Below are 115,343 nucleotides of genomic sequence, written 5' to 3'. Positions count from 1 at the left end.
AGCTCGGTTCCACCTTCAAGGTACCGGTAGAAGTTATACCGATGGCATACGCACCCGTCATGCGTGCCATTGAAAAACTCGGCGGCAAACCAGAATTGCGAATGGGCATCAAAAAAGCGGGCCCAGTAGTTACCGATCAGGGAAATATGGTAATCGATGTCAAATTTGACAGCATTGATGACCCAGCCGAACTAGAGAAAACACTTAACAACATTCCCGGTGTTCTCGAAAATGGCTTATTTGTCAACACCACGAATTTAGTGCTGGTAGGCGAAATTAAGGACGGACAGCCTTCCGTGCGCGAGATTGTCAAAGGCTAGAGGTATTTTCTCAGAAAACCGGTTTCTTGAAGAAACCGGTTTTTTAGTGAGCAATTGCTCACTAAAAAATATCAAAACGCTTTGTTGGGAATTTTAAACTATTTTTCAAATTAAAAACCTATCTTGCGATCGACTTTTGGTTGAGCTTGTTGGGCTTTTCACTCAGTAAAAATAATCTATCTATAGACCGGATCATCACCCACAGCAAGGAAGAGGCGCAATTAAAAATTGCAATTATTACTAAGAAAAAACTGCCTATTAGTCATCAAATATCTTCATAAATAATGAAGAGAAAATTAAATTGAATCGATAACCTGAACAGTAAAGCAGTGGCTCTACCTGTTAGGAGTAAAGAAATTGGCTACCTTAAATCCCACAACCGGCAGCGATTTTTTGACTGGTTCTCCCGTTTCCGACAGCATTCCAGCATTAGAAAATAATGACACCATTTTTGGTATGGAAGGGGAAGACATCCTCAACGGTAACGAAGATTTAGATCTCATCAATGGCAACGAAAATAACGATTTAGTTATTGGCGATATCGGCAAAGATACCTTGCGCGGCGGTCAGAACAATGACTCGCTACTAGCAAATGAAGGCAACGATATTATTTATGGGGATTTAGGTAATGACACCGGTTATGGCGGCCAAGGTCAAGACCAACTATTTGGCGGTCAAGGCCCAGAAGCAGACTATGGCGGCAATGGCAATGATGTTTTATTTGGCGAACAGGACAATGATATTGTTCTCGGTCTGGGTGGCGATGACCTAGCATTTGGCAACGAAGATGCAGATATTGTTAATGGCAACGAAGGTAACGACACAGTTCGCGGCGGTCAAAACAACGATATTGTGCGCGGCGGACAGAACAATGACGTTATATTTGGTGACAAAAACAACGACACCATTTATGGAGATTTAGGTGACGACACCGGGTATGGCGGCGAGGGAGATGATTATCTATTTGGCGGTCAAGGCCCAGAAGCTGATTTTGGTGGCAATGGCAGCGATGTTTTACATGGCGAACAAGGAAAAGATTATGTCCTTGGTTTAGATGGCAACGATTTGCTATACGGTAACGAAGATTCCGATTTTGTTGATGGCAATGAAGGCAACGATATAGTTTATGGAGGTGAAGGTAGAGACACTCTACGCGGCGGTAGAGACAACGATCGAGTTTTTGGCGATGAAGATAACGACGTTCTTTGGGGAGATTTAGGCGCAGATAGTCTCAGCGGTGGTAGTGGTGACGATGTATTTGTCATCGGTAGACGTAACGATGTATCTGGTTTTCTCACCACTGGTGGCCCTACCATTGCCGATGCCGACTACATCACAGATTTTGGCGATGGTTTAGATTTAATTGCCTTAACTGGCGGACTGAACTTTGAGGATTTAAATATCTTAGAAGGTAGCGGTGAAAATGCAGGTAATATCCTCATTCAAGATAAAATCACCAAGGAGTATTTGGTGAATTTGAAAGGGGTTGACATAGACAGCATTACTAAAGCTAACTTCACTTACTCTCCCATCCGAATTGACAATTACTTATCCTTTACTAACGAAGATATTCGCGTTAGAGAAGACGGCACATCGGCAGTAGCGGTAACGATAAGTCGTACAGATGGTATTGATGAAGCGGTTAGCGCTACTTTGTTCGCCACAGATGGCACTGCGAAATCGCCAGATGACTACTACAATAGCACTCCCATTGCGATTAATTTTGCGGCTGGCGAAACCTTAAAAACGGTAAATATTCCGATTGTGAATGATTCGATCGCAGAAGGTGACGAAACGTTTAACTTAGCTTTAGGTTTCCCTGCTAACGGTGCGACAGTTGCACCACCCAAAACAGCTACTGTGACTATCCAAGATGGTACAAGTTCTTCTCCCACTTCGTCTCCAACTAACGCAGGCACTCTTGAGTTTACCAGTCCTACTTTTGCTGTTGATGAAAATGGTACGCCGATCGCATCCGTAACGGTAACTCGCACTGGCGGCAGTCAGGGTGCGGTGAGTGCCAAACTCTTATTGAATGGCGGTACTGCTTTGGGTGGCACATCACCTTCATCAGGAGCAGATTACAACAATAACTTTATCGCCGTCAACTGGGCAGATGGAGATACTGTACCCAAAGTTGTCAACATTCCCATCTTCAACGATACAGTTATTGAGGGCAACGAAACTGTCAATGTCAGTTTATGCGATTCTACAGGCGGCGCGACAATTGGGACGCTGAATTCTGCTGTCCTCACCATAACTGATGATGAGGGTTTGTCGCATACTGCATTGAATCCGGAAATTCAAATCCTGGATGGCAGTACCAATATTGTTGATGGTACGACGCAGGCGATCGATCTAGGTACAGCAACGGTTGGTGCTAAACTGACTAAAACTTTCACCATCCAAAATACCAGTACTACCGATACTCTCAATTTGACTCAATGGACTTTGCCTGATAATTTCTGTTTGGTGGGAACTATTCCCGGAACTGTAGCGCCTAAGAGTAGCGCTTATTTCACTGTCGAAGTCGCTACCAGTAAGGCGGGGAATCCGGAAGGAATTATTGCCATCAATAGCAACGATAAGGATGAAAGTACTTTCAATTTTGCCGTCGAAGCAACTGTCGAGGATTCGTCATCGAACACATCAGGTTCGGAAATCCAAATCCTCGATGGCAGTGCGGATATTGTTGATGGCAGCACAGAGGCGATCGACTTCGGTACAGCTAATGTTGGTGCGACTTTAACTAAAACCTTTAGCATCAAAAATACCAGCAGTAGCGATAATCTGATCTTGAGTAATTGGAGTTTGCCAAATGGGTTCAGTTTGCAGGGAAGTATCCCCACCAATCTAGCGCCTAACAGTGCATCTCAATTTATTCTCAAAGTCGATACGGCAACATCTGGCAATCTCGCGGGAAATCTGGCGATCGCTAACAACGATAGCGATGAAAATCCTTTCAATTTTGCCGTAGCAGCAACGGTGGAAGATTCGTCATCGAACACATCAGGTTCGGAAATCCAAATCCTCGATGGCAGTACGAATATTGTTGATGGCAGCACAGAGGCGATCGACTTTGGGACAACTACTGTTGGTCAAACCTTAACTAAAACTTTCACCATCAAAAATATCGGCCCCAACGATACTCTTAATTTGAGTAATTGGAGTTTGTCAGATGGGTTCAGTTTGGTGGGAATTACTCCAGGCATTGTAGCGCCGGGAAGTCAAGCAACTTTCACTATTAACGTGGATACTGCGAAGGCGGAAAATCTCGAAGGTAGTATTTCTATCGATACCAATGATAGCAATGAAAATCCCTTCAATTTTGACTTAACAGCAACAGTGAACTCTTCGTCTTCCGAAGTTCAGATTCTGGGAAGTGATGGTTCGGATACAATTCAAGGTAACGACGGAGGAGTCGATCGCATCAGTCCTGGAGGTGGTGCAGACTTCCTGACTTGGACATTTGTTCCGCCAATGGGGGTTACAGATATAATCACCGGATTTTCTCCAGAGGAAGACATAGTACAATTCGCAAAAGCAAACTACGGAAATATTTCTGAGATCGATCCGGTCAGCGTTTCCAGTTTAGGTCATGAGGGCGATGACATTAGTGCCAGTACGCTGGTCGTTTTTGATTCCACTATTGACTTCACCGATGTTGCGGAAGTAGATTTAAAATTGTCCGAACAAAACGGTACTTCGCAAACTGCGCTTTTCTTCCTTTACAGTAGCGGTGGAAATCGCTATTTAGGTTACGATCCGGATGCCTCCGGGCCCGGTAATGCTGTGAGTATTACACAGTTCGATGTCTCGCCGATGCCATCAAACGTTATGATGTTCAACTAAATAGGTTGAATATTTTATCATGTGCTTGACATTAAGCTAAAGCTGACCTGGGCATTTGTCCAGGTCACTTTCGATTGTTTTCCGTTATACAATCTCTACCCAGGACGATCGTTGGGTAATAATAAATCGAGTTTCCTGGTGTGATACGATCGGCCTTTTGGCTGGGTAAGTTAGAAGTAAGTAACACTTTTGGTGTTATGATCCTGCAAAGAAAAAATTGGCCGTTCTGAGCGAAACCCTTGTTAGTAATATTACAGATGGGTGCATTTACAGATTTGGGTGGGGGACGATCGCGTTTATACAGGTGCATTTACAAGGTTGCGATCGCAGGCAAGCCTCTTTTCATGGGTATTAAGTTTAGGACAGTTAAAGGGTTATTGGTCAAAATTTTTACTCCTCATACCAGAAAAGCTAAAAAGCCAAGTCTGGTCTGTCATTAATTTTTCCATTCGGAAAAAACCCTGTTACCATCGTGCATCGACCTCATTATTCAGTATAATTCTCTACCCAATTGTCAGCCTTATCAAAAGGTGAGAAGTTTTTATGAGCCTTTGCCAAACAGTCCTTAGCAAATAAATTGTTTGAATTTAGATAGTTAAGTGCCTTTGCAAATCTCCCTTAAGGAGGATACGCTATAAAAGTTTGTACGTATTATCCCTATTGGCCTCATAATCAGGAGGATAAAATTACTTTTTTTCAGTACATCTACCGAAGAGGATAAAAAAGTGGATAACTATAAGACAACATCCGGCAAAGATTTCCTGACTTCCTCATCCATTACAGACATAATTCGCGCATTTGCAGGCGACGACATCGTTTTCGGAATGGAAGGGGATGACACTATCAACGGTAACGAAGACTCAGATATCCTCAATGGCAACCAAGGCAAAGACTTAGTTCGTGGCGGTCAAAACGAAGACCTTGTTCGGGGAGGTCAAGATGATGACTGGGTTTTCGGAGACAAAGGCGACGATACCGTTTATGGGGATTTGGGCAACGATACGGGCTATGGCGGTCTGGGTAACGACCTACTGATAGGTGATCGAGAGTTAAACACAGACTTCAGCCAAGATGGCGACGACGTATTATACGGAAATGAAGGCGAAGATATTATCTACGGTCTGGGCGGCGACGACCTATTATTTGGTAATCAAGACACAGATATCATTAACGGCAACACAGGCAAAGACACAGTTTGCGGCGGTCAAGGCGACGATCTTGTTAGAGGTGGGAATAACAATGACTCCCTATTTGGTGACAAAGACAACGATACCGTTTATGGAGATCTAGGCGACGACACGGGATATGGTGGCGAGGGTAACGACTTTTTAGTCGGCGACGAAGATATAAATACAGACTTCAGTCAAGATGGCGACGACGTATTATACGGAAATGAAGGCGAAGATATTATCTACGGTCTGGGTGGCGACGACCTTCTATACGGCAATCAAGACGCAGATATCATTAACGGCAATGAAGGCAACGACACAGCTTGTGGCGGTCAAGGCGAAGATCTTGTAAGGGGTGGCGATAACAATGACTTACTATTTGGCGACAAAGGCGACGACACAGTTTATGGCGACAAAGGCGATGACACTGTTATAGGTGGCGAGGGTAACGACCTGCTATATGGCGATGCCAATACTGAGACATTTGAAACAACTATAAGTGTTGTGGTCTTCAGTACCGTAACTGTGGAGACAGACACCAGCAAAGATGGCAAAGACCTTCTCTTTGGCGGAAAAGGTAAAGATACCATCTGCGGTCTGGGTAGCGACGACATCATCAATGGCAACGAAGGCGAAGACTTAGTTTACGGCAACCAAGGTCAAGACACAGTTCGCGGCGGTGACAACAACGATACCATCTGGGGAGGTCAAGGCAACGACTTACTCTACGGTGACAAAGACAACGACGTTCTTTGGGGAGACTTAGGTACAGACACCCTCGAAGGTGGTAGCGGCGACGATGTATTCGTCATCGGCAGACGCAACGATAAACCCGGTTTTGCCAGCACAGGTGGCCCGAATATCGGCGATGCCGACTTAATCGTCGATTTTGGCTATGGTTTGGATTTAATTGGCCTCACCGGTGGATTAACTTTTGACGATTTGAATATCTTTCAAGGTAGCGGTGAAAACCAAAGTAATACCATAATCCAGGACAAATCCACCGGCGAATTTTTAGCGAATTTGAAAGGGGTTAATAGCAATACAATTACCAAAGCTAATTTCACTTACTCGACGATCCGCATTGACAACTACTTGTCGTTCAGTCAGTCAACATACCGCGTTAGAGAAGACGGTACGCCCGAAACTTTAGTAACGGTAACTCGTACAGGTAATTTGGATGCAGCTGTCGGTGCGATCGTTTTCTTATCAGATGGCACCGCCAAATCATCCCAGGACTACAATGGCAATCCGATCGAACTTAACTTCGCCCCCGGAGAGACCGCGAAAACTATAGTTATTCCGATCGTTAGCGATACCATACCAGAAGGAGAAGAAACATTTAACGCCGCCTTGGGTTTCCCCAACAACGGTGCCACCGTTGCCCCACCCAAAACAGCCGAAGTCAGAATTATCGATAGCAATAATCCACCATCATCTAACCCAGGTACAATTCAATTTAGCGGCCCTCTCTACGCCGTTGGTGAAGATGGCACACTCCTGTCATTGATCGCCGTAAATCGCATCGGTGGCAGTAGCGGCGCTGTGAGTGCAAAAGTTCTGCTAAATGGCGGTACTGCGATCGGTTCTGCCCCTCCCTTAGTATCCCCCGCCGATTACAGCAACAACTTCATCACTGTCACTTGGGCAGATGGAGATACCGCCCCCAAAATTATTAACGTCCCCGTTCTCGACGATACCCTTATTGAAGGCAACGAAACAGTTATTTTAACCCTCACCGAACCCACCGGAGGGGTAACGATTGGGCAGCAAAATATTGCCACCCTCACAATCGTAGATAATGACGGCAGCACGCCGTCACCTACCAAGGGTACTGGCGTTCTCTCATTTACCGCCGCCAGTTATAGCGATAACGAAGGTAATAGCGGCATCCCCAACAAAGTTGTTGCCACCGTTCAACGCACAGGTGGCAGCGATGGCATTGTCAGCGTTCAAGCAATAGTAGATAATCCACCTGGCAGCGCTACAGATGGCAGCGATTACATCAATATTTCTCCCATCACCATCACTTTCAACAGTGGCGAAACTAGCAAAACAGTCGCCCTGCCCATTTTTGGAGATACATCTGTCGAAGCGGACGAAACAATTAATTTGAGATTGGTCAATCCCATCGGCGGCGCAACTCTTGGCAGTCAGCAAACTGCAACTTACACGATTATTAATGATGATGCGAATACCCCTAACAACGCCCCAGAAATTGATGTAATTGAGAGCAATACAATCATTGCCGATAATACGGGTAACGTTAATTTCGGTACAACTACTGTTGGTACATCTGTAACCAAAACCTTCACCGTCAAAAATATCGGTAATGCTAACCTGACTCTCGGTGCAATTAACAGTTTGCCAAACGGTTTTACCCTCGTCAATCAGTTCCAAAATACAACTATAACTCCCGGCAATACGACAAGTTTTGATGTCAAATTAGATGCCACAAATATCGGTAGTTATAACGGAATCATTTCCTTTGTCAATAACGATTCTGATGAAAATCCTTACAACTTTAACATCAGCGGTGTTGTCAACGCACAAGCATCGAATCCAGAAATTCAAGTACTCGATAACGCCACCGATATTATTGATGGTACGACAACTCCAATAAACTTTGGCACGACCTCTTTAGGTGTACCTATTACTAAAACTTTTACAGTCAAAAATTTGGGGAATACAGCACTTAATTTGAGTGGCTGGACATTGCCAACTGGCTTCAGCATAGTGGGAACTTTACCAGGGATTGTCGCACCCGGAAGTTCATCTACTTTTGATGTCAAGTTGGAGGCAATTGCTGGTGGTAATTACCAAGGAAATTTAGATATTGGCAACAACGACGCCGACGAAAATCCGTTTAATTTTGCTATCGCCGGCACGGTAACTCCCGTACCGCCAACAAGTCCAGAAATTCAAGTTTTGAGCGATGCAAATAACGATATTGCCGATGGCAGCACAACACCTTTCGACTTCGGTACAACGCCTCTGGGTGTACCAATTATCAAAACATTCAAAGTCAAAAACCTCGGTGGCGCTGCGCTTAACTTAAGCAACTGGAGTTTATCGAATGGATTCAGTTTTGTCGGTACGCTTCCGGGAATTGTAGGCAATGCTACTGAGAGTACTTTCCAAATTAAATTTGATGCAAATACGGCGGGTACTACCAAAGGAGATATCTCCGTTGGCAATAACGATGCCGATGAAAATCCTTTCAATTTTGCTATTTCTGGAACCGTAAGCGGTACGTCAACATCCAAGGCAGAAATTCAAGTTTTGGATGAGCAAAATAACAATATCGTTGATGGTAGTACCACGCCTTTTAACTTCGGCACAACCAAACTGGGAACAGCGATTACTAAAACTTTCACAGTCAAAAATACTGGCAGCGAACAACTTAATCTCACACTATGGAAATTGACAGATGGTTTTAGTTTTGTTAGTGCTGTTCCCGGAATAGTATTACCCGGTTCTCAGGCTACTTTCAAGTTAAAATTTGATGCAGGTAGTGTCGGGACAACTAACGGAAAGCTAGAAATCGATAATAATGATGGTGATGGCAGTGATGGCATTGAAAATCCCTTCGATTTTGCGATCGCCGGAACGGTAACCGATACACCAACAGCAAATCCGGAAATAGATGTTTTCAATGGCGCTACCAATATCACCGATGGCAGCACAACACCTATAAACTTTGGCACCAGCAAAGCAGGCGAAGTAAATATTAAAACCTTCACCATCAATAATACCGGCAGCGATACGCTGACCTTAAGCGGATGGACTCTGCCAACAGGTTTCAGTTTAGTGGGAACGATTCCCGGTAGCGTAGCGCCAGCGAGTTCCAAAACTTTCGATGTGCGCTTAGATACCTCTACTGTCGGGAATTACCAAGGTGAGATTGTCATTGCCAATAATGACAGCGATGAAAATCCGTTCAATTTTGCGATCGCCGGCACCGTCACCGGGACACCCACCGCTAATCCAGAAATCGAAGTGAAGGATGGCGGTAATAACATTAATGATGGCAGCACAACGCCGATTAACTTTGGCAGTAGCAATGTGGGTGCATCTAACATCAAAACCTTCACCATCAATAATACCGGCAGCGATACGCTGACCTTAAGCGGATGGACTCTGCCAAAAGGTTTCAGTTTAGTGGGAACGATTCCCGGTAGCGTAGCGCCAGCGAGTTCCAAAACTTTCGATGTGCGCTTAGATACCTCTAACGTCGGGACTTACCAAGGTGAGATCGTCGTTGCCAATAACGACAGCGATGAAAATCCGTTTAATTTTGCGATCGCCGGCACAGTCACCGGGACACCCACCGCCAATCCAGAAATCGAAGTGAAGGATGGCGGTACTAATATCACCGATGGCAGCACAACACCTATAGACTTTGGTACTACGGATCTGCGAGTATCAAAATTTAAAACCTTCACCATCAACAATATCGGCACCGATACCCTGACCCTAAGCGGATGGAAATTGCCAGATGGTTTCAGTTTGGTGGGAAATATCCCTGGTTCCGTAGCACCAGGACAATCTACAACTTTCCAGATCAGATTAGATGCAAATCAGGGTGGGAAATACCAAGGTTCTTTAGAAATAGGTAATAACGACAGCGATGGCGGCGATGGAGTCGAAAATCCCTTCGATTTTGTCATTACCGGTACTGTGTTACCTTTACCACCACCAAACGCAGAAATTGGGGTATCCGATCAGCTAAGCAATAACATTGATAGCGCCACGGAAACGCCAATAAATTTTGGCACTACCACAGTCGGTACAAGCCTTACTCAAACCTTCACTATCAAAAATAGTGGCACTGACAATCTCACTCTGGGTAAGTTGAGTTTGCCAACAGGTTTCAGTGTGGCAACACCTTTTGGCAGTACGACTATAGCACCCGGTTCATCAACAAACTTTACTGTAAAACTTGATGCCAACAGCGCTGGGAATTATACTGGCACAATTTTGTTTAGCAACAATGACTCCGATCTCGATGGCAAGGTAGAAAATCCTTTCTATTTCCCGATTTCAGGGACAGTGCAAACTATACCCGCTCCCGAAATCGTCGTTCTTGATACTAGCAGTTCAACTCCCAACATTCCGGATGGAAGCACAACTCCCATTGATATTGGGTCTACTCCATTAAACGTACCCAAATCGAAATCGTTTATTGTCATCAACACTGGCAATGCAAATCTTTCCATGAGTAATTGGAAATTGCCAAATGGTTTCAGTTTCGTGGGGACTCCTCCCAGCACTATAGGACCTGGAGGTTCAGCTACTTTTAGTGTTCAACTTAATGGTCAGAGTGTTGGTGATGTCAGTGGAACGTTACAGTTTGACAACAATGATGGTGATGGGGGTGACGGGGTAGAAAATCCCTTTGATTTCCAAATTAAAGGTAAGGTGACTCCTGCCTCAGTTACTGTTAGTCCATTTACGGTAAACGGTGCAGTTACAAATTTCCAAGAGAATAATCTTGGTGTTGGGGCAACCCCACGCAACTTTACTATCAACCTCGAATCTCCTGCACCAGCAGGGGGTGTAACTGTGAATTTCAATATGTCGGGAACAGCTACTGTTGGGCAGGCAAGTGGTAACGATTACACTCTGTCTGGTTCGTCCGGCATGACTTTTACTACTTCGGGGACAACTGGTTCGATAACTATCCCACAGGGCGCAACCAGTGCCAAGATTTTTGCCAGTATAATCGACGATTTTACGATTAACGAGCCGGATGAGACAGTGATAATTACCCTCACATCGGTTTCATCGGCAAATTCTGGTGACTTTATCATAGGAGCGCAGAATTCAGCGCAAAATAACATCACCGATAATGATTGGAACAACCTGTCTAACGTCCTAACTGGAGGTGGTGCTGTTGACTTAATGCAGGGCAACGATGCTTCTGTTGACACCATTAATCCCGGCAATGGCAATGATATTATTTCTTGGATGAACGTTCCGCCAACTGGCGTCACAGATAAATTTGGTAGTGGTCAATTTCAGGCTGGTGGGGACAAATTTCAATTCACTTCAGCCAACTTCGGAAATATCTCTAGTGCCTCACCTGTAACGATTTTAACTAAGGGTCCTGGTGGCGAGAGTATTAGTGGCAAGAATCTAATTATCTTCTCTGCGAGTATTAACTTTACCAGTGTTGCTCAGCTGGATGCAGCATTGGCTGCCCAAAATGGTACGTCGGCAAATCCTGTTTTCTATATTTACTCGTCAGGCGGTTCAACTTGGTTTGTGGGTTATGACCCAATTGCCAACCAAGATGGTTCTGCTGGTGGTGTAAATGGTAGTACGGCAAGAAATATTGTACAGGTTGATGCAACGCCAACGGCATCAAACTTTAATTTTGTGTGAAATCATATGAGGAGGCTTTATACCAAATTCGGGTTTGTTACCCCCTTCAATTTTTGGTCATTTCATTGTAGAGACGTTTCATGAAACGTCTCTACAGTACACCCCAGTTTTCGTAGGTTGGGTTGACGCCAGGAAACCCAACCTACAATTCCTACAATTCCAAAACCCGTGCAGTATTGGAGTTTCTCTGTACTTCAATTACCTGAAAATTTGACGCCAGGAAACCCAACAGACAATTCCAAAACCCGTGCAGTACACCTTAGTGTTGGGTTTCGCTATCGCTCAACCCAACCTACAATTCCTACAATTCCAAAACTCGTGCAGTATTGGAGTTTCTCTGTACTTCAATTACCTGAAAAGTGCTGTAACTTCTGTCTGACTGTCTCAAAAAACTGCTTATCAGTCAGAAGTTTGATTTCAAAATCTTGTTGTACATAGGTTTGCATCAACTGCAACCACTCATCGGAGGGAATATTTTCAAAAAATAGAGCTACTACTCTCCCTTGTTCCGCATTTTTCTGCTTTGCATACATAGCTTCTGTTAAGATACCGGGTAAGCTACCGCCTTTTGCACCAAGGGCGTCAAATTTTTCCCGGACTGGCTCATTTTGCATAGGCCATTCTAAATACTCGCGCATTATTCTGGAAGCGTTTGGCGAAATCAATGAATCGGTGTAAATTCGCTCCATTATTTGTGCGTATGCCTTTGCTGTTCCGCCGGGATTTAAAGCTTCTGCCATTGCCTGTTGGTCGTTTATGCTGATAAATTTAAGCATATCTTTGATTTTTCGATCGCGAAAAGCGGCATCATTTTTCCACTTAGATGTTAAGTTATAAACTGAATTGGTGTATTCAGTTTTACTCATTGCCTAGTAAATTTTTAAACGTTCTTCTGGCAAAGCTGATATTGCTGTATCGTCCCAACTTAAAAACTGACCGATAATGGGAAGCGGTACATCTTCTGAAGGCAACCCTAATACTGATGGCAATTTTTCAATATTCTCTCGTCCCAATCGTTCGATTAAATAGTCGGCGGCGGCGTTGCTGCTGTACCGAATCATTGCACTAGGAATATGCCGCAATGCAATTTTATTTTCTGCATTGAGATACTTTTTTTCTCGGAAGTATCTTAAGGCTTGAGGATGGGCTCCGCCATCTGTGTTGGGCAGGTAATAAAGATTGACGGAATTTAGATCGATCGCTTCATCGGGGGAAAGTATTCCTTGTTCGACTTGTCGGGCATATTCTGCTAAAATAAGAATCTTAATTGTGGAAGCCAAAGGCCGTTTCTCTCGATCGCGGTAGAAAATTCCTGTTTCTGAGTTGCCAATTTCATAAGCAACTAAGGAAACATTTTCAGGATGAGCGACGATGTATTCCAGCAATTCTGACGGCGTTTTTAACTGAGATGTTGGCTGCACATTTTCCGAGTCGGCAATCACAGGTTCGAGAAGACGAGAAACCGTTTCCCATTGCCAGACTGTTAGCGCAGCTAGTAGGAGGAAGAGAAGGCCGATCGAAAAGGCGATATACTTCATATATCACTATAGGCTTTATCAAAATTCATCCAAATGTTATAGGCGTCTTACCCTATATTCTGAGAAAATTAAACCTGCTAACTAAATCGCTCAATTCATTAGCTGGTGCTGCTTATGACTGTCACACGCCGCCATTTCCTCATTTTACTGGGAGCCAGTGTTAGTTCGATTACCGTGGGTGCTTGTCTGGCATCTGGGGATAATATATCGAGAGCCGATAATAAATCTACCTCTGGGAGTACGACAAATGTCGCGCAGAACACAGGTGCGTTTGAGTTGCCGCCTTTACCGTATGCCTACAATGCTTTAGAACCATATATCGATGCTCGCACGATGGAGTTTCATCACGATAAACATCATGCGGCATATGTGACAAACTTGAACGGTGCGATCGCCAAATACCCCCAACTCAAAGGTAAGACTGTCGAAGAATTACTGCAAAACTTAAATACCGTCCCGGAGGATATTCGCACTACGGTTCGCAACAATGGCGGCGGTCATCTCAACCACAGTATGTTCTGGAGAATTATGAAACCGAATGGTGGCGGAGAACCTACGGGTGCGATCGCAGATGCCATCAAAACTAATTTTGGCAGCTTTGCCGCCTTCAAGCAACAGTTTAACGATGCTGGCGCGAAGCGTTTCGGTAGCGGTTGGGCGTGGCTGGTACGCACCAAAGACGGCAAACTCCAGGTAACGAGTACAGCCAACCAAGACAGCCCGTTAATGGATGGTGCTTATCCTATCATGGGCAACGATGTTTGGGAACACGCTTATTATCTCAAATACCAAAACCGCCGCGCCGAATATTTAGATGCTTGGTGGAATGTTCTCAACTGGGATGAAATTAACAAACGCTTGCAGCAAGCTAATGCTTGAAATAGGGGTTAGGGCGTCGGGGCTAGGGACTAGGGGAAGAAGGAGTTAGGGGTTAAAAAAGTCAAAAGTTATACCGAGGTGAGAACCTCGGTTTTTGACATATCCTGTTAAAATGTCGGACAGCCAAATGTTCTAAACTGGGCCCCCGTAGCCGGTCGATACTTTTTGATACATTGTGATTGCTGAATTCTCACAGTGGCATAGCGATCGCCCGGTCTTACAGTCAGCGCTCTTCTATAATTAGCAATAGCTGTATCGTATTCGCCGTTGGAGTAAGCTCGGTCTGCCACTCTGACGTATCTGCCATAATTGGGGGCGATGCGTTCCAACCTTTGCAATCTTTGTTCCAAAACCTCACCAATAGCTGTGTTGATGTCATTATCGTTTGGCCCATTTGGACTGGCATCTGCCGCTCGTTGATAATTCGTTAAAGCTGTATCGTAATCGCCTCTTTTTCTAGCAGCTTCAGCCATTCGCAACCAGCGTTGATAATCCGTTTCTGCTAGGGTTGGATAAACTGTGCTGGCGCTGAGTAAGAATGTTAACAACAGCGTTGTCGCTTTAAATGTTGTGCTTGCCATAAGCTAATTAAAAAAGTTATTTTACTTTTAATTTTATATTTTTAATTTCCTTTTCGCAGGCAACTTTCCGCAAACGAACGCAGTGACGCACGCTTTTACTCAAGGGAGTTGTAAAGCTATCGATCGATTCAATTTTTCCACCCAGCCGTTGCAGTATTGGTTGCAGTGCAGAACTTTCTTCTTCTGTCCACTGTCCGCGATAAAGGATTGCCAAACCTCCATCTTTAAGCAGAGGTAGTGCGTATTCCGCACAAACTGATGCGGAACCAACTGCTCTAATTAAAGCTAGATCGTAGGATGCTTTGTGTCGCGGTTGTTTCGCCACTTCTTCCGATCTACCAGTTAGGGTTACAGCGTTTTTTATACTCAATTCAGTTATTACAGTTTCGATAAAAGCAATTTTTTTACGGGTGGAATCAAGTAGGGTGACAGTGAAATTTGGTTGCGCGATCGCAACTGGCAAACCCGGAAATCCCGCACCAGTTCCTATATCGATAACATGGAAATTGGGAACTTGATATTTGAGATTTGAGATTTCCGATTGAATCTTGTCTTCTGCAATTTGCCATCTTAAATTTGAAATCTGCAATTCGTTTTTGATTCCCCGCAAAGAATCCCACAGATGTTTTTCCCAAAACTCGATCGGTTCGGTGATGCGAGTTAAATTTAACTGCTGATTTCCACGACAAATCAGTTCGTAAAGATGTTGAAATTGTTGTTGCTGTTCGGCATTCGGTTGCCAATTTAAGGTTTCCTGCCAAACAGAAGTCATCTCCGGCAACATTTTGGATTTTAGATTTTGGATTTTAGATTTTGGATTGCTAATTAGCGGTCGTAACTATGAACTGGGTACTGGGAATTCTCCGGGAGTCCTCTGTTCTCCCGATTTGAGTGTAGCTGGATCGACAGACTTTAGTTCGCCGCGATCGAGCGTCCAGCACTTGTCAGCTATACTCAACAAATCGCCAGCATCGTGCGTCACGACAAACAAAGTCCAATGGCTTTTCAGCTTAGCTAATAAATTCACCAGCTGACGGCGCATCGACCAATCCAGTCCAGCCGTGGGTTCATCCAACAACAGCAGAGGCGGCTGACGAATCAGCTGCACCGCTAAAGCAAGGCGTCGCTGCTGACCGCCGCTTAAGGAATTGGGAGAAGTGTTCAACGATAAATGTTCCAGTCCCACTTCTGTTAAAGCTTCTCTGACTCGCTGAGAACCCAATTCTGGATGTCCCAGGCGCAATTCCTCTAAAATACTGCTGCCGCAGAAATGCCGTTCGGGAAACTGAAATACCAAGCCACTTAATTGTTGCAGATCGTCGGCGATGAGTTCTCGATCGCGCCATAAGACTTTGCCAGATGTGCTTTCACTCAATCCAGCCAATATTTCTAATAAAGTGCTTTTGCCAGAACCGCTGGGGCCGATCGCTAGGCCCATCTCCTGTGGTGCTAATTCCAGGTTAATCGATTTTAAGATAGCGGTTGGGGTAGCTGGAGGGTGATAACTCAGGTCTCGTAGATAGAGCATTCAGTAAAAAACACAAACCGTACTGTCCTCATTTTGGCAGACTTGTTGAGTGCAGCGCTAAACTGGAACGGGAAATCGACCTTTGCGTCAAAGGTGAGGAGATGCCCAAACCTTTGGCATCATTTATTTAGCTTGAACCGACATTCATCCCACATCTGACCCGACAGGGCAGCGTGGGATGAACGTCGGGTGAGTTGACGACAGTCCTCTGACCAATGCCGTTGGCGTACCCTGTCCGAAGGACATAGGCAAGGGAAGAGGAAATGGAGAAAACGAACATTTTCTATGCTATACTCTTTTATAGCAAACTCTTTTCACTCTAATATGTTAAGAGTCGTCAAAGTCAGATTATATCCAGATGTCCAGCAACAACAGTCACTAGCGCAAGCTTTTGGCTCTTGTCGTTGGCTTTGGAATTATTGCCTGAACTTGATGAATCAAACATATAAAGAAACTGGTAAAGGATTGTCTGGGTATGAAGTCAAAAAGATAATTCCTCAGTTAAAGAAAGAGCATGAGTGGTTATCGCTAACTTACTCGCAGTGTTTACAACAAGTTTGCTTGAATCTGGGGGTGGCATTTAATAACTTTTTTGAGAAAAGAGCTAAATACCCTAGATTCAAATTTAAGCATGGTAAACAGTCAATTCAATACCCTCAAAACGTTAAAGTTGCTGAGAGTTATTTAACTCTCCCAAAAATAGGAGATGTATCGGCAATTATTCATAGATATGTTGAGGGTAAAATCAAAACTGTAACTGTATCCAAAAACTGTTCTAATCAATACTTTGCATCAATTCTTCTTGATGATGGGAAAGATAAACCTAGCTCAAGCGTAGAAGGTAAGGCAATAGGTATTGATTTGGGGCTGACTCACTTTGCTGTTACGAGTGATGGGTCTAAATTTGATAATCCTAGAATACTTAATAAGCATGAAAAGAATTTAAAACTCAAACAACAGCAGCTATCTAGGAAACAGAAAGGCTCTATTAACCGTATTAAAGCTAGAAAAAAGGTGGCTAGAGTTCAGAGAAAAATTACTAATTGCCGTGAAGATTTTCTGCATAAACTATCACGTAGGATAGTTAACGAAAACCAAGTTATTGTTGTAGAGAATCTTAACGTTAAAGGGATGATGCGGAATCATAAACTTGCCAAGTCTATTCATCAAGTTGGCTGGGGGAGATTTTGCACCATGCTAAAATACAAGGCAGAGATAGAAGGAAAAATTTATCTAGAAGTTGATAGATTTTTCCCTAGTTCAAAAACCTGTCATGTGTGTCTTAATCAAGTTGGCAGTTTGCCTCTTGATGTAAGATTTTGGACTTGTGAAAAGTGCCAAACTAAGCACGACAGGGATGTGAATGCAAGCATTAACCTCAGAGATGAGGGACTACGAATTTTGACCTCTGGAACGGGGGATAAAGCCTGTTGCCCAGATGTAAGTCGGAGTAAGGGAGGACGCAAGAAATCCACTACTACGTTTTCTGTTGGGCAGGAAGCCCACACTGTACCGTCAGGTTAGTGTGGGTAGTTCACCTTTTCAGCTTTGAGGCGATGATGGATTTGTTTCCTACTGCCAAACTGATTGTTTCTGCCTTCACCAGCGCGTACTGCAAGCACTTCGCGCCGCGTGGTAAATGGCATTTCGTCGGTGTTACTGCGATCGCACTCAGCTTGTGGCCAAACCCCATCTTAGCTGGAGATCCCTTTCGCAGCAGTAACCCCAAACCAATTGGAAATAGCACAGAAGCTGCTTTTAAGGCTCTGTTTAAAGAGGGAAACTATAAGGAAACCGCAGAACTTTACCTGCCAGAAGCTGAATCTAAAGAGCCAAACGAGCCGATGGTTTATGCTTTGAAGGCATCTTTAGCTTACACTGATTGGCAGGGAGATAAAAAAAATAAGGCTTTGTTGGAATCGTTGAAATCCTACGCTGCTAAAACTCGCGAAACCGCTGCAAATTTAAAAGCAACTGACCCTTTGCGCGGTAATCTCTACATAGCTGCGGGTCACGCTTTGGAGGCTGCTGCGATTGTGGGCGAAAATGGTACTGTTAAAGGTGCGCCGCAAGCTTTGAGCAAGTTGCAGGAGGTGTACCGGGAATTGGATGCGGCGGAGAAAATTAATGCGAACGACCCGGAACTAAATTTACTTAAAGGCTGGATGGATTTACTCATTTCGGTCAATTTGCCTTTTACCGATCCTCAACAGGCGATCGAACGTTTAGAAAAAGCAGCTCCGCCCTATCTAGCTTATCGCGGGATGGCAGTCGGATATCGGGATCTCAAACAGTATGACAAGGCGCTGCAATATGTGGATGTCGCCCTCAGAAATACGCCTGATAATCCAGAGTTACAATACCTAAAAGCGCAAATTTTGGTAGGACTGGATAAAAACCAAGAAGCTAAGGAATATTTCCAAAATGCCTTGACAAAATCCGCGCAATTACCCAAAGATTTGGTTGCACAAGTTGTACGCGAACAGTGCAAAAACCAAGTTAGCATCGATCGCAAAGAGCGTAATTGCAGTGCGCTGCGAAATCAAGTCAAACAAATGGATGGCAAGTGGGGCCCGATCGCCAGCCAGTTACCCAATTTAGATTAAACAATCTCATGGAATGACACCCGAAAACACATCAAATTGTCTCTTTACCTAACCCCTAATCCCTCTCTTCTCCCCTAGCCCCGACGCCCTAACCCCTAACCCCTGTCTATGCAAGTTCAATTCCGCGAGTACAATCAGTTCGATCTGTGGATATGGTTGGAGTTCAGTACCGTTCCTTCATACTCAGAAAAACAGTATCTGGAAGAGGTTTTCGATTCCTGGTTTTTCTTGGGAAAACTGGGAGGATTCAATGCTGAAAATCTCCAAGTTCAAGATACAGGTTTAGAACTCAGCGACATGGATTATGACGAAAATGCAGCTGATGAAAGTTTGATGGCGCTGATGCACAATATGGGCGAGTTTGAGTATTTGGGAAGGTGGGCGCGTTGCTGGTTTGATTTGGGAACTAGCGATGCGATCGCACTTGATATCCTGATTAACGCCCTCAAACAATTGAGCAAAGAATACGTTACAATAGAAAGATTGTTTATTGGCGGTGAAAATGAAGATTGGCCGATCGAACAAAGACACCAAGCTTCTGTTTACGATGGTAATTAACGAAAAATATGCACAAAGAAGGTGAAATTAGGGTTTTGTGTTTGGGAGTGATTAAAGATGGCGATCGCATCTTTATCGGTGAAGGCTACGACCCCGTTAAAAACGAACATTTTTATCGCGCCTTGGGTGGTGGTGTCGAGTTTGGCGAAACCAGCTACGAAGCCTTGAAAAGAGAATTTCAAGAAGAAATTCAGGCAGAATTAACTAATATCAAATATTTGGGCTGTTTGGAAAGCCTTTTCACTTTCAACGGCAAGCAAGGTCACGAAATTTTGCAAATTTATCAATGCGACTTTGCCGACCCAAAATTTTATCAGATGGACAACATAGTGTTTGCTGAGGGAAAGCGAAATAAAACCGCCCTGTGGGTAGAAATCGAGCGGTTTAAGTCGGGAGAATTGAGGTTAGTGCCAGAGCAATTTTTGGATTATTTGTAAAGAGGTGATTTGGCTAAATTGTAAACGAGAGGGATGCTTTGGATAAGTTTTTTGACTTATTTGAAGATTTTCGGAATCGCCATCAGAAATTAGAAATTGATGAAATAGCTAAAGCAGAGGATTGAGAGGGTGACAAAAATCGTTCGCACCTTGGCGCATCACGTACATCATCACTGGCGTTGCCAATAAATCAGGACAAAGATTGGACGTTGCCAAGTAAGGTACAATTTCCGCAAAATTACCGTTTAGCAAATCGTCGCGCAATTCGCGTCGGCAGATCAGGGAGCGACATTTTCGTGCTAAAATACCCAACCAGTCAGAATTGGCGATTTCTGGTTGCTGTCCGGAACGAATGGCGAGGGCGATCGCCGCATCTTCCAAATCTCCTTCGCAATCCTCAAGAACTTGCAGAGCTTGTAATGCGCTGGGATAATCTGCTAATTGAGAACGAAAATGTGCGATCTCTTCTTGTGTAACTTTAGTCATACGGTTCCCCTCACGACGAGCGCACCCGGCATAGAATTCAGTGGGCAATTACCATTTTGCCAAAGCTGGCATCATAAAGCGATCGCACCAGATACAAAATAGGAAATATATCGCTCGATCTCACCGATCCGAATCTATCCAAAGTATGCTATAGCTAAAACAGGCACAGCAAATCGCTGCTGTCACCTACCCAACGCTAAAGTTAAGGTCTTTCCCCCACAAATGATTAACCAAGTCAAACGACTCCTGGGAATCGAAACCAAATCTTCTTCCCCGATGAGGGCACTTTCCATAGACTGGGTACTGCCTGGAAAGCTAGCTGTGGGCAGATTACCCCAACCTGGTGACGCTGCTGCACTTTTAAAAGCTAATATTAAATTTGTCTTGACTCTGTGTGGGGAACAAGAAGGAACTTTACCAAAAGATATTACCGATAATTTTCAATGTTTGCGTTTGGTGTTACCGGATAGATTTTATACAAATGAGATGACAGTAGAGGAACTAGCCGAAGCGGTGACGGTTGTGCGCCAAAATATGGAAAAATCTATGCCAACCTACGTTCATTGTTTGGCAGGAATTGAGCGATCGCCTACTGTTTGTATTGCTTATTTGTGCAAATATGAAAAAATGGAACTCTGGGAAGCAGCTAACTGGCTCAAACAAGTCCATCCCAATTCTCTGCCCCATCCTGCTGCGTTGCGTGCCATCCGAGAATTTATCGTTCCTGTGCAAGAAGACTCCCGCCACAGCGAAGGTCGGCAGTGATACTATCAATAATTTTGTTTTAACTGGATGTCATATCCTGAAGGTTGATTTAGCTCCAACAAATTGGATAGGTAAACCCCCTATGTAATAATCTAAAATCTAAACTAAAATCTAAAATTGATTTAGGCTTCTCCTTGAACTTCCGAAGGTAAGTTAATGCTGACAAACTTACCTACTACCTGACGCAATTGATTGCTATCAAACGGTTTAGTTAAATATTCTGTAGCCCCTGCCAGACGTCCTTGCACTTTGTCAAACAGTTTGTCTCTTGCTGTTAGCATTATAATCGGTAGTTCCCGAAACTGCGGTAAGTTACGCACAGTGCGGCAAAATTCCAAACCATCAATACCGGGCATGGAAACGTCCAGTAATAATACAGCAATTTTCTCGTGGTAAATCATTGCCAAGGCGTCTACAGCATTTCCTGCTACGAGAACCCGATAGTCTGTGGATAAAGCGCGTTTGACCATTTCTTGGGTGACGACGCTATCATCCACTGCTAAGATTGTCGGCATACGATCTAAACTTGAAGACATAATTTTTGTTCCAGTTTTTTACTCTACCCTACTAACACAACTTTAACTTGTTCTGCTAGCAGACGTTAATCTCCGCAAAAGCGGATACATATAGCACTTTGATTAAATTTTTTCCAGTTTCTCAAGAGTTGGAAGTTACCACTACAATTATATTGATTTTTGTTAAATCAGCTTAAGAATAGTTAAAAAATAATTGTAATAATTAGTTAAACAAATTAAAATAAATATTAAAACTAACCAGCGATATATATCGTAATGCTCATCTATGGTATAGGGGCGTCGGCTCCTTAAAATTACGTAATCCAAGAAAGCAAGTAGGTATTAAACAAGGTGGGTAAAAGATTGTCGATACTAGCCTATCCAAGCGCCAATGGCAACAAGTTGAGAAAAAGCTATACGTTTGCCATTTGGAGATCTAAACTTTAACTTCAGCAAAAGAGCTGGCAACAGGGTGCTGTTGGTCAAACCATTTAAAAATCTACCGAACATTCACATAATCGGCTGGTGAAGCGGCAATATTTTTAAACCGCCTCACCAGCCGGAATCGGTTGAGTAACGGTTCTCAATAATAGGTATCAATAGATACCCCAAAAGAGAGATGGCCTACTTAATAAATTTGGATAATTTTAAGATTTAACCATTTTAGGCCAAGAACTGTTTACCCTCCCGGCAAGTTCCAAAAAGGAAGAGGCGCTCATAAAAAATGACAGCATCATTACCGGGTCACTCAGCGTACCAGCTTAATGACCGATCGAAGAGCCAAATTCTCAGTGCGGCGACCGATGCAGATTTAGAGGATCTAACTCGCTTGGCTGCATACGTTTGTCAGACTAAGATCGCTTTATTGTGCCTGATTGACTCTGGGCGACTGTCGATCGAATCAAAAGTTGGTTTGGGGACTCAGGAAGCGTATATGTGCCAGAGTTTGTGGGCTCAAGTCATCCGTAGTAGATCGGAATTATCGATCGTACCGGATACATTAGCTGACGAAAAGTTTGCGAAAAATCCAGTCGTGACGGGTCATCCAAACATCAGATTTTATGCTGGGATATCTTTGATGACATCGGAGGGGATTCTCCTGGGCACCCTAAGTATAATGGATTACGCACCACGAGATTTGAACAGCGAACAATGTCACGCACTGAAAATTATCGGTCGCCAAGTGGTTACTCAACGGTTGCTACGGGGCGGAAGCCACTCTGGGTGCAAAGTCATCAAAGTGAAGGAAATGCCGCCGGAAATACCGTGGGATATTGTCGAGATATTTGAAAGCATCACGGATGCTTTTTTTGCGCTGGATTGGGAGTGGCGGTTCAGTTACTTAAACTCGCGAGCAGAGCAAGTTTTGCTGAGAACCAAGAATGAGTTAATCGGTAAGTCTATATGGGATGAATTACCAGAGGCTATAGGTTCCACATTTGAGAAAGAATGTCACAGAGCGGTATCCAAGCGAGTGACAGTACATTTTGAAGAATTTTATTCACCTCTGGGGATTTGGCTAGAGGTAAGAGCCTATCCTTATCAAGGCGGGTTATCAGTTTATTTCCGGGATGTCACGGCAAGGAAACAGTCAGAAGCAATGCTGATGGAGCGATCGCGCCTCTCAGCTTTCGGTGCGGCGGTAGGCATCGCGCTGGGACAAGGCGGTGCGATATCGGAAATCCTCAACCGTTGCACGGAAATTACGATCGAGCATCTAGATGCCATCAATGCTTGTATTTGGACTGTCAAGCAAGGATCGAACAAACTCGAACTTGAGGCGATGGCCTTTGCCAGCGATGAACCTACAGACTCTGGCACCCCAGAGTCGTGCGACTTGATTCGCCCAGATAGCAGCATAGCTGAGAAGATAGCTCAAAATCACCAACCCTACCTGAGCAACGACCTGCGAGATCGCGATCGTTTCCAAGAAAGGGAATGGCTCAATAAAATCAAACCGCACAGCACCAAAAAAGTCAAAGCTTTTGCAGGCTATCCTCTAATTGTAGAAGAGCGGTTGGTGGGCGTGATGGCTGTTTTCAGCCGTCAACCCCTCAGCCAAGAAGGACATAATACGTTAGAGTGGGTAGCCAATGCTATTGCTGTGGCGATCGATCGTTATTGGGCGCGATCGGAACTGCTCTCGCGTCGGGAAAGCCTGCTATTCCGCCTAGCCAGCCAAATTCGCAATTCTTTGGATCTCGATACAATCTTGGGTACTGCGGTCAACGAAATTCGCAGTTTGTTGCAAATCGATCGCTGTCATTTTCTCTGGTGCTGGCCCGATCCGCAAAACCCCAGCCTGACGGTAACACACGAATCGTGCCATCCCAACTTGCCCAGCTTGTTGGCCGACTATCATACAGAGAAAGTTACCTCGCTGGTCAAAAAAATCGTCAATTTAGAGACAATTCGCATAGATGATGTGGACAGCGCTGTCAATCTAGACGATCCAGAGCAAATTCTGTTGAACAGTTTAGGCGTTACTTCGCAATTGCTCATCCCCCTGGCAACTCGTTCCGGCCAGATGGGGGCAGTTGTATGCAGCCATTGTAGCGGCCCCCGACCTTGGAGCGACAGCGAAGTCGAGCTACTCAAAGCAGTGGTAGACCAATTGGCGATCGGTATAGACCAAGCCGAACTTTTTGCCCAAACTCGCGCAGCTGCGTTTGCCGCTCAAACTCAGGCGCAACAACTAGAGGGAGCTTTGCAACACTTAAAGGAAACCGAAGCACAACTGGTACAAACCGAAAAAATGTCCAGCCTCGGTCAATTAGTAGCAGGTATTGCTCACGAGATCAACAATCCCATAAATTTTATTTACGGCAACGTCGCTCATGCCAGCGACTATATCGAAGACCTCCTGGAATTGGTGAGTCTCTATCAAAAGTATTATCCCAAGCCAGCAGCAGAAATTCACGCTGCCGCTGAGACAATGGATTTAGAATTTGTCAAAGATGACCTGCCCAAATTGCTAGCCTCAATGCAGGTGGGGACAGAAAGGATTCGTCAAATTGTCCTGTCGCTGCGAAATTTCTCCCGCCTTGACGAAGCAGAAAAGAAACGGGTTAATATCCACGAAGGCATTGACAGCACTTTGTTGATTTTGCAAAATCGCTTAAAAAGTACTTCAAGTAGGCCGGATATTAAAGTAATTAAAAATTACGGCAACTTGCCGAGGGTTGAGTGCTACGCCGGACAGCTCAACCAGGTGTTTATGAACGTTCTCAGCAATGCGATCGACGCCCTGGAAAACCAACCCTCACCCAGGACGATCTGGATTAGCACCGAAATAACGAAAGTCCCATCGGCTATGACAGAGCCGGAGAGCGCGACAGTGACAGAAAATGTGCATAATAGTTCCCCCATTACCCCCATCGCCAATGACCAATGGCCAATGCTCTATACTCAATTTGTTACCGTCAGAATTCGCGATAATGGGCCCGGAATGACGGAAGAAGTCAGAAAACGCCTTTTTGACCCATTCTTTACCACAAAGCCGGTCGGCAAAGGAACTGGTTTGGGGCTATCGATTAGCTACCAGATTGTCGCGGAAAAGCACGGCGGTCAGTTGAAGTGTATTACTGCCCCAGGGCAAGGGGCCGAGTTTATCATTGAGATTCCGATCGATCGCCGCTAATCATACTGTTCGATCGCACGGTATTATTAGTTTTGCTTATACTATACCCAGGGGAGATCTGATAAAATTTTTTCTATACAGCCTTTCTATGTTCAATTACAGAGCCGCGCAGTCATAGATAGCACTCTATAGCTACCATCTTTAAGTTTGATGGTTGCAGTGCTTCCTTTTATATTCTCTAAAGACTATACTCTTGTAACAAAGATTAAAACAAAATTAATCTCATGAACTGAATAGCTTTGTGCAATGGCGATAAGCTCAGCCCACACCAGATGGGCCTGAGTTTTAGGTGTAATTTTCGAGGTTACCTAGATGTCTGAGCTCTTGCTTCATAGTGTTTGGTTGATACCTTGCTACGCCCTCATCGGCGTGCTTTTGACAGTACCTTGGTCGCCGGCAATTATTCGTCGTACTGGCCCCAGGCCGGCTGGTTACGTAAACTTGTTGATGACATTAACGGCTTTTATACACGGTTTATTTGCGTTGTCAGCTTGTTGGGGAAAGCCAGCACAAGAGTTAGTTATTCCCTGGTTAAAAGTCGCCAGTTTGGAATTCTCTATACCTTTACAAATATCTGCAATTACTGTCGGTGCGACCGTGTTAGTAACGGGTTTGAACCTGTTAGCGCAAACTTTCGCGATCGGCTACATGGAGATGGACTGGGGCTGGGCGAGATTCTATTCATTACTGGCACTTTTTGAAGCCGGAATGTGCAGTTTGGCTCTGTGTAACTCCTTGTTTTTCAGTTACATGATTCTAGAAATCCTCACGCTGGGAACGTACCTACTGGTAGGGTTGTGGTTCAGTCAACCTTTAGTGGTCACGGGTGCCAGAGACGCTTTCTTAACCAAGCGGGTGGGAGATTTATTTTTACTGATGGGAGTGCTGGCGCTGTTACCCATCGCCGGAACTTGGAACTTTTCGGAATTAGCTGAATGGGCAAAAACCGCCGATATATCACCAACAACAGCAGCTTTATTGGGATTGGCTCTAATCGCCGGCCCGATGGGTAAATGCGCTCAATTCCCGTTGCATTTGTGGTTGGATGAAGCAATGGAAGGGCCGGTTCCCTCGACTATTTTGCGGAACTCGGTTGTGGTGGCGACTGGTGCTTGGGTGTTGGTAAAATTGCAACCCGTTTTGGCACTTTCGCCTTTGGTAATGACCGTGATGGTGTTTATCGGTGCGGTGACGGCAATTGGTGCTAGTTTAATTGCGATCGCCCAAATTGATATCAAACGATCCATATCCTACTCCGTCAGCACCTACATGGGCTTAATCTTCATCGCCGTAGGAACGCAGCAAGCTCAAACAGCGTTAATGTTAATGTTGAGCTACGCCTTGGCAATGGCGCTGTTGGTGATGAGTACAGGTGGGATAGTTTGGAATAACATCACCCAGGATCTTACCCAATACGGCGGTTTGTGGTCGCGCCGACCGATATCCGCTCTATCCTATATTGTCGGTGCTTTCGGTTTGTTAGCAGTACCGCCCTTGGGAAGTTTCTGGGCTTTGCTGCGATTGGCAGACCATCTTTTCACAAATGAACCTTTGTTATTTGGCGTTTTGCTCACAGTTAACGGTTTGACTGCCTTTAGCTTAACTCGCGAGTTTGGCTTGATTTTTAGTGGCAAGCCGAAACAAATGACAGAGCGATCGCCAGAAGCATTTTGGCCGCTGACATTGCCAACTGTAATTTTAATGGGCTTTACGCTACACCTCCCATTACTGTTGTTGCAATGGCAATTGTTGCCAAACTGGTCTTCTTTAAATATAGCTACCGCATTTTTGCTAATTTTATCCAGTGCGATCGGTTGTGGCGTCGGCAGTAGAATTTATCTGAACGACAATTGGCCCAAACCCGTACAGTTAGCTTGGAAACCACTGCAAGATTTACTAGCCTACGACTTCTATACCCCCAAACTTTATCGCATCAGCATCGTGTTTGTCGTTGGCTTAGTGTCTGCGATCGTTAGTGCGATCGACCGTTACTTAGTAGATGGATTGGTTAACTTAGTTGGTTTAGCCACAGTCTTTAGCGGCCAAAGCTTAAAGTACAATGTTTCCGGACAAGGCCAGTTTTATGCCCTGACAATCTTGTTTGGATTAATTTTGTTAGGCATTTTGGTAAGTTGGCCTTTCCTATCTCATCTTTCCCTGATTGTTACTGGTTGATAAAAAGATGTCGATCGCCACTCAAAATCGGCTAAATTTATCAACACCATCTCAAGATTTAGGCAAAATAAAGTTTTTCAAGGTGTGAGGAGCTTAATGAACAGAACAAGTCAGCAGCTTGGTGTTTCTAGAAGAAATTTACTTAAATTTGGCGCAGCTGCTTTAGGTACAAGTGTAGTAGCATCTCAAGTCGGTTCCCAATTAATTGCCCCAGCACCAGCAATTGCCCAGAATGACATCAGCCCCGACGAAGCTCTGCAAAAATTAATGGATGGGAACCAACGCTTTATCACCGGAAAAACTAGAAATCCTAACCAAAGCTTGGCTCGCTTAAGACAAGTCAGCCAAACTCAAAAGCCGTTTGCTGCTCTTCTAACCTGTGCAGATTCCCGCATTCCGGCTGAGATTCTGTTTGACCAGGGATTTGGAGATTTATTTATGTGCCGTGTGGCTGGTAATATCGCTACTCCAGAAGAAATGGGCAGCCTTGAGTTTGGCACATTAGTATTAGGAGCTAAAGTGATAATGGTAATGGGTCACAAAAGATGCGGTGCCGTAGATGCCACAATAAAAGGCGCACAAGTTCCCGGTCAAATAGGCAGTTTGCTAGATGCAATTAAACCGGCTTTACAAATTTCAAGAAGTCTAGATAACGATCGCCTTGAAAGCACAACCAAAGCTAATGTTTTGGTTCAAGTTGAAAATTTGAAAAAATCGTCAGTGATATCCCAGTTAATTAAAGAAAACAAACTGAAAGTTGTCGGCGGTTATTTAGATTTCGATACTGGTGTTGTCAGTATGGTCAGTTAAACGCGATCGCACCTAATCGGAGTTCATTATTATGCTTAAGTTCAATGAACTCCGGCCAAACAAAAAATAACCGATTTGGTAGACTGTAATATGCTCAGCGCATTAATTTGGATACCTGTTTTAGGAGCAGCTTTAGTAGGATTTTGGCCGGGAACAAAAACGCCATCGCAATTGCGATCGATCGCATTAACGATTGCGAGCGTTACTGTTCTTTGGACATTTTGGTTGCTTACTCAATTCAATATCGCCAATCCAGGAATGCAGTTTATTGAATTCCTTCCCTGGATTGAACCTCTGAAATTGAATTACAAACTCGGTGTAGATGGTTTATCTTTACCGCTGTTATTTATCAACAGCTTCCTAACTTGGTTGGTGATTTATAGTGGCACTCAACAGCAAGCGCGACCCCAGCTTTATTACGCCTTGATTTTGCTAGTTAATGCTGGTGTAGCTGGCGGTTTCCTCGCACAAAACTTGCTGCTGTTCTTCCTATTTTACGAGTTAGAGCTGATTCCTTTCTATCTATTAATTGCCGTTTGGGGAGGACAAAAGCGGGAATACGCAGCCATGAAGTTCCTGCTTTACACGGCAATTTCCGGATTTTTGATTTTAGGTGCTTTTTTAGGGATGGCGTGGTTGAGCGAAACAACCACTTTCGCCTACGAATCGCTGACAACCCAACATTTACCATTGAATGTGCAGCTAATATTGCTGACAGCAATATTGATAGGATTCGGCATCAAAATTCCTCTCGTACCTTTGCATACTTGGTTGCCAGATGCTTACACAGAAGCTTCTCCAGCTGTAGCGATTCTTCTCGGTGGCGTACTTGCCAAATTGGGAACTTATGGCTTAGTGCGTTACGGTTTAGAACTATTTCCAGAAGCTTGGGCGACTGCTGCACCTGGAATAGCGATTATAGGCGCAATTAGTGCAGTTTATGGGGCATTGAGCGCCATCGCACAAAAAGATATCAAACGTATGGTGGCTTATAGTTCGATCGGTCACATGGGCTATATACTTTTAGCCTGCGCCGCCGCCACACCTCTAAGCTTAGTTGGTGCAGTCAGCCAAATGGTTGCCCACAGTTTAATCCTGGCAATTCTCTTCCATTTAGTAGGAGTAATCGAAACAAAAGTCGGCACTCGCGATTTGGATCTTCTCAACGGTTTAATGAGTCCGATTCGCGGTTTACCCCTCACCAGCGCCCTATTAGTTTTGGGAGGAATGGCAAGTGCGGGTATCCCTGGTTTAGTGGGATTTGTAGCTGAGTATTTAGTCCTGCAAGGCAGTTTTTCAAGCTTTCCAGTAGCAACGCTTATTTGTGTAGTTTGTAGCGGTTTAACAGCAGTTTATTTCGTTATTTTGCTGAATCGCACTTGTTTCGGCAAATTAGATAACAAAATCGCCTACTATCCCAAAGTAAATTGGCAAGAGCGCACGCCTGCTTTCATTTTAGCCGCTCTCATTTTATTCTTGGGGATACAACCGACTTGGTTAGTGCGTTGGAGCGAACCGACAACAGCCGCAATTGCTGCTTCTTTTCCCGCTAATAGCTATCAAATTGCTTCCGTTTCTCAGGATTCAGAAGTTAAGTAAAACGTAGGGTGGGCATTATCCACCCTACAACCTCAGTACTCAGCACTTCCTATGACTCCTTCACCCCAACTAGAGCAAAAACAGCAAAGTCATAGCTGGATGAAATATATTCCATCCGCGCTTGTACTGAGTCGCCTTCTCATTTCTCCTTTCCTTTTATGGGATGCGTTTGATGGCAAAACAACAGTTTGGTTCATTGTCGGTTATATTGCCGCATTTCTCTCCGATATCTTTGATGGAATAATTGCACGACGCCTGGGTGTCAGCAATGCCAAACTCCGTCAAGCCGATAGTTGGGCTGATGTTTCTCTTTATATCTGCATAGCTGCTAGTGCGTGGTTGGCATATCGCCCTGTTTTAATCGCTCACAAACTACCTTTGTTTTTGGTTATTTTTGCCCAGTTGCTGTGGTGGGCGGTCAACTTGGTTAAATATGGCAAACCCGCCAGCTATCACACCTATTCAGCTAAAATTTGGGGAATAACACTTTTCATTGCTGTTGTTGCTTTATTTGCTTTTAATTACGGGGGAATAGCTTTATGGTTGAGTTGTATTGTTGGCACTATTCACAGTCTTGAAGAAATTATCATGACGCTGGTATTGCCAACCTGGACGCATGACATTTTAAGTATTTTCCATGCTTTGCAATTACGTCGTGAATTGAGTAATTAAAGGAACATAAAATGGTACAAACTCCCATCAAGCCAGAAACTAAATTGCCACCTTCCAATCATGAATTCGCTCACGTGATTCATCGCTTAGAAGCAGGTGGCGCAATGCTACCGGACACTCCGGAAAATTTGATGCAAATTATCGGACTTTACAAAGCTTATGCAGTACCGATGGATTTTTACTGGCGGGATCTGCTATACATTGCCGAACGTGTATTTTTAGACCCCTTTCCTTTCTTTAAGTACTTCTTGCCAAAAGAGTACTTAGATTTGCACAATCATTATGCCGGAGATGATGCCGATTTGCGGATATGGCGCGGACAAGCAACTGCCCATCCGGAACTTTTGGCGTTTATGGAGAAGGGAGAAACCTTCAAAATGCCTAAGTTGTTTCATCACTTGTGGCATGACAGAATTAATATGGAGTTTGCAGAAGCCTGTATGCAGGCTATGTTTTGGCATAGAGGTATGGGTGGCAAATTTGACCCCTATTTGGATACGGAGGAATATAGAGCCAACGCAGATAGGGCGATTAAGGCTTACTTTAAATACAATCCGGTGATGTTGGGATTGTATAAGCTTTTCCCAGATATGTTTATAGAACAGGTGAAGCAATTATCCTATTACAGTAACCTGGGTTTATTCTGGGAAGTGATGGCTCCGGTATTTTTTGAAATGAGCGATCGCTACGACGAAGGAAATATTAAAAGCGTCCCCGATGCGATGAATTTTCTCGTAAATGGAATCTTCGCGATCGCGGGTCGTCCCATCTATCATCACGTCTACATTCGGGGCGAAATGTACGAAATAATCCCCAAATCAAAAGGTTTCATGTGGTTATACGAAGCTGCATTACCTTATGTAGAAGCTGTGTTTTATCGCACCGCTCCTTTCCGGGGTACAAAGTCTTACAACGCCCAAGCTAAACAAGTGCCTGAAGATCAGAAAGATTTCCACTACGGTATCCTTTATGCCGATGTTTTCCCGGTGGGTACTGCTGGTATTCCCCCCACATTGTTGATGCAAGATATGCTGCATTTCCTGCCCCCATATCTAGTGGATTACTATAGCAAACACTGCCGAGGTGAAGATGATATGTTAATCCAACTCGGTATTAGTTTTCAGCGCTCGATGTATTGCGTTACTTCTGCTGTAATTCAAGCTTTGCGAACTGCGCTTTTGTATCCTTTAGACGATCCGAATCCAAAACATTTGCAAGCAAATCGGGCTTTCTTTGAAGGACAAATAGACAGATTTAAGCGTCCGGAAGCTCGTTTGCGCGATATTCAGAGCCAGGATTATAGATAGCAAGTTGGTGAGTCAAGCCTTTAGAAACCCGGTTGCGCCAAGAAACCGGGTTTCTCGTTGTTGGGTTTCAAAATGAAGTTATATGGTGCGTTACGCTACCCCTAACGCACCCTAAAGTTGTGACAGTTCCGAATAAGTTGGGAGAGAAGCTCACTGTCGCCGCTGGCGCATTTCTTTGAGGTAAGCTTTTTGATAATTCAAGTAAGTACTATGCCACTCACGATAACGGCGTTCCCCGTCGCGAACAAGCATTTGACGATATTCTTCCGAGGGGATGAATCGTTTCTGGGGATTCAACTGTGTTTTCATAGGTAACACCGCCTTGTTGACAACTCAAGTGGAAGGGAATGTTTTGGGTTGGAATTCTAGGACTATTTAATTAAGCCGATTTGCCCAAACTCCAGGTTTGATGGTTAACTTACTTCATCATAATCACAATGTCAATGACATGGATCGCATTGCGATCGGCTGCGATGTCTTTGGTTTCTTTTCTTTTGGGCTAAAAGAGCTTTCTCGACGATCTCAGTTAGGCAAATCTGTCCGCAGCAATTACCTATGGTAGCAATCGAAGACAAGAGCATTTTGTGTTGCGAAACAACTAATTTGCGGGTCGGTTAATTGCGGATACTGCTTGTGATAGAAAGGCAATATAGGTTTGTAGAGTGGGCTAATCCTATCTAATTAGAGATTGACGAAATATCGCAAATATGCAGCATAAAGCTAGGGATATGCGGTTCGATCGGGCGATCGACACAATTTGGTTGTCAACTGTATCTGTCATCGAAACAGTTGACCCACCAATTAGCTTAATCTCCTAGCTTGAGCGTCATTTACCCCATCAGAATCACGGTGTCAATCACATGGATTACACCGTTATCTGCTTCGATATCTGGCGCTAAAACCGTGGCATTTTTTACTTCAAAACCGTTAGAGCAATCTATCTTGATGGGCGAACCTTCAACTGAGATAACGGAACCAAGTTTTGCCAAATCAGCCTTCATCAACTTACCGGGAACGACATGATATGTTAAAATCCTGGCAAGCTGTGGAATATTTTGTACCAGAGTTTGTATAGTTCCCGGTGGTAGCTTGGCAAAAGCATCGTCATTGGGGGCAAATACAGTAAAAGGGCCTGGACTTTTGAGAGTATCGACTAAACCAGCTGCTTGGACAGCAGTGACCAAAGTTGTGAAAGAACCCGCACCAACTGCAATATCAACAATGTCAGGCATAAATTTCAGTTCATAGTTTGCAAACAGTTGCTTTAAAGAGCGTAAACTAACCTGAAATCATAGACAATCTAATTTTTTGGCATCACACAGCCTCTATAATTGCTGATGCCATACGATCGAGGCGCAGGCTTTTGTCGCTCAAACCCACTTCGTCCACCGAACGCGGCATCCCGTAAACAACGCAGCTCTCTTCCGCTTCTGTAAAAATTGAACCGCCGTGAGATTTTATCCAGGCTGCACCTTGTTTGCCATCCGATCCCATACCGGTCATGACTACACCCAAAACGCGATCGGCAAACACCTCTGCCGCCGACTGAAACAGCACATCTACGCTGGGACGGTGCAGGGTATCGAAGGGACGCGCATCCAGATGCGTAACCACTCTACCATCCGCTTGGCGGATAAAGCTGAGATGCCGTCCAGCAGGCGCAATAAACACAACACCTGGAGTTACTGCATCTCCTTCTCGCGCTTCGATTACCTTCAGCGAGGATATATCATTTAATCTGCGAGCATACATTTCTGTATAACCGACTGGCATATGCAGAACGATCGCAACAGGTACGGGAAAATTTTCAGGCAACTGAGGAATCAAAAAACTCAGCGCCTGGGGGCCACCAGTAGAAATTCCCAGCACGACAATATCCACCGCACGCGATCCCACTTTATTCAGGCTCGTGACTTTAACTTTTGCAGGCGATTCAATTTCGCCATATGAGGCTACGGTAGGCAGATTGGTTAGGCGTATACTGGCAGCGATTTTCACTTTTTTAATCAATTCATCCGCGATTTCAAAAACTTTTTCCGTTGCCAATGCGGTCGGCTTTTGCACAAAATCAACTGCCCCGGCATCAAGCGCTTCCAGTGCCGTTTCCCCGCTCTCGCTGGCAATACTGACAATTATCACTGGCACGGGACGACGCTTCATTTGCTCGCGCAAGAATTCTACCCCATTCATGTTGGGCATAATTAAATCTAACGTCACCACATCCGGGTTAAGTTGTTCAACCATTTCCAATGCTTCCACACCATCGCGAGCAGTACCGATCACTTCAATAAGCGGACTGCGAGATAGCATTTGTTTGACTATTTTACGGACATAAGCAGAGTCATCGACAACTAACACACGCACTATTTGAGACATAACAATCAATCTCTCCCGAACAATTGGAAATTGGAAATTAGGCATTAGGAATTGGGAATTGGTGATTCTGATATCCCGTACCCTACACTCTATTAGTTAACGCTTTACATATATAAACGCATTTTCGATCTCTTGCAATTCAAATTCTGTCGTTAATTTCAATAACGATTCCGATGCAGCTACACACAAATAACCAGGGGTGGGCATAGCCTTAGAAAACACGCGAACTGTTTGGAAAATTGCTTTTTCGGAAAAATAAATAAACACATTTCGACAAAAGATAATATTTGCGGTAGCTAAATGCTGAATTTCGGATTCAGCCATCAAATTTGCTGTTGTCCACTTAATGCGGTTGTGAAGTTCGGGTATCACTCGCCATTGGTTTTCCTGTTCTTCCCGGAAATATTTCGTTTGTAGGTTAGGCGGTAAATTGCGGAAAGAGCGATCGCGGTACACGCCTTGCCGCGCTTTGGCGATCGCACTCGGACTGCCATCGCTGGCATAAATTTCGATCGGTGCCCTGGCAAACCAACCTTTTTCGTCAAGAGCCATAGCAATAGTTAAAGGTTCTTCTCCGCTAGCGCAGGCAGCGCTCCAAATTCGCAGGCACTCAGTAGGATGTGCCGTAAAATGTTCTGGGACTAGAACCTCCACCAAGGCTCTGATTTGATCCATCTCTCGCCAAAAAAAGGTTTCCTGTATGGAGATAGCATCCATTACCTGCTTCCACTCTTGCTCAGCTGCATCGTCATATTTCAGAAAGTAATAGTAATCTAAAAACGAATCCAACCCACAGGCAATCACGCGAGGCGTCAGTTTTTCCGCCAATAAATCGCGCCGCTCCTTATCGTAATTAACACCTATGCGGTCATGAATTAAGTCCCGCAAAAGTGTAAAATGGCCATCCGGTAAACTGAATATTTCCGAAACAAATCGCATAGCTTAAAGTCAATCATTCAGGCATTCATACCAAATCTGCTTTGATTACCCAGGTTATTCAAAGGGGAGAGTAGGCGAGCAGGGGAGCCGAAGAATAAATATTTTCCCTTTTCCCCTAACCGTTAACCCCTTCGCTCATTGTTTTGTGGGTGGCTATGAACCATCAACGATCGATCGCGAACAACGAACATCTGACTAATGACCGATCACCTCACCTAAAACCTGCGGGAAGTGTGGAAGCCCCCGTGATGAGAGCCGGGGGTGCTGACTTAAACGGAAGTGATTTGACTTTTCTGGGCGGCGCGGCGCACAGTTGGATCGGGGTCTGTGTGAGCTAGCACTGCAATTTTTTGTTGTGCGTTGCGGTTACCAAGGTGTTCCAAGGCATTGATTGCTGCTAAACGCACGGATGAATCTTTATCATCCAAAGCAGCGATCAAAAATTCAGAGGCGTGAGGATGTTTCAGGCGCATCAGCACGTCTATTGCAGCAGCGCGTACTTTAGTGTGCGGGTGCTTGAGTCCGCGTCCTATAGCTACAATATGCTCTTCACCCAGGTTAGTTAACGCCGCAATACAAACTTTGTTGACTTGGTGCGTCGAAGTCAATTCCAGCAGCGCGGCGATCGCTTCCGGAGTGCTTAACTGGGCCAGCGCTTCGATCGCAGCTTGCACGACATGAACCTGAGAAACAGTTGGCTCATGGGACGGCAATATACCCAACTCGCCGCACGAACTGGAAACTATTGCCTCGTTTGCATTTACTTCCGGGACAGGCTTAAATATTGTCGTCCCAGAAGTCTCGTCAAACAAGCCGGAATCTACAGCAACTAAGCTGTACAGCGCTGCTTCCACACCCGTACCACCTCGTTTCCCCAAAGCGCGAGCAGAGTAAATGCGCCGTTGCAGATCGGATGAGCGCAAAGCCGACAACAACGGCGGTAGGGAATTAGGATGCCCGATTTCCCCCAACGCCATCAGAGCAGAACGAACTAAATCGTCTGTACTGCTGGAGTCTTCTGCTAGAGGAGCCAAGATGGATACAGCTCGTGGCCCGCCGACTCGCCCCAGAGCCTCCACTGCGGCGATTCGCACCTGAGTAGCCGGATCGGAAAAGGCTAATTGGGCCAAAGTGTCCATTGCTTCCGGGTAAGCGTGCGTGCCCAAAGCTCGCGTTGCGTAATACCGCACCCAAGCATCCCCATCCATGAGGGCGTTGAGCAAGTAAGGATAGGCAATCGGACTTTCCATTTGCCCCAAAGCACGAGCCGCAGTCGCCCTCACTTTGGGAGTATCGTTTTCTAGCGCCCAAATCAGGGTAGGCAGCACCGGTGCATTTTCCAGATAGGGAATCAGTTCGATCGCAGCGCGGCGGACATCCTCCTCTGAATCCCGACATCGCTCCAACAGCAGGGTCACGCATTCATTGAACGCAAAATATCCGGCGATTTTGACTGCCGACTCCCGGACATGAGGGTCTTTATCTTGTAACAGATCGATCGTGCGCGTGAGCATATCGGGATGACCCAGAGAATTCAGAGCTGCCACCACAGCTTGACGTACCCCTGAAGAGGGATGACCCATCAAACCCAGCAGCGTATCGTAGGCACGCCGATCGCCAATTTGGGCTAAAGCACCGGCAGTCGTAATTGTCAATTCCGGATCTGTTGTCAAAAGTTGGGTCAGGGCTGGCACTGCCAGGGGGTCGCCAATGCGTCCCAGCACTGCGACTGCGGCTTCGCGGACTTGGCATACCTCCGCCTTGAGTTGTTCGATCAACAGATCCGTTATCCGTTTGCCATAACGCACCAAAGCTTCCATGACCAAGTAGCGGACTGTAGGATGGCCCAATAGCTGAACCATCACCGATTCCACATTCCGGTCGGTATTCCCAGGAGTTTGACCCAAGAGCAGCACTAGAGCCCTCAGTTCATTTGGTTTTGCCCACTGCACTGCATCCACCAAATTTTGTACCCCAGCAGTATCGACATAGGATGCTGCCAAGGCAGCGATATAGTTTCCTTCTCGATACAATCTTTCATAGCGATCGTACAAACTGCCGATCGCTGCTGCAATCTCCGCTACTGGAGTTCCTGTGTTATTCAACAAGCGAGCGAGCGCGGGAACAACGCTAGCATCTCCTAGCTGACCGATAGCACCGACTACTGCAACACAGAGCAGTTCGTTTTCCAGCAGGGGCAGCATTCGGGGCGTCACCGTGCCATCCCCAATGCGCGTTAAAGCATCGAGGGCGGGAAAAGCTAAAAAGAAATCGCCCGATTCGGCAATTTCCATCAGCGGCTCAACTGCAAGAGTGGCGTTTAAATTTCCTAAAGCATCGATCGCGTGATACCGCACGTTTGCATCTGTATCTTCTAAGGCGCGGATCAGTGCGGGTATAGCGCGGCGATCTAAATTACCCCTCAAATCCCTTCTGGCCGGATTGTTTTGCTCTCCTAATGCCAGCGCTGCATAGATCCGCAAATCGACATCTTCGGAATTAAGACAATCGATCAGCGCCGGGACAATATCCACCTTACTTTGCTTGAGAACTTGCAAAACTGCATTGAGGACACCAGGATTGCGATGTTCCTCTCGCAAACTTCGCAACAGGGATGTTGCGATCGTTCCCCCTGTTTGCTGGGCTAAACTATCCACCGCCGCCCGCCGCACCCGCCAGCTACTATCGCCCAGCGCCTTCACTAGCATTGGCTCTGGTTCCAGCACCTGGGCCGTTGCGAGCGCTTGGGCAGCACGCAGACGCACTAATTCGTCGGAATTGTCAAGTTCAAAGGAGAGGTCTTTTTGGAGATCGAGTTGCGCGGTGACATCTTCCACCGTCACTACTACACCGATAGCAGACAATATGGGGAAGTTGCTCCAATCTCTACTATTACTATTTTCCTGTAAAGGAGCGATCGTGACTCGTTGCTGCATAAACTCAAAATGCAGTGAGGGCTTTACGGTAGGACACTGGAATAAATAGGGGTAAACTGCGCCCGAAAGCGTTTCTACCCTTCCATTTTTCAACACCCGCTGGAAATAAGCTAAAATTCCGCGAGTTTCTAGATCGGGAACGAGATTGGCAAGGGAAACTCCACACACTTTCTCTGCGGACAAACCTGTAACGCTGGCAAGCCAATCATCCCACGAGCGCACGATCAAATTGGCATCGGTTGTAAATATACTAATGGTCATCGGTCATCGGTCAAAAGGTGATGGGTAAGTTTTTATCTTTGAAATTGATTTAATTGCGTTTTCCAATTCACAATTAACTAAGGCGGTCTATAATTGCGGTTATATTTACAATGCCTTCCTGCCAATTCTCCGCAGCACGCTGAATCTCTTTAAAAACTTGGGCATTGCGTTCTGCGATCGTGCGAACGTGACCCATTTTATTTACAATTTTCTCTGAAAAATTTGAGTGTTCGCGATTCGCACTAACGATTGCCGCCACTTGTTTAGAAATATTTTGTGCGACCAAATTCATATCTTTAACTGCGCGTGTTTGTTCCTTCATCGCTAAGGCAGTTTGCTCTGATTGTCGGCGGATATTTTCGATGGCGGTTGTAATCTGAACAGTAGCAGTAGATTGCTCATTCATCCCCTTACTGACATTAGCAATTAAGCGCTCTAAACGTTCGGCTTCTTGAGAAATTTGCTCTCCGCCACGGCTTTGTTCTGCAAGAGCGCGAGATGTAGTAGCCGCACCGCGTCGCATCGATTCTACCGCTTGCAGGATTTGACTTGCGCCTTTAGCTTGTTCTGCGGTGGCTTTGCGTACTTGTTGAGCGAGTGTGGCTGTATTTTGAGCTGCTTTGATGATCTCTCGCGCCGCACGGCCTTGTTCGTTCATCGCCTTAGAAACTTGTTGAGCGCTTTTACGCATTTGTGTTGTAGACTGAACTACGTTTTGCACTGATTTGGCTTGTTCGGAGGTAGCGATCGCCACTTCTTTCGATTGCATTACTGTCATATTAATAGCGGTTACTACGTTCTGTCCCGCAGTCATCTGTTCTTCGGAAGCGAGGGCTATTTGACGCACCAGTTGTGTAGTTTCTTGCACTCCTTGAAGGATGGTTTTTAATCCGGTTACGCCATTTTCAGCTAAGCGGCTGCTTTCATCGGCCACCCGCATTCCTTCATTGGATTTGGCAACCACTTCTTGCACGGCATTTTGCAGCGATTTAACGATCGCAGCAATATCGGTAGTTGCCGCCGCAGCTCGTTCTGCTAAGTTGCGAATCTCCTGAGCTACAACTGCAAAACCCCGTCCCGCATCTCCAGCTCTCGCCGCTTCGATCGATGCGTTCAATGAAAGCAAATTGGTACGTTCGGCGATTAAATTAATCGTATCTACGATACTGCCAATTTCGTTAGTGCTATTGCCCATTTCCCCGATGGCATTGGCAGATTCAGCCATCGAATCGCGGACGCGGGTAAGACCTTCGATCGATTTTTGCACTGCCACACCGCCAACTTCCGCATCTTTAGCGACTCGATTGGTGATTTCTTCTGCTTGTTTGGTCAGCTTTGTTACCGATCGAATCGAACGATCCAGTTGAGTGGCGCTAGCAGCGGCGCTGGTAGCTGCATCGGTAATTTGGGCGGCGTTTTGGGCAACTCCCTGTATGGAACGCGCCATTTCCTCGATCGAAGTGGATACGCCTTCTACTGTTGCCGATAAGTTTTCTGTTGTTGACGATACTTGCTCTATAGAAGCTGCCATTTCGTTGATGGCAGCGGTGGTTTTTTCCGCTGCACTGTTCAATTCGTCTGCATTAGAGGCGACACTTTGAATAGAACGAGTGATTTCTTCTATTGATGCGGCAGTTTCGCTAACGGCTACGGAAAGCGCATCGGTATCTCTGCTGACGGTTTTGATCGAAGCGGAAATTTCTGTCATCGAGCTGGTGACTTGGGTGGCAGATGTCGCCATTTCTTGTGCCGTTTCGGCGACGCTTTTGATAGAAGAGGTCGTTTCTTGGATCGAGGTAGCAGTTTGATTAACTGCTACCGCCATGTTAACTGTACTGGCAGTAACTTGCTCTATAGAAGCTGCCATTTCGTTGATCGATGAGGCGAGTTCTTCTGTAGAATTGGCAACTGAAGTAGCTTGTGCCGCTGTTTCTTTGAGCGTAACTGCCATTTCGTTAGCGCCATTGACGGTTTCCAAGATCGATCGCACCTGCGTTTCTGCGTTTTGCGATATTTCCTCTCCTAACCGCCAGATTTCTTTGACATTTTGCCCCGCCTGTTCTGTGTGGCTGCGAATGCGGTTAATTTCCAAATATCTGCCATTTGGTGCGGCCTTATTTATCGCTTTGCCAAATGGATCGGTATTTAGATGATGTCCATCACGCGATTTACCCTTATTCTGGAACTTTTTTGCCATTGCCTTTTCCTTTTTATTGTTGTTTATTTTTGATTGGCATTAGGTATTACCGAACGCTGCTAAACTATTATTTGAGAATTTTAATACTTCTTCGCAATTGAGGATTAGCACTAATTTTTCTCCTAAAATAGCGATACCTGTCAAATATTTGCCGCTGAGTCCACAAATAGCCTCTGGCGGCGGCTGGGTAGCATCAGCAGGAATCTCCACAAATTCGCGAGCGGAGTCAGCTATTAAACCCACAGTTCGATCGTTTGCCTTAATCACAATTAGGCGCGTGCGGATATCATAGCGAATTTTTTCAAAGCCGAACCTTACCCGCAAATTTATGGCGGGAATTACTTGACCGCGAGAGAAAACTACGCCTTCTACAAAGGAGGGCGAGTTTGGTACTGGGGTAATCTGTTCGATCATCTCCATACGCTGTACCATTTGAGAGGAAATAGCATATTTTGTGCCCACAAGTTCAAAAATTATAAAAGGTTCATTGCTCATAAGCTAATTGGCTAATTGGTTAATTGGTTAATTGGCTAATTGAGGGATTGCACATCATTCATTAGTATTTACTCGGAGCTAGGAAGGGGTGTGGAAAAGTGGGGGAAACATTATAGATATTTTTTGCTGTTCTCCTGATTCTTCAGTTCTCCTTTCTCCTATTATCCCGTTCTCCCGCTCTCCCCCTCTTCCCGACGCCCTTTCTTTGGACTTTTAATTTTTTATTCTGGCGGCGCGAGTTAAAGCTATAATATCGAGAATTAAGACTGGGTATCCATCACCGAGTTCGGTGGCTCCAGCGATACCCCTAACTTGAACGAGGGGATCTGTGAGCGGTCGCACCACTATTTCTCGTTGTCCTAAAATGCGATCGACAACGATCGCCGCTGCACTAAATCCGTTGCCAACCACAATCAAATTTAACAGTGACTGGGAATTGATTGACTGGGGAATGTTTGTTTGAGTGTTCAGTTCTTTTTTGAGTGTGGGGTAAAGATTGTCCTCTGCATCTGAGCTTGGGATCTCGTTTTCTAAGTTAAAAATGCGAGCCAGACGAAGCAGAGGCAAAACAGTGCCTCGGTGAGCGATCATTTCATTATTTTCCCATTTCGACTCCCGCAGCGGCTTAAAAAATTTATCGCCCCACTCGCCACCTAGAACTGAGGCATTTGCAAATGTCGGATATAAAGTGACATCTGCTGAGGGCACTTGAGTTATTTCATGCACGGATGACAGGGGAATGGCAAAAGTTTGTCCGCTGACGGAGACAATTAAAGCATCTGCGATCGCCAAAGTCAGGGGCAGTTGAATTATAAAGCGGGTACCTCGTCCCACCTGGGTATCCAGTGAGAGAAAACCACCCAATTCTGTGACGGTATTTTTGACAATCGTCATCCCCACACCGCGCCCACTTGTTAAATCTGCTTCTTTACGAGTGGAAAAACCGCTGGAACAAATCAGATCGAGTAGAGTTTCGCTAGAGAGCGTCGTATCCGCACCTAGAGACCCTTGCTCTCTGGCACTGGAAGTTACGGCTTCCACATCAACGCCCCGACCATCGTCCTCAATTTCGATCGTGACCATTTCCCCAACAGTTGCAGCGCGAAGGGCAATCTTTCCTTGTGGCGATTTACCGCAACGCACCCGTTCTTGTTGCTCTTCCAAACCGTGACTGACAGCGTTACGCACTAAATGCAACAGCGGGTTTATCATCCGCTCTACTATAAATTTATCAATTTCAGTTGTTTCTCCGCTCACTTCCAGTACCACCTGCTTTTGAGTTTGTTTCACCAAATCGCGAATCGCAAACTGCATCCGCACAAAAATTTCTCCGATCGGTACCATACGCACTCGCATTACACCTTCCCGCAAATCCCGCAACTGCCGTTCCAAGGTAAGGTTTGTTTCCCGCAAGGTGCGTAAATGAGATGCTGGCAAAATCGGTTTGAGGTTGTTGAGGTTATCCTCTAGGCGAGAACGAGTAATCACCAATTCGCCTACCATCTGCATCAATTCATCCAATCTCGCCAAGTCTACACGCACTACGTTCGATGGTGCTACTGTGAAAAGGGCTGTGGGGGAGGGGACGAGTGGGGGAGTAGGGGAAAGACGATCTAGATTTTCTGCTTTTCTGGGGTGCTGGGGTTCCGGGGTTATGCCGCTCTCCCACTCTTCATTTTGACTTTTGACGTTTGACGTTTGACTTTTGATTTCCTGTTGCGAGTAGGGCAAATAGGTAATACCGTCTTTTTCCCAGTCCGCAAAGGTATCGGTGTCAGCGTGGCTGACAACAATAAAATCAAAGGCAATGCCACCATTTTCTAGAGCTATTGGCTCAGCGTGAATTAATTCGCCGATCGATTGCAAGCGCTGGCGAACTGTGTTGACATTAATACCGCGAGCTGCTTTTTCCGTTCCCGGCAAAAATTCAAATTGCCAAGCTCGATTCCCTTCTTCCAGAGCAGCTGCAAGCTGTATACTTTCTTCTGGCTTAAGTTTCAGCGATTTTAGAGTTTTCGGTTGAGTATCGGGAACTGTGGGAGTTGACTGTCCGGACAAATTTAATTCTACTTTTTCCTGTAATCCTGACTGTTCCTGTTCTTGTGCTTCTGGTTTGGTAAAGATAGTCCTAAAGCGATCGCAGATCGGTACAATATCCGGGGCAGGATTTTGGATCCGGTAAGCGGTAATTACCTCCTCCAATATTTTCGTACCGCTGAGCAGAGCGTCAAGCCCTTCGGTTATTAGCACAACTTTGTTGTCGCGTAAAGCTCGCAGATAACTTTCCATTTCGTGGGCTAGTTGTTCTGCCTCATTCACCCCCACCATCCCCGACAAGCCTTTGATGGAATGAAAGCTGCCAAAAAGTTTATCGAGTATCGAACGCGAAAGTAGCGGCTGATTTACATAGGGTTCGACGAAGAGTAAATTTTGCCGAATAGCCATTAGGTGTTCGTCGCATTCGGCAAAATAATCGTCTAGAAAGCTGCTAAATAAATTCGTCATTTGCTATCGATCGAGTCATCAGTCAAAGTTATATAGCGATCGGTTAATTACCAGCGCTCGTCCCAAAAAATTAACAATTAACACCAGGCAACTCACAACTGGCAGAGATTCTGATTTAATAACTCTTGTGCCGCCAGCGCAAGCGAGCGAGGTTCAAACGGTTTTGTCAGATAACGGGACGCGCCAGCTGCAAGAGCGTTATTACGACTGGATTCGTCGCCTCTCGTCGTCAACACGATAATGGGAATGGAACTGTAGCTTTGATGAGAGCGGACAAACTGCAAGACTTCCAATCCGTGCATATCCGGCATATTCAGATCTAGAATCATCAAATCGACTGGTGCGATTACCAGCTGTTCGATCGCTTCCAAACCGTTGTTTGCTTCTTTAAAATTTACATTTTTTAAATCTCGCAGCGATGCCATTACCATCCGTCGCATTGTTGCTGAGTCATCCACAACTAAAATCTCTTTCATTACAGCTTCCTCTTTTACGATCGTTGGATTACGCACATAAAAATCGAAATGCGTACACCACAATGGATGAAAATTTTTTATCTTTCCTTCTGCCCGGTCGCCCAGTTCCTTTTTTCAATTTTAATTCCTTGGGGAAATTCTTTCTTGTCTTCTAGCTGTGTGTTGCTAGAGACTGCACTTGCCGAACTAGAGCTTTACATATGTATATGCTTAACTTCAGGCAGTAATCAGTTCGATCGACCCGCACACCGAATCGGTAGGATGCTTTGGCATCTCAATTTCCATCAGATCGGTTGCCCCGCCAGCACAGATATATATTTTCAAGCTCGGAAACATCCAGGGGTATGCAAATTTGGTCTGCGCTGGGTACACTAAAGCTGGGTGAAGCCGATCGAGCCATAAGCTAGAACGCCCGGGACGATGAATAGCAAATGCAGCCGTGCGAACCTTGGTTTCCAAACATCGCAATCTCTCTGAGGAACAAATCTGCTGGCAGTCAAAAAAGGTTTGCATATTTCTACGAGAAAATTTCCCTCCTCTTATTTAAATTTGCCAAATTTGCCGAGCCACGATCACCGTTTAATTACGGATTTTATAAAGTTTCTACGCGATCTTCCTTAGTTGCCCCGCTCAGGTGTAACGCATCGGGAGAGAAGCCATATAGAAACAGGTATTATTATTTTTTTACACTTCATTCAAGATTTAAATAAACATACTGCGTCTGTCCTATAATAAATAGTACAGAATTAAGTACAACTTTTTGGAGCATTTGTTAATTTCCATAAAAAAGTTAATTTTTTTTACGAAAACTCTACATTGGTAACCTTATCTTTGGTTACAAAAATACATAATTTGTGTTTTTGTTTGTAGTAGATAGACTCACCTCAGTACAAAACAGGGGTTTGGGGCGGTTTAAAATACCTGACACCCCAAATCCCGCAACTACCAAGACCCCAGAGGAGAAAAATTTAATAATGAGAAACTTATTGACAAGCAAAACAAAAAAAACAAAACTGTCGCGGCAGCGTTACCCAAAGGCAGCAGGGAAATGCTTAATGCACCCTCAGCGAGAATGCCACATACAAGCCGCACCAACACACCTAATCACATTGGGAGCAGAAGTCGCCGCCACTTTGTCAAAGGGTGGAAGTTTATCAGAAGTTCTCCAAATTTGCTCGGAGACGATCGCCCATTATCTGAACAAAACTAATGTATGTATTTGGACTTTTGACCAAAAAAGCAATACCCTGACAAGGGTGGCGTTTGGGGGAAAATATCTTTATACAGCCAGCTTGCCCAAGACGATTTTTTGCCAAGAGGATTACTTAGAAAATCTCAAAGCTCGATTAATACCTTGTAACTTCAGAAATACACCTTTTAGCAGCCGCTTATATACTCTCGTTGTGAAAAATAATCTGGTGGGAGTAATCATACTTTTTGGCAGAGAATATTTCACAGAAATAGAGGATATAGTATTAGGTTGGATTGCCAATAATATAGGCTTGGCAATGGAGAGATTTTTAGCGCGAGAAAGACAACATAATCGCGGCGAAACTCTGCTGCTTAAGCTGGCAAGTCAACTGCGTCATTGTCTCGATTTCAACAGTATTTTAGAAATAGCTGTAACTGAAGTAAGGGACTTGTTACAAATCGATAGATGTCATTTTTTATGGTACTTTCCCTATTGCCAAAACCCAAGAATAACTATCACTCACGAAGCCCAAAATTCAAATTTATCCAGTCTGCTTGGTGATTTTTCGGCAGAACGTATTAACACCTTGTTTGACAAAATCCGGAATTTAGAAATAATTCGGATAGACGCTGTGAGGGAATCAAGTTTAGATATTGAAACGCAAGAAAGATCGATCGATTTGGGTATTACTTCGCTACTGTTGATACCGCTCAAAACTCATTCCGGTCAGTTTGGTGCGATCGCCTGTAGTCATTCTAATGGTTCTCGTTATTGGAGCGACAGCGAAGTAGAACTGCTGCAAGCGGTGTGCGACCAAGTAGCGATTGCGATCGATCAAGCCGAATTTTATGCCCAAACTAGAGCTAGCGCCTTAGCTGCACAAGTACAAGCTCAACAACTGACGCAAGTTTTACATAAATTACAGCACACTCAAAGTCAACTCGTCCAACAAGAAAAAATGTCCAGCTTAGGGCAAATGGTAGCAGGAATTGCCCATGAAATTAATAACCCAGTCAATTTTATCAATGGCAATATCATGCACGCGAAAGATTATAGTGAAGATTTGCTGGAATTATTAAATCTCTATCAGGAAAAGTATCCCAATCCCGATAAGTCAATCCAAGATAAAATTGAAGAGATTGACTTAGAATTTCTGGCTGAAGACCTGCCCAAACTTTTGTCTTCAATGAAAATAGGTGCCGATCGCATACACCAAATTGTTTTGTCGCTGCGAAACTTCTCTCGCCTTGACGAAGCAGACATGAAGCCTGTGGATATTCACGAGGGAATTGATAACACCCTTATGATTTTAGAAAGTCGATTGAAAGGCAGCGGTAAAAACCGCAGTATTAAAGTTATTAAAGACTACGGTAATCTGCCGAAGATCGAATGTTATGCGGGACAGCTAAATCAGGTATTTATGAATGTCCTCGCCAATGCGATCGATGCTTTGTCAGAGGCAGAGGAGAAATTCCACATCCAAGATCCGCAGATTTGCATTGCCACGAAAATGCTTGAAGGTGACAGCGTAATCGTCCGAATTCAAGATAATGGATCGGGAATGACAGAAGAAGTGAAAAAACGGTTGTTCGATCCGTTCTTTACGACAAAACCAGTCGGTAAAGGCACGGGACTGGGGTTGTCGATTAGCTACAAAATTGTCGTAGAGAAGCATGGCGGTACGATCGAATGTTTGTCAGAACCGGGAAAAGGATCTGAGTTTATCATTCAAATACCAGTCAGGCCGATCGCATCATTTAATTGAGACAAATTGTAGGGTGCGTTGCCACCTCTAGGCGCGTAAAAGTTTCAATTTATGTACATATAAGTCAAATCAAGACCTCACAAGCATTGGTTCCGGCTCAGCTTTTACAGACACTTTCAGTGGGTCGTAGCCTAGCTGTTCGCTAATCCGTTCCCTGGCTAAAGCGCGGTACTCCCAAAAATGTTCTCCGGCAGCACATAAACCCAAATACATATTGAGAACTTGCGGCTTTCTCCGTAGAATTGTCCATAGTTGTCGCCAAAACTGCTCCCGAATTTCAGGCCGGCGGATACCTTGATGCCAAATTAACTGGGCAATGAGACCCAACCCCTTACCAGGAGAAAATTGCATAGTCTGCTTTCGGTCTGCTCTTGAGCTAATATTAAGGCATTGCTGAAAACAGCGTCTGAGATATTTTGTGGGTTCGTACAGCGTCCAGAAGCCTTCCACATACTCTTTAGCAATTTCAGCAATGGGGCGAGTAGGAACAAAATTCATCAAGGTATTCTGGTCTCCGACCTCAGTAGCGCCCATGCCCTGTATTAAACGCTCCTCTTTTTGCAGGCGATTCCAGAGGGCGGTGTTGGGCAAAGCTTGGAGGATACCCAGCATTGGTTGCGGAATATTAGTTTGTTCAACAAAGGCTTCAATCCGTTTTCCTGCTCCAGAATGTTCTCCATCAAAACCCAGGATAAACCCTGCATAGATTAGCATACCTGCTTCATTGATCTTGCGACAGGCTTCGATGAGAGGGTGACGAGTATTTTGCAGTTTTTGTGTTACTTTTAAACTATCTCGATCGGGGGTTTCAATTCCGAGGAAAACAGCATAGAAACCAGCTTCGTTCATTAGACTTAGCAGTTCATCATCTTCTGCTAAATTAACCGAAGCTTCTGTGATGAAGGTGAAGGGGTAGTTGTGCTGCTTCATCCAAGGAATTAATTCTTTTAGAAAGCGTTTGACGTTGCGCTGATTGCCAATAAAGTTGTCATCTACGATGAAGAGTGACCCTCGCCAGCCTAATTCATAAAGGTTTTGCAATTCTGCTAAAGCCTGACTCGGTTCTTTGGTGCGCGATTTGCGACCGTAGAGAGAAATGATATCGCAAAATTCGCAGTTGAAGGGACAACCGCGAGAGAATTGAATTGCCATCATCAAGTAGGCATCCCGCTGAAGTAGCTCAAAACGGGGCATGGGGCTTTGGGTGACGTCGGGTTTTTCAATCGAGCGAAATATCCCTTGTTCTTTCCCTTGCGCGAGTGCTTCTAGAAACTGTGGCACTGTCATTTCTCCTTCATCTAGGATCAGGTAATCAGCTCCAGAATGAAGGGCATCTTGGGGGACAGAGGTGGGGTAGGGGCCACCGACTGCTACTTTTTTGCCCAAACTTACTGCTTTTTGAATCAAATGGTGGAAATCTGGCTTCTGGACTAGCATGGCAGAGAGGATAACGAGGTCACACCACTGCCAATCAGCCTTTGTTTCAACTTTAACGTTGCGATCGTAAAATCTAATTTCCCATTCTTTCGGTAGGAGTGCTGCAACTGTAATGATTCCCAAGGGTGGAATCACTGCCTTGAGTCCAGCTATTTCCATGAAGCGATCGTAAGACCAAAAGGACTGGGGAAACTGAGGGTAGAGCAATAGTGCCTTCATGAGAACCTCGGTGCAATTTTAATTTATTCTGGTGTGAGCGGATGTATCGAATAGTACGTTTGGATTAGCTCACCCATCCGCAGATCTCTATCGCTGTAATCGCTGTCTAAACTGGCATTTCCTGATAACACGAGCTACAACGCCAGTAAATTCCTCCCAAGCGTATGTGACGCAATAAAACATTTGAACAGCAAAGGCAAGTATGTCTAGCGAGCGTGGATTGTCCGATTGTTGTGGATCTAGTCCTTTGGCTGCCATCAGTGGTTAGTTGGGGCGGCGATCGCATCGGACTGATTAATAAAGTTTTCATCTTAAAGACCAACATTTAATAATGTAAGTATAAGTTTCGTTAACAATAAAATCTCTCTATCGATAGACTGAGATTTGGATATTTGTGATATAATTTTTAGGCATCATCCTTTATTTAACTTATCAAGAGTTGATAAGATTTGAGGTGCATTAGTTAGCTTTTTATAGGGGAATGCTTCGTGTATACAGCACAGATACCGATGTGCAGTTAGTCGCGTTAACGTAAATTATGGAAAAGCCAGAGAAAATAAATTACAATCCCGCACCTATAGATACGTCAAAAGTAACACTCACGGCAGAAATTCTAAAACTGACTGAAATACTTTCTAAGAATACTCACGAGATTTGGGCGCAGCAGCGATTAGCGGATGGTTGGCAATATGGGCCGCAACGAGACGATACTCGTAAAGAACATCCCGGATTGGTAGCTTATGAGGATTTGCCAGAATCCGAAAAACATTACGATCGCATTATCGTCTTGCAAGTCTTAAAAGCACTTTTAGCCTTGGGCTATCACATCGAGGCGAACGGTACGGGGGCTGAAAATCTCGCCGTGACTGACGATAAAGACTTAGATATGGTATTGAAAGTTCTGCAAGATTCATGCGGAATGAATTTAGTTTCGCTGCTGGCAATACAGCGGCAAACTATAGGACTCAAACCTCGCACGTCCGATATTTACCGAGTGCTGGGCGACCAAATCCTCCAATTGGGGGAACCTTTGATGGCTTATGATGTGCTGGCAATAGGACTGAAACACTGGCCGAACGATGTGCGTTTGCAGCAACTTCTAGCCTTATCTTTAGCACGTAGCGGCGCAACTGCACGAGCAAATTCTATCTTGTTGCAGCTGCTAGAATGCGGTCACAGGGATGAAGAAACCCTCGGTCTTTTAGCTCGCACTCACAAAGACCTTTGGAAGCAGGCAACCGATCCGGAAGAACAAAACCGCCAACTGCGTTTAGCTGCCGAAGGATACGAACAAGCATATCAGTTGAGTGGCAGTCATTACCCGGGTATCAATGCTGCCACGATGGCAATGTTGATGGGAAATGAAGAACGCGCTAAAGTCCTGGCAGAAGAAGTGCGACAGAAATGTTTGCAAAAGCTAAAGCCCCAGTCACAGCGAAGTAGCGATGAATACTGGCTTTTGGCAACGTTAGGAGAAGCGGCGCTGATTTTGCGGAAATGGTCAGAAGCTGAGGATTGGTACGGACAAGCAGCGCAGGTAGGGCAGGGGCGATATGGAGATTTAAGTTCTACCCGTCGCAATGCAAGTATGCTGGTGCAGTATTTGGAAGGCGATACAGGACGCATCAAGCAATGCTTCCACATTCCTCGCGTGGTTGTGTTTAGCGGACACATGATCGACCAACCCGATCGCACAACACTGAGATTTCCACCGCACCTGGAATCAACTGTGTATAAAGCGATTCTCGATCGCTTGAAAAAACTCGACGCCCGCCTGGGTTATGCCTCTGCTGCCTGCGGTTCCGACATCTTATTTTTGGAAGCAATTCTGGAATTAAAGGGTGAAATTCATATTGTGCTGCCCTACGATCGAGAGCAGTTTATTAAAGATTCCGTCGATATCGTTCCCGGTGGCAAATGGGTGGAGCGGTTCGAGAAATTACTCGATCGAGCTACAGAGACGATCGTCGCTTCCAATCGCAAGTTGCAAGAAACTAATGTTTTGTACGAATACGCAAATCGTTTGCTACACGGGTTAGCTAAAATGCGGGCAGAACAACTGGAAACAGAACTTGTACCCCTGGCGGTTTGGAACGGCCAACCCGGTGGCCCAGGCGGTACTGCTAGTGCGATCGAGCATTGGCAAAGCTGGGGTTACGACGTAGAAGTCATTGATTTGGAATCGATTCTCCAATTATTTGTCGATACTCAAGAGTCATCATTTATCAACGATGAGTCACTAGCTAATAACCGAGAACTAACCAATAAAGAGTGCGGTCGGCAGATTAAGGCGCTATTGTTCGCCGATGTAGTCCACTATTCTCATCTCACAGAAGATCAAATCTTTCCATTTGTGCAACATTTCTTAGGAGGTGTTGCCGAGATGAGCGCTCAGTCTGCTTATGGACCGATCGCGAAAAATACTTGGGGAGACGCTCTCTATTTTGTATTCTCGAATGTCCGAGATGCAGGTTTATTTGCTCTGGATCTGTGCGATTTTGTTCAAAGTACAAACTGGACAGAAAAAGGGTTACCGGAAGGTCTCAATTTGCGAATTGCCTTACACGCTGGCCCTGTATACCGACACATCGATCCGATTACCGGAAAAATAAATTACATTGGCACCCATGTCAGCCACACAGCCAGGATCGAGCCAATTACGCCACCAGGGAAAGTATATGCCAGTCAAGCATTTGCAGCTATTGCCTCCTGCGACGAGGTTTGCGAATTAACTTGCGATTATGTGGGACAAACGCCTTGGGCTAAAGGTTACGGCACTTTCCCGACCTATCACGTCCGCCGTCGCCAAGTCGATCGAGCTTAAAGTTTAGGGGCTGGGCGAAGTGGGGGAGCAGGGGAGCGGGAGAACGAGATAGCGGGAGGAAATTCTTAATTTTGACTTTTGACTTTTGACTTTTGACTTTTGACTTTTGACTTTTGACTTTTGACTTTCTAGCCCCGACGCCCCAGTCCCCAGACTCTGTTGAGGAGGAAGGGGGCGATTTCGCCGATCGGCAGAATATGTTGGGCCCCACCAAGGGCGATCGCTTCTTTGGGCATTCCGAAAACGACGCAGCTTGCCTCATTTTGTGCGATCGTCATACCACCAGCTTGGGATATCGCCAGCATACCGTCCGCACCATCGCTCCCCATACCTGTCAACAAAACACCCACAGCCGATCGACCGTAAAAATGAGCCACAGACTTAAATGTTACCGTTACCGAAGGGCGATGACCTGATTGGGGTGGAGATGCGGAATAAACAAACTTGCCTTGAGAATTTAATTCTAAATGTCGCTTTTCCGGCGGAAAATAGACCGTACCGGGTTGGGGAAGGTCGCCCATTGTCGCAATTTTGACAGGCAGTTTGCATTCCGACGCCAACCAATCTACCAATCCCTGTAAAAATCCTTCGCTGATATGCTGTACGCAAATCACCGGTACTGATAAATTACTCGGCAGATGGCCAAGAATAGTGTGCAAAGCTTGCGGCCCACCGGTAGAAGCGCCGATCGCGATTACCTGATATTTTGAATGGGAAATTACAGATGAAGTATGGGAAGAGTTTTCCGTTTTGCGGAATGAGCTTTGAGTTAAAAAATGCGATCGATCGTGTTTTTCCCCGCTCCCCCGCTCCCCTGCTCCCCCGCTCCCCTGCTCCCCCGCTCCCCCGCTCCCCCGCTCCCCCGCTCCCCTGCTCCCCTGCTCCCCCGCTCCCCCAGCGATCTGCAACCCCACAACTTTAGACCGCCGATGCAAAGTAAAAACTGCCACACCCGACAAAACTTTAATTTTAGCGATCAACTCTTGCTTGAGCATCTCATAATCTTGAATAGATTGAGCGCGTGGTTTGGGAAAAACATCTACCGCTCCAGCATCGAGCAACTGAAACACATTGTAAGTATCTTCTGGCTGAACTGAGGCACTGATTACCAAAATGGGGCGCGGATATTTGCTCATCACTTCCAGAGTAAATTCTAGGCCATTCATTCGCGCCATGTGCAGGTCAGTACAGATTACATCTGGCTGAACTTTGGGAATCAGTTCTAATGCCTCTAAGCCATTTTGAGCAGTTCCCACCACCTCCATTTCCGGTGATGAAGTAAAAATTCGTTTGAGGATGAGCGTTACAACTGGTGAGTCCTCAACTATTAAAATTTTGATAATTTTTTTATCCATAGTATGTTGCAGATTGATTAAATACCACTTACGCAAAGAAACTGGGTTTCTGGCCTCAGAGTAGGTAAGTCCTGTTAAATTTGAAATTTGAAATCTAAAATTTGCAATTCAAACAAGCCTTCTCAAAGTATCGATCAGAACCTCTTGACTAAAAGTACCTTTAGTGATGTAAGCATTAGCACCTGCTTCAGCTCCTCTTCTTTTATCTTCGTCGCTAGCTAGCGATGTGACCAAAATAATTGGCAATTCGCTATATTCTCCATGCTGACGAATCTTGGCAGTGAGTCCCAATCCATCCAAATTGGGCATTTGAACATCAGACACTACAGCGTCAAAGGATCTCGTCTTCAACTTATTGAAACCATCCAATCCATCGACAGCTGTCACTACTTGATAGCCAGCTGCTTCCAAGATCCGCTTTTCTTGGGTACGAGTAGAGATAGAATCTTCCACTAGCAGGATCGTCTGCTTGCGAGTAGGTGTTTGAGGCGTTGATTTGGGTGTGGCGGATACAACTTGCTTACGTACAGATTTAATCAAATCTTGGCAATTTAAAACGATGCAGACTTCACCAGTACCGAGAATTGTAGCACCAGAAACATTCCGCACTCGTTTGAGCAGCTGAGTTTGGGGTTTGAGCATGACATCTTGCTCATCTACTAAGGCATCAACGAGCAGTCCCAGTCGCTCGTCTGCTACTTTGAGGATGATGCAGGGAATTGGGGAGGCGGAGAGTGGGGGAGTGTAAGAATTAATATTTTCCCTATTCTCTACTACCTCTTCCCATGCCCCATTTTCCACGCCCCATCCCCTATTACCCAATTCGAGTAAATTGGCTAGGCGTGCTATAGAAATTGGCTGATTGTCTAAGATAATCGTGTCTCTGCCTTCAATGGTAAAGATGTCATCTGACCTGACAAAGCGTGCCATTTGCACGAATTCTACCGGGATGGCATAGCTAATCCCCATTACTGCCACAATTAGTACGTGGGCGGTTGCTAAAGTTGTGGGTAATTGTAATCTGATGGTACATCCCTTACCCGGTTCGGATTCCACTTGGATAGTTCCTTTGAGCAGCTCGACGTTAGTGCGTACCACATCCAAACCCACACCTCTGCCAGAAACTTCCGTGATAAATGTGCGGGTGGAAAAACCCGGTTCAAAGATGAGGGACTGAATTTGCGCTTTTGTCATGTTGGTGAGTTCTTCTGGGCGACAAACTCCACGTTTTACTGCTGTTTGCTTGATTTTATCGATATCCAATCCTCTGCCGTCGTCTACGACTTCTATAACAACGTTGGTAGCTGTTTGTTTGGCTTTAAGTAGAATTTTGGCTTGAGGAGGTTTGCCTTGATGCTGACGTTCTTCTGGTGTTTCGATCCCGTGATCGATCGCATTCCGAATCATGTGCATCAAGGGATCTTTTATTTCCTCTAAAATGCGCTTGTCTGCTTTCGTTTCTGCGCCTTCGATTACCAGATCGACTTGTTTGTTTTCGTGTTTGGCGAGGTCGCGTACCATGCGAGGAAACAAATTAAAGATGTTGGCAAGTGGTAAGAGGCGCAGGGTACGAATTCCCTCGGATAATTCGTCGGCAATAATTTCCAGTCTGGCATTGTCTTCGTACATCGCGTTTCGCAAGCGGTTTGCCAACGAAGTGAGCTGTTCTAAACGTTGTTGGAGGCGATGATGGAAATGTGTAAAGAGGGAGAGGGAAAAGGGAGAAACAGAGGGAGAGGGAAATTTTTCTTCTGTCCATCTACTCCTCTCCCTCTCTCCCAGATCTCCTCCATATAAAGATCTGGAAGATGGGGAAGTTTTTTTGCCGTTACTCGTACCTGTAGGGATCGAAACGCTTGCTAATGTATCTGCTCCCACAACAAAGGAGTTGATATTTGTCTCGCGAAGACCTTCTTCGCACAAGTTGACAAGCTCTTCAATATCTGCAAGTCGGTGAGCGATCCGTATTTTGGTGACTGTTAGTTCACCTGCTTGGGTCATCAAGGAATCTAAATGCCGCGTTTCGACGCGCACGCTTTCGATCGCAAAACGGGACCCGCTAGCATCTTGACGATAGCTTTGTTCTTTCTGTATTGGAGATTGGGGAGTGGGAGAGTGGGGAAGTGGGGAAGTGGGGGAGCGGGGGAAGGATTATGTACATTTTGTGGCGTTAATCCGCTTTCTTGCGCTCCAGTTGTTTCGCTCTCAGTCTCTGCCTTGATATAGCTCTCCAGTTCTCCCGTTCTGGCGCTTTCCCCTTCTGCCGTTCTGCCGCTATCCCGCTCTCCCGCTCTCGTACTCGCTCCCTCACCCTCTTGTTTTTCCTCCGATCCCATCATACGAGCCAAGACATAAAAGGTATTGACTTGTGGGGGTTCGCCTGTGATTGCTTCGCGTACTAATTGGCGAATGGCATCTAAACCGTGATATATGCGATCGCTAATAGTGCGATCGAGGATTGTCTCGCCTCGTTTCACACTCCCTAATATATGCTCTATCTGATGGGATAGAGTTGCCACATCTTTGACTCCCAACATCCCAGCATCACCTTTGAGGCTGTGAGCTTCTCGCAGTAACTCTTCTAATTTTGCTTGGTCATCTGGATGTTTTTCTAAATACAACAAACCATCATCAAGTTTCTGCAAATGTTCTTCACTTGCGGTTTTAAAAATATCTCGTAGTTCTTCATCTTCGATCATCATTTTTCTTGATTCCTTAGTTATTAAACAACTGATTTAAGGCTTTGGGCAGCATCGTTTAGTTTCTGAGTGCCGATGCGAGTTTGACTGATGCCACTGGCTGTTTCGGCAGCTGCGCGATTGAGTGCATTCATAGCATCAACTACTTGCTCAATGGCAATTGCTTGCTGTTTGGAACTCAGAGAAATTTGTTGGCTGCACAAGACGACGTTGTTAATTGCTTCTGTTACGCCTGCGAAGGATTGTGCTGTTTTCTGTGCGATTTTGACGCTTTGTTCCACTGTCATGGTGCCTTCATCTGTCACCATAACGGTGGAATTGATGGCTTTTTGAATATCGGAAACGAGGGCGTTTATTTTTTCGGCGGATTTTTTACTTTGGTCTGCAAGTTTGCGAATTTCCGATGCGACGACGCCAAAACCTTTGCCCTGTTCGCCAGCTCGTACTGCTTCTACGGCTGCGTTGAGCGCTAGCATATTGGTTTGGTTGGCGAGGTCGCTTACTAAGCTGGAAATGCTGGCAATTTGATTGGTTCGATCGCTTAAACGGGAAATTTCATTGGCGATCGCACCTACTTTCTCTCTCAGCACCGACATCTCCTCTAGGGTATTTTCCACTGCTTCGGTTCCTGTTGCCGTAAGGCTTAATGCCTGTTGTGCGGCGGTGGCGACGGCTTGTGCTTGTCCTGCGGTTTGTTGGGAAGATGCACCCAATTCATCCATTGTGGTGGTGGTTTGATTGACGGAGGCAGCTTGCTGGGAAACTGTGCGTTCTTGTTCTTCTATGGTCGCAGCTATTTGGTTTGAGGAAGAGGCGATCGCGCTTGTTGCTCGCTCGACTGTACGAGTAATGCCTGCGGAGATCCAATAAGCAGCGAGTAGGGAAAACGTTAAACATAACAAGGCTCCGATCGCAACTGCGGCGATGAGATTGTTAATCAAAGTTTTCGCTTTTGCGGTTGTGGCCGCTAAAATTTCCTCTTCCGTTTTATTAAATTCTGTACTTAGATTTTTAAAACGATCGACAAATTTTTGCCCTTCTCCTGTTCGGAAGGCTAATATTGCTTCGTCTCTCTTGCCTTGCTTTACTAAGTTTAGTATTTTTTGCGAATACCGCTCGTATTCGTTTTTCATCCGAACCATTTCTTTGATACGCTGTTGTTGCTTGTTATTTTCGGCCATACTCACTGCAAGTGCAGATGCCCGATCAAATAAATTTAATTCTTGTTCGTATTCTTTTAATAATTGAGGATTTTGTGATAACATATAGCCTCTAAATACTATCACCATCCTGTTCTGATTAAGTGTCATAGTATTTGCTATACCAACTATTTTCTGTGTTTTTTCCACTTCCGTAAATACATTCAATAGTTTATTTGTACTTAAATATACTATGCCAGCCAATCCTATAAATAATATAATTGGAACTGAATATCCCAATACCATTCTATTTTGCAATTTACATTTCCTAAACATAAGCGTTTGTTTTTTTAGTGGGCTTAAAAAGACGGGTGGTAACCCAGCATATTTTCAATAATTTTATCTAAATTTTAAATATGCTAGTTTATGGATTTATTTTAGCAATTTCGTCAATAATTGGCTAATTTTACGACTTGTACACAACATAAAGTTCATCCTTACAAAATAGCTAAACTGCTTCTTTAAGAGTAAGGGCGGCTGACGTCTGACACACTAGCTATACAATTTCACTTTTACTCCAAAAATACACCAAGCAAGGGATGAGTATCGAGGGTTCAAACATAACAACCGCCTCACAAATATAAGCGATCGGACTGCTATACGACTGTCTTGAGATTCAGAGCGACTGCATTGAGTTTTTCTATACCTACTTTGGTTTGATTAATATTGCTAGCTGTTTCTACAGCTGCGGCGTTCAGATCGTTCATTGCTTCTACTACTTGCTGAATTGCTACTGCTTGCTGTTTGGCATTGAGCGAGATTTGTTGACTGTTGGTAAAGACGTTATTGATGGCTTCAGTTACGCCTGTGAAAGCTGCCGCTGTTTGTTGAACAATCAATTCTCCTTCTTCAGCAGTTTTAGTACCCTCGGAAGTTACCATTACTGTTGAGTTAATTGCTCTTTGGATATCAGCAACTAAAATGTTAATCTTATCGGCGGATTTTTTACTAGCATCTGCCAGTTTGCGAATCTCGCTGGCAACGACACCAAAACCTTTGCCATGTTCGCCAGCTCGCACTGCTTCCACGGCGGCGTTTAAGGCTAGCATATTGGTTTGGTTGGCGAGGTCGCTTACTACTCCAGAGATGTAGCCTATTTGATTCGTATGCTGACTTAAGTGCAAGATTTGTTGTGCGATCGCTTCTACTTTTTCTTTAAGTATCGCCATTTCTTCAAGGGTTTGCACCACAGCTTGGCTGCCTTCTTCTGCTTTCGATAGTGCTTGCCTTGCGCCTACTGCCGACATTTCGGCTTGTTCTGCCGATCGACGCGAAGACGCACCTAATTCATCCATTGTGGTGGTAGTTTGATGCACGGCAGATGCTTGCTGATTGGCGGTACGTTGTTGTTCTTCTACAGTGCTGGCAATTTGCGTTGATGAGGTAGCAATTTCATTAACGCTCTCATTAATCGCCGCCGTGATGCGTGAAGCAATCCAAAAACCGATCGGTATTGCTAGGATCGCGGACATCAATGTACATAACACCACTATCATGTTAAGAAAGCTTAGGGCTGCTTCAGATTCTTTATTTTTTTTCCCCTGAATAAAATCCTCTGCTTGGTTAAAGTCATCCAGCACTTTTTCTAGCTGACGATTGAGATTTTGACGGTCTGTTGAAGCATATTTTTGCAACGCTTCTTTGATTCTGCCAGATTTTACAAGCTCGATCGAGTTTCTGTTCAATTCAATAGACTTATTTCCCAAGGCAACGATTGTAGCTAGACGCTGTTTCTGTTCTGGAACTTCTACCAGTTGTTCCAGAGAGGTGGCAGCTAGCTCAAACAACTCCTCGCCGTCGTCGAAATCTTGCAAGCTTTCCCCGTCAGCTTCCAGCAAATAGCTTCTAGCAGACCGCTGTACTCGAGCTATACTCAATGCTATCCGATCGGAGTTTTTAACCATTTCTTGGCCTATAATTTGCCTTTTGTTTTGCCGATCTACTTCCTTAATATTTGAATATACCAAACCAGTTATACCGATCGACAGCAATAGGGGAACAGAATATCCCATAATAATGCGAGAGCGCAGTTTCAAATTACTAAATTTACTACTAATTTCCAAATTTACCATATTTTTGTCTCCCTCAATTTACCCTTTGGTATTTATCTTTTACTTGGAGCTATAAATGTGAAGTATTTGTGAATATCACCAATTTAAATATGTAAAATTTTGTGTTTGTTTACACCTCTTCATTTACAATCAATTCACCTTTAGTAAAAATTTTTTGCAAATCTAAAATACTCATCATTTTTTCTCGGTACGGAGCTGTACCTTGTAGGTATTCGTTATTGATAGAATGGATTGCTGTCGGCACAGGTGAAAGTTGTGATGGGTGCAAATATGCGACATCAAACACTTCATCAACTATCACACCAGCGACGAAATCATCAACACAAATAACCATCACTTTAGTGACAATTTCTATGTTTAACATTGGCATATTCAACACGCCGCGAATATCAACTAACGTCACTATTTCGCCCCGCAAATTCATGTTTCCGATAATATGAGGCGGACAGCAGGGAACGGGTGTTACTTTCCGGCTCTCGGTAAATTCGCGTACCAATTTTAAATCCAGTCCAAAATATTCGCCATTCAAACCAACTACTGCCAGAGCTATTAATCCGGCGAAATCCTGTTTTTCAGTAGGTCGCATCAAATTTTCCGATCGTTCTCGGAAAATGGCTTTTTCTTCTGGTGTAGCGTGCGGACAGAATATGTAAGGTTGATGGCGATAATTTGTAGCTACTCTGTCTTCATCTCCATCTAATTCTACAGTTTTATGTACGGCTGAAGCTGCAAATAACTCGGAGTAGTGGAGCAAATTTTTAGTGTTTAACAACATTACTATATCTGCTGCTACTTTGGCAATACCGGAAACGAAATTGTGAGATTTGGCAGTAACTTCACGACTGTAGAAAAGCTCTTTTGAGATGTCCTCTGGGAGAATATTACAAACTTCATGGACTTGATTGACAATGATGCCAATCCGAAGTTTTTGCCACTCCAGGACGATCGCACTATCGCTCAGGTTATATTCTAGCTGCTTATATCCGAAGCGGAGATTGAGATCGACGATCGGCAGGATATCTCCACGCAGATTAACAACGCCAACAATGTCGGGGGGTGCTTCGGCGATCGGCTTCAATTCCGGCAAAGAAAAAATTTCCTGCACGCACTCAGCTTCCACACCGTAGAGCGCACCATTAAGGCTAAAGATCAAATAAGGTTTATCAACTATTGTTAACATAGTTTAACTTTTGCGCGAAAGGCAATTAGGAAGCGTATTCTCTTCCTATATTTAAGATTCCCTTATACCATCTAGGACTAACACTTTTTTGCTTTTCGCTAAAAATCTCAGTTAAAATAAATCATAGGTTGAATTTTCTTACTTCAACCCAACTTATGATGCCCCTAAATTTGGTTGCTAGAAAATTACGCTATAAAATACAGTGGGAGAGGACACAGGCAAAGGGCATTTTTAGGATTGGAGAAAGCAAGGCAGATCGGTGACTGATAAGTTACGACCGATCGACTGTATCTCCTCACTTTTTTAGGCTGATTTTTATCTTTCTGCTTTGAATGCTCTCGCTCTCCCTCTCCCTTCTCAAAGGTTATCCCTTTCTAGATCGTAAATTACTTTTTCCCAATACCAATCTTCCGAACGTCCGGGATTGTTGTCCCTCGCCTGCTGAAGCAAGCGTTCGGCTAACTCCCAATCTCCCTTGACAAGAACAAAAAGCCTTTGTCGCAGCTCCTCTCTAGGTCTGGAGGTATAATTTTGTTGCTGGCTAGACCACTCATTAAATTTCGCCTCACCGACTTGGATCATTTCATCTATTATAATTGGGGCTTGCTGTTCGATTTCTTGCAGAATTTGACCGCTTCTCTCAACAGTGAGCGTTACGCCACCAATCAAAAGGTAAAAAGCATTCTTAGCAAAGTTTTCTAATTCGTCCACAATCGTTAGTCCAAAAGTAAAGCTGTTTTTAGTTTACCTCAAACCGCACTCTTCTGAAAATAGGCTATTATGTAGGATCTCTTAAGACTTTATGCACATACGCAAGCAATTCACCAGCTGTTACCTCATCTTGTTGTGCGACTGTCGCTGATGGCGGTAAATCTTTGAGCAATTCTATAGCTGTAGCTAGCATTTTTCGTGCCCTGATAGCATTCCCTTCTCTCTTGTAAATTAAACCGAGTTCCAAATATGCGGAAATAGAAGATGGCAGTAGATAAATAATTCTTTTCAAATAAATTTTGGTTTTCTCAATGTCTCCTTTTTCTTCAGCAATATGTGCCAAAAGGTAATAAGGTATAACAGATAAAGGATCGAGTTCAGTTGCTCGATCGCAATAGTATATGGCTTTGTTATGTTCGCCTAAATTGGCATAAGCTTGAGCCAGTAAGTAATAAGCTCCAAAATTTGCTGGTTGCAACATAATTATTTGTTCTGCTTGTCTTATTGCTTCTGCATAAGCTTTTTTGTCAAATAGTTTTTCTGCCTTCATAAGGAGGTCATGTTCTTCTATTTTATGAGGATTCGATTGCATTTGTGAAGATGTCAGCCTCAAGATAGAATTCGGGATATCGGTAACAATGATTTCCGGCGACTTGGCCAAGGTTGTTGTATTATCGCTATTATAAATAGGTAATTGTGTTTGCTCTAAAAGCGATTTTTCGGTGTGGATGTTCGGTCTTGCCGATCGCCAACTCTTGCCTATGGTATTAGGCCGTTCCCAAACTATATCTTTGGGAGATTCCTGGCGATTAACTTCGGAAATAGTAGCTTTATATACTACCGATTTTGCGCTCTTAAAATTGACATTTTCTTTGCGTTGATATAATACCGATTCCGGCAAAACTTTCACTTGAAAGCAACCCAGATCTTGAGCGTAAAGTTCTGTATGTCCGGTGATGAGATAACCGTTAGGAACAAGCGTATCGTAAAACTTTTTTAAGACAACTGAAATAGCATTGTATTCAAAATATACGAAAACGTTTCGACACAGAATCAGATCCATACTGTGAATATCGGAATTGAGGCTGGGATAGTTATCTTTTACCAAATTGCCATAAGCAAACTTTACCATCGTACCAATACGTTTATCCACTTGCCATTCAGTTTTGCGTTGATGGAAATACCGCATTTGTAAATCGGTGTCTACCAGGCGAAAAGACCAAGGGCTATAAATTCCGGCTTTGGCTTTCTCAATTGCTTGTTGATTGAGATCGGTTCCCAAAATAAATATATTCCAATCATCCAAATCCGTCAGCAACTCCTGTAGAAGGATTGCTAAGGAATATGGTTCTTCACCGGTCGAACATCCGGCACTCCAAATACGCAGCGATCGCTTTTCACCTGCTTTGATGTTTGCAGCGTTGTTTTTGGCGGCAATTAATTCCGGTAGAATCATGTTTCTCAGCAGAGCAAACTGACCTTTATCGCGAAAAAAATAACTCTCTCCTGTTGTTAACAGATGTGTCAGTTCTCTCCATTCCCGTTGCGGTAGCGTATCCTCAACAGCATCGCTCTCCGTGTGACGCTGTAAAAGCTGATAATAATCCTCCAGTGTTGATAATCTGAGAAATTTGAGCCGCGTCCCTATTATTTTAGCTAAATTTTCCCGATCTTGCTCCCTAACGTGCAAACCTGTGTTGGTAGAAATCAGCTCGACAAAGCGCTGTATTAAAGCTTCATTCATCAAAATTGCCCTTTGCACGACACATAGTTATCTTTATATTTATAGCCGACCGAACGCCGTCTAGGGAAAAAAATACAGTTTTTTATCGGACTCTTGAGGATAATCTGTAGCGAAGTGGTGTAGCGCGGCAGAAATAACCCATCAGTCCTAATGGTAGGGTAACAGGGGAACAGGGGGAGAAAGGAGGGACTTTTCAGAGGTACTTGAAAGAAACGCTGCCTTGGGCGTACCAAAACAAGATATTGTGCTAGGTTTTTATCCTCCTTTCATATGATATAATATTCATTACTATTCAGGCTAGGTGTAAAGTTATGAGTGGTTTGACATTAAATTTAGACACCGTTCACCTCAGTGACGAACAGTTCTATCAGTTATGTCAAAATAACCGCGATTTGAACTTTGAACGTACTGGCAGAGGAGAATTAATTATTATGCCACCAGTAGGAGGCGATAGCGGAAATCGAGAAGCTGACCTGATTGCCGATTTAGTCATCTGGAATCGGCAAACAAACCTGGGTTATACTTTTAGTTCTTCCACAGTATTTAAGTTACCAAATGGTGCTGACCGTTCCCCAGATGCCGCTTGGATTAGGCGGGAAAGATACTTAGCATTAACCCCGGAACAAAGACGGAAATTTCCTCCCATTGCACCCGATTTTGCGATCGAATTAAGGTCAGCAACCGATGATTTAGAAATGTTGCGTGCCAAAATGCGAGAATATATGGATGCAGGGGTGCAATTGGGATGGTTGATTAACCCCCAACAGCAACAAGTAGAAATTTATCGCCAAGGTGAAGATGTAGAAGTGCGAAATCTTCCTACAGAATTATCGGGGGAAAATGTATTACCGGGATTTAGTTTGAATTTATCTGTTTATGCCTTATAGTAAATTTACTCTGAGTAAAGCTGTAGATGATTTTCAATTGACGATTGTAGAAGGCGATCGCTTTCTGCCAGAGATTTCCCCAGTCAATCCGACTACTTTGCTCAAAGATACCTTGAAAGAAACCCTACCTTGGGCAGTTGCAGTGGGTAGTGAAAAAGCGCGTTCTGAAGGTATTATCAATCCCGTCTTGTTAGAAGTTAAACGTCAGCTTCATGGACAAATTAGCGTCTTTTCCGGTGAAGAGTTCAACGTGCAGCCAGAGGTTGATTTGACGGGGTATGTCGATTTTCTGATTAGTCGCTCTCCAGAGCAATTGTATATTAAAGCACCTGCGGTGGTTTTGGTGGAAGCGAAGAAAGAAGACTTGAAACCAGCACTGGGACAATGTTTAGCGGAAATGGTGGCAGCGCAACGCTTTAATCAACAGAAGCAGCAGCCGATTTCCACAATTTACGGAACAGTGACGAGCGGTACGGTTTGGCGGTTTCTCAAACTGGAAGGGCAAATTGTGACGATTGACTTGAATGATTATCCGCTACCACCAGTTGAGCAAATTTTGGGCTTTCTGGTTTGGATGGTGCAGAATGGCTGATGTAGTTAAGGAAGCTCGCCGTAGGTTGGGTAGAACTAAAGTGAAACCCAACAAATCAAATTCAACAATGGGAACAGATTATGTCAAGTAAAAAATAGAACATATAGTTCTATTTTACTTTGTGTAAAAGCTTGCGCCTATACGTAAACCCAACCTAAAAGATGGCGATCGCAGTTAATGACACTCGATAAAATTTTGAATTGCATCTCGAACTGGAACATTATTTCCTTTGTTCGGATAATTGATTATTTTTCCGCAATCAAGATAACATTTGGCAGCCTCTATCAGATCTCCACAATTTTCAGGATTGTCAATTTCTTCGCTGATTGCTTTCTTCTCTTTCCCAGCCGTCTTGTCGAAAATGTATTGGTTATAAGGTTCTTTTAGCAATTTAGGCAGCTTACCTGGTTCTCGTTTTGATTCAAACCGCTTGTTGAGATCGAAATCCAAACGCAGATAATTTTGATTGCATATTCCCATAAAGATACGACGAGAAATGTACTCAGAATTTTCCGCAGAAGGATTTAGGAAAATATTTGGGATATTCATTACCCACTCCAGAGATCCCCAATTTTTGATCTCATTGTAGGTATAAGGACGAGTTGTTTGACCCGTTCCAATCGAAAGAACTGCAATTTGTTCTATTTTCGGATTGGTTTTGTCCTCTATCGTCATAGATAAAGCATGGGCGATCGCAGCCAACTCTGGGTTATTAGCAGCTACTCCACCATCGATGTGAGGAAGAAAGTCATCGAAATAGGGGAGTTGGTAAGGTGGGAAAAACGTTGGTGCTGAAGCCGAGGCAGTACATATTTTCCAGAGGTCGGTCTGATAGTACCATTCTTTCGGGTCATCATTGGCAAACCAGGTTGTGTTTCGGGATAAAACGTCATAAGCAAGAATCAACAGTTGGGATGTGGAGTGCTGCTTAATCTCTGCCATTGTGGGAGATTTACCCAACTTTTTGCCGACAGGAGAGTCACATAATGCTTTTTCTAAGACTTTAGCCAATCCCTGCTCTCCGCGTGCGTGGGGATATAACACATGACTTCCGAAAAATTGACCTAAGATTCTCCATTTGCGCTGACGACGTACCGAATCTAGGAAGATATTTTTTCCCTCTTTCAGGTAGAGCTCGATCATTTGCTGGGCATTCATCTGACAGGCAATCCCTGCCGCCAAAATTGAGCCAGTAGAAGTGCCGGCAACCAAGTCGAAATATTCATGGAGTTCCTGTCCCTTCTTTTCTTTTAGTATCGTTTCTACTTCCTTGAGAAGTGTTGCAGATAAAACTCCACGGATACCACCGCCATCTAGGCTAAGAATTTTGAATGTATTCTCCATAGTCCTCTCTGAAGTGTCGGTTTTTAAGTTAACATCTTTTCTAGCTCTTCTTTAAGACGCTTGCCGGGGTCAATATCTGAATTTTTCGAGTTAAAGCGGTTTTTTTCCTAACTCGATGCCTTTTATAAAACCGACCTCAAGCGCGAGAACCCTTTCGTGTCCTCAAGTTCAAACGCTACCGCGATACACCTTCAAGGGGGCGATCTGCTGGAAGCAGCAGCGCTAGCGCGATCGCTCTGACAGCTTGGTATGATAGATTTGAATTCCACCTCTAGATCGAATCGTCTGTTGTGGCTAAGGATCGTTTTCATCAAGTTGTTAAGACGGCTCTTGAATCGGATGGGTGGAATGTTACTCACGATCGGCTTCTTTCTTAAAGGAGGTGGTGTAGATATGGAAATTGAAGTATCATCTCGCATTGATGCAACGCCTACTTCCCAATAAACTAACTAGAAATAGAGCGGGAATCAAATTGTTTTTGTAACCAATCAAAACGCTCTTTGAAGCTTTTATCCATCCCTGCCTTAACTTGTTGAGTATCTAGCCCTTCTTTGGGAAGATAAACATTGTTGTACTGTACGTTGGTGGATTGATAATCAATGGCGGAAAGCTTAATTCTCCCTTGATATAGGATGACAGGCATGATACTTTTAGTGACTTCATAAACTAAAGTTTTCTCAGCATCATCGGCATAGATTAAATTTTCTTCAATAATTTGATTCTGGGGAAAAATAATTCGTCTTCCTCCTCCTGGAAGCATTCTGACATCTAGAGAGTGCTGTACCCAAGATACATCTTCCCAAGTACCGATGATTGCCCATAACTTTTCGGCTGGACAATATATATCAACCTCGAAAGAGCTACGTAAACCGTCTCGTTGCAGGATAAAATTATTGATTTCATTAACCCGTTGATATTCGGGGAGATTTGCGAGTAACTGTAGATTTTTTGCTCGCTCCTCCGCATTGTTTCCCTGTACGGAAAAATCAAGGGTGAGCGTTACTTCTGAGCCTTCACCAACGTCACTTATCGGGTAAACTCTGATCGTAAGTTCATAGAAACTAAAAATAGAATTTGCTTCAGGAAGTTTGATTTTCCAAATTCGTTTCTGCGGATCGTAAATAATTAATGTCTCGCGGGTAATCGAGTTTTCATACTCGAACCGTATCGTCGCGCCCACGCCATTAGCTGGCTGGTTATCTCCCGTCTCTAAGATGACATCCGGGTGACCGCTCAAAGCTTGTTGAAGGGTTAAATAGTCGTCAAATGCCGACCAAAATTTATCGGGAGATAACGGGGTAAATTTATCGGCAGTAAGCGAGAGACGCTTGCCCGCAATTAAATTCTCAAATTGTATTGATGAAAAACTAAAACTAAAAGGCATTGTTACTGTCTCCTAAAATTTCCTAAAATCACCAAATAAAAGATAATAGTTATACCATTTAAAAAAATAGCGATAAACTGGCTTGATGCTGATAAATAGGAATCAATGCTTGTGGAGCAATCCTCTCTATTATGAGGTTTGATAAATGGTATTAACTATCAGCTATGACTGATTTCAAAAGTTCCCAGAAAAGTTTCGAGAACTTTTAAACGGTGGTAGAGTTTAACTTCTTCCCCGCTAACGATTAAATGTCAATACTGGGGGGAAGATTTTCAGGATCTAAATAAGGGTAGGGAAGTTTACCCGCATCTTTAAGTTTCATATTGCGAACTTTGATGTCCGCCGAAAGCGCGGCGAAGCGAAGATTCGCCCGGTCTTGTACTTTAGGGAATCTCTTTGCCAAAGGTGCGATCGCTAAAGGACCCGCGAAACGTTGACGGGAAGGTTCCGTCAGTAAATAGGCAGAGGTAAGCTGGAACAAAATGCGATCGAGCGTGTGCGGTAAGGCGGCTTTTACATACTCGTCCGAAATCTCTTTTTCCCCTTCCGGCATCGGCTTTAACATGGCGATCGGATAGTTAGGAATATACGATCCATAGTCGAACTGGGCAAAATTGAGTATGGCGTGTCCGGCACTCGTTTTCCAGATAATATTTTGCAGAACACCGGCTAATTGCTGTTTGCTGGTAATGGTTTCCGGGAATGAAGCAATGTCTGCCTTGTTTGGATCTCTCATTTCCGCGATCCATCCTTTCACCACCGCATCATTCGCCACTTCGTCATCGGTGGCATAAGCAGCATTCACGAAGTCGGTCGTGTATTCGCCAAAAATATCCCACAGCTTGAAACCATCCTCGCGATAGTAATAATCTTGAATACCATCGGATTGTTCGCGGTCAAATCCGCGTTCGGCCAGCTGTCGGGGGAAACTCGATGTCTCGAAATCCCATTTTAGCCACGCGTTGAGCATGATTTCTAAACCTTGCGCGGTTCCGGTGGAAAAGGTTTTATCGGTAAAGGGCATCACATTGGAAACCAAGGTATGCCGCGCCACGTAGTTGATACCGATCGTATCTTTGAAATGAGGGGCGAGAAGATCTTTAATGGGATGGTCTATACCCGATGGGAAAGCGTTGTGAAAAGCAACGCAAAAAGGTTCGACAGCGAGATGCCCAAATCCGAGATGCCAGATAAATTGCATAACTTGGTTATCGGCACTCTTCATGTGCAATTTCGCTAGCATCCAGCGATTTTTAGGAGACTGTGGTGTATAGACGGGAAGGGTATCATTTAATCGGATACCGACCATATCCAAGAATGCTTCTCCGCCTTCCCAGTCTTGCACGATTAGCGCGGTACCGGGATACGTCTGCATATCTAGATAGGGCTTAACATTTTTTAGCTCAGGAAGATCGACTATCAACAGGCATTTTTCCCGTATTAAATCCATGAGCGAGCTATCTTTATACATCAGACCACGCATATTTTCGGGAACTTCCTCAATCGCTTTGACCACCTTGATGACCATCGGATTCAATCCGTTTAAAAAATGACGGGCGTATTCTCGATCCTTAAACCAATTCTCGACAATATGTTCCGTTTTTCCGATATATCCACCTTGTACGGCCTCGTAAATATCCCCCGATTGAGCCAAACGCTTCTTTATCCCAATTTCCGTGTAGATAACCTCATTGAGCCGTTTAAAAAACATACCGCTTCTTTCGGGATCTAACGCTTCCGATCCGGGGAGTCCCTTGACAGCACGAGGAAGTTTGGTCAAATCGATACCCGCCGAGACCCCCGGTATGTTTTGATATTTCTGATACTCCCAGATTTCTGGCCGATCTCTTACAACATCATCAAGTATCTGCGTGGCAATCTTTTTAAATTTATCCATCAATTCGAGCGCTCTTTGCTGGCTCTCTGCTTCGATATTTTGAGGTAAGTTCATAGTGTCAGATTCTCCTCTTTGATTAAACGCTTTATTCAAATACTGAATTGCGCCAGTGTATGCCTTGTGTTGCATCGTCATCAGCGCTTGTTTTACATTAAATGGGGAGGCATCGGTGTAGGAATACCACCGGACTTTTGTAAAATTTTCTTGGCGAGTTATCGGATCGATTAATGAGCTAAACTCTACAAAAGTAGATACAGCTTTCAAACCTGGAATTGGGGGTTTTACTTGTACGAAGTCATATCGTTCCGAGAACTTTTCATCATCCCTCGCTACAAGCAATTCATCAAATGTCGTATTTTGAGCAATGAGTTTGAACCGTCTGATACAACCTACTCGATCATTTCCAGGGGGCAAAATCTCCATCGTTTCGTAGATTTTCCACCATTCTAGGTTCTGTTTTCCAAACGGTCTAAACAACCCCCAAACTTGATGTAGCGGTGCTTCTACAATGCCAAACACCTCAACATCAGGCTTTCGGTCAAAAAAGGCAGCTTCGCTAGACATTGTGATTCAATCCATTTTTTCTTACTTTCAATAAAATTGCACAGCCTAACTATTTGACTTTAGACAAAAGTGGTCAGCCAAGCTTTAAAATTAGCAATTTACCCCGCATACTTTTGCGCCTTATCCCAAGCTTTCAGCATTGCCCGACTGAGCGCATCTTCCGCATCTGTTGGGTTTCCACCCATCCACTTAATGCAGCAACGATAAAGATAATCTCGATACTGTTGCCATTGCTGCCAAAAAATTGACATTATATCTAAGGCGAGATAGCTCTGATGTGACATGGTAGATGCTTGAAAATCTAGTTTTATGCCTATTAGTGTCCGGCCAAGAATTGTACTTAAAAGCAATCTGCGTTTGATAAGCACGATCGCTTTAGCTCTTTGGTGTCTCTATCATGATTCGTCTCCCCTACCCCTGTCAGTCGGAAAAGTCGGATCTGTAAAGTCAGATAAGTCGGATCGTTGCCTCCCTTGGCAAATGCAAATCACGCGCTCAAACACAACCGTAATTATACTGATATAAGTAATAAACTACCGCTTCTTAAACTTGCCTAGATTTACTGTTTTAATTTCAGAAGCGGGATTAGGCAAGCCGCAGCTTAGACCTGAGAAAGCAGAACCTTGCTTATCTTGGCGATTCTGCCGTACTTATGAACATAAGTAAAAATTATTCAATTCCCAAATGCCCCCACACATACGGGAGAGCCATCTTGGTGTTAAGGCTGTCAAATTATCAACTTAAGGAACTCTCTTCGCAAGATAAGAGAACTTTTATCAAGTTAAGCAAGTTTGCCGCGATCGACGAGAAAACATGAAAAAGCCCAAAACATAAGCTAATCGGGCGTTTAATTCCTTAATAACCACGAATTTTAACTTGAGATCTTAAATTGCAAAACTTGAGTGGTGCAATCCGGTTAGGTAGTGGAAACTGAATACAGTGTTTTTACTGAGCTATTGCAGGTAAGCATCCATAAAGTTTACTTGCTGGCTGGGAGCAGGGTGCGATCGCGCAACTGATGAACTTCAACGATGCCAGCCTATTGATAACAAATTGAGTTGATTGACAATATGCAAATACTCTGCAAAAAAAATACTAAGTCAACCATGACAAGCGAAGAAGCACTGCAACTTATAGAAGCTACCCTAAAATCCAAAACAGGGAAACAACTCACTCTCCCAGAAAAAAAAATTCTCAAAGCTGCTTGGGACAACGAAACTTACACCACAGTTGCCGAAAGCTTATATCTCAGCATCGGTTATATTAAAGATTTGGCCTCCCTGTTATGGCAGCGCCTTTCAGACGTTTTCAGGGAAAAAATCACCAAAAATAACCTTCGGTTGGTAATAGAAACGCTTTCGACCACACCCCGTTCCCTGGAAGAAGAAATAGCCGAAAACCACACTGATGAAAGTTCTGACTCCAAAGGCAATATCTTAATTGTTGACGACCTCACCGAAAACCTGCGTTTTTTAACATACGTATTAACCAAACGCGGTTATAAAGTTCGCAGTGTCGCCAACGGTCAGATGGCATTAAGATCGATCGGCAATAACCCACCAGATATCATTTTACTGGATATAAAAATGCCAGAAATGGATGGATATAAAGTTTGCCAAGCCCTAAAAGCCGATGAAGCTACCTCAGAAATTCCGATAATTTTCTTAAGTGCGCTAGACGAAGTTATCGATAAAGTAAAAGCTTTTAAAATCGGCGGAGTTGATTATATCATCAAACCTTTCCAACCAGAAGAAGTTATAGCCAGGATTCAAAATCAACTGACTATCCAAGAACAAAAACGCGAGTTGAGAGAACAAATTCAACAACATCAACAAACCGTAGAAATTCTCTACCAATCTCGCGCTTTACTTGCCAGGTTATTAAATAGTTCTCAAGATGGTATTGCCGCTTGGGAAGCGGTAAGAGATCCGATAACTGAAGAAATTAAAGATTTTCGGTGTTTGGTGGTGAATCCCGTCTTTGCTAAGTTATTTGGTCAACAACGAGCAGATCTCATGGAGAAGTATACCCTGAAAAAATTGCTCAATCAACTTACTCCCACCCTGTTTGATTCACTTGTAAAAGTAGTTGAGACGCGAGAAGCGAGCGAGCGAGAATTTTATTGGAAAAAGGATAACCTTCAGATATGGTATCGCTTGATGGCTGTAAAATTTGGAGATGGTTGTTTGATTACCGTTCACGATATCACAAATTTTAAATTACTTGAATATCAGATTAATATGGAAGCGCAGTTGCTAGAATAACCCAATTTGGGCTCTGGGGTTGTTGTGGCGATCGTCAAAACTTTAGGACTTACGCAAAACATCTAAATGTAGTGTCAATTCATGAATTGACACTACTAAATATAGTGTTTTTTCAAACTGGCTGCGTAAGTCCCGAACTTATGAACATGATAGAGATGAGAATGCCTCGAAAATTATAGAAATGGTCGGCACGGGGCATCGGCACGACCTTAAATGTACGTCGAGGGACGGTAAGACTACGAAAGGTAGCACGACCCAATGAAGCGTAAAGAATCACCGCTCATGAAAGGACGGTGAGTATGTCAACCCCAATACATTTTCCGACAATTGTACTCCATAGTGGTTGTTACCGGGCGCACCCCTTCCAGGTTCCGCTTCTCTGGGATCTTCTGGCAATACAGGATTTTGCCGATCAGTCATAGGTGATATCCTCTTTATTACTGCTAAAGGTTTTAGCAATTTAGTATTAATTTTTACTCTTTCGTTGGGATTAAATTAATAGGTACAGACTCGTAATTACTCTTTACTCAGTACTCAGTAATCGATCTAACTATGTCGGCGGTTGGATGTAGAGCGACCTGGCAATTAGGCAAGGTTAAGAATAGGGGGTAAAGGTAAAAAAGCGTATGGATATTTTGTTAGGAATTTGCATTGGCATTAGTTTGAGTGCAGCGTGCGGATTTCGCGTATTTGTACCGCCTTTGGTGATGAGTATGGCCGCACTTTCCGGGCATTTGACCCTATCCCCAGGCTTTGAGTGGATTGGCACTTATGAGGCGCTGACAGCGTTTGCGATCGCCACTGGAATCGAAGTTTTGGGATATTATATTCCCTGGGTAGATCACGTATTGGATTTGCTGGCTACACCGATTGCGATCGCCACTGGCACTACTATCACCGCCTCTTTCTTTTCTCATGTAGATCCGTTGCTACAATGGACTGTTGCGATAATCGCAGGCGGTGGTTCGGCGGGAATTGTGGAAGTGTTAACAAATATTACCCGCTTTGTTTCAACGGGAACGACTGGGGGAGTTGCCAATCCATTGTTGGCAACAGTTGAGTTGGCAACTTCGATTATTTTGTCAGTTTTGGGGATAATTTTACCGATTTTTACAGTTGTTTTGTTGGCAGCTTTCGGGGTGTTTGGAGGAGCGAAATTGTGGCAGATATTGGGGAGAAGTGTGCCAACAGCGCCGACAGACTAAAGTCTGTGGCTAGACAAACTCTCGCCCGCCTACGCAGACGAGAGTTTGTGCGGTTGCAATTTTAATTAGTTGAGGAAAGAATAATTTGAGCGCAAAAATCTAGTATCCTTGAAGCGATCGCACCTGTCAAGCTCGAACAATGATTTCCACTTACCTGAGTTCTCCTTCCGTAGACTTATCCCGCATCCGGTTAGAAATTCGCGGATTGCAAAATAGCCTTGTAGAATGGCGCAGAAACCTCCATCAACGCCCCGAACTCGGTTTCCGGGAGAAGTTGACTTCTGAATTTGTTGCTAAGAAGCTACAGGAATGGGGAATCGATCGCCAAACTGGAGTCGCCCAAACAGGTATTGTGGCGACAATTGCGGGGCGTCAACCCGGGCCGGTGCTGGCAATTCGGGCAGATATGGATGCTTTGCCAATTCAGGAAGAGAACGATGTACCCTACAAATCCCAGCACGATGGGGTCATGCACGCCTGCGGTCACGACGGACATACGGCGATCGCACTGGGAACAGCTTATTATCTTTCTCAACATCGCGATGACTTCGCCGGTACTGTAAAAATTATCTTCCAACCCGCAGAAGAAGGGCCGGGGGGCGCAAAACCGATGATCGAAGCGGGAGTATTGACAAATCCAGATGTTAATGCTATAATTGGCCTTCACTTGTGGAACCAGTTAGCTGTCGGTACGGTGGGCGTTCGCAGTGGCGCGTTGATGGCGGCGACGGAAGGTTTTCGATGTACGATTATGGGTAAAGGCGGACATGGTGCGATACCGCATCAGACGATCGATTCGATCGTTGTCGCCAGCCAAATCGTGAATGCGTTGCAGACGATCGTATCGCGCAATGTCGATCCGATCGAGTCGGCGGTAGTAACAGTGGGAGAATTTCATGCCGGAACTGCAATTAACGTGATAGCAGATACGGCGAGAATAGGTGGTACGGTACGATATTTTAACCCAACTTTGGGAGAGTTTTTACCAAAACGAATCGAACAAATTATTGCCGGAGTTTGCCAAAGTCACGGTGCGAAGTACGATTTTGGTTATTGGCGGCAATATCCAGCTACGATTAACGATCCTCGAATGGCTGAGTTAGTGCGATCGGTCGCCTTAGAGGTAGTAGAAACACCTTTGGGTGTGGTGCCAAATTGTCAAACAATGGGTGCGGAAGATATGTCATTCTTTCTGCAAGCAGTACCGGGTTGTTATTTCTTTTTAGGTTCTGCCAATCCCAATCTGAATTTAGCTTATCCGCATCATCATCCCCGCTTTGATTTTGATGAAACAGCATTGGCGATGGGAGTGGAAATATTTGTCGGTTGTGTGGAAAAGTTTTGCCGTTAGGGTGAGAAACCGGGTTTGTTTTGAATTGGCAATAAACCCGGTTTTTTTAATAAACCGGGTTTCAGCGTAAAATATCCATTTTTTATAAGTGATGATTTGCATGAATGAAAAGTACACTATCTATCAAGCCATTTCTATAGCAACTGACCTCTAAAATCTTTATTTTTCATAATACTAAAGCACTCATCAAATTTATGAACTAATTCCTTAGACTCTACAAATCCGATTTCTCGCGCCCAACTTTCAATACAAAACAGAAACCCCTCAAGATCTCTTTTTACAAGTCTCAGTAATTCCTCAAAGTGAGTACGTGAAATATCAATGTAAAAGGCATCGTTGACTTGCATTATGCCACCATCTGACCAAACACGAACTACATCACCCGTTATCTCAATCCACGGACTCGGATCGTGTCCCAACCAAGGCGACGTACCTGTTTTCAATACATCTATCCATTCGCGCCAGCTTTCAAGTCCACAACAACAGCTTGGGGAAATAGTACCCCGCTTCTGGCAGACAACCTGTATTCCACCTGGTAAAACTAAACTCTTCGCTTTCAGGATTTGCCTCAAAACAGTTTGTCTGTCCGCTGTTAGTTCTATTCGGTTGTATTGAGCCAGTTGTGCAAAGACTAACCCAATTTGAGGATAGCCCATTTCTGCACATAAACGGATCTTTGAAAAGGGTATAAATTCTGGAGTTTCCCAAGGGCAAAGAAAGTCACCCTCATAATAAGGTACTTCTATGACAGCTTGCATTTGAATCGATGAGATCATCAACGCTTTCTACTGTTTTACATAATTTTGAACGAGCTCGATCTTAAATAATAATTATAGCCCAGTTTGACGATAACATTACGATCGAGAAATCTTTAATGAATTCGGTTAAACCCTTCAAACTTGCAAGTCAAGTGAGACAATGACATCCTTAACTGTCTATCTCGTCCAAATGGCTCCTACTCTTTGCAGTCGTGTATGATAGAAAAGCGATCGCAAAAGGTGACTCAGATGGTTATCGCCACTTCTAAAGCGGGATCGGTTACAAGTGGAGTCTTCCTCTCAAACGTCACATGGGAGACTCTGGAAAAGTTAGATGTAGATTTGGTAGGTACAGACGCACATTTAACTTATTTGGATGGTTGTTTGGAAATTATGCCTCCCTTATCTGAGGCGCATGAAGAACCTAAAAACACTTTAAGTCAGTTGTTAGAGATTTATATGCGGATGAAAAACATTCGTTTTTATGCGCGGGGGAGTACTACGATCGGAATGAAGGAATTGGGCGCAAGGAAAGAACCCGATGAGTCTTATTGTTTGGGTACGCGCAAGTCAGTTCCAGATTTGGCAATTGAAGTGATAGTAACGAGTGGGGGAATTGATATCCTCGAAATTTATCGTCGAGTGGGAGTGCGCGAAGTTTGGTTTTGGGAGGATGGTGTAATTTCGGTTTATTGTTTGCGCGAAACGGGATATGAGTTGGTGAGTAAGAGCGAACTTTTGCCGGAATTGGATTTGCGATCGCTAGAGTTTTATTCGCGAATGGCAGACCAATATGATGCAGTGAATGCTTTTATGAAATTGATATAGAATTGGATATTTGTAAATACAGCCAATCTCCTAATTCAAGCTAGTAAGCTCGTAACGTTATTGTAATTCATTTTTCGATGTAAGTGTTCAAGCACTTAAAATAAAAGTCAACACAGATGGCGTCGCACACGCGATCGGCTTCTGCTTTCTGCGGATTTTGGGTTTGGGCTAATACCTGGAGTATAGAGAATGGATCGGAAAATTAAGCGCTAAGACAGATGAGAAGATGGCAAGGAATGCAATAAGTATAGTAAAAGTTACTTAACGATCGCCCAAAGCGATCGCTTTGGATGAGTTGCGTTATCCAAGTAAAATCTGACGACTTCAGTTTTTACTACTTACTTGAGAAGGATGCTTATACCGCTGACTCTTTTACAACAACTTATTTATTTAGATAGAGATACCAATGATCGAATGGAAAGGCGTCAAACAGCAAATTTGGGAATGGCGTGCAGTATTAATTACAGCGCCTAGCGTTACAGGTTTTGTCCTGTTTTTGCATTTTTTAGGATGGCTGCAACCTTTGGAATGGACGGCGCTGAATCAATTTTTTCGTTGGCGTCCTTTGGAGCCTACCGACTCGCGCATTGTCATTGTTGGTATTAATGAACTCGATATCCAAAAAGTAGGACAGTGGCCCGCTCCCGATGCTGTCCTTGCTAAGTTGCTCCAGAAAATCAAGAAACAGCAGCCGAGAGCGATCGGTCTAGACTTATATCGAGATTTGGTAGTCAATCCCGGTCATCAAGAATTAGTAAAAATATTCGAGACGACGCCAAACTTGATAGGCATTGAAAAAAAACCCAATTTTATTGCTATTGATGGCAACAAAGTGGAGGATAAAACTTCTGCCGTCGCTCCACCGCCAGCACTCAAAGTAAGAGGTCAAGTAGCTGCTGCCGATTTGGTATTAGATGAAGATGGCAGAATTCGGAGAGGCTTGCTGTTTTTCTACACTTCAGATGGTGAAAAAGTAGAAACTTTGGGGCTAAAATTGGCTTTAATTTACCTCAAGAAACAGAAGATTACTTATGATTTTACAAAAGACAATTATATAAAAATAGGCGATACCGTATTTACTCGTTTTAACGGTAATAATGGCGCTTATGTGCGAGCCGATGATGGCGGCTACCAAGTATTGTTGAACTTTCGCGGGCCTACCAAAAGTTTTCGTACTGTTTCAATGACCGATGTTATAGAGGATAGAATACCACCAGACTTGATGCGCGATCGCATCGTTTTAATTGGCGCAACCGCAGCTAGTCTTAAAGACGAATTTTACACTCCCTACACGGGTCTAGTCAAGAATCGTCTGCCAACTACTGGAGTAGAAATTCATGCCAATTTAACCAGCCAAATTTTAAGTTCGGTATTAGACAAGCGCCCCCTAATCAAAGTTTGGAATGCACCCATAGCTTATTTGTGGACATTCGGCTGGTCGGCGCTTGGTGCTATCTTGAGTTGGAAATTGCGACACAGCAAAAATCATGTAAAATTATTCCCTTGGACAGCTGCTAGTATTTTACTTGCTGGCGTAATTTTAATCGGTGGTTCTTATTTTCTCTTCCTATTTGGTTGGTGGGTTCCCCTAGTTCCATCAGCAATGGCTCTAACATTTTCTGCAATTCTGATCGTCGCTTATCTAGCTGTAAGCGCAGCATATATTCGTCAGACATTTTCCCGCTATCTTACAAATGAAGTAGTAGCACGCATACTAGAAACTCCCGAAGGACTGAAATTGGGAGGGGAAAGGCGGAAGGTAACTATTTTGATGTCTGACTTGAGAGGATTTTCATCTGTATCCGAACGCTTTCCACCGGAAAAAGTTGTTGGTTTTTTAAACATCTACTTGGAGGCAATGGTAGATGTAATTACCCATTTTGAAGGAACTATTGATGAGTTCATTGGCGATGCTATTTTGGTTATCTTTGGTGCGCCAAATCAAAGAGAAGATGACGCTCAAAGATCTGTTGCCTGTGCCATAGCTATGCAGTTAGCTATGGACGCAGTTAATAAACGCATAAAACGTTTGGGAATACCCAAACTAGAAATGGGCATCGGTATTAACACAGGCGAAGTGGTTGTGGGAAATATCGGTTCGCAAAAACGCGCCAAGTATGGTGTAGTAGGTAATCATGTCAATCTAACTGGGCGGATCGAATCTTATACGGTTGGAGGTCAAATTTTGATTTCCGAATTCACTCTAAAAGAAGCAGGAGACATCATCAAATTCAACACTCAAATGCAAGTAGAACCAAAGGGAATTCAAAAACCAATTACTCTTTATGATGTCTGCGGTATCTCTGGAAAATATAACCTCTTTTTGCCTAAAAGTGAAGGCGAATTATTGACTATGAAGTCACCGATATTAATACAATATACTGTTTTGGATGGCAAGCACGTTATTGGAACTATGTTCGAGGCTAGGATAATTAGGCTATCAGCAAATAGCGCTGAAGTTGTAGCGGAACATCCAGCGGATATTTTAAGCAATATCAAAATTAACTTTTTAGGTGAAACAAACAAAACAGGTGATATTTTTGGAGATGTTTATGCTAAAGTGGTAAAACGATCGACAGATACCAACACGAGTTTTTATATCCGCTTTACTGCTATCCCACCAGATGTGGCAGCAGTGATATCCCAGACGATCGATCGCAACAAGTAGTTTTACCTCTTGCTTGCGTTTTTAATCCACTTACTACCCGCACAATTTTACTGCGCTTACTCTTGTTTTTTCTGTTCTTCGTCTTTTTTCATTCTCGTTCCTCCCCCAGTAGTGCTACCAGGAGCCCCGATCGATTCTTTATTATCTGGTTCTGACCCTCTGGTCGTTTCTGAGGGAGAAGGTGTTGCTTGTTTGCGTATTTGTGGCGAGGGTGGAGCTTTTTGCTCAGAAGTAGAGCAACCCGGAATTAATAAACTGACAAGAGCCAGTAAAATAACGACAGTGAGGTTTTTCATCAGAATAATGGGTAGAAACCCCGTCCTTTTAGGACGGCTTTACAAGTAAGTTTTGAAAAGAGTAGCTGTAACCATCTTTTTTGTGGATGGTTTTACAGTATTTGTGGCTAACACCTTGCACCATTTCTGTTGCAGAGATATTAAAAGAACCAGTCGCTCGAATGGCAACGCGCCCCACATAAACCCCTATTTTCTTGCCAGAGGTAACGACTGCCTTGACGATATCGCCAGTCTGGAAACCTTTGACGAATTTGTTGCGAGGAACGTATCGGCACGGAAAGCCAAACTTGTCAGTACGGCATATTTGACGAGTACCGTGACCCGTTGCCTTGATTAGTAACGGCTGACCAGTTATCACTTCTAGCGACTCTATTTGACCGACACAAGCAGCGTCTAGCCAGTGAGCTTTAGGCAGATTGAAGCGAGTTCTATTGAACTTCGTTAATCCACCAGAACCAGTTAAAACTTGTAAGCCAGTTTGCTGGAGTCGAGAGAACAAAGCCCAGCGTGTTGAATTAACCGCCGCCGCATCTTTAAGTGGGCGTTTTGCTTGAGCTAAAATTTGTTTCAATTTTTCTGGTTTCTTAGCAAGAAATTTAACAATGTCTTGGGTTCCTTTTTGGGTATTGCATTTCTCGCAAGCAAGGCAAAGGTTAGAGATGCGATCGGTTCCTCCTTTGGCTCTGGGTTGAATGTGTTCGATCTGCAATGGTACTTTTTCTACATCGCAATAGACACATTTTCTACCCCATTTGTTTAACAAATATTCGCGAATTTCATAGCCAAGTAACTCACCTTTTTGATATTCAACGCCCGATATTTCTGGATTTTCCATCTGCTGTAAATCGAATCGGACAAGCTCTTGAACAATTGAGCTAACTGGCGCGAATCGAATTATTTTGTGAATCCAGGTGATAGTTGTTTCTACTCGATGCTGGAGCGTCGGAGCTAACCAACCTTTTTTACGAGTGCGGTTAAGAAATCTAGATTGCCGATAGCGAGTATGGCGACTTCTTCTAGAGCGTCGTATTGCTCTGCGGGAATCTAGGGAAGCTTTGATAGTTTGTCCGCGATGAGTCAGATCTGCGCCCCAGATCGCTCGATTCTCTTGAAGTAAAGCAATACCCGTTGTTTTCGATCCGGGGTCTAGTTTGATGGTGAGCGGCTTAGGTGTTTCGGCTACCTCTTTCTTGAGGATAATCGTGAACGGAAACATTCTGAAAACGGCAGCTTTTCCGGCTGAGAGCAATTTACGTGCTGTGATTGGGCGACATGGTGTTAGTGGCTTTTTGTTGGTGTCGATAACGAAAACGTAATTTTGTTTGAGCATGGTTTTGCTCCTACTAATTGCTCGTAATGTTAGCTTCGCCAATGTTTTGAGGGCTTGTTATATCTGCAACACTATCTCAGTGACCTTAAGACTGTTTAATTGCAGATGACAGAGCAAGGAACTAGCTACGCATTCTCCGGTGTCGTGACCCTCAAAACGGAGTCAATGAAGACTTAGGCTGGTCAGAATGGCTTGTTAGATTTCTCTTTCAAGCCTCATGCCTTTAGGCTGAGGTTCCTGACCGATTTTAGCTTGTCCTTTTGTTATCAAGCTCAATCATACACAAAAACAGATATCTTAGAAAAAAATAACATAATTTTGTAACGCTACATCGCTTAATCGTAAGCAAACTTAAAAAAGGATTTTTTAAGTTTGCTTACGATTATTGCTACATTGGTAAGCTACGTATGGGCTGGATTAATGGCTGACGTTTACTAAGCCGGCACAGCCATTCCTTTTTTTACGGCGGGACGTTGTTGCACTGTTTCCACCCAACGTTTGAGATTTGGGCGATCATCTAGCGTTAATCCCTGAAACTCATAAATTGCGACCCAAGGATAAGTTGCAATATCGGCAATTGAGTAATCCCCGCAGATATATTCTTTGTCTGCAAGTTGTTTATCCAAAACATCGTAAAGGCGCAAAGTTTCTTTTTCGTAACGTTCGATCGCGTAAGCTATTTTTTCCGGTGCAAACTTCTTGAAGTGGTTTAACTGGCCGAACATTGGCCCCACGCCGCCCATTTGGAACATCAGCCACTGCAATACTTGATAGCGACCTTTTTGGTCAGCGGGTAAAAATTTTCCGGTTTTTTCAGCTAGATAAATGAGAATTGCACCCGACTCAAAAACGGTGATATCCGTTTCGCGATCGACAATAGCAGGAATCTTGCTATTGGGATTGATTGCTACGAACTCAGGTGTAAATTGATCGCCTTTGGTAATGTCAATTTTGTGGACATTGTAGGTCAGACCGACTTCCTCTAACATGATGGAAGCTTTGCGTCCGTTGGGTGTAGTGAAAGTGTAAAGGTCAATCATAATTTAGATATTGGTTATAGGTCATTACTCAATATCTTAAAAGATGAAACTGCAAATATTGGCGATCGCTATTCTAGCAAGCACGATCGGTTATGGCTGTTCGATCGCTACTTCTCAAGTCAGACAGCCGCCTGTCAAACAAACTGCACTCAAAGTAGCACAAGAAGGCGATCGTCGTTGGGATAATGCACAAGAAGCAGCTTTTCAACTTCGCAGTTTAGCAATTCGCGAGAAACTAGCAGCCCTTGACTTAGACAAACTCAATGCTTGGTGGCGACGGGAAAAAATCGGCGACCCCCACAAATATCTGCTTCCAGTTATCTTATCGCGTCTCAGTTTGGGAGAGAGATACAACCGCCAGCACATTTGGGATATTCTGATGGAATTAGAAAGAGAACGACCCGACCTTTACCATTTTCGCAGCGTTTTCGATATTCGCATCTTCTTCCTATTTCGCCACAAAATGCCCGCCAATGTAGAAGCTTCCTATCGCAGTATGGTAGAGTCGCCTCGCATGAAAGAATGGCTGGAAACTGGGACGGAAAACCATATGTTTATGCAGCGCTTATCGGGACTTGCTTTAATGGATAATAGCGGCTGGACTGTTAACGATCCGGCGACTTTTAGCACTATTGAAGCATGGTTGCGATCGGAACTCAACAAATTTTTGACGATCGGACAAGGCGAATTTCATTCTTCTACTTACTACGGATATAGTATCGGCGGTTTGCTCAATCTTTACGATTTTGGTCGAACTCCCGAACTGCGACAATTAGCAAAAGTCGGTTTAGATTGGTATGCTGCTAATATGGCTTTACGTCTGAGTTGGGGAACTGCTGGCGGTGCGGAAAGTCGCGGATTCGATCGCAATACTTGGGACAGCGGTTTGAGTGCGGTAGCTTGGATGTGGTGGGGCGGGGAAGAGCGGGGGAGCGAGGGAGCGGGGGAGCGGGGGAGGAATTACCAATTACCGATCGTTGTCGAAAAGATGAATAATGGTAATGCAAGATTAGCGCTATTGGCGGGGTTGAGTTCCTATCGTCCCGACCCCAGTTTGCGCCAGTTGGCGAGAAAAGAAGTACCCCTACCATTTTTAGCAAAAGCTTCTCATCCGGATTATTACAGCTACCATCAAGATAATCGCTTTTGGGAAACTTTTTACGTTACTAAAGATTACAGTCTCGCTACTCTTTTAGAACCAAAACGTTCTTATCAAGTGAAGGGAACCATCAACGCTCAATATGCCACTTACAAGTTAGCGATCCGGGACCCGAAAGGAGAAAACAACGCCGTAATTAGTTTGGGCGGAACTTATCACAACTTGATGGCAACCGGTCGCAGTCCGGGAGATCAATATGTCCAGGGACGCAGTGCGGTAATTTATCAGTTAATCCTCAATCAACAAGATTTGGCAGCTAATGTACCACCCCGTTCTCACTTAGTTATTCCCATTCGCTACGGTCAACCGCAAAGATACAGAGATTGGTATATTTGGCAGATTGAAGAAACTTGGTTGCTTGCTCGTCCTTGGGGTGATAAAATTAGTTTGCTTGCGCCTGTGTCGGAAAGGAATAAGGATTATCAAGCTTTAGTAGCAAGTGGGAATAAAACTGCTTGGATTACCGATGTGGCGAGAATTGCCGATTATCCAGATTTTAAACGTTTGACTGCTGCATTAGATCGGGTTGTGGTAGACGATCGCGAATGGGAAAAACAAGGCAAACTCGCTTACACTGGTTTGGAGGGCGATAAGTTAGTCATGACCTACGCACCCAACGGCGGTATCGGTGTTGCCAGCATCAACGGTAAACCGCGAGTATTGCAAAATTGGCCTGTAATAGCAAGTCCCTATCTGCGGGAAGGTTTGAGAAGTGGGGTTTTGGAATATCGCAATCCTGTCGGAGATAGTTGGAGCTTGCGTGCTACTTTGAACAGCTTCCAGTGGGATTAAAAAAGAAAGAAGGCAGATTAGGAAGTAGAACAAATTTTTTTCCCCATCTTCCCGATATTCCAGATGTTGTACCTCACTCACTCGCAATCGGCTCTAAATTGTTGGTTCGTAGTGGTGCGATCGGATCGATTGAAGGTACAAAAGCTGTACATTAATTGAGTAATATGTAAAATCTCCCAACAGAAAGATATTTCTCACCAGGCTATGAAAAAACCTACTTTCCTTGGTTCTGCCTTGTTGCTTGCCTTCGCTTCCCTGCTGAGCGCCTGCAATCAAACTAACTCTGGCCCAAATGCCACAACCACAGCAAATCCTTCCGCAGCGGCTGTTTCGTCTAACGGCATTCCCATCGGAATTGCTTTAGCGCAAACCAGCAACGTCGCTTTACTCGGTCAAGAAGGCATCCAAGGTGCCAAAATCGCCGAGAAATATTTTAACGATAAAGGAGGCATCAACGGCACGCCGATTAGATTGGTAGTTCAGGATACTGGTGGAGAAGAAGCGGGAGCGATTAACGCCTTTCAAACCCTAATTACCCAGAATCAAGTCGTCGGCATTGTTGGCCCCACTCTTTCCCAGCAAGCATTTAGTGCCGATCCGATCGCAGAGCGTGCTAAAGTGCCAGTCATCGGAGCATCCAACACAGCTAAAGGAGTTCCCGAAATAGGAGATTACGTGGCTCGCGTTTCTGCACCTGTTGCCATTGTTGCTCCCAATTCAATCAAAGCCGCTCTCAAGATTAATCCCAAGATCGAGAAAGTGGCTGTGTTTTATGCACAAAATGATGCGTTTAGCAAGTCAGAAACCGAAACTTTTCAGCAAACAGTTAAAGACCAAAAACTCGATTTAGTAACAGTACAAAAGTTTCAGACAACCGATACCGACTTTCAAACCCAAGCCACCAACGCTATTAACGCGAAACCGGATTTGATCGTCATTTCCGGTTTGGCAGCAGACGGCGGCAACCTAGTAAGGCAATTGCGAGAATTGGGTTATAAAGGTATCATCATTGGCGGAAATGGCTTCAACACTTCCAATATTTTTGCCGTTTGTAAAGCTCTCTGCGATGGTGTTTTAGTCGCACAAGCTTACAGTCCGGAACACCCAAACGAGGTTAACAAAGTTTTCCGTACTACTTATGTGAATCAATATAAAAAAGAACCGCCGCAGTTTAGCGCCCAAGCTTTCACAGCAGTTCAAGTGTATGTGGAAGCCCTCAAAGCTCTAGACCAAAAAAGCAAAGTTACGGCAATGCCTTTGCCTCAATTGCGTACAGAACTCAACAAACAACTCCTAGCAGGAAAGTACGATACTCCCTTGGGTGAAATTGCTTTTACACCAGTAGGAGATGTAATACAAAAGGATTTTTACGTTGCCCAATTGAAGGTAGATAAAGATGGGAACAACGGAAAGTTTGCGTTTTTGAAGTAGGTAAACTGACTGAAGCGAAGTCATTAGTTATTAAGCATCGGTAATTGGAATGGCTATGACCAATTACCCATCAAACATTACCAAAATTATGGATTTTACTTTGTTTCTGCAACAATTCTTAAACGGTTTATCCATCGGCAGCGTTTACGCTATTTTTGCCTTGGGATACACCTTGATATTCTCGATTTTAGGAATTATTAATTTCGCTCACGGGGCGCTGTTTACCCTTGGCGCTTATTTCACTTATGCGCTGATGGGAGAGAGATTTGGATTTAATGGATTGCTTGCCAATGTTGCCTTGTCGGTGCAACTTCCTTTCGCGATCGCCCTAATTTTAGGCAGTGTACTTGTCGGTTTGGTTGGGGTTGCGATCGAACGCATTGCCTTCCGTCCTTTGCGGCGCAGGCGTGCCGATCCCTTGCTGACAGTCGTTTCCAGTCTGGGGGTGGCATTGGTAATCGTGAATGCGATCCAATACTTAGTAGGTTCGGAAAGCTACAATTTTCCAGCTAATACTTACGGTAATTTACCAGTTGCAATTAACTTTGGCACAGCAGATAAACCGATTGCCATTCGGACAGTTCAAATTGTGATTTTTGCGGTTTCTGTAGCGATTACGGCAATTCTCACTTACTGCATCAACTACACAAAATTCGGCAAGGCAATGAAAGCCGTAGCCGAAGACCCAATCACTGCCAATTTGCTAGGAATCAATACGGATTTTTTTATTGTTATCACATTTTTTTTAAGCAGCTTTTTAGGAGGAGTGGCTGGTACTTTAGTAGGTTCCAGCGTGAGTATTGCCGATCCGTACTTTGGCATTCGGTATGGGCTAAAAGGTTTAGCAGTTATCGTACTGGGTGGTTTGGGCAGTATTCCCGGTGCGGTGTTAGGCGGTTTGGTAATTGGGTTGGTTGAAGCATTTGTGCCGGCAGATTATTCTGCTTATAAAGATGCGTTTGCTTTTGGAATATTGTTTATTATGCTGTTGGTTAGACCGCAAGGTTTGCTGGGGAGGCGTTTTGTGCAAAAGGTGTAGTCAATGGGTAAGTGCTAAAACCCTTACATATATGGCTCAAAATATGCCTGTGACTAATGGCTGATGTCTAATAAAAATCCCAAATTGCTTTATGGCTGAATTTTTAGCTAATTACGGATTTCTGATTGTTTCAATGGTGTTGGGAGCGCTATTGGGACTGTCGCTTTATTTGCCCTTAATGACTGGGCAATTGTCTTTGGCTAGTCCCGGCTTCTATGCTTTGGGTGGATATATTGGGGCGATTTTATCTACTCAAGTATTTAAAGTTAACGGCGGTTTATTTCCCATTGGGTTGGTATTATTGGAAATGCTAATTGCTGGGGTTGTTTCCGGCATATTGGGCGTTTTGGTGGGAATTCCGGCGCTAAGGTTAAGGGGTATTTATTTGGCGATCGCAACTATTGCTTTTGTAGAAATACTCCGCATTTTAGCTCTCAATTTAGATCTCACTGGCGGTGCAGTTGGTATATTTGGTATTCCGCAACCTTTCCAAACTCCGCTGGAATATTTGTGGATTGCCTTACCTTTATTAATTCTCAGCATGGTGATTCTCTACCGCCTGGAACGCATCCGTGTCGGTAGGGCGTTCACGGCTATCCGCGAAGATGAATTGGCTGCCGGTGCGATGGGAATTGACCCAACTTACTACAAGGTTTTGGCTTTCACTCTGGGTGCTATTTTGGCGGGAGTTGTCGGTGCGCTGAGCGCCCATTTCCTCAATACTTGGAATGCGCGTCAAGGCACTTTTGATGCCAGTATAGTTTACTTAACTTCGGTGTTAATCGGCGGAACCAGGACTTTTGTGGGGCCGGTGTTGGGTGGTATGGTATTTACAGCGCTGCCGGAGGTGTTGAGAGCGATCGCAGATACTGCTGGTTTACCGCTGTGGCTAGCCCAATTTCTGCGCGACGGTCGCCTGATTATTTTCGGATTGTTGATAGTTTTGGGAACGATATTTTTCCCCCAAGGCTTGATGACGCCGGATTTGTTGAAAAGACAAAGAGATAAATAGAAATTTGTGCAGATGAACGCCGAGAATCTTCCCGCCAGTTATCCTATTCTAGAAGCCAAGGGTTTAACTCGTACTTTTGGAGGTTTGGTTGCTGTTAACAATGTCTCTTTTACGGTGCAGAAAAATGAGATATTTGGGCTGATTGGCCCTAACGGTGCCGGAAAAACGACATTATTTAATACGATTACAGGACTGATTCAGCCTTCCAGGGGGCAGCTATTTTATCAAGGAGAAGAAATTTCATCTAGGCGATCGCATCGCATCGCTAAAGCCGGTATTGCCCGCACTTTTCAGAATATTCGCTTGTTTGGCGACCTCTCGGCGCTAGAAAATGTGACGATCGCTCAGCACGTCCACACTAAAAGCGGTTTAATAACTGGTGTGTTAGGTTTGCCACCAGCGCCTGCGGAAGAAATCAAAACTAAGCAGAAAGCTTTGGAATTGCTCGATTTGGTCGGTTTGCGCGATCGCGCCTATGTCAAAGCGAAAAATTTTGCATACGGCGATCAACGTCGCCTCGAAATTGCCCGCGCCCTTGCTTTAGAACCGCAAGTTTTACTGCTAGATGAACCCGCCGCTGGTATGAATCCCAGTGAAAAGCACCAGTTGAGCGAATTTATTCGGGAAATACGCGATCGCTTTAACTTGACTGTCATCTTAATCGAGCATCACGTACCCTTAGTTATGGGGTTGTGCGATCGCATTGCAGTTTTAAATTTCGGTCAGTTGATTGCTTTGGGCAATCCGACGGAAGTGAGAACTAACCCTGCTGTAATTGAAGCTTATTTGGGAGCAGATTGACACTCCCCGCTCTCTTATCGACGGGGATTCTTAAGAGATTTTCACTCTTAAAGGTTGTGCCAAACAACCCCTAGACACTCGACTTAAAGCCTTGTGCTTACTTTTCTTCAAGATATTTGCCGCACCATTTACATCAGCATTAACCAGAAAACCATGTTTAGTTCTGTACAAACCACGCTTAATTCGTTTACCAGAGAACTGATATTCTCTCTTGTTATCAGCTACCTTAATCCTGATTTTGGGCATGAGCAAAGTGAAATACCCATCTTTAGGAAGATAATGAGGAAGCCTTACCTTTTGCTGATAATTCCCCGATTTGGCTGCGTTAATCAATCCGTAAAAACTACGAAAAGTTCTATCAACTACTTTCAAAGTTTGTTGAGCTATATCGGTATTCAAACGTTTGTAGTTCTCATTAGTTTTGCAGTAATGATAATTGGATTCATAGTGGAGGTGTTTCTTATCTTGAAAATAGTATTGTCTAACTGTGTAAAGACCCACATTGTAAAGGTTTTTACTCAATCTACAAAGTTCTCGCAAGGCCGTGAATTCCTTGCTTGTCAAACTCCGTATCTGGTTTTTCTGAGTCAGGTACATACAACTTTCGCTAGAATTACTGCCATTTTAGTGAAAAAACTTGTATTAGGTCAATGGGTGACGGCGATTAAAATCGCCGACTCGATGCACCTCCTTGGTCTAAAGACACAAGGTTTCCAAGCTCCCGTGAGGTTTTAGATGAAAGCACCCGCTACGACACTATTAGAAATTAGGGAACTTTACGTTAATTACGGTGGTATTCAAGCCCTACAAAATATCAATCTCACTGTTAATGCGGGTGAGGTAGTAACTTTGATTGGGGCTAATGGTGCTGGCAAAAGTACTACTTTACGAGCTATTTCTAGACTGATCGATCCTCGCAGCGGTCAAATTATTTACCAAGGGCGGGATATTACCAAACGCGCCGCCCATGAGGTGGTGCGACTCGGTATTGCTCATTCTCCGGAAGGACGCCGGGTGTTATCTAGGCAAACTGTTCTGGATAATTTGGAATTGGGGGCGTATATTCGCTCTAATTCGGCAGAAATAAGTGCCGATCTCGATCGCCAATTTGAAATTTTCCCCCGTTTAGCAGAACGTCGCCATCAATTAGCGGGAACGCTTAGCGGTGGGGAACAGCAGATGTTGGCGATCGCTCGCGCTTTAATGAGTAAACCGAAAGTTTTGCTTTTGGACGAACCCAGTCTCGGTCTTGCACCTGCGATCGTGCGGGAGATTTTCGCTATTATTCAGGATTTACGCGCTACTGGGGTTACTATTCTTTTAGTCGAGCAAAATGCCAGACTTGCCTTAGAAACTGCCGATCGAGGTTACGTACTGGAAGCGGGTCGCATCACGCTGACGGGAGAAGCTTCCAATCTACTCGATGACGATCGGGTTAAGAAAGCATATTTAGGATGATATCAAATCCGCTTCGATCGCTCCTATTATTGGAGGAAGTGGGGGAGTCAAAAGTCAAAAGTCAAAAGTCAAAAGTCAAAATTAAGAATTTCTTCTCGCTCCCCCCCTCCCCCACTCTCCCACTCAGGCTTAATGATGAATAATCAACAAAAATTAGTGCTAATTGGTGGCGGTCACAGTCATGCGATCGCACTCCAATTATTTGGCATCAAACCTCTGCCAAATGTTCGCATAACCCTGATATCCGAAGCGCCAGACACACCATATTCTGGAATGTTACCCGGTCACGTAGCCGGATTTTACACACACGCAGAATGTTTTATCGATTTGCGATCGCTAACTAAATTTGCCCGGGCCGAATTTATTTGCGATCGCGCCATCAATCTCGACTTAAAAAACAATCAAGTTATTTGCGCTAACAGTCAACCAGTTTCCTTCGATTTATTATCAATTGATATCGGCAGCACTCCGGCGACAATATCCGTACCCGGTGCAAATGAATATGCAATTGCAGTTAAACCGATACCAAAGTTTTTGCAACAATGGAATCGAGTTATTGAGTCAGTTACCAATCAACCCGAACAACCGATTTGTTTGGGAATTGTCGGTGGGGGTGCCGGTGGTGTCGAATTGTCCTTAACAATGCAATCTCACCTGCAAAAAATCTCGCAGAATGCAGTAGAAATTCATTTATTCCATCGCGATCGCGAACTGATGCCAAATCATAACCGATGGGTGCGCCGACATATGCAAGAATTACTCATCCGTCGCGGCATTCATCTGCATTTGGCAGAAAATGTTTGTGAGGTTCAACAAAAATTTGTCAAATGCGAATCTGGACTTATAGTTGAATTCGATTACCTTTTCTGGGTAACGCAAGCATCTGCACCGGATTGGCCGAAAATATCCGGATTAGCAACAAACGGAAATAACTTTATTTTGGTAAACGATAACTTGCAATCTGTCTCTCATTCCGATATTTTTGCGGCTGGCGATATTGCCACATTGATTAATAATCCTTGTCCGAAAGCGGGAGTATTTGCAGTCAGACAGGGTAAGCCATTATTTAATAATTTGCGGCTGAAATTAGAGGGAAAATCATTAAAGCCATATCAGCCGCAAAAAAGATATCTGAGTTTGATAGGCACTGGGGATGGTTCTGCGGTTGCATCTTGGGGGCAATTCGGATGGGAATCGCCGCTTTTGTGGTATTTAAAAGATTGGATCGATCGCCGCTTTATGAATAAATTCAACAGCCTCTCTTCTGACTTTTGACTTTTCTAGTCCCTCATTTGCTCAATCTGCCAAAACTTGTCCTTTAGTTTCGATCGTCCAAGGTATAGCGGCTAATCCCAACAACGGAATAAAACCAACCCAAAACAAAGTTACCGATGCGCTAGACAACGAACTTTTCTGAGAAGCCAGATAACCTACCAAAAATGGGCCTGCTGCCGCCACTACTCGGCCTGCATTGTAGCAGAAGCCAGAACCGGTTGCTCGCAGCCTGGTGGGGAATAGTTCCGGTAAGTAATAGCTGAAACTGCCAAAAATGCCAAAAACACTCAGACCGATGAAAAAGAAGAGGTAAAGTTGTACTTCCGGAGGTATTGAAAGCCCAAAGATAATTAAAATTGCAGCTGAAGAGAGAAAGAAGTAGAGAGAAAACATCATCTTGCGCCCTAATAATTTGGCAAGAAGACCTGTCAGAAGCGTGCCAATCAAAGAGCCCAAATTAAGACAATTGCTAGCGATTGTTTTCCATTGTTCGATCAGCACTTGCGTAGCCGTTGCATCCAAACTCCTTTCTAAAGCTACCGACTGACCCAATCCAGCAGCAATAACAGGAATAAAAGAACTGCAAGTCGAAGCAGTGACGATCGCCGTAATTGCCAACAGCAAGCCGCTAATCGTTGCAGGCAGATTTTCGGGGTTGAAAAGTTCGCGAATGCGGGGAGGAGCCATTTTTCCGGCATTTTTGAGCCAAACTTCCGGTTCTTTAACAAATAAGCGCACGATCGCCGCCACCACAGCCGGAATCAAACCGCACATAAATATATAGCGCCAAGAAACTTCCGGACTTTCCGGTAATAACACCCCAGCGATCGCGAAATTAACGCAAGTTGCCAAAAAGTGTCCTGCTGGCGCAGCTGTACACAATAAAACCGCCGCTTCTACCCGCCGTTTTTCCGGCATTACTTCCGCCACCACAGTCACTCCAGCAGCCCATTCTCCGCCAATTCCCAAGCTACTGAGAAATCGGCAAAGCATCAAAATCCAGATATTCGGGGCGAAAGCACAGCTAGCGGTTCCTAAAGAATAGATAAGTATCGTCAGCAGCAGCGTTTTAGTGCGACCGATGCGATCGGCCAATTTTCCGAACATCACCCCACCAATTGCCCAACCTAACAGCAAAACCGAAGTCATCACTCCAGTCCAGTAAAACGTTGCTGCTTTGGCTTCCGGCGAACCAATAGTCAAATTTAACAAAGTTGGCACGCAATTGGGAGCAACGTAATTAAATAGGATGAAGTCAAACAAATCGAAACCCCAACCCAGCCACGCTGCAAACAGTACAGTCCATTGGTAACGACTCAAACCCAGCATTTTCGATTTCAGCAGGTAATTGCTTTTGTGATTGTTTAGTTAATTTAACAAAGATCGCGGATGATATTCTTTACAGTCGATCGCTCAGACAGAAGGGAGATATTTCACAGGGTCGTGGGCGAGCGGGGGGTGAGAGAATTAATCTTTTCCCTTTTACCTTTTCCCTTTTACCTTTTCCCGCTCCCTCTTCCCTAACCCCTAACCCCGATGCCCTAATTTCCTCACCTTTGATCGTCAGCCAAAGTAATCAGCGAATCATTGATAGTCAGATAAAGCAGCCTATCCATACTCGGTACTAAATAGATACCGAAATTTTTATCTTTATCCTGGGCTTGGGCGGCAATTCTGACACCAATACAAACTTCGTCTCGATGTTGTGCAGCCAGTACGCAGTCAGCAAATGTTAGCCTACCAAGCTTTTGGACTGGGAAGTAAAGCGATGCTGGCTTGATATAAAGTTCGCTACCGTCTGCGGAAAACAAATCCTGATAGATTGACATCACATCAGGTTCTTGGGATACCTGCGCTAAAATTTTAGAAACAAATTGATTGGTGAGAAGAAAGTCTTTCACACCTGCTTGGATTACCAGGTCAGTATTTTCTGAGTCAATAATTTCGGCAATCAAATTGGTAGTGACTTTGTTTCCAGTTTCAGCCGTATATTCTTTAAAAATTTGTCTGATTTCCAACAATATGGCGAGCGTCTTCGCATCAATTTCCTCGATATTGTCGCCACTGCCAGCCAAAATGGATATGGTGTGATATTCATAGGGTTTTAGCTGCTTGATATCCTCTATAGAATCCAAGTTTATTCGCAGCACTTCCATTTTGATGTGCCGATAATTCTTCGCAATCATCTCAAATTCAGTTTTGATATCGTCCGTTAAATTGTCTACTATGAGATTAACGTGCGAATCTTCGAGTACGTATTCTGCATATTCTTTAAGAGCGATCGGAGTTTTGCTGTTCCAACCGATAATAAGATACTTTTCAGATTTCCGTTCTAGTGTTGTCCGGTAATTGGCATAGCCGAGATCTTGAAGCTGCACTACAGGTTCTGGATGAACTTGGATGGTTGAGTCATCTTCTGCAAGTATGATAACTTCATCATCTTCTGTTAACTTGTAATCTTTGCTTGGTTTTAGTATCAGGTTGCCATCTACATGACGCACGCCAATTGGTATCCCATTCCGGAAATGAAATGGCAATTCTGCAAAGGTTATCTTCGGCCAAATTGAATCTGGACGATAGAAATAGAATTCGTTGCCTTCAAAACCTACCAAGTTTAAATATACTGTTGCCAGTCCTACACTCCGAGAAGTTTGCACTAATATCCGAGCCAAAATATCTGCTTCATTCAGAGTAGTGACTGATTTGGGAGCGATGTTTTCAGCTAGGCGGCGATATTTTTCTGAGTGTAATTCTACGACAATTTGTGGCAAGTTTTCTTCTCCATTAGCAGCTACAACTGCGAGAATAGCCTTAACTACACGCGCATCTGATAAAATTTTAAATTGCTCTGTATCTGATGGGTTAGCATCGTTTAATATCACAACCGACTTAGCTACTTCTACTCCTACTTTCTTAAGATTATTTAAACTCGTGATTGCACCATTACGAGTAACTACTCTCGTTGTTTTTAGTTCGATGATGTTATTGCGAATAAAATCATCCATATTCTCCTTATCTTTCTCTGACAAAATCACAACTGCTGCGTCTGGTTCTGATTCGTTACCCACCACTAATTCTTTAATAATATCTGCGATGCGATCGCTGAATCCCAAAATCAAGGTATGGTTTTCTTCTACTACGATGCTTTTCCCCTTACGCAGCAACTGGAGTCTGTATTCAAATTGTTGAGTGATGAAAGCTACCAAGCTGGAAAATAACACTAAACCTATGAGGATGGTAATGACACCCACAAACTTAGCAGCAAGATTGGCATCGTCTCCAGCGTCTCTTAAGCCTATAAGTTGAACAAAAACTTCCCAGGACAAATCCGGAGAATATTCTGCATCTTGATTGGGAAAAAATCGATCGGCAGCGTAACGCGCTGCTGTCATTAGAGCAAAAGCGGCAAAAAATACTGACAATAAGGCCAGAAAGACTGAGAATCCTCCTTTCGACATAAAATTGTCGAAATTATACTGTAAGCGCTTTTGCCAAGAGACTTTATTGCGAGAATGTTTACTGCTGTTTTCTAGCAAAATTCCTGTTAACCTCCAAATCAGAATTAGCCCTAATCAAATATTACAATAATTTTTGTAACGTTAGCTGGCTGGCTTAGTGCTGGGGCAGACATAAATCCCAGCATAACCCCTTGGCAGACTTCCTCGTTACACCACAAGGTTAAGCGGGCAGAATGTCAATATGAATTGCTGCCTATCGCAAAATTTGCAAAGCTCAATTCCTTAGTGGCATTCCACTTGTAAATTTCCTTCCTCAATCCGAAACGCGACATTACCTCGCCGCCGAGTCCGGGAATACGCATTTTCAATCCTTTAAGAAGATCTGCTAAGGACTTGATTTCTCGCTTAAACCAACCGCCCATCTGCACGCCTGTGTTGCCAGCGGGAAAATTAATTATATTAAAGTCCGAGTAGAGTTTCTGCATCGCCTCCAAACCGCCACCCCGATACAGCCAAGCGTTTTGCTGCTGGGCGTTAAATCCAAACGGTACGCTGGTGTCGAAACCCAAGGCGGGATTTTTGCCAACGTAGTAGTAACCGGGAGTGTGACCGCATTCTACCGTTCCCGCTGGCACGGCATCCAGAACCTGTAGTCGGGGGAAAATTTCGCCCGCTGCAAAAGGGGTGATGGTGAAACGCCCGTTTGTCATTTGCCGGACGCGCTTGCAAACCGTGTCTGCGCCTCGGTAGATTGTTTCCAGCGATTTTGGCCAACTGATGGCCATTCCCCATCTTATAGTTGGTAGGGCGCTGCTTGTACCGGTAGTTGCGATCGTCTTGCTAAAAGCTGCGATCGCTGCTTTGCCAAAAAACTTTCGCCGTTTCATCTTTGGAACACAAAATTTAGCTAGGGGTGAGGGTTAGGGCGTCGGGGTTAGGGGCTAGCTTAGCGGGAGAGTCTCAATTCTATATACTGAGGTGATTTGCTTGCCTCTAAAAAATGGTATTTAAAATCACCAATACTTTATCAGTATACCGTAATTTTTCCTGCAATTTCACCCCAGTTATCTTTGTTTTATTTACTTGACTAAACTGTGAATTTGTGTTTCCCTTTAGCAAGTAGGTGGGCGTAAATAAACTGAACTCCCAGAAACCGGGTTTCTCGAACAATACCTTCGTGAAAATTAAAAATGCCTTGATTAGTAGATTGGGCTTCGCTTCACTCAAGCCAACCTATTAGACATCTCCAAAAATTCTTGTGGGGTAGGCATCCTGCCTGCCTTTGAAATTATTTTCTGGAGAGGTCTATTGAGAAACGGCGAAAGTATTGTAATTATAGAAATATTTTCCTCTATAAGTTTCTCCTGATGTTAAGTTTACTTGAAAATATCGTTTCGTATCCTTTTCATACCTTTAAGAGTAACTTGCAATGGAACTGACCATAAATTATCCAACCCCCAGACATCTTGTAAATATCTGGGAAAACCCATAATCTTAAATTTCAACCCACTACTTTGAACAGACTTCAAATATTGAGAATATCTAATGATGAAAGTTTTTATGACAGGCAGCGGTTCGCCGGCGCTTACTTGATACTCCATAAGTTCAAAAGCTGAAGGTTTCAAATCTCCAACCTTTTCGATAATTTCGTGGGGAATAGGTACTAATAGTAACTCAGACAATATCGCTATCATCTTTTTTAAAGCCAAAATAAATCGATACTTTTCCGCATCAGCCACCAGAACATCCCAATCTATTGAATCGGCAAATGAGTTAATAATTGTCATCCCATCAGCCACCAAACGAATTGGTGGAACTAAATTCCAAATTGTTCCCTGGTGACAAAGCTGCAATAACTGATAAGTTGGGTTTAAGACATAAGTTGATAAATCTTTTATTTGGGTGGCGCTCGTCCCCGCTCCGAAATTAGTATTTTCTTGCCAAGGATACCAGTATATATGTCTGTAAAGATTCAATATTTTGCCAGAATCATCTACAAAGCTAATCACAGATAACTTAGATAAAATTTTATCTGGCACTTTTTCTTTTAACTTCCAGCCCAACTTATTCAATAAAGCGAGTGCGGCATCTCCATCTGCCCAACGCACACAAATATCCAAAGTATCTATAGCACGAAGTCCATCATCTTGATAATAATGTAAAAGCAAAGCGACATCTTTAAGAATTATTGTCTCAATCCCAGCATCTTGAAAAGAATGCAGAAGTGCGGTAAGTTTAGAAACTAGAAGTTGATTTTCATACCATCTACGTCGGTAGACACCCTTCAGTCTTACCATCTCAGAATCTTCCACGCCATGAACAGATAAATTGCGATACAGTAATGGTAGCAACCGATAAGATTCTGGATCGAGATCCTCAATATCCACAGTTGTCTTCCATTGCTGCCAAGCATCAGTCGCATCTTTTCCTTGCTTGAGGGCAGCCCGCAAAAGCAATTCCTGCTCCGAAGTAACCCATTCAAATTTTCGCTCGTTTTTAGAATTCATAAGGTGTATAAATGAGTCAAAAAGTAAAGGTTAAGGAAATAAAACTTAAAGAATCGCGCCCAGAAATCGAGCTACTTCTTTGTTGTGCCAGAACTAGCATAGATAGTACAATGGCAGAGCGAATAAAAACAATAGTCCAGGAAAACATTGACTGGAAATACCTCATAGAAATAGCATCCCAACACGCCACCAAGCCACTGTTGTACCACAATCTTTCCAGCATTTGTCCAGAAGCAGTTCCACAGCCAATTTTCGATCGCCTTCGCAACGACTACCGCGCCAACGCCCTACGTAATATGTCCCTGACTAAGGAACTGCTGAAATTATTAAATTTGTTTGAAAAGCACCAAATCCCCGCTATCACCTACAAAGGAGCCGCGCTGACTGCTGCCATGTATGGCAACTTGTCGCTCAGGCAGTTCGGTGATTTGGATATTTTGGTTCAGCCGCAGGACTTTTCCAGAGCAAAAGAACTGCTGATTTCTCAAGGATATCACCCAGACTCAAAATTTGAATGGGAAGAAAGCTTAATCAATAATAAAAACAAAGTTAATGTAGACCTCCACAAGAGAATCGCACCAAAATACTTCCCTCTTTTACTCGATTTTGATGGCTTGTGGCAACGCTTGGAGCTTGTATCTATTATTGGCACAACAGTCACTACCCTTTGCACCGAAGATTTGCTGATTATTCTCGCAATGCAGATAGCGAAAGACTCTTGGGAACAAGAGCAAAAGCTTTCTCAAATCTGCGATATTGCTGAATTGATTCGCTCTCATCAACAGTTGGATTGGGGACGCATCATCAAGCAAGCTAAAACTTTAGGTAGCGAACGAATGCTGTTGGTGAGTTTGCTCTTAGCCAAGGAACTTCTAGATGCTAAAATTCCCAGCGAAATAGAACGAAGATTGCAAGGAGATCGGTTGATAAAAATACTTTCATCCAAATTGCAACAATGGCTTTTTTATAGTTCCGATAGCACGATCGAAAAGATGCAAAAATTATTCTTTTTTCCTTTTGGAGTGAGGGAACGGTTGCAGGATAAAATTAATTACGGTCGCCGTTTGTCATACCTCTCTTATCTGGGCATAAAAAATCGGGTGCAGGGAATAGGAGCGTCAAATATTAAGCAAAGTTGATGCCGGGAATGTTTACTCTAATTTTGTAGACCGAAGTTTGAGCAGTGATATAAAGACTTTGCCAATCTCGATCTCCCCAAGCACAATTTGCTGGTTGTTCGGGAGTAACTATTGTTCCTAAATGATTGCCTTCGCGATCGAACACCCACACGCCTCCTGCTCCCGTACAATAAATGTGTCCCTGCACATCTACTTTCATCCCATCAGGTAAACCCGATCGCTTAACGTTCATATCGTAAAAGATGCGACTATTAGCAAGTGTACCATCTGTTTTAACATCAAAAATTCGGATATGACGGCGTTCTGAATCATCGATATAAAGTTGCTTTTCATCAGGTGAAAATGCTAGACCATTTGGTTTATTAAAATCATCGGCTACAACAATAATTTCGCTGCCATCAGGAGCAAGGCGGTAAACTCCTTGAATTGCTTGTTCTTGCTGTTCGGGTTTGATGCCATAAGGAGGATCGGTAAAATAAATCGCGCCGTCACTTTTGACGACAACATCATTAGGACTATTCAATTTTTTGCCTTGAAATTTATCGACTAATACGGTAATCGTTCCGTCTTTCTCGGTGCGGGTAACTCGGCGCGTACCGTGTTCGCAAGCAATTAATCTGCCTTGTTTGTCTCTAGTCAAACCGTTAGAATTATGACTGAGTTCTCTGAAAATCGTTACCTGACCATCTGGAGTCAGTTGCAAAATTTTGTTAGCAGGAATATCGCTAAATAAAAGATAATTTTCTTCCGCGAACCAAATTGGCCCTTCAGTAAATTGAAATCCGGTAGCTACGCGATCGATCTTTACTTTCTTAGGAAAAAGACTTGCAAATTTATTAGATTTTGATTCCAGACGACTGCTAGCTAATTTACCTGGTTGATTGGCGGCGAATTTCCTTTCGATCTGTCTTTTTATCCATTTGGCAATACGCAACATTTGGCTTTCTTCCGTTAATTTTATCCTACTTTATCTATTGAGGCGGATTTTGAGCAACGCGATAACTATATAATGTTGCTCCGCCATCAATTTTCAAAACGGTTCCCGTCGTGAATTTGGAAAAATAATCTGAGGCTAGATAAACAGCCGCTCTACCAATATAACAAGGAGCGATCGAACACTTATGTAATAGGTTATATTCATGATGTAAAGGGTTCCCGCGATCGTCTATTGCCACCCAACCGGGAGCAATTCCATTTACTCTGATTCCGGAGGGAGCAAATTCTACCGCTAATTCTTTGATAATCATGCCTAATGCTGCTTTTGAAGAACTATAACTAGGCCAGCGGATAAGTATTTCTTGATGTATAGAAGTTAGAAAAATAATCGCTCCCCGAATAGAATTACTCACCATCATATTGGAGATAAGTTTGGTAAGGTACATCGGCCCAAATATGTTGGTTTGAAAAGTTTTTTGCCATTCTCCCAAATCTAAGTTATTTATCCCGATCGTTTCAAATTGAATGCCTACATTATTGACCAGAATATCAATTATAATTTTATTTTCCTCTAAAATGCTATATAAATAATCAATATTTTCAGGCTTTGATATGTCTGAAACAAAGCCTTTTACCTTAACGGGATAAGTATTTAATTCTGTTTCTAAATTTAAACATCCTTCCTCAACAATATCGGTGAAGAAAATATTTGCGCCTTGTTTAGCCATTTCAATAGCAATACTTCTGCCAATGTTTCTTGCTGCTCCGGTAATCAGGACATTTTTTCCGGCTAAAAGCTGATTATCTAAAACTAAATCAGGATCTACTGTTTTGACAAAAACTTTTGGAGGGAGATTAGGTATCGGATTGATGAAGGCTTTAGATGCAGCTTTGAAACGAGTTTTGATGTTGTTTAGCCGAGTCTTTAAGTTCATATATGTGAATTATAATCCACCAATTTCAATATCCTAACCTTTAGCACGGCGGCGGTCTAGTGATGCTTTCAAAATCTGAACATATTCAGTTTGGTATTCGCGTTTCTGAATTCCCTTATTGGTTTCGTGCAGTCGGCGCTTGGCTACTAAGTCGGGTAACATCATCGTTTGGAGTCCTAGCTCTGTAACGCGCACCTGCCAACTAGCAAATTCGGCTAATCTCCACTGAGTTTCAAATAAGCCAACTCGAAAAAAAGAATCCCGTTTGATTACCAATGCGGAAGGAATATGTCCCGGTATTAATTTAGGAGAAACCTGTAGTTTGGCTTTCAGATTTTCCGCCAAGTCTGGACTAATAAACTGTTGAACCTGTCCGTATACGATATCAAGATTGGGGTTATTTGTAAATGCTGCCATTTGGTTAGTTAATTTGTCCTCTACCCAAAGGTCATCTGCGTCGAGAAAGGCAAAAAAATCGCCTTTGGCTAATTCTATTCCTAGATTACGAGCCGCCGCCGTACCGCTATTGGCTTGAAAACAGTATTGCACTGTAGTACCAAAGTGCTTTGCTACTTCTGCACTACCATCTGTCGATCCATCGTCTATTACAATAATTTCTAGTGGCTGATAGGTTTGCGCTAACACGCTTTCGATCGCTTCTGCTAGATATTTTTCACAGTTATAAACTGGAATAATGACGCTGACTGAAGGATGATTTTCCATTCCCAGATATCCTTGCACTTAATTGGTAAAAATTGTCGAGCGGTTTGGCATTTATCAAGCTATTTTGGGAGTGTTGGGAGGCGCACCCAAGTATTCATTAATAGTTGGCATTCCTGGCAATAAACTACTGGGGGAAGTTCCTTTTTTTCTGCACCTATCAAGATGTTTTTTGAATATCCTAACGAACCCCAACTCAGTTAAAGTTTTCCCCACAGTCATATTTTCCTGGTGCTTTCGATAAAACAGTGTTACCTGTTCCAAGACAACCTTAGATATACTATTTTCCCAGGCTCTGATAAACCAATCAACATCTTCTGCGTAGCGTAGAGATTCATCGAATAAGCCAATTTTATCAAAAACTAATTTCCGATACAATCCGCTCCCTAAGTTAATGTAATTATAGGGATAATACTCTTTTTCAAATATCGCTATATTGTCATTTGTCAAGTGAGAAATTTTCAGGTTTTGGATTAATCCCTGGACAATTTCTACTGAGGGATTATTTGCTAGATAATCTGCTTGCAGTTTAAGTTTATCATCCGACCAGAGATCGTCAACATCTAAGAAGGCAATTACGTCACCATTGGCTACTTTTATACCGTGATTGCGAGCCGCTGCTGGCCCACTATTTTGCTGGTAAATATAGCGGATACAGTCCTTGAATTGGGCAGCTATTTCCCTAGTTTTATCTGTCGAACCATCATCAATTACAATTATTTCTAATTGTTGATAATCCTGATTTTTGACATTTTGAATGGCTTCCGCTAGATATTTTTCTCCATTGTAAACGGGGATGATAACGCTAATGAATAAGGGTTGATTGTCCATTGCTTATTGGTTTGTAATAAGGTTGAAAATGACTTGAGGAATTTGTGCTAAATCAGTACCAAGTTCTAGATAATAACAAGGAACTTGTTGCAATACTTGCATCATAATTTGGCAAGCTTCTTTTCCAGAACCTGGTAATTGAATCATCGTACTGGGTACTAATGAAGCTAAAGCAGCAGCAGCAGATGTGGCTGTTAATGAGGTGTTTGTTTTTCCCGTAATGCGCGGAACTAAAACAGCACGGATAGGAAAATTGGTCAAGATTTTTTCAGGGAAATGTTCGTTGATGAAATAAAGTGCTTTTTCCTCTGAAAGGCGATCGCGATTAGTAATAGCCTTAGCCAAAAATGGTAATCTATCGACATCATTGGCATTTTTTTTGCCCGTGTTGTAGATGCTAAAAACTGTTGGGGTTGGTTCCGGGGAGATGAGACTGTAATCGTCGCTGGCATAAAAAAGCTGAGAATTCAGGCAAGTTAACGCTGTTGTCGATTTACCAGAACCTCCTTTTCCGACTAGCAATACGCCACCTGATGGGAGTCCGACAGCACCAGCATGAACTAGCTGGATGCCCCGCTTACTCATCCATACGTTTAAAATTGTCCGTAGCGGCGAACCTTTTTCCCAATAAGGAATTTGTTCGGTTGTTTCAACCCAATAAATTCCTAGATTGCGATCGCTATCTAATATACTAAGCGCAAATGCACCCCATTGGAAACTGGTGTGAATGCGATCGGTATTGTAACCGTGAATTTCTCCGCGCTTGGGATGATGATGATGTCTCTGCCAAGGTGGAGGCGGCATTATCGTATTTGTCGAGGTACTATCCCACAAACAAACTGTAAGTGACGGGTCTGAAAAAGGTTCTGTTTCTAAGTGTGCTAAAGCAGGAGTCATGTACGGAATTAAGGCATCACCAGCAAAACGCAACCGAATTTTAAACCCGCCGATCGAATAAAAGCGATCGATAGCTTCTCCCGAAGCAGCTGCCGCTTTTTCGTATAGTTCGTAGACCCGATCGAAAAAAGCCACGGGGTCTTGCTGTTCGGTTTTATTTTCGTTTTCGGAATTTTCCAACTCGTTTGTAACCATTACCTTTTAATCTTTTCTAATCTAACTCAGAGTTACTGCTTAGCATTGGGCCAACCCATTTCATCAACTTCATGGATGGGATCTAACGCCAGTAATTCTTCCATATCCGTGTATTTCTGTAAGGTTGGAATCTCAAAGCTAAGCTTTTCTGCATTTACTTTCGTTTCGCTTTGGTTGTCTGTTATATTTAAGGGAATCGCCTCATCTGTTTTTTCAATGGTAATCAGTTCTTCTAACTCTAACTTCTCAATCAAGTCATCGAGCGCGGTTTCAATATTTTCGCGACTGGCGTCGTAACGCTGAACCATATTTTCCAGAATATCTACTCTGGCCATGCCTTTTGCCAAACCTTCCCAAATATCCGCTCCTGCTTTCACTAAACTGTAATAATCTCCCCGATCGAGGTTGACAATTACTACTTCCCCATCAATCATTTCATGTACTACTTTAGGAGAATTGATTTTAAATTTTTCAGACGTTTCGATCATTTTTTCTCCGTTTTTTTGGGTTGAACAAGCCTAACTACTAAATTCGCGACTATCGAAACGAAGTCCGCCTACGCGGACTTGTGTTTTGCCTGCCAAGGTAGTGTCGTTTGATGTGGCCGCGATTTTTTCCATTGGCAGGGGACTTTTGATCGCATAAGGATAGTCTTATTTTTTACTATAATAACATAATATTTTGAAAAGTCCGAATATTTAACCTATTCTTAATATTAATTAAATAACGCAAATTGCTGGTGATTAATTTTGAAATATTTTTCAGGTTGTAGCGTCCATCATACCTCTGAATTTTGGAGATAATTACTAATTTTATCGCTCCGACGCACACTGTAGCTAAAGTTCAGGTAGAGCGATCGTCATAGCCAAAAATTCACAAAACTCGCGATCGCTTAATCGCACCGCCAAATCTTAATAGTCAGTCGATAAATTCTTGGACTAAATATTGACATCTGTTTTCTTCAAAGCGATCGCAAACTTGGGGAATCCCAGGATGTTTGCCCAATTTATCCCATTGCACGGCTTCTTGTTCCCATAACTCAGCTTCTTTCTGGACATTTTTGGTGTCTTGTGCTAATGGAAAAAACTGCTTGATAACACAAGGCAATTGAGAAGATTTCTCCATATCTAAGGCGAGAAAAGTTCTGCCAAAGCTACCTTGTCCGATGACTTTTAAGGCGCGGTAACGCTCTTTCAGCAGCAACTTTGAGCCGCAACCTTGGCAAAACTTTGTTTCATTTGGGTTTTGGGGTTTCTGGCAACCGGGATAAAGGCAATAGCTCATAGTTGGTGAGGAGTCAGTAAACTTAAGTCTACCGTAAGTATTCCCGCAAAAACTGCTAATCGCACCGCCAAATATTGATAGTGCCGTCAAAATTGGCAGTGGCTAAACTTTGCCCATCAGGACTGAAGGTAATATAACTAACAGCGTCCGATCGCTCTGTGATGTTAGATATTTCCCTACCTGTACTTAATTGCCAAAGTTTGATAGTTTTGTCCCGACTGCTACTAGCTAAAATCTGTCCATCCGGACTAATCGCAACGCACCCAACTAAGTCAGTATGTTCGCTCAGAGTATAAATTTCTTTGCCGCTATAGAGATCCCAAACTTTGATGCTTTTGTCATAACTGGCGCTGGCAAGAAATTGCCCATCTGGACTAAAGGCAATGAAACGCACCCAATTAGAATGTCCTGCAAAGGTGCGACTCCATCTGCCACTATTTATATGCCACAAATGGATATTGTTATCCAAACCGCCGCTGGCGAGAGTTTGTCCGTCGGGACTGATGGCAATGCAACGCACCCAGAATAAGTGACGGGTGAGGGTGTGGATGGCTTCGCTGCTGCCACAATCCCAAATTTTGAGAGTTTTGTCGCCGCTGCCGCTGGCGATTGTACGTCCGTCTGGACTGAAAGCGATCGCATAAATTGGGCCGGAATGTCCTTCCAGGGTGCGGATGATTTTGCCGCTGGGTATCTGCCAAACTTTGAGCGTTTTATCTCCGCTACCGCTGACGAGTGTCTTGCCATCGGGACTGAAGGCGACCGACCACACCCAGTTAGAATGTCCCCAAAGGGTGCGAATTTGCTTGCCTGTTTGCAAATCCCAAAGTTTGATCGTTTTGTCGCGACTGCCACTAGCAAGGGTTTTGCTATCGGGACTGAAGGCAACCGACCACACCCAGTTAGAATGACCGATCAGGGTGCGATCGCATCTCCAGTTCTTGACAAGTGTGGCAGATTGGATATAGGTAATTGGCGATCGGTAATTAGCGATCGGTAATTGCTGATTGGGAATTGGCGATGGAGTATTGACGTTTCCGTAGAGATTTCCCAGCGGAATGCTATTACTCCAATTTTTGATTGCTGTCGGTTGAGGATTTAACTCTTCCAGTATTTCTTGAGCGGAACGATAGCGCCGACTGGTTGCTCTTTCCAGCATTTTGTCCAGCACTTTACCTAGATTTCGCTCCTGCAACGGCGTGTGCAAATAATCTCGCCACACCCAAGCATCTTCGCTGATACTGAATAAATCGAACGGGTGCATTTGGGTGAGCAGATGAATGCAGGTAACAGCTAAACTGTACAGGTCGCTGCCAAATTCTGCTTTACCCATCATTTGTTCTGGAGCAGAATATTCAGCGGTGCCAATCTTTGTGCCAGTTCTGGGAAAAGCTGCTGCACTCACGAATTTAGCAGCGCCAAAATCAACTAAAACTAACTCATCTGTTTTTGTACTTCCTGGAGAAGGAGATCCGCCTTGCGGGAATCTGCGAATGATGTTTTCTGGTTTGATGTCTCGGTGAATAATGTTGTGAGAGTGGATAAAATCAAGTACTGGCAACAAATTGTTCAGCAAGTCGCGAATTTGAGTTTCGCTGAATGCGCCTTCTGCTTCCAGCGCCTGGGCTAGATTTTGCCCGTCGATAAACTCTTGGACTAAATATTGGCGCTTATCTACTTCAAAATGGGCGAAAAGTTCGGGAATTTGCGGATGTTTGCCTAGATCGTCCAGCCGCACCGCTTCTTGTTCAAATAGTTCTACCGCTATCTTGGCTCCAGCACCTTGGTAGAAAAATTGCTTGATGACACAGCGCGGTTTGGATGGTTTATACTCATCCACGGCTAAGAAGGTTCTGCCAAATCCACCTTCGCCGATGAGCTTGATAGCACGGTAGCGATCGCTCAACAGCAATTTGGAACCGCAATTTTGACAAAATTTTGTCCCCTGTGGGTTGCTGGTTGGTTTCTGGCAATCTGGATTTAGGCAGTAGGCCATATATAAAGATAAAATTAGCGGGATCGGTCTATCAACAATTTTCTCCAAAATTTACAGAAGGTATGGGGCCAGCGGGTGTGGTTAGCAGCAGATCCCTATGTGCAATCTGGGTTTTAAGGATTGCCGATCGCCCTTTACCATTACCATAGCCGCATCAACTTAGACTAATTTGTTACTGTTACTATCCATCTGCGAGCGATCGTGAGAGTGCGTCCGCTCAGATCATTTGTGTAAAATCTCACAACAAGACTGCCCTCTATCCGTCTATATCCCTTTTTATGCTACTTTGTGGCGCATAGGGTCATCGATTATTGTCCTGTTTGATACACACAAAGTACTATGTCCAGACTATAATTAGATTGGGACTGGCATCCCTTCAGACTTTGCCAGCACCAATTGTAAAGTTTTATTAAAATTTATAGGGGGTGAGGGGTAAGACCCCTCAACATAGGTTATATTAAAAATGTAGATGCACCCTGATGATCGACGCCCGCAAGTTTTGGGCGTTTTTTTATTTTTAAGTCACTGTAAATAGAACTCAGCCGTAGGGGAGAGTGGGGGAGTGGGGGAGCGGGGGAGCGGGGGAGCAGGGGAGCGAAAGAATTAATTTTTGACTTTTGAATGAGTGACTTTTCCCTCTTCCTCTTCCCTAACCCCTAACCCCGACGCCCTTTTTTGACTTTTGAATGAGTGACTTTTTCTAACCCCTAGCTTCACCTGAGTTGCCGCTATCCAGTTTCCAAAGGCAGCTAGAAACGAGATTCGTGATGATGTGAGCGACGATCGGCACCAACAGATTGTCGGTAGCAAGGGCACTGTATCCCAGCACCAGCCCTATGGCTGTGGCCCAAATCGCATAAGGCCACTGCTGTATGCCGCTGAGGTGCAACACGCCAAAACAGATACTGCTGACTAACAATGCAGGGATATTCAACCCCAATGCCGGCAGCATCACGCCTCGAAATAATAATTCTTCGCTCAATCCCGGCAGCAATGCCAACCAGATGAGGTCTGGCCACAATAAAGGTTTTAACACCAATGCCAGGTACGCATCTGCGCTTTTGCGATAGGCCGGCCAAAGGCGATAAACCAGGGAACTAGCGGCGGTAATTCCCACACCGATGCCAATTCCTATAGGTAATGCAAGGCTCGTCCATTGGACTTTTAAAAGGGAGACTGCACCAAATTGCAGCCACAGCTTGGCAACCACCAACAATAAGATTGCGGTCACGCCCATCGCGACTAGAAGTTGCGGGCGTGTAAGAGGTTCAAATTCCGGATCGTTAGGTAAAGGATCTGTCACCAGTTCTTTAAGACGCTACGTATGGGAGAGAGGTCTGGGCTGAGGGCTGACGGATGAATACCTGCTCTATGGGCCACCAATACCCCCAGAGCCTCTAAATACGAGTGTACTCGTAATGCTTCGATCCCTAACGGTTCTGGAGGCACTTGCATTTGAGTTTGATTTTCTTCGACGCAGATAATTTTCGCTGGCAGTTGGCTGAAACTTAGGATGGCACTACTACCGCAGGCAGTTGCGGGGATGACGATCGCATCTACTCGCTCGGCCCAGATACATTGAGGGGGGGAGTGGGGGAGGGGGGGAGTGGGGGAGTGGGGGAGTGGGCGAGCGGAAGAATTAATATTTTCCCTTTTCCCTCTCCCTCTCCCTCTTCCCTCTTCCCTCTTCCCTTCTCCCTCTCCTTCTTCGTTTTGACTTTTGACTTTTGACTTTTGACTTCCCGCCGGGGTAACGAACTGGGGGGCGCGACTTAAGCCGACGAGGACGCAGGGTAGGAAGGTGTAGCCCAATTCTTCGGCGGCTGAGCGGGGCGATAAGTGCGGGTCGAGGGCAGGTGCGGAAAAGGCGGGGGCGTGGGCGCAGGGGATTTGAAATGTGCGGACGATCAGGTGGCTGATGACGGCTTCGGCACCGGCAACGGGATCGACGCCTTTGCCTTGGCGATAATTTGCGAGGACTTGGCTGTCGATGTCTTCGGGGAAACGGGCTACGACTGCGATCGCTTCTGCTTTAGCTTTCGTTATCAATACTTCAGCTGCTCTCAATAAGCTATCGGGATTTTCAATTGTGCCCCAAGATGCACCAGAATCGGATGTCCGCAGTTCCACTCCCAAGGGGGCGTCTGTGACAATATAGTCGGTGAGGTTCAGTCCCAGTGTGGCTCTGGCGGCGTCGGCTGCTTGCAGGTGGCGCAATTGTAAGTCGGGTTCGATCTCACGATCTAAAATTAAACCGATGCGGTTTTGATGCACTGGCTGCAATCCCCAGCATCCAGCGGCAAATTTGTCAAGCCCGTAACCTTCAACGTAGAAAGTGTTAGGTAAAGGCCAGTATAAGCTAGCACCGTTGAGGACATTGGGGTGGGTGATGAGAAGGTCGCAACAGGAGGCGATCGCTCTGGCTACAGGTAAAGCATCTCCTGCGTAACCGCCGATCGCCGCCCCAATGCCAGTCGGCACAATTAATACAACTGTGTACGGACGTGGAAGCAATTTTGGATTTCAGATTTTAGATTTTGGATTCATCGGTTGCTGCCGTTACGACGGCTTCTACAGTGGCTTTTTGTCGGTCAACATCGACACCAGTAACAGCCCAGCGCAGGGGTTCGCCCCGTTTTTCCAATTCTGCTTCAATTTCCTGATGCAGCTTGGTGGGGGATTCTTGGAGGTCAATTTCGGCAGTGATAAAGTGTGTTGTCATAGGTTTGATTATTTTTGATATTGTCCGAATTGTAGGTGATATACTTCGTCTTCTTTCTCGCTGACAATTTTTAAATCCGAGCGCGGATAAGCTACGCAGAGCAAAACATAGCCTTTTGCCTTAAGTTCCGGACTGACGCCCATTCCGTCGCTTTGATCCACTTCTCCTGCTAAAATTTGCCCTGCACAGGTGGTGCAAACTCCCGCATTACAGGAATTCGGCAAGTCTATGCCGGCGGCTTGGGCGGCGTTGAGAATCTTTACATCTTCCGGTACTTGCAGGGTGTAGGTTTTACCTTGGTGCTGAATTTCGACGGTGTGAGTCTTGGACATTTTGAAATTGTAGATCTTGCAGTTTTGTGGTGAGCGATGCCCACCCTACCGAATCATACCGCTCTGGGCGAACCTATTCGATATCTATTTCGCGGGGTGGGCGGGAGTTGTCTTCTGGGAGGGTTTTTCTGCCTGTTTGGACATAATCTTTGTACAATTCGAGAAATATTCTCGTTAAGTTCGCCAGAGATATTGTTTCGCCATTTATTTGGGCTTTCATATATCTTTTGAGCAATTCGATATAAGATAGACCGAGTGCCAAGGTTAGGGTTGCCGCCGTTGATGCTGCGATCGCACCACCTAAAACTGTACCAGCACCCGGTATCAGCTTAATCAAGTTGGTGGCGATAAATCTACCGACTGCTGTCATTCCTCCCGCACCGCCAATAGCAGACAATATCGCACCGATAAATGCTTTGTCAAACGGCAAATCTATTTTGCACAATTAGATTATATCTATCGTTAACTGTAGAGACCTTTTATGAAAATCCATAATTGAATGGAAATAACCAAAAAACTACGATTGCAATTGACCTAAATATATTTGCAACAATTCATGCACAAACCGATATCGCCCACCCACCTTTTGCAAAAACAATCTTTCTGTCGCCAATCCTAGAAAACGAGGATAATCTTGAGGAATATAACCATTTTTTGCCAATATCGTCCGCACAATTGCCTTTTTACTCATCAAAATCCCTCCCAAGCTCAGCAAAACACCCATACGATATAAGCGCTTCTGAGCGGAAGTTTGTAACCAATGACGATCGATATTTTCGATCCTAAATTCTTGCTGATTTAATTCACTCATCCTTTTCGCTAACCAAGTTAACCAAGGACGCATTTGTTCGGGACGCGGTTGTTTACCTTTGCGATAAAATTGACTTTCCATATCCCGCGTTAGCATCCGCCGAATATAGGCATTTAACAAATATTCGCGGCGTTCGTTCTTATCGGCGATTCGTCTCCAAGCATGAATTAAAATTTCCTCATACGCCAACGCCATCATATTCAAAAATAATGGGTTTTTAGCCAAGTCTAACAACTGTGCTTCAGTTTTGATATTTTCCCACAATTCTCGGCTTCTGGACTTCATCAAATATTCTTTAATCTGAGTTTCACTGAGAGGTCGCAAATAAACGGCCCCATGCAAGCGCAACTTAGTATTGCAACTTTTATAATTTTCCATACGAGTACAAACTACCAAATGATTGGGCGGATTTTCTTCTGCCAACAGGTGATTAATCGCTTGCTGGCATTGTTCTTGTTGTGTTAATTCCAGTTCATCCAATCCATCGAGTAGCGGCACGATTTGTTGTTCTTTAATCCACCATTTGCTAACCTTGACACCCACACCATATCGCGAGTTTAGTTCGGCTATTAACCAATCTGCAATAGGTTGGTTATTTTGTTGCCAAGATAGCAGATTTAACAAAACTGGAATTGGTTTGCTGATGTCATTTTCCGCAGCACTAATTAGTTCGTTGGCAAGTTCCAGCAGGGTGGTAGTTTTACCGGAACCCGGTGTCCCTAAAATCATTAACTTGCCACCAGTTTGGTCAAATACTTCCAGGATGTTTGTCTCTGGAGGTAACGGAAAAGTGGGACGCCTGCCGATTTTGACATCGATATTCCAAAGTCGTGGCATTTGTTCGGGTTGAGTTTCTTTTAACAAGATAACTCGCACCGCATTGTGCAATGATTGTTCCAGCCGTGCTTTGACTTCGCTTTTCACGGCTTGAAGCAATTTATTGCGATTCCGAACAGTGCGCCTAAAATAATTCATTGTGGGAAATAGTTATCTAAAATATAGCTCGTCCCGTCTCAGGTTGGGTAGCCAAAAATCGCACCAGCAGCATTTGTACTCAAATGCGGGTCAGAATTAGTTTCCTTCCGATCAAAATTCTACTACCGTGAGCGATCGCATCGTTGGCGGCGGCAAACATCAATATTTTCGCAGATTTCCCAAGGGTCAGAGGATGAGTGTCACCAGCGCTCTTTGGCCCATTCCCTACTATTATCGCTCCCAATAGCAGAATTTTAGCCGGAGATGCTGATACTGATAGCGATCGATCTTAATGGATGGGAAATTTACCACTTTCAGGAGATTATACACTACAGTATAAGTCCAATGGTACGGGATTTGAGTATGGTTTTTGGGTAGAAGTTAAACAATTCCCGTAATCCCAAATTCAAGCAAACACTTTAAATCTAGAAACTTGATCTCGCAAAGTTATTGCAGCGGTGGTAAGTTTTTCGATTGCCGTATATGTTTGATTCAAGGATTTTTTTATTTCCTGCATACCTTGATTTATATTTACCATCAAAATACTGATTTTTTGGACATTCTCCGATTGATTTTTCATCACCACGTTCACTCCTTCAATCTGAGGTGACAAAGCTTGTACTTGCTCGATAATTTTAGCAAGTTGGTTACTAATTGTACTAACTTTATCAACCCCTTCAAAGAACTCAGTGATAAAATTATTCATTTCTACAACGCCTTCGGAAACAGATAATTGCATTTCTCCAATTATCCGTTCGATATCCAAAGTACCAACAGAAGTTTGATCGGCTAAGCGGCGAATTTCTCTGGCTACAACAGCAAAACCCGCTCCCAATTTTCCCGCTTTTTCGGCTTCGACAGCAGCATTTAACGATAAAAGATTTGTCTGGTCTGCTACCTTGGTCATTGTATTCAGTACCAATGAAACATTCTCCGCTTTTTCCTTGATAATTTCTAGCTTTTTGGAAATATTTATCGAAGCATTTCCCATCTCTTGCATTGCTTCTTTCATTTTGATTATATCTAATTGACTTTGGCTGGCGAATTTAGTTGTTTCCTCTGATTTGCAAGCAACTAAATTAATTCGATCGGCCATTTTTTCAATGAGTTTAGAAATTTCTTGAGCGGATCTCATTCCACCAAGCATCAATACTGCTTGATTCTCTACTACCTCCTCTTGTTGTTTGGCAGTTATTAATAATTGATTGGCTGATGCAGAAACTTGAATACCTGATTCTTGGGTACTTTTTAGCAAATAATTTAAGTTTTTTACCATGTACTTAATAGTCGCAAATAATTCCCCTATTTCATCTTTATAATCGACTTTGACATTAGTTGTAAAGTCCCCTTGAGCAACATTTTTAGTAACTAACCCAGCTTGGGAAAGACGAAAACTTATCTCTCGCGATATTTTGACAACAAAAAAGCTAGATATAGCCAGAGTAATTAAACTAGATAACAGATAAATTAATTGTTTAATTTGCAAATACTGAAGGCGGCGTTCGAGCATATTATCCATTTCTTCTCTCGTCACAGTCCACAGTTGGGAGCCTTTACTAACTACCTCTTCACCCTCAGTAAAAAAACTATTATTAATTAGATTTATGTTATCATTTTTAAGAACTTCAACTAATTTTTTGCTAAAATCATTAACAGTTAGCTCATAAGATTTAAGTACAGGAGGGATATTTTGCAGAGAAGGAACCTCGCCATAAAAGTTCTTATCTTCCCGCAAAGAAGTAGCAATTCCTTGCATAATCCTTCCTAAATCCGCCTTCAGTGATGAAGCATAGACTCCTAAGTCTACTTTTTCTAGCAGATCTAGCTGTTTTTTTGAACTTAAGTTTTGGCTATACAATAAAATTTCTTCCATTCGCTGTTGAGCTTGCGGAAGTGCCAAAAGAACAACATCCATCAAATAATAAGAGTCCAGATCTGGATCTAAAATCAAATTAGAAGTATTTCCTACTCTGCTAAGTAATTCACTTATACTTTGTTTTAGCTCGCTATAATCTTTATCCAAGTTTTGATTGTTGAAGTTATGATTGCTTAGCAATCTCTGCCACTGTTTGATTATTCTTGCAGGTAATAAATTTTCCATTCCTGCTTCCTTTAGCTGTGAATGATTAATTTTCAGTTCGTTTCCTACAGCTTGTGTGTCTTTTTCTAGCTTGCTAAAATTAGTTTTGATCGAATTTTCGATCGCGCTTAAGTCACTGGTAGATATAAAATTATCCGATGGTTTGTTTCCCAGCAAACGCTGGTGTTTTGGCACCAACACTAAAAGCTTAGTTAAAGGTTCTAAAAGTCTATTTCCTAAAACTTCTAAGCGAGCGAAATTGATATTGTAATTTATCCCAGAAACTGTGAAATACAATAACATCAGTATTGGGATAGCAAAGGATAGGACGCTCAGCCATAATTTTTGCGATATCTTAAGTGAATTTAAAGATAGAGCCATAAAACCATATACCTGACGAGTACTACATTTTAGTAAAGGAGCTTATTTGGTTAACTCTTAGTAGGGTGCGTTACACTGCCTTAATGCACCCTACAAAAAGTTGATGCTTTAGATACTGAGACGTTGATAAACTTCATCCAAATGTTTGAGATGGTGTTGCGGATCGAAACACGCTTCTATCTCTGACGGCGTTAACACGTTAGTTACGCGCTCGTCTTTACTAATTAAAGCGTGAAAATCACCTTCTGGTTTATTCCAAGCTTGATGAGCGCAAGATTGCACGATCGCATAAGCTTCTTCTCGCCGCAAACCTTTCTCTACTAATGTTAGCATTACTTTTTGGCTGAACACGACGCCGCCGTAAACATTCATGTTCCGCGCCATGTTTTGGGGATAAACTAACAGATGTTTCACCAAATCGGCGATTTCTACTAACATGAAATGAACGATCGTGCAGGAGTCGGGTAATATCATTCTTTCGACCGAACTGTGGGAAATATCCCGTTCGTGCCAAAGTGCGACATTTTCCAAAGCTGCTACGGCATTACCGCGCAAAACTCTTGCCATTCCCGTCAATCTTTCCGATCGAATTGGGTTGCGTTTGTGCGGCATTGCAGAAGAACCTTTTTGTCCTTTAGAGAAGAATTCTTCTACTTCGAGAACATCTGTGCGTTGCAAGTTGCGAATTTCGACGGCAAAACGTTCGATCGATGCGCCTAATAGTGCTAATACTTGCACAAATTCGGCATGACGATCGCGCGATATTACCTGAGTTGATGCCGTATCCGGTTCCAGTCCGAGTTTGTGACAGGCGATCGCTTCCACTCGCGGTTCCACGTTAGCATAAGTTCCCACCGCACCGGATATTTTCCCAACTGCAACACTGCGGCGAAGATTAACTAAGCGATCGCGGTTGCGGTGCATTTCTGCCAACCAACCCGCTAATTTAAACCCAAAAGTAATCGGTTCCGCGTGTATTCCATGCGATCTGCCGATTTGCACCGTGTTGCGATGTTGCTGCGCTTGGTAGCGAATCGCTTGAATCAAATCTTCCACCCGTTCCAACAATACATCGACGCTGGCTACCATTTGCAGCGCCAAAGCGGTATCCAGCACATCGGAACTGGTTAAACCCAAGTGAATGTAGCGTCCGGCATCGCCTACATATTCATTGACATTTGTCAAGAAGGCGATGACATCGTGGCGGACTTCCGCTTCAATTTCTTGCACCCGCTTGAGGTCAAAGTTAGCTTTTGCTTTGATTTCCTCAACAGCCTCAGCCGGGATATAGCCAAGTTCAGCTTGCGCTTCGCAAACTGCAATTTCCACTGCTAGCCACGTCTTCAGTTTATAGGTTTCTGTCCACAGGTTGCCCATTTCCGGCAACGTATAACGATCGATCACAGTCCGGCACAGAGTACGACTGTCATATTTTACCCCTATCTGGTACGAGTGCGATCGAATAACTGTAGGCGATCGCAACTCTACCAAAATCATTCTATTTTTATTACCACACCGATCGGAAATCTTCAATGAAGACGTTCTCTAAATGACAGGCCATAATATTAATAAGTTAAGTAGGCTTTTCTCGAAGTAGGAGAGTGGATTATGAAAAACCTGGCAAAGTTGGTAAAAACTTTAACATTATTTTCTTTGTTGTCGCTATCTTTAAGCAGCGTCAAGCCTACCTCGGCTGCACAAACGAACCCTAAGTTAACCGAGAACCGCAATCAATATCTAGTTGCTCAGCGTTGTACTTCTCAGTTTATGATGGTAATGACTCCAGATGGTGACCCCATCAATGTGCGCGATCGCAGCAACATTAATGGCAAAGTTATCAGTACCATACCTAATAGATCCGTCGTGCTGCGTAAGCGTTTCGATAGTTCGGGAAACTGGGTTAATATTATTACAGACAGAGGACGAGGATATGAAGGTTGGGTATGGGCAAATTACCTAACTTGCGGCGCTGATTGATAACTAACAATTTTATCCGCGAAACTGTTTTTACAAATTTCTGACTAATTGCAAGTAGGGTGGGTATTGCCCACCCTATTTTAGTTTGTAACTAAAATCTCAGAGAGCTTTTCGCTCTTTAGATAGATGAAATAGCTAATAAGCGATTGAAAATTTCAGACTTTAAGCTAGATAGAATTAATTACTAATTGTATCTCATGGGATAGGAGATTTGGTGAAACCACAAAATATATTGGAGATAACAGACTTTTTTCAGAGAGGGTAACGTGAGAAAAAAGATTAACAGCAAAAAACTTTTAACCTTCATCGCAGTTGCTTCCCTTTCTGCGATTGGTTTTAAAACTATCTCGGCAGCTTTAGCGTCGCCGGAAAAAACAAGCGCAACGACAGTTCAAAACAGCGATGAATATATAGTTGCTAACAGTTGTAATGAATTTTGGGTGTTAACTAAATATGGCGATCGACTGAATATGAGAAATGAGCCTGAAGGAAAAGCGATCGCTAGCATAGATTTTGCTTCCATAGTTTCGCTTCAGCGTTATTCTGATGATGGAGAATGGGCTTTAGTTAGTGTAGAAAGTAAGCAAAAAAATGGTGTTAAAGGTTGGGTATCAACAGAATATCTGACTTGTTATGAGTAAATAAACTAGACTTCCTCATTACAACACAATAGACACATTTCATTTATTGCGATTATTGCGATTATTGCGAATTTGTGTTAGACTGTAAGAACTTAAGCTCTTTTAACTATTATGCTGAAGCAAAAATTGTCGTTAGAGTCAGTTATTCAGCCAGAAGAAGTAGATGCGATCGCCAAATTATCACAAATCCTCAGTTTGGAAACTTCACAAATAAAATTAGTCGGAAGCAACGGAGAAGAACTTCTAATTTCTGAGTCTGTTCGCAGTATGTTACGTCAAGTTGTTCGTGCAATTGCAGATGGGAAAACTATTACCTTAACACCCTCTAATTGCGAACTAACAACACAGGAAGCTGCTGATATTTTGAATATTTCCAGACCGTTTTTGATTAAGTTATTAGAGGAAGAACAAATTCCATATATTAAGGTGGGAAAACATCGGCGGATTCGTTATGAAGATTTGATGAAGTATAAGAAACAACGAGATGAAAAGCGGGATAAAATGCTGACTCAGCTAATCCAAATGAGTCAAGAAGCTGGATTTTATGAATAGGAGTAATCGAACCCTGAAATGGCTGAATTTCCTGTTATTTTAGATTCCTGCGTTTTGTTTCCTACTGGAGTTTAGACTAACCCCCCCCAAAACCGCCGGTAGTCTAAACACCAAAAAAAAAAAATAAAAAAATAAAAAAAAATCGTAAAAAAGTAAAAATTACACAAATAAGACATTTTGGTAGAAACATAAA

Annotated in this window: 90 protein-coding genes and 1 pseudogene (1 of these 91 running past the window's edge); 36 read left to right on the top strand and 55 right to left on the bottom strand. The window is 43.8% G+C overall.

Annotated features, from left to right (window positions below):
* The 3 genes from rpiA to ACE1CD_RS18455 form a co-directional block, all read left to right on the top strand.
* Positions 1-320: the 3' end of a ribose-5-phosphate isomerase RpiA gene (gene rpiA, locus ACE1CD_RS18465; RefSeq protein ID WP_374791419.1), read on the top strand. It extends 400 nt beyond the left edge of the window; 320 of the gene's 720 nt are visible here — the last part of the coding sequence; the start codon falls outside the window, past its left edge; the stop codon is at positions 318-320.
* 357 nt (positions 321-677) lie between these two features.
* Complete coding sequence (locus tag ACE1CD_RS18460) at positions 678-4,172, top strand: choice-of-anchor D domain-containing protein (protein WP_374825983.1); 3,495 nt, start codon at positions 678-680, stop codon at positions 4,170-4,172.
* A gap of 725 nt (positions 4,173-4,897) precedes the next feature.
* Positions 4,898-11,728, top strand: a complete 6,831-nt coding sequence (locus ACE1CD_RS18455) for a choice-of-anchor D domain-containing protein (RefSeq protein WP_374825982.1) — start codon at positions 4,898-4,900, stop codon at positions 11,726-11,728.
* 344 nt (positions 11,729-12,072) lie between these two features.
* Here the strand turns inward: ACE1CD_RS18455 and ACE1CD_RS18450 are convergent, their stop codons facing one another.
* Entirely contained in the window at positions 12,073-12,594 is a 522-nt protein-coding gene (locus tag ACE1CD_RS18450; protein ID WP_374825981.1) for a hypothetical protein, read from the bottom strand.
* Between the two features lie 3 nt (positions 12,595-12,597).
* Complete coding sequence (locus tag ACE1CD_RS18445; RefSeq protein WP_374825980.1) at positions 12,598-13,266, bottom strand: serine hydrolase; 669 nt, start codon at positions 13,264-13,266, stop codon at positions 12,598-12,600.
* Positions 13,267-13,380: 114 nt separating this feature from the next.
* On the opposite strand from ACE1CD_RS18445, the gene ACE1CD_RS18440 reads away from it, so the two are divergent.
* The gene (locus ACE1CD_RS18440) at positions 13,381-14,145 is read left to right on the top strand and encodes a superoxide dismutase (RefSeq protein WP_374825979.1); all 765 of its coding nucleotides are present in this window, start codon (positions 13,381-13,383) and stop codon (positions 14,143-14,145) included.
* Between the two features lie 107 nt (positions 14,146-14,252).
* Here ACE1CD_RS18440 and ACE1CD_RS18435 read toward each other — a convergent pair whose 3' ends face one another.
* The 3 genes from ACE1CD_RS18435 to ACE1CD_RS18425 are packed head-to-tail and all read right to left on the bottom strand — an operon-like array spanning position 14,253 to position 16,254.
* Positions 14,253-14,726, bottom strand: coding sequence for a tetratricopeptide repeat protein (locus ACE1CD_RS18435; protein WP_374825978.1), 474 nt, complete (start codon positions 14,724-14,726; stop codon positions 14,253-14,255).
* 16 nt (positions 14,727-14,742) lie between these two features.
* On the bottom strand, positions 14,743-15,510 hold the full coding sequence (rsmG, locus tag ACE1CD_RS18430; RefSeq protein WP_374825977.1) for a 16S rRNA (guanine(527)-N(7))-methyltransferase RsmG: 768 nt from the start codon (positions 15,508-15,510) through the stop codon (positions 14,743-14,745).
* 54 nt (positions 15,511-15,564) lie between these two features.
* Positions 15,565-16,254 (bottom strand): ABC transporter ATP-binding protein, encoded by a 690-nt coding sequence (locus tag ACE1CD_RS18425; RefSeq protein ID WP_374825976.1) that lies wholly within the window; start codon positions 16,252-16,254, stop codon positions 15,565-15,567.
* Between the two features lie 324 nt (positions 16,255-16,578).
* On the opposite strand from ACE1CD_RS18425, the gene ACE1CD_RS18420 reads away from it, so the two are divergent.
* The 4 genes from ACE1CD_RS18420 (at position 16,579) to ACE1CD_RS18405 (ending at position 19,855) form a co-directional block, all read left to right on the top strand.
* On the top strand, positions 16,579-17,778 hold the full coding sequence (locus ACE1CD_RS18420; RefSeq protein ID WP_374825975.1) for an RNA-guided endonuclease InsQ/TnpB family protein: 1,200 nt from the start codon (positions 16,579-16,581) through the stop codon (positions 17,776-17,778).
* Between the two features lie 32 nt (positions 17,779-17,810).
* On the top strand, positions 17,811-18,860 hold the full coding sequence (locus tag ACE1CD_RS18415; RefSeq protein ID WP_374791400.1) for a Sll0314/Alr1548 family TPR repeat-containing protein: 1,050 nt from the start codon (positions 17,811-17,813) through the stop codon (positions 18,858-18,860).
* Positions 18,861-18,968: 108 nt separating this feature from the next.
* Positions 18,969-19,418 carry a DUF3531 family protein gene (locus ACE1CD_RS18410; RefSeq protein WP_374825974.1) on the top strand — a complete coding sequence of 150 codons (450 nt, stop codon included), beginning with the start codon at positions 18,969-18,971 and terminating at the stop codon, positions 19,416-19,418.
* Positions 19,419-19,426: 8 nt separating this feature from the next.
* Positions 19,427-19,855 (top strand): NUDIX hydrolase, encoded by a 429-nt coding sequence (locus tag ACE1CD_RS18405; RefSeq protein WP_374825973.1) that lies wholly within the window; start codon positions 19,427-19,429, stop codon positions 19,853-19,855.
* Between the two features lie 108 nt (positions 19,856-19,963).
* Here the strand turns inward: ACE1CD_RS18405 and ACE1CD_RS18400 are convergent, their stop codons facing one another.
* Entirely contained in the window at positions 19,964-20,341 is a 378-nt protein-coding gene (locus tag ACE1CD_RS18400) for a hypothetical protein (protein ID WP_374825972.1), read from the bottom strand.
* Between the two features lie 222 nt (positions 20,342-20,563).
* Between ACE1CD_RS18400 and ACE1CD_RS18395 the strand changes: the two genes are divergently transcribed.
* Positions 20,564-21,106, top strand: a complete 543-nt coding sequence (locus tag ACE1CD_RS18395; protein WP_374825971.1) for a dual specificity protein phosphatase family protein — start codon at positions 20,564-20,566, stop codon at positions 21,104-21,106.
* A gap of 122 nt (positions 21,107-21,228) precedes the next feature.
* On the opposite strand, the gene ACE1CD_RS18390 is transcribed toward ACE1CD_RS18395, so the two are convergent.
* Positions 21,229-21,642 (bottom strand): PleD family two-component system response regulator, encoded by a 414-nt coding sequence (locus ACE1CD_RS18390; RefSeq protein WP_374791390.1) that lies wholly within the window; start codon positions 21,640-21,642, stop codon positions 21,229-21,231.
* A 703-nt stretch (positions 21,643-22,345) separates the two neighbouring features.
* On the opposite strand from ACE1CD_RS18390, the gene ACE1CD_RS18385 reads away from it, so the two are divergent.
* From ACE1CD_RS18385 to ACE1CD_RS18360, 6 genes are all read left to right on the top strand, one after another.
* Positions 22,346-25,261 (top strand): GAF domain-containing protein, encoded by a 2,916-nt coding sequence (locus tag ACE1CD_RS18385; RefSeq protein WP_374825970.1) that lies wholly within the window; start codon positions 22,346-22,348, stop codon positions 25,259-25,261.
* A gap of 312 nt (positions 25,262-25,573) precedes the next feature.
* A complete protein-coding gene (locus ACE1CD_RS18380) occupies positions 25,574-27,436 on the top strand; it encodes an NAD(P)H-quinone oxidoreductase subunit F (protein ID WP_374791386.1) in 1,863 nt (620 codons plus the stop codon).
* Between the two features lie 96 nt (positions 27,437-27,532).
* Positions 27,533-28,246 (top strand): carbonic anhydrase, encoded by a 714-nt coding sequence (locus ACE1CD_RS18375; RefSeq protein ID WP_374791384.1) that lies wholly within the window; start codon positions 27,533-27,535, stop codon positions 28,244-28,246.
* 90 nt (positions 28,247-28,336) lie between these two features.
* The gene (locus ACE1CD_RS18370) at positions 28,337-29,845 is read left to right on the top strand and encodes an NADH-quinone oxidoreductase subunit M (protein WP_374825969.1); all 1,509 of its coding nucleotides are present in this window, start codon (positions 28,337-28,339) and stop codon (positions 29,843-29,845) included.
* Between the two features lie 51 nt (positions 29,846-29,896).
* The gene (locus tag ACE1CD_RS18365; protein ID WP_374825968.1) at positions 29,897-30,517 is read left to right on the top strand and encodes a CDP-alcohol phosphatidyltransferase family protein; all 621 of its coding nucleotides are present in this window, start codon (positions 29,897-29,899) and stop codon (positions 30,515-30,517) included.
* A gap of 11 nt (positions 30,518-30,528) precedes the next feature.
* The gene (locus ACE1CD_RS18360) at positions 30,529-31,824 is read left to right on the top strand and encodes a CO2 hydration protein (protein WP_374791379.1); all 1,296 of its coding nucleotides are present in this window, start codon (positions 30,529-30,531) and stop codon (positions 31,822-31,824) included.
* Between the two features lie 150 nt (positions 31,825-31,974).
* On the opposite strand, the gene ACE1CD_RS18355 is transcribed toward ACE1CD_RS18360, so the two are convergent.
* From ACE1CD_RS18355 to ACE1CD_RS18310, 10 genes are all read right to left on the bottom strand, one after another.
* The gene (locus ACE1CD_RS18355) at positions 31,975-32,133 is read right to left on the bottom strand and encodes a hypothetical protein (protein WP_374791377.1); all 159 of its coding nucleotides are present in this window, start codon (positions 32,131-32,133) and stop codon (positions 31,975-31,977) included.
* 521 nt (positions 32,134-32,654) lie between these two features.
* Positions 32,655-33,056, bottom strand: coding sequence for a fasciclin domain-containing protein (locus ACE1CD_RS18350; RefSeq protein ID WP_374791375.1), 402 nt, complete (start codon positions 33,054-33,056; stop codon positions 32,655-32,657).
* Between the two features lie 82 nt (positions 33,057-33,138).
* Complete coding sequence (locus ACE1CD_RS18345) at positions 33,139-34,200, bottom strand: chemotaxis response regulator protein-glutamate methylesterase (RefSeq protein WP_374825967.1); 1,062 nt, start codon at positions 34,198-34,200, stop codon at positions 33,139-33,141.
* A 96-nt stretch (positions 34,201-34,296) separates the two neighbouring features.
* Positions 34,297-35,139, bottom strand: coding sequence for a CheR family methyltransferase (locus ACE1CD_RS18340; RefSeq protein ID WP_374825966.1), 843 nt, complete (start codon positions 35,137-35,139; stop codon positions 34,297-34,299).
* 269 nt (positions 35,140-35,408) lie between these two features.
* Positions 35,409-38,336 (bottom strand): HEAT repeat domain-containing protein, encoded by a 2,928-nt coding sequence (locus tag ACE1CD_RS18335; protein WP_374825965.1) that lies wholly within the window; start codon positions 38,334-38,336, stop codon positions 35,409-35,411.
* A gap of 73 nt (positions 38,337-38,409) precedes the next feature.
* The gene (locus ACE1CD_RS18330; RefSeq protein ID WP_374798610.1) at positions 38,410-40,533 is read right to left on the bottom strand and encodes a methyl-accepting chemotaxis protein; all 2,124 of its coding nucleotides are present in this window, start codon (positions 40,531-40,533) and stop codon (positions 38,410-38,412) included.
* Between the two features lie 39 nt (positions 40,534-40,572).
* Positions 40,573-41,028: a chemotaxis protein CheW gene (locus ACE1CD_RS18325; RefSeq protein WP_374798612.1), complete on the bottom strand. Its 456-nt coding sequence runs from the start codon at positions 41,026-41,028 to the stop codon at positions 40,573-40,575.
* 213 nt (positions 41,029-41,241) lie between these two features.
* Positions 41,242-43,533, bottom strand: coding sequence for a chemotaxis protein CheA (locus tag ACE1CD_RS18320; RefSeq protein WP_374825963.1), 2,292 nt, complete (start codon positions 43,531-43,533; stop codon positions 41,242-41,244).
* A gap of 92 nt (positions 43,534-43,625) precedes the next feature.
* Positions 43,626-44,009 carry a response regulator gene (locus ACE1CD_RS18315; RefSeq protein WP_374798616.1) on the bottom strand — a complete coding sequence of 128 codons (384 nt, stop codon included), beginning with the start codon at positions 44,007-44,009 and terminating at the stop codon, positions 43,626-43,628.
* Positions 44,010-44,225: 216 nt separating this feature from the next.
* Entirely contained in the window at positions 44,226-44,522 is a 297-nt protein-coding gene (locus ACE1CD_RS18310) for a hypothetical protein (protein WP_374825961.1), read from the bottom strand.
* Positions 44,523-44,983: 461 nt separating this feature from the next.
* Here ACE1CD_RS18310 and ACE1CD_RS18305 point away from each other — a divergent pair, with 461 nt between their 5' ends.
* On the top strand, positions 44,984-46,966 hold the full coding sequence (locus ACE1CD_RS18305; RefSeq protein WP_374825959.1) for a sensor histidine kinase: 1,983 nt from the start codon (positions 44,984-44,986) through the stop codon (positions 46,964-46,966).
* 69 nt (positions 46,967-47,035) lie between these two features.
* On the opposite strand, the gene ACE1CD_RS18300 is transcribed toward ACE1CD_RS18305, so the two are convergent.
* Entirely contained in the window at positions 47,036-48,622 is a 1,587-nt protein-coding gene (locus ACE1CD_RS18300; RefSeq protein WP_374825957.1) for a B12-binding domain-containing radical SAM protein, read from the bottom strand.
* A gap of 538 nt (positions 48,623-49,160) precedes the next feature.
* Here ACE1CD_RS18300 and ACE1CD_RS18295 point away from each other — a divergent pair.
* Complete coding sequence (locus ACE1CD_RS18295; RefSeq protein WP_374825955.1) at positions 49,161-51,446, top strand: TRAFs-binding domain-containing protein; 2,286 nt, start codon at positions 49,161-49,163, stop codon at positions 51,444-51,446.
* Between the two features lie 128 nt (positions 51,447-51,574).
* On the opposite strand, the gene cheB is transcribed toward ACE1CD_RS18295, so the two are convergent.
* From cheB to ACE1CD_RS18260, 7 genes and pseudogenes are all read right to left on the bottom strand, one after another.
* Positions 51,575-52,801 (bottom strand): chemotaxis-specific protein-glutamate methyltransferase CheB, encoded by a 1,227-nt coding sequence (cheB, locus tag ACE1CD_RS18290; protein ID WP_374798625.1) that lies wholly within the window; start codon positions 52,799-52,801, stop codon positions 51,575-51,577.
* A 108-nt stretch (positions 52,802-52,909) separates the two neighbouring features.
* Positions 52,910-55,500: pseudogene (locus ACE1CD_RS18285) on the bottom strand (response regulator).
* 23 nt (positions 55,501-55,523) lie between these two features.
* Positions 55,524-56,945: a methyl-accepting chemotaxis protein gene (locus tag ACE1CD_RS18280; protein ID WP_374825999.1), complete on the bottom strand. Its 1,422-nt coding sequence runs from the start codon at positions 56,943-56,945 to the stop codon at positions 55,524-55,526.
* Positions 56,946-57,295: 350 nt separating this feature from the next.
* Positions 57,296-58,771 carry a methyl-accepting chemotaxis protein gene (locus ACE1CD_RS18275; RefSeq protein WP_374825953.1) on the bottom strand — a complete coding sequence of 492 codons (1,476 nt, stop codon included), beginning with the start codon at positions 58,769-58,771 and terminating at the stop codon, positions 57,296-57,298.
* A 109-nt stretch (positions 58,772-58,880) separates the two neighbouring features.
* Positions 58,881-59,951, bottom strand: a complete 1,071-nt coding sequence (locus tag ACE1CD_RS18270) for a chemotaxis protein CheW (protein WP_374825951.1) — start codon at positions 59,949-59,951, stop codon at positions 58,881-58,883.
* A gap of 357 nt (positions 59,952-60,308) precedes the next feature.
* The gene (locus ACE1CD_RS18265) at positions 60,309-60,662 is read right to left on the bottom strand and encodes a hypothetical protein (protein ID WP_374798633.1); all 354 of its coding nucleotides are present in this window, start codon (positions 60,660-60,662) and stop codon (positions 60,309-60,311) included.
* Between the two features lie 67 nt (positions 60,663-60,729).
* The gene (locus tag ACE1CD_RS18260; protein ID WP_374825949.1) at positions 60,730-62,406 is read right to left on the bottom strand and encodes a CheR family methyltransferase; all 1,677 of its coding nucleotides are present in this window, start codon (positions 62,404-62,406) and stop codon (positions 60,730-60,732) included.
* A gap of 311 nt (positions 62,407-62,717) precedes the next feature.
* Here ACE1CD_RS18260 and ACE1CD_RS18255 point away from each other — a divergent pair, with 311 nt between their 5' ends.
* Complete coding sequence (locus ACE1CD_RS18255; RefSeq protein WP_374825947.1) at positions 62,718-63,293, top strand: Uma2 family endonuclease; 576 nt, start codon at positions 62,718-62,720, stop codon at positions 63,291-63,293.
* Positions 63,283-63,885 carry a hypothetical protein gene (locus ACE1CD_RS18250; RefSeq protein WP_374825945.1) on the top strand — a complete coding sequence of 201 codons (603 nt, stop codon included), beginning with the start codon at positions 63,283-63,285 and terminating at the stop codon, positions 63,883-63,885. The genes ACE1CD_RS18255 and ACE1CD_RS18250 overlap by 11 nt, the downstream gene beginning before the upstream one ends.
* 174 nt (positions 63,886-64,059) lie before the next feature.
* On the opposite strand, the gene ACE1CD_RS18245 is transcribed toward ACE1CD_RS18250, so the two are convergent.
* Positions 64,060-65,229, bottom strand: coding sequence for a patatin-like phospholipase family protein (locus ACE1CD_RS18245; RefSeq protein WP_374825943.1), 1,170 nt, complete (start codon positions 65,227-65,229; stop codon positions 64,060-64,062).
* A gap of 290 nt (positions 65,230-65,519) precedes the next feature.
* On the opposite strand from ACE1CD_RS18245, the gene ACE1CD_RS18240 reads away from it, so the two are divergent.
* Positions 65,520-65,606: an element excision factor XisH family protein gene (locus ACE1CD_RS18240; RefSeq protein WP_374825998.1), complete on the top strand. Its 87-nt coding sequence runs from the start codon at positions 65,520-65,522 to the stop codon at positions 65,604-65,606.
* 68 nt (positions 65,607-65,674) lie between these two features.
* Here ACE1CD_RS18240 and ACE1CD_RS18235 read toward each other — a convergent pair whose 3' ends face one another.
* From ACE1CD_RS18235 to ACE1CD_RS18225, 3 genes are all read right to left on the bottom strand, one after another.
* A complete protein-coding gene (locus ACE1CD_RS18235) occupies positions 65,675-66,613 on the bottom strand; it encodes an SRPBCC family protein (RefSeq protein WP_374825941.1) in 939 nt (312 codons plus the stop codon).
* Positions 66,614-66,857: 244 nt separating this feature from the next.
* On the bottom strand, positions 66,858-69,074 hold the full coding sequence (locus ACE1CD_RS18230; RefSeq protein ID WP_374825939.1) for a lipoxygenase family protein: 2,217 nt from the start codon (positions 69,072-69,074) through the stop codon (positions 66,858-66,860).
* A 98-nt stretch (positions 69,075-69,172) separates the two neighbouring features.
* Positions 69,173-69,358, bottom strand: coding sequence for an RNA polymerase sigma factor (locus tag ACE1CD_RS18225; RefSeq protein WP_374825937.1), 186 nt, complete (start codon positions 69,356-69,358; stop codon positions 69,173-69,175).
* An 822-nt stretch (positions 69,359-70,180) separates the two neighbouring features.
* Between ACE1CD_RS18225 and ACE1CD_RS18220 the strand changes: the two genes are divergently transcribed.
* A complete protein-coding gene (locus ACE1CD_RS18220) occupies positions 70,181-71,338 on the top strand; it encodes a response regulator (protein ID WP_374825935.1) in 1,158 nt (385 codons plus the stop codon).
* Positions 71,339-71,611: 273 nt separating this feature from the next.
* Here ACE1CD_RS18220 and ACE1CD_RS18215 read toward each other — a convergent pair whose 3' ends face one another.
* Entirely contained in the window at positions 71,612-71,758 is a 147-nt protein-coding gene (locus ACE1CD_RS18215) for a hypothetical protein (RefSeq protein WP_374825933.1), read from the bottom strand.
* Between the two features lie 206 nt (positions 71,759-71,964).
* Here ACE1CD_RS18215 and ACE1CD_RS18210 point away from each other — a divergent pair, with 206 nt between their 5' ends.
* Both ACE1CD_RS18210 and ACE1CD_RS18205 read left to right on the top strand, forming a co-directional pair.
* Positions 71,965-72,543, top strand: coding sequence for a DUF4126 domain-containing protein (locus tag ACE1CD_RS18210; protein ID WP_374796155.1), 579 nt, complete (start codon positions 71,965-71,967; stop codon positions 72,541-72,543).
* Between the two features lie 139 nt (positions 72,544-72,682).
* Complete coding sequence (locus tag ACE1CD_RS18205) at positions 72,683-73,894, top strand: M20 family metallopeptidase (RefSeq protein ID WP_374825931.1); 1,212 nt, start codon at positions 72,683-72,685, stop codon at positions 73,892-73,894.
* Between the two features lie 134 nt (positions 73,895-74,028).
* On the opposite strand, the gene ACE1CD_RS18200 is transcribed toward ACE1CD_RS18205, so the two are convergent.
* Positions 74,029-74,673: a hypothetical protein gene (locus ACE1CD_RS18200; protein ID WP_374825929.1), complete on the bottom strand. Its 645-nt coding sequence runs from the start codon at positions 74,671-74,673 to the stop codon at positions 74,029-74,031.
* Between the two features lie 195 nt (positions 74,674-74,868).
* On the opposite strand from ACE1CD_RS18200, the gene ACE1CD_RS18195 reads away from it, so the two are divergent.
* Positions 74,869-75,480, top strand: coding sequence for a Uma2 family endonuclease (locus tag ACE1CD_RS18195; protein ID WP_374825927.1), 612 nt, complete (start codon positions 74,869-74,871; stop codon positions 75,478-75,480).
* 406 nt (positions 75,481-75,886) lie between these two features.
* Positions 75,887-78,148 carry a CHASE2 domain-containing protein gene (locus ACE1CD_RS18190; RefSeq protein ID WP_374825925.1) on the top strand — a complete coding sequence of 754 codons (2,262 nt, stop codon included), beginning with the start codon at positions 75,887-75,889 and terminating at the stop codon, positions 78,146-78,148.
* A 56-nt stretch (positions 78,149-78,204) separates the two neighbouring features.
* Here ACE1CD_RS18190 and ACE1CD_RS18185 read toward each other — a convergent pair whose 3' ends face one another.
* From ACE1CD_RS18185 to ACE1CD_RS18175, 3 genes are all read right to left on the bottom strand, one after another.
* Entirely contained in the window at positions 78,205-78,444 is a 240-nt protein-coding gene (locus tag ACE1CD_RS18185) for a hypothetical protein (RefSeq protein ID WP_374825923.1), read from the bottom strand.
* Positions 78,445-78,472: 28 nt separating this feature from the next.
* Entirely contained in the window at positions 78,473-79,774 is a 1,302-nt protein-coding gene (iscB, locus tag ACE1CD_RS18180) for an RNA-guided endonuclease IscB (RefSeq protein WP_374796149.1), read from the bottom strand.
* Between the two features lie 434 nt (positions 79,775-80,208).
* Entirely contained in the window at positions 80,209-80,814 is a 606-nt protein-coding gene (locus ACE1CD_RS18175; RefSeq protein ID WP_374825921.1) for a glutathione binding-like protein, read from the bottom strand.
* A gap of 43 nt (positions 80,815-80,857) precedes the next feature.
* Between ACE1CD_RS18175 and ACE1CD_RS18170 the strand changes: the two genes are divergently transcribed.
* From ACE1CD_RS18170 to ACE1CD_RS18150, 5 genes are all read left to right on the top strand, one after another.
* Positions 80,858-82,765, top strand: a complete 1,908-nt coding sequence (locus tag ACE1CD_RS18170) for a hypothetical protein (protein ID WP_374825919.1) — start codon at positions 80,858-80,860, stop codon at positions 82,763-82,765.
* A 204-nt stretch (positions 82,766-82,969) separates the two neighbouring features.
* A complete protein-coding gene (locus ACE1CD_RS18165) occupies positions 82,970-84,196 on the top strand; it encodes an ABC transporter substrate-binding protein (RefSeq protein WP_374825917.1) in 1,227 nt (408 codons plus the stop codon).
* 49 nt (positions 84,197-84,245) lie between these two features.
* The gene (locus ACE1CD_RS18160) at positions 84,246-85,235 is read left to right on the top strand and encodes a branched-chain amino acid ABC transporter permease (protein WP_374825915.1); all 990 of its coding nucleotides are present in this window, start codon (positions 84,246-84,248) and stop codon (positions 85,233-85,235) included.
* Between the two features lie 91 nt (positions 85,236-85,326).
* Positions 85,327-86,247 (top strand): branched-chain amino acid ABC transporter permease, encoded by a 921-nt coding sequence (locus ACE1CD_RS18155; RefSeq protein ID WP_374825913.1) that lies wholly within the window; start codon positions 85,327-85,329, stop codon positions 86,245-86,247.
* Between the two features lie 12 nt (positions 86,248-86,259).
* The gene (locus ACE1CD_RS18150) at positions 86,260-87,048 is read left to right on the top strand and encodes an ABC transporter ATP-binding protein (protein WP_374825911.1); all 789 of its coding nucleotides are present in this window, start codon (positions 86,260-86,262) and stop codon (positions 87,046-87,048) included.
* A 30-nt stretch (positions 87,049-87,078) separates the two neighbouring features.
* Here the strand turns inward: ACE1CD_RS18150 and ACE1CD_RS18145 are convergent, their stop codons facing one another.
* Positions 87,079-87,612, bottom strand: a complete 534-nt coding sequence (locus tag ACE1CD_RS18145; RefSeq protein ID WP_374825909.1) for a hypothetical protein — start codon at positions 87,610-87,612, stop codon at positions 87,079-87,081.
* Between the two features lie 171 nt (positions 87,613-87,783).
* Here ACE1CD_RS18145 and ACE1CD_RS18140 point away from each other — a divergent pair, with 171 nt between their 5' ends.
* Together ACE1CD_RS18140 and ACE1CD_RS18135 are read left to right on the top strand one after the other, a co-directional pair.
* Positions 87,784-88,506 (top strand): ABC transporter ATP-binding protein, encoded by a 723-nt coding sequence (locus ACE1CD_RS18140; RefSeq protein ID WP_374796141.1) that lies wholly within the window; start codon positions 87,784-87,786, stop codon positions 88,504-88,506.
* 132 nt (positions 88,507-88,638) lie between these two features.
* Positions 88,639-89,781: an FAD-dependent oxidoreductase gene (locus ACE1CD_RS18135; RefSeq protein ID WP_374825907.1), complete on the top strand. Its 1,143-nt coding sequence runs from the start codon at positions 88,639-88,641 to the stop codon at positions 89,779-89,781.
* A 21-nt stretch (positions 89,782-89,802) separates the two neighbouring features.
* Here the strand turns inward: ACE1CD_RS18135 and ACE1CD_RS18130 are convergent, their stop codons facing one another.
* The 4 genes from ACE1CD_RS18130 to ACE1CD_RS18115 form a co-directional block, all read right to left on the bottom strand.
* A complete protein-coding gene (locus tag ACE1CD_RS18130; protein WP_374825905.1) occupies positions 89,803-91,110 on the bottom strand; it encodes an MFS transporter in 1,308 nt (435 codons plus the stop codon).
* A 221-nt stretch (positions 91,111-91,331) separates the two neighbouring features.
* Entirely contained in the window at positions 91,332-93,239 is a 1,908-nt protein-coding gene (locus tag ACE1CD_RS18125; protein ID WP_374796138.1) for a hypothetical protein, read from the bottom strand.
* Between the two features lie 236 nt (positions 93,240-93,475).
* Positions 93,476-94,126, bottom strand: coding sequence for a TRAP transporter substrate-binding protein (locus ACE1CD_RS18120; protein WP_374796137.1), 651 nt, complete (start codon positions 94,124-94,126; stop codon positions 93,476-93,478).
* A gap of 489 nt (positions 94,127-94,615) precedes the next feature.
* Positions 94,616-95,746 carry a nucleotidyltransferase family protein gene (locus ACE1CD_RS18115; RefSeq protein WP_374825903.1) on the bottom strand — a complete coding sequence of 377 codons (1,131 nt, stop codon included), beginning with the start codon at positions 95,744-95,746 and terminating at the stop codon, positions 94,616-94,618.
* A gap of 11 nt (positions 95,747-95,757) precedes the next feature.
* Between ACE1CD_RS18115 and ACE1CD_RS18110 the strand changes: the two genes are divergently transcribed.
* A complete protein-coding gene (locus ACE1CD_RS18110) occupies positions 95,758-96,885 on the top strand; it encodes a nucleotidyltransferase family protein (RefSeq protein WP_374825901.1) in 1,128 nt (375 codons plus the stop codon).
* On the opposite strand, the gene ACE1CD_RS18105 is transcribed toward ACE1CD_RS18110, so the two are convergent.
* The 16 genes from ACE1CD_RS18105 to purB all read right to left on the bottom strand — a co-directional run bounded on the left by ACE1CD_RS18105 (position 96,872) and on the right by purB (position 113,384).
* Complete coding sequence (locus ACE1CD_RS18105) at positions 96,872-97,822, bottom strand: SMP-30/gluconolactonase/LRE family protein (protein WP_374825899.1); 951 nt, start codon at positions 97,820-97,822, stop codon at positions 96,872-96,874. The genes ACE1CD_RS18110 and ACE1CD_RS18105 overlap by 14 nt on opposite strands.
* Before the next feature lie 34 nt (positions 97,823-97,856).
* Positions 97,857-98,756, bottom strand: coding sequence for an SDR family NAD(P)-dependent oxidoreductase (locus tag ACE1CD_RS18100; protein WP_374825897.1), 900 nt, complete (start codon positions 98,754-98,756; stop codon positions 97,857-97,859).
* A gap of 33 nt (positions 98,757-98,789) precedes the next feature.
* Complete coding sequence (locus ACE1CD_RS18095; protein ID WP_374825895.1) at positions 98,790-99,479, bottom strand: glycosyltransferase family 2 protein; 690 nt, start codon at positions 99,477-99,479, stop codon at positions 98,790-98,792.
* A 54-nt stretch (positions 99,480-99,533) separates the two neighbouring features.
* Positions 99,534-100,307, bottom strand: coding sequence for a glycosyltransferase family 2 protein (locus ACE1CD_RS18090; protein WP_374825893.1), 774 nt, complete (start codon positions 100,305-100,307; stop codon positions 99,534-99,536).
* Positions 100,308-100,310: 3 nt separating this feature from the next.
* Complete coding sequence (locus ACE1CD_RS18085; protein WP_374825891.1) at positions 100,311-101,399, bottom strand: hypothetical protein; 1,089 nt, start codon at positions 101,397-101,399, stop codon at positions 100,311-100,313.
* Positions 101,400-101,431: 32 nt separating this feature from the next.
* A complete protein-coding gene (locus ACE1CD_RS18080) occupies positions 101,432-101,887 on the bottom strand; it encodes a PqqD family protein (RefSeq protein WP_374825889.1) in 456 nt (151 codons plus the stop codon).
* A gap of 430 nt (positions 101,888-102,317) precedes the next feature.
* Complete coding sequence (locus tag ACE1CD_RS18075) at positions 102,318-102,683, bottom strand: 4-Cys prefix domain-containing protein (RefSeq protein ID WP_374825887.1); 366 nt, start codon at positions 102,681-102,683, stop codon at positions 102,318-102,320.
* Positions 102,684-102,738: 55 nt separating this feature from the next.
* Entirely contained in the window at positions 102,739-104,679 is a 1,941-nt protein-coding gene (locus ACE1CD_RS18070; protein WP_374825885.1) for a protein kinase, read from the bottom strand.
* Positions 104,680-105,379: 700 nt separating this feature from the next.
* Entirely contained in the window at positions 105,380-105,982 is a 603-nt protein-coding gene (locus ACE1CD_RS18065; protein WP_374825883.1) for a lysostaphin resistance A-like protein, read from the bottom strand.
* Positions 105,979-107,193, bottom strand: coding sequence for a DUF3326 domain-containing protein (locus tag ACE1CD_RS18060; protein WP_374825881.1), 1,215 nt, complete (start codon positions 107,191-107,193; stop codon positions 105,979-105,981). The genes ACE1CD_RS18065 and ACE1CD_RS18060 overlap by 4 nt, the downstream gene beginning before the upstream one ends.
* A 16-nt stretch (positions 107,194-107,209) precedes the next feature.
* Positions 107,210-107,401 carry a hypothetical protein gene (locus ACE1CD_RS18055; RefSeq protein ID WP_374825879.1) on the bottom strand — a complete coding sequence of 64 codons (192 nt, stop codon included), beginning with the start codon at positions 107,399-107,401 and terminating at the stop codon, positions 107,210-107,212.
* Positions 107,402-107,409: 8 nt separating this feature from the next.
* Positions 107,410-107,733: a 2Fe-2S iron-sulfur cluster-binding protein gene (locus tag ACE1CD_RS18050; protein WP_190466393.1), complete on the bottom strand. Its 324-nt coding sequence runs from the start codon at positions 107,731-107,733 to the stop codon at positions 107,410-107,412.
* 73 nt (positions 107,734-107,806) lie between these two features.
* The gene (locus ACE1CD_RS18045) at positions 107,807-108,163 is read right to left on the bottom strand and encodes a hypothetical protein (RefSeq protein ID WP_374825877.1); all 357 of its coding nucleotides are present in this window, start codon (positions 108,161-108,163) and stop codon (positions 107,807-107,809) included.
* Between the two features lie 87 nt (positions 108,164-108,250).
* On the bottom strand, positions 108,251-109,519 hold the full coding sequence (locus ACE1CD_RS18040) for an NACHT domain-containing protein (protein WP_374825875.1): 1,269 nt from the start codon (positions 109,517-109,519) through the stop codon (positions 108,251-108,253).
* A gap of 406 nt (positions 109,520-109,925) precedes the next feature.
* On the bottom strand, positions 109,926-111,620 hold the full coding sequence (locus tag ACE1CD_RS18035; protein WP_374825873.1) for a methyl-accepting chemotaxis protein: 1,695 nt from the start codon (positions 111,618-111,620) through the stop codon (positions 109,926-109,928).
* Between the two features lie 468 nt (positions 111,621-112,088).
* The gene (gene purB, locus ACE1CD_RS18030) at positions 112,089-113,384 is read right to left on the bottom strand and encodes an adenylosuccinate lyase (protein WP_374825997.1); all 1,296 of its coding nucleotides are present in this window, start codon (positions 113,382-113,384) and stop codon (positions 112,089-112,091) included.
* A 204-nt stretch (positions 113,385-113,588) separates the two neighbouring features.
* Here purB and ACE1CD_RS18025 point away from each other — a divergent pair, with 204 nt between their 5' ends.
* The 3 genes from ACE1CD_RS18025 to ACE1CD_RS18015 all read left to right on the top strand — a co-directional run bounded on the left by ACE1CD_RS18025 (position 113,589) and on the right by ACE1CD_RS18015 (position 115,150).
* Positions 113,589-113,957, top strand: coding sequence for a hypothetical protein (locus ACE1CD_RS18025; protein ID WP_374796118.1), 369 nt, complete (start codon positions 113,589-113,591; stop codon positions 113,955-113,957).
* A gap of 266 nt (positions 113,958-114,223) precedes the next feature.
* Complete coding sequence (locus tag ACE1CD_RS18020; RefSeq protein WP_374796117.1) at positions 114,224-114,598, top strand: hypothetical protein; 375 nt, start codon at positions 114,224-114,226, stop codon at positions 114,596-114,598.
* Between the two features lie 111 nt (positions 114,599-114,709).
* Positions 114,710-115,150 carry a helix-turn-helix domain-containing protein gene (locus ACE1CD_RS18015; protein ID WP_374825871.1) on the top strand — a complete coding sequence of 147 codons (441 nt, stop codon included), beginning with the start codon at positions 114,710-114,712 and terminating at the stop codon, positions 115,148-115,150.
* Positions 115,151-115,343: the final 193 nt, after the last annotated feature.

This window comes from Aerosakkonema sp. BLCC-F183 (genome assembly GCF_041929145.1).
In the GTDB taxonomy this organism is placed as follows: Bacteria; Cyanobacteriota; Cyanobacteriia; order Cyanobacteriales; family Aerosakkonemataceae; genus Aerosakkonema.
The sequence above is the reverse complement of the archived record's forward strand: the minus strand, read 5'-3'. Positions and strand labels throughout refer to the sequence as shown.

What these genes read in the sequence shown, in the direction of transcription:
- ACE1CD_RS18210 (WP_374796155.1), top strand. Translation starts at nt 71,965, where the DNA reads ATGGATATTTTGTTAGGAATTTGCATTGGCATTAGTTTGAGTGCAGCG.
- cheB (WP_374798625.1), bottom strand. Translation starts at nt 52,801, where the DNA reads ATGGATAAAAAAATTATCAAAATTTTAATAGTTGAGGACTCACCAGTT.
- ACE1CD_RS18335 (WP_374825965.1), bottom strand. Translation starts at nt 38,336, where the DNA reads ATGACCATTAGTATATTTACAACCGATGCCAATTTGATCGTGCGCTCG.
- ACE1CD_RS18330 (WP_374798610.1), bottom strand. Translation starts at nt 40,533, where the DNA reads ATGGCAAAAAAGTTCCAGAATAAGGGTAAATCGCGTGATGGACATCAT.
- ACE1CD_RS18050 (WP_190466393.1), bottom strand. Translation starts at nt 107,733, where the DNA reads ATGTCCAAGACTCACACCGTCGAAATTCAGCACCAAGGTAAAACCTAC.
- ACE1CD_RS18245 (WP_374825943.1), bottom strand. Translation starts at nt 65,229, where the DNA reads ATGGAGAATACATTCAAAATTCTTAGCCTAGATGGCGGTGGTATCCGT.
- ACE1CD_RS18075 (WP_374825887.1), bottom strand. Translation starts at nt 102,683, where the DNA reads ATGAGCTATTGCCTTTATCCCGGTTGCCAGAAACCCCAAAACCCAAAT.
- ACE1CD_RS18175 (WP_374825921.1), bottom strand. Translation starts at nt 80,814, where the DNA reads ATGATTGACCTTTACACTTTCACTACACCCAACGGACGCAAAGCTTCC.
- ACE1CD_RS18280 (WP_374825999.1), bottom strand. Translation starts at nt 56,945, where the DNA reads ATGGTATTGGGATATTCAGTTCCAATTATATTATTTATAGGATTGGCT.
- ACE1CD_RS18250 (WP_374825945.1), top strand. Translation starts at nt 63,283, where the DNA reads ATGCCTTATAGTAAATTTACTCTGAGTAAAGCTGTAGATGATTTTCAA.
- ACE1CD_RS18100 (WP_374825897.1), bottom strand. Translation starts at nt 98,756, where the DNA reads ATGAACTTAAAGACTCGGCTAAACAACATCAAAACTCGTTTCAAAGCT.
- ACE1CD_RS18205 (WP_374825931.1), top strand. Translation starts at nt 72,683, where the DNA reads ATGATTTCCACTTACCTGAGTTCTCCTTCCGTAGACTTATCCCGCATC.
- ACE1CD_RS18220 (WP_374825935.1), top strand. Translation starts at nt 70,181, where the DNA reads ATGACAAGCGAAGAAGCACTGCAACTTATAGAAGCTACCCTAAAATCC.
- ACE1CD_RS18325 (WP_374798612.1), bottom strand. Translation starts at nt 41,028, where the DNA reads ATGAGCAATGAACCTTTTATAATTTTTGAACTTGTGGGCACAAAATAT.
- ACE1CD_RS18230 (WP_374825939.1), bottom strand. Translation starts at nt 69,074, where the DNA reads ATGTCTAGCGAAGCTGCCTTTTTTGACCGAAAGCCTGATGTTGAGGTG.
- ACE1CD_RS18090 (WP_374825893.1), bottom strand. Translation starts at nt 100,307, where the DNA reads ATGGACAATCAACCCTTATTCATTAGCGTTATCATCCCCGTTTACAAT.
- ACE1CD_RS18085 (WP_374825891.1), bottom strand. Translation starts at nt 101,399, where the DNA reads ATGGTTACAAACGAGTTGGAAAATTCCGAAAACGAAAATAAAACCGAA.
- ACE1CD_RS18135 (WP_374825907.1), top strand. Translation starts at nt 88,639, where the DNA reads ATGATGAATAATCAACAAAAATTAGTGCTAATTGGTGGCGGTCACAGT.
- ACE1CD_RS18150 (WP_374825911.1), top strand. Translation starts at nt 86,260, where the DNA reads ATGAACGCCGAGAATCTTCCCGCCAGTTATCCTATTCTAGAAGCCAAG.
- ACE1CD_RS18410 (WP_374825974.1), top strand. Translation starts at nt 18,969, where the DNA reads ATGCAAGTTCAATTCCGCGAGTACAATCAGTTCGATCTGTGGATATGG.
- ACE1CD_RS18415 (WP_374791400.1), top strand. Translation starts at nt 17,811, where the DNA reads ATGATGGATTTGTTTCCTACTGCCAAACTGATTGTTTCTGCCTTCACC.
- ACE1CD_RS18225 (WP_374825937.1), bottom strand. Translation starts at nt 69,358, where the DNA reads ATGTCACATCAGAGCTATCTCGCCTTAGATATAATGTCAATTTTTTGG.
- ACE1CD_RS18385 (WP_374825970.1), top strand. Translation starts at nt 22,346, where the DNA reads ATGACAGCATCATTACCGGGTCACTCAGCGTACCAGCTTAATGACCGA.
- ACE1CD_RS18310 (WP_374825961.1), bottom strand. Translation starts at nt 44,522, where the DNA reads ATGCAAACCTTTTTTGACTGCCAGCAGATTTGTTCCTCAGAGAGATTG.
- ACE1CD_RS18300 (WP_374825957.1), bottom strand. Translation starts at nt 48,622, where the DNA reads ATGAAGGCACTATTGCTCTACCCTCAGTTTCCCCAGTCCTTTTGGTCT.
- ACE1CD_RS18095 (WP_374825895.1), bottom strand. Translation starts at nt 99,479, where the DNA reads ATGGAAAATCATCCTTCAGTCAGCGTCATTATTCCAGTTTATAACTGT.
- ACE1CD_RS18015 (WP_374825871.1), top strand. Translation starts at nt 114,710, where the DNA reads ATGCTGAAGCAAAAATTGTCGTTAGAGTCAGTTATTCAGCCAGAAGAA.
- ACE1CD_RS18215 (WP_374825933.1), bottom strand. Translation starts at nt 71,758, where the DNA reads ATGACTGATCGGCAAAATCCTGTATTGCCAGAAGATCCCAGAGAAGCG.
- ACE1CD_RS18140 (WP_374796141.1), top strand. Translation starts at nt 87,784, where the DNA reads ATGAAAGCACCCGCTACGACACTATTAGAAATTAGGGAACTTTACGTT.
- ACE1CD_RS18405 (WP_374825973.1), top strand. Translation starts at nt 19,427, where the DNA reads ATGCACAAAGAAGGTGAAATTAGGGTTTTGTGTTTGGGAGTGATTAAA.
- ACE1CD_RS18155 (WP_374825913.1), top strand. Translation starts at nt 85,327, where the DNA reads ATGGCTGAATTTTTAGCTAATTACGGATTTCTGATTGTTTCAATGGTG.
- ACE1CD_RS18125 (WP_374796138.1), bottom strand. Translation starts at nt 93,239, where the DNA reads ATGTCGAAAGGAGGATTCTCAGTCTTTCTGGCCTTATTGTCAGTATTT.
- ACE1CD_RS18195 (WP_374825927.1), top strand. Translation starts at nt 74,869, where the DNA reads ATGATAGAAAAGCGATCGCAAAAGGTGACTCAGATGGTTATCGCCACT.
- ACE1CD_RS18190 (WP_374825925.1), top strand. Translation starts at nt 75,887, where the DNA reads ATGATCGAATGGAAAGGCGTCAAACAGCAAATTTGGGAATGGCGTGCA.
- ACE1CD_RS18165 (WP_374825917.1), top strand. Translation starts at nt 82,970, where the DNA reads ATGAAAAAACCTACTTTCCTTGGTTCTGCCTTGTTGCTTGCCTTCGCT.
- ACE1CD_RS18420 (WP_374825975.1), top strand. Translation starts at nt 16,579, where the DNA reads ATGTTAAGAGTCGTCAAAGTCAGATTATATCCAGATGTCCAGCAACAA.
- ACE1CD_RS18070 (WP_374825885.1), bottom strand. Translation starts at nt 104,679, where the DNA reads ATGGCCTACTGCCTAAATCCAGATTGCCAGAAACCAACCAGCAACCCA.
- ACE1CD_RS18375 (WP_374791384.1), top strand. Translation starts at nt 27,533, where the DNA reads ATGAACAGAACAAGTCAGCAGCTTGGTGTTTCTAGAAGAAATTTACTT.
- ACE1CD_RS18355 (WP_374791377.1), bottom strand. Translation starts at nt 32,133, where the DNA reads ATGAAAACACAGTTGAATCCCCAGAAACGATTCATCCCCTCGGAAGAA.
- ACE1CD_RS18450 (WP_374825981.1), bottom strand. Translation starts at nt 12,594, where the DNA reads ATGAGTAAAACTGAATACACCAATTCAGTTTATAACTTAACATCTAAG.
- ACE1CD_RS18185 (WP_374825923.1), bottom strand. Translation starts at nt 78,444, where the DNA reads ATGAAAAACCTCACTGTCGTTATTTTACTGGCTCTTGTCAGTTTATTA.
- ACE1CD_RS18440 (WP_374825979.1), top strand. Translation starts at nt 13,381, where the DNA reads ATGACTGTCACACGCCGCCATTTCCTCATTTTACTGGGAGCCAGTGTT.
- ACE1CD_RS18345 (WP_374825967.1), bottom strand. Translation starts at nt 34,200, where the DNA reads ATGTCTCAAATAGTGCGTGTGTTAGTTGTCGATGACTCTGCTTATGTC.
- ACE1CD_RS18080 (WP_374825889.1), bottom strand. Translation starts at nt 101,887, where the DNA reads ATGATCGAAACGTCTGAAAAATTTAAAATCAATTCTCCTAAAGTAGTA.
- ACE1CD_RS18395 (WP_374825971.1), top strand. Translation starts at nt 20,564, where the DNA reads ATGATTAACCAAGTCAAACGACTCCTGGGAATCGAAACCAAATCTTCT.
- ACE1CD_RS18380 (WP_374791386.1), top strand. Translation starts at nt 25,574, where the DNA reads ATGTCTGAGCTCTTGCTTCATAGTGTTTGGTTGATACCTTGCTACGCC.
- ACE1CD_RS18390 (WP_374791390.1), bottom strand. Translation starts at nt 21,642, where the DNA reads ATGTCTTCAAGTTTAGATCGTATGCCGACAATCTTAGCAGTGGATGAT.
- ACE1CD_RS18130 (WP_374825905.1), bottom strand. Translation starts at nt 91,110, where the DNA reads ATGCTGGGTTTGAGTCGTTACCAATGGACTGTACTGTTTGCAGCGTGG.
- ACE1CD_RS18255 (WP_374825947.1), top strand. Translation starts at nt 62,718, where the DNA reads ATGAGTGGTTTGACATTAAATTTAGACACCGTTCACCTCAGTGACGAA.
- iscB (WP_374796149.1), bottom strand. Translation starts at nt 79,774, where the DNA reads ATGCTCAAACAAAATTACGTTTTCGTTATCGACACCAACAAAAAGCCA.
- ACE1CD_RS18260 (WP_374825949.1), bottom strand. Translation starts at nt 62,406, where the DNA reads ATGAATGAAGCTTTAATACAGCGCTTTGTCGAGCTGATTTCTACCAAC.
- ACE1CD_RS18055 (WP_374825879.1), bottom strand. Translation starts at nt 107,401, where the DNA reads ATGACAACACACTTTATCACTGCCGAAATTGACCTCCAAGAATCCCCC.
- ACE1CD_RS18370 (WP_374825969.1), top strand. Translation starts at nt 28,337, where the DNA reads ATGCTCAGCGCATTAATTTGGATACCTGTTTTAGGAGCAGCTTTAGTA.
- ACE1CD_RS18320 (WP_374825963.1), bottom strand. Translation starts at nt 43,533, where the DNA reads ATGACGAATTTATTTAGCAGCTTTCTAGACGATTATTTTGCCGAATGC.
- ACE1CD_RS18400 (WP_374825972.1), bottom strand. Translation starts at nt 20,341, where the DNA reads ATGACTAAAGTTACACAAGAAGAGATCGCACATTTTCGTTCTCAATTA.
- ACE1CD_RS18360 (WP_374791379.1), top strand. Translation starts at nt 30,529, where the DNA reads ATGGTACAAACTCCCATCAAGCCAGAAACTAAATTGCCACCTTCCAAT.
- ACE1CD_RS18435 (WP_374825978.1), bottom strand. Translation starts at nt 14,726, where the DNA reads ATGGCAAGCACAACATTTAAAGCGACAACGCTGTTGTTAACATTCTTA.
- rsmG (WP_374825977.1), bottom strand. Translation starts at nt 15,510, where the DNA reads ATGTTGCCGGAGATGACTTCTGTTTGGCAGGAAACCTTAAATTGGCAA.
- ACE1CD_RS18340 (WP_374825966.1), bottom strand. Translation starts at nt 35,139, where the DNA reads ATGCGATTTGTTTCGGAAATATTCAGTTTACCGGATGGCCATTTTACA.
- ACE1CD_RS18315 (WP_374798616.1), bottom strand. Translation starts at nt 44,009, where the DNA reads ATGAAAGAGATTTTAGTTGTGGATGACTCAGCAACAATGCGACGGATG.
- ACE1CD_RS18035 (WP_374825873.1), bottom strand. Translation starts at nt 111,620, where the DNA reads ATGGAAAATTTATTACCTGCAAGAATAATCAAACAGTGGCAGAGATTG.
- ACE1CD_RS18305 (WP_374825959.1), top strand. Translation starts at nt 44,984, where the DNA reads ATGAGAAACTTATTGACAAGCAAAACAAAAAAAACAAAACTGTCGCGG.
- ACE1CD_RS18365 (WP_374825968.1), top strand. Translation starts at nt 29,897, where the DNA reads ATGACTCCTTCACCCCAACTAGAGCAAAAACAGCAAAGTCATAGCTGG.
- ACE1CD_RS18445 (WP_374825980.1), bottom strand. Translation starts at nt 13,266, where the DNA reads ATGAAGTATATCGCCTTTTCGATCGGCCTTCTCTTCCTCCTACTAGCT.
- ACE1CD_RS18295 (WP_374825955.1), top strand. Translation starts at nt 49,161, where the DNA reads ATGGAAAAGCCAGAGAAAATAAATTACAATCCCGCACCTATAGATACG.
- ACE1CD_RS18350 (WP_374791375.1), bottom strand. Translation starts at nt 33,056, where the DNA reads ATGCCTGACATTGTTGATATTGCAGTTGGTGCGGGTTCTTTCACAACT.
- ACE1CD_RS18110 (WP_374825901.1), top strand. Translation starts at nt 95,758, where the DNA reads ATGAGTCAAAAAGTAAAGGTTAAGGAAATAAAACTTAAAGAATCGCGC.
- ACE1CD_RS18275 (WP_374825953.1), bottom strand. Translation starts at nt 58,771, where the DNA reads ATGGTAAATTTGGAAATTAGTAGTAAATTTAGTAATTTGAAACTGCGC.
- ACE1CD_RS18235 (WP_374825941.1), bottom strand. Translation starts at nt 66,613, where the DNA reads ATGCCTTTTAGTTTTAGTTTTTCATCAATACAATTTGAGAATTTAATT.
- ACE1CD_RS18105 (WP_374825899.1), bottom strand. Translation starts at nt 97,822, where the DNA reads ATGTTGCGTATTGCCAAATGGATAAAAAGACAGATCGAAAGGAAATTC.
- ACE1CD_RS18120 (WP_374796137.1), bottom strand. Translation starts at nt 94,126, where the DNA reads ATGAAACGGCGAAAGTTTTTTGGCAAAGCAGCGATCGCAGCTTTTAGC.
- ACE1CD_RS18170 (WP_374825919.1), top strand. Translation starts at nt 80,858, where the DNA reads ATGAAACTGCAAATATTGGCGATCGCTATTCTAGCAAGCACGATCGGT.
- ACE1CD_RS18040 (WP_374825875.1), bottom strand. Translation starts at nt 109,519, where the DNA reads ATGAATTATTTTAGGCGCACTGTTCGGAATCGCAATAAATTGCTTCAA.
- ACE1CD_RS18025 (WP_374796118.1), top strand. Translation starts at nt 113,589, where the DNA reads ATGAAAAACCTGGCAAAGTTGGTAAAAACTTTAACATTATTTTCTTTG.
- ACE1CD_RS18425 (WP_374825976.1), bottom strand. Translation starts at nt 16,254, where the DNA reads ATGCTCTATCTACGAGACCTGAGTTATCACCCTCCAGCTACCCCAACC.
- ACE1CD_RS18160 (WP_374825915.1), top strand. Translation starts at nt 84,246, where the DNA reads ATGGCTATGACCAATTACCCATCAAACATTACCAAAATTATGGATTTT.
- ACE1CD_RS18115 (WP_374825903.1), bottom strand. Translation starts at nt 95,746, where the DNA reads ATGAATTCTAAAAACGAGCGAAAATTTGAATGGGTTACTTCGGAGCAG.
- ACE1CD_RS18270 (WP_374825951.1), bottom strand. Translation starts at nt 59,951, where the DNA reads ATGTTAACAATAGTTGATAAACCTTATTTGATCTTTAGCCTTAATGGT.